Source organism: Paenibacillus sp. F4 (genome assembly GCF_002894905.1).
In the GTDB taxonomy this organism is placed as follows: Bacteria; Bacillota; Bacilli; order Paenibacillales; family Paenibacillaceae; genus Paenibacillus; species Paenibacillus polymyxa_B.
Genome location: NZ_POVS01000008.1, coordinates 1 through 115,343, shown reverse-complemented (window position 1 = coordinate 115,343; position 115,343 = coordinate 1). Strand labels below are relative to the sequence as shown.

The following is a 115,343-nucleotide window of genomic DNA, read 5'->3' as shown; positions in this document are numbered from 1 at the left end:
CCATCCTTAGCGCGTAAGCGTTCGATGATCTCCGTGACAACTTGCATAACTTCCCCTTGTACACCCTCTGCCAGTTGCAAGCCTCCGCTCTCTCCATCTAGATAAAGATGCGTATGATATGATTGCTCCACCTTCTTCACATGGCGCAGACACAGTATGCCATTTTCGAGGTAAAAGAAATATTGATGGTCATACAGAATCCCCTCGCATATCTCATACATATGAGGTAAATCATATGGCCCCTGAACCATGGATACCCGTTCCAATCCCATTACCCATTCTGTCATACATCCTCGCTCCATTCCTTTGTTCATTTATCACAGCTTAGTTCGATGAAATATTAACCTGTATTACAATTTATCCATTTTAAAACCGCTTAAAATAATTATATAACGTTGTTATATGAATTTCATAAGGAAACTTCTATACGATTTTTAAGCCTCCTCACGCATTAATTGTTTTAGGATTATCAAAATAGTGACTGTTGCTAAATTTAAAGCATTTTGATACTATGAAGGCATCAATTTAGTTTACTTATAATCTTGTTAACTAGATTACTTAATTACAAATATACACTTATGTTTCATACATGTCAACTAGTTTACTTGATTACTTTTGGAGGAATTGTTGTGATTAGATTTTCTCTTGATAAAATTATGAAAGACCGTGGGCTCGAACAGAAAGATATTGTTTCTATTACGGGAATTAATAGGAATACGGTTAAAGCTTTGGCCTCCAACGCAAATGCCCGAATTGACTTTCCAACCTTGAACACACTTTGTAGAACCCTTGGCGTACTCCCTGGTGAACTGATCGAATACTTGCCAGAAGACGACGAAGAGAGCCGTTAACATGCTTAACGGCTCTCTGTTCTTTATATAATATTCAAATTTTTCACCGATCTTCCCACTAAATTAGGTTAGAAGATCATAATCCCTTCCTATCGGCGATTTCAAATAAACTCTTTCCATGTATGATAAATGTCAAATAAAGCATTAGGGTTACGTTGTCCCTTTAATACTGCAAACATTTTATTCGATGCAATCCTCATCACATCCATATCTGTTTCTTTAGTCAAGCCAGTGATAACAGGACGATTTACGCTAATATATGACTTTGGTTTAAAAATAACTCCCCAGTCCAACCCACTGTGATTACTTTTTACAACCTCTCCTAGATAAATGGCAATATCCAGTGTAAAAGCTTGAGACTTTGTGTCGAGTTTTTTTTCATATATATAGTTCTTCAACCATTCTTCGGTTTCTGAATGCTCCTCATCTAATTCTGAAGCACTTTTACTTTGAATCTGTACATTCCCTAGATACCATTCCCAAATATCTATGAGCGAACGATCACTGTAATCCAGATGTATCTGTGAAAATGCGCCAAGTTGCTCTAAACGCGAAGGTATTTGCTGTTTAAACCAATTAAAATGTTTTTTAGCTTCGTTTTTACTCATTTCAGAGTATTCTTTCATGTCAAAAGGTGGTTGCATTAATTTATAATCCATTTCAAAAATTCCTTTCTTGCTTTGCTATCTTAATTCGAAGAAAAATTCACGGTAACACCACCTGATACTAAGATCGTTAGAAGATCCGTAAAATATTGCTGTGGTGAAAATCTATAACATCTCTCTTCTTGATCCCATTCTTCCTCGAATCTTTCCAAGAAATAATGTGCGTTTTCCCAATGGATCGTGAACGGTCCTACTGTCCCAAAACCTCCACAGAGACAGTCCGATATACTGTCCAAGCTAAATCCATAGTACCCTCCGGGCCCATTAATCGCTTCACCAAGTGCTATAAAAAATGTTGTAAAATCAGATATGTATACGCCGTCTAAGGTGTAGACTTCTCCTCGTTTATCCAGTCTGGCAAAATGATTAGATGCAGAATGTATTCTAGTCACGTTTAGCCACCCAGACCGTTCTTCTTTAGAAAAGCCTTGCCATATATTATTTTCAAGCGACTGAGCACCCTTTAAAAACTCCCATAATCTTAATTCCACAGGGGAGGGCTTCGTTTCAAGTATCCTGTTAACTCCAGATTGAAGTTTCCTTTATTGTGGTTTAGTTTATGGATTATGTAGGATTCAGGTAGGTGATAATGATAGCTTCCAATCACTGTTTCTTCATCATTTAAAATAGCAATGTACAAGTTGTATACAGATTGTTTTGTCTTTGTTATGTTTTCTATGAATTCTTCGTTAAATACAAATTGCTCAAAAATGACCTTTTCATATGTTTCGACAATGATATCACCCGTTAAACCAACCACATCTCTACAATAGCCAACTGTGAGCCCACTTTCATCATCAATGACAGCAAATCTATATTTCATATCATATCTCCTCACAATAATTTTAAGGAATGTAGCATTTTAAGACACCACTTTTAGCTTCTTGGGTAGAATAATCAATTATTTTGAAACCGATAAGGATTGAGATCCTCTGGCTTTTTAATTTTTTTCAGATCTTCAGTAGGTAAATAGAAGTAAACGTCCTTATCTTTGGGCTCAAAAGTTAACGAAGCATCATACTTCTTTTCAACAATCCACTGCTTTATTTCCAACATCTCTTGAAGATAACGAGTGGCTGAAAAGTTACCTTTAATATAAATTGAAGCTTCTGAGGAGAGTTTTTGACTAACCTTAGAATAGCTTGGAACCTCGTCATGGTAGGTTAAAGCATCCCGCCCCATATGAGAAACATTTATAATGACTTCTGCATCTGATCCTGTAACTTGCTTTACTTTTTGGGCCACTGCCGTCTTTAGCTCATCCCTCCACACAGAAGAGGCATAGTTATCCATCATTTTCCTATAATAGTCTTCTTCCACCAAAAAAGAAATCCCTGAGCCAGAGATCACATTAGCTATAAATTTATCATTCTTAAAATCATAATCTACTGATTCAATTTTCCAGTTCATAGTGTACGTTTTATGTAGGTAGTCAGTAACATTGCTCCGAAATTGGACTCTTTTTATCGGACTTCCTGTTGTAATGGATACAACTGTATATGCAATTACAATGATGATCACGAATAAAACAGTTTTTTTTACCACTCCAACCAAACCTCTCTAATAAAAGAATCATGTAAAAAGCTCTAGAGATTCCAGCAAAAAGTCACGCTTATATTTGTTTTTATAATCGGCTAGCTTTCTTCTTATCATTTGTCTACACATGTCCTTTTGCGCCTTAGTAATTTTATCTTGTACGGTACTTATCAGTTGATAAGATTGTCTACTCGCTTCAAAGGTATCATCCAGTAAATCTACCAGCGCCACAACATGAGTAGATACGTCAAAAAATTCCAAAGCATATAACAGTGTTCCTCTATTCCCCTTGGTCTTTGGATTTCTTAACAAGTCGATAAGAGGCAACACCGCTTCACGGTCTCCTAGATCAGCTAACGTAATGGCGATTACATTTCTTAGCAATACACTATCCGTCGTTGCTAAATATCTCAATAATATTGGAGTGAATGTATGGTCCAGCTTTTCACCTATCTCCTCTATAATCTTTACCGCTTTCTTTAAATCTCCACTTTCTATGACTTCTTCTAATCGCATTTTGTTCATAGTTTACCAACCCACCTTATTACAATATATAGCAACTATCCAGTCTTAATGCAATTCAATAATTTACATATGATAACAATCCGATGTCTCTTTTGTATATAGCGAACATTGTCGAGACCCTAAATAAATATCCACTCATTGATTTAAAATAAACAAAATGTTATATTGTCTATAAAATAATCATCATTTAATTGAGGTGTTTGCTAAAATGGATCATTCCGAACTGTTCTGGAATGCTGGAATCGAAGAACTGAAGCGAGGATATATTCGCCAAGAAGAACAGGTAATTTGCCTGCTGGACGGACAGCGATTTGAGCAAGGCATCATATATCAGGATCAAGGGGTATTTTATGACGCGGAGAGGTACATGCGACTTCATATTGAGCGGACGTACGGTTCGGTCTTTGACTATTTGATCGGTCTGGACAAAAAGCTGACTGGACTGACGGATCATCAGAATCGGTTGCTTCAGTTATTTTATCTAGGCATGGGCGATGCGGATATTCAAAAGGAAACCGGAATCGGTAGCGCATCCACCATACGTAATCATCGCTTTGGTCTCAAAGAAAAAGAACGGCAAGCCAAGGTTTTTCTCACATTAATGGAGCTGCTAAAGGAGAAAGATCGGCACGCTCCTGCCATTGTAGAAGTACCAGTACAAGCACGGATGGTGGACGAACGCTACAACATTACGGAAAACGAGCGGCAAAAGGTACTCACGAAGTATTTTCCGAATGGGACAGACGGACGCCTAAAGACCTTTAAAATGCAAGAAAAGCACAAGCTGATTGTGCTGCGTGAAATTGCGGCCCGTTTTGTAAAGGGACAGATATATCATGAGAAGGATATCAATGCGATTTTACAGGAAGTATATGACGATTATGTCACGGTGCGAAGATATATGATTGAATACAATCTATTGGATCGTAAGCCGGATGGCAGTGAATATTGGTTGAAGGAATCTTGAATCTCAACGTTTATACAATAGGAGGATTCGACAAATGAATCGAAGAAAAGAATTGGTGCAGCAGTACATGGAGATGAAGACAGAGGCAGGAATCTATTGCATTCGAAATACACGTAATGGGAAAATTTTCGTCTCTTCCACGCCGAATTTAAAGTCGCTGAATGGACGGCGTTTTGAGCTGAACATGGGTGGATTTAAGAATAAACAACTGCAACAGGAATGGAATGAGTATGGCGAAGATTCGTTTGAATTTGAAGTGCTGGACGTTTTGAAGAAAAAGGACTCAGCGTTCTTTGATGTCAAAGATGCACTGACAAAGCTGGAGCAGACCTGGCTTGATCGACTCCAGCCATACGGAGACAAGGGATATTTGTAAACTTACCGATCCACGGAAAACTCCTTCCGAAGGTAGCCAAAAATAACAGCGTCGACAAACTGACCTTTTTCATAAAAATAGTCTCTTAGGTGACCTTCTTTAGTAAAGCCACTTTTGAGCAGTAGCCGTCTGGAGCCTTCGTTATCTGGATCAATGAAGGCTTCTATACGGTGAACATGCGGCAAACGAAAGCCATAATCCACGACCACCTTCATCGCCTCCGTCATCAGACCTTGCCGCCAATATTCCGGTGCCAGCTCATACCCAATTTCAATACGGGAGTGCTCCTTGTGCCAGTTATGGAATCCAATTGTACCCACGATCCGCTCAGGAGCTTCTTTTAACGTAATCCCCCAACGAAAGCCCTCTTGCTTCTCATATCTGGTTAGCATCGAACGAATAAATTTTTCGGCTTGCTCTACCTCTGTAAAGCTTTCCAAGTCATAATATTGTGTGACCTCATCCTTGGAGAAATAGCCGAACACATCCTCCGCATCCCCTACTGTAAGCTGTCTTAAACGAAGCCTATCGGTTTCTAAAATCGGAAACGTTTCCATTGACATTATCCATCTCCTCCTTCACATCGAAGAACCTATCTTATCAGCCACCAGCCAATCCCAACCATCACTCCATTTATGAAGAATAATACAATACATGCTCTCCACTTGTGGATTTCACTTGTTTGAAAAAAACCTGTCACTTTACTACGACACATGAACAATGTAAACAACAAATTCCAAATAATACGCACCCCATATTTTACGTAGTATAGAGCAGGGTTTAGCTGTACACCGCCCAACGTTGGAGGGACATCCGGAATAAACAGAATTGCACACGTATAACGCATGGTCTCATATGTAAAGTAAAATACTGCCAGCCACCAAGCCCACTTCTTACCAAATAACATGCCGACACCGGCAGTTGTCCCTGCCAAACCGAGTAACGCGATAAATCCTTGAAACATGCCCCTACAAATGCCTACTAACGTAGAAGCCTCATTTAATGCATTAAGCGTCAATAGCTGGGTCACCAACAGAAGTGCTCCATTAAAGATCAATAAAATGGCTGAAATGCTTACACCTAAAGGTCGTTCGAAAACCACGTTCGTTACATAATCTTCTACTTCTTTTTTCGTATACAGATCTGACACTTCTTCTACTCTCCTAACCCAAATTATATACTTCCATTTTCGGGCGGGTATAATAACAGTATGTTCTCGCCTCATTCCCATATATCGGCTTTTAGGAAAATATGATTTAATCTTTCCTGAAAATTCCGCTATCCGTAAGCTAATCATTATTATTCAGTGCAGCCATGCTGCTAATGATTCTCCTCTAATGGTGTCAAATTAGCGTCATGAGAATCTTTATCATTAACAGAATCCCAAATAGAGTAATATCTATCCTTATACTACCATTCCAAGAATGAATCTGACAAATGAATGGACTACTACTCGCGCTTATAAATGTATACGCGTTATTTTCGTGGCCCTGTAACCTTCAGATGACTGGATATACTCTACTTGATAACCCATTCGGGCATCCAAAAGCTCTTCCATAAACGGAAGGCACGGACTGTAAATAAAACTCCCTCCTGGCCGAATGGCTCTAAGCAATTCCATATATTTGCGAGCGTACTCATGAATATTACCATCTGCCTTCAGATGATGATGTATAAAATGATTGGAGAATGCCATATGTGAAATGATCGTCCCCCATGCACTTTCTCCAAAGGTGGTCTCTAACCAATCTCCTTGAGTGACACAACCTTCTGTTTCAGCCAACCGATCTGTTCCGTAAGCCTCAATTCCACAGGCACGTAAATAAGTAACCAACCGTGCCTCAGTTCCGCAACCAACATCTAGAACAGGCTCTTGCAAACGAGCAATGTCCAATCCTAGTAGATTGGCTTGCAACTCCGGCGTATATTCCTCACAAGGTATCCAAAAGGTATACTCACACTCTGCATACTTAGCAAACATTTCACGTCCGTTGGTACGAGTTAAAAAATCTCTCAAATGCCTGTAATGCTGCTGGAGCAGCAAGTCCAGGGTTGCTCTATCTATAAATTTCTTCTGGAACAGTTTTTCAATCCGGGTGAAGAGTCGATCATACAGCTCCGTAAGCTCCCTCGCATGATCTGTGTGAAAATGTAGATACTGATTGGTATTTACAAACTGGGACAGTATTTTAGCCGCTACATCCTTCACAAAAGCGTTATACGTATGCTGGCGCTTCAAGCTTTGAAGCATGAGGATCAGTTCCGAGCTTCTCTGCGTCAGCCAGTACGTCATTTCCGTTGAAGGTCCTAACAGAACAGAACCCTCGCGCATATAAAATAAACTCCGATGCTGATTGTACAGGAGTTGACCGTTAATAAGATTATGAAGTTGAGCGACTGTCATTCTCGCTTCCTCCTTAAGATCCAGAACATTAGAGCCCTACCCAAGCCTAAGCAATGCTATCTTTGGGTAGGGCCCGCTTATTTTCTAAGTATACCATGACTATGGAAATAATGTTTTATTGCGAATCTTCCGCCTGTACATAAGAGGATAAAGGAATATTCAGCTCACGTATTCCCTGAGCTACCAGCCGAGCTATTTGCTCCGCACCATATTCCTGAAAATGTGTATCATCCTTCACTCCATCAGGAAATGCAGGATACACCCCTGGCTCCACATGTAAAAATAACGGAAGTGTTCCTTCGAGGCCAAGTGTATCATAGTACGCTACACTCAAGCGGCTAAGATCGACCAGTCCAACATTTGTCTCCGATGCTGTTTCCTTCATGGCCTGCACATATTCCGGGAAACTAATCCGAAACGAGGCACTTGCCGCATCATAATCTCGGCGGCCAACAGGAGTAATTAGCACAGGTGTTGCACCGCGTTGGACGGCTCCTTGGATGTAGGTTTTTAAGTAAACTTTGTAATCCGCGGGTGAAACATAACGCTCTTGGTTGTTGATCGCGGCATCATTATGTCCAAACTGAATGAGCAGATAATCTCCTGGACGGATATTGCGTAAAATATCATCTAACCGCCCTTGTACCAGAAAGGTTTTCGTGCTTCGTCCACCAATAGAACGGTTCACAAAAATAGGCTCATCTGTGAAGAACGGAGCAATCATTTGCCCCCAGCCCGCTTGAGGCTTCATCGTGGATTTATAGGTTTGAACCGTAGAATCTCCCGCAAGATATACCGAAGGGCGTTCTCCAGCCGTTCGAGCATCCTTTGGAGTAATAACCAAAGCGTTAATCTTCGCTTCATTACCTGAGAAATACAATTCGAGCTGACCGTCGATGAGTGCAAGTTCAAATCCAGCCTCGACAAATTGTCCTGCTGTTTTGGTAGTAGGTTCTACCTTGACAATGGACTCGGCTTTAACCGTAATGTCTGTGTTTCCGGCAGTATCTCCGGCAATAAGGGAAAGCGTGTAATCCGCAGGTGGTAAATTGACAACAAATGATGATCCTTGAACACGAACAAAATCTGAGCGTATAGCATCACTTCCACCACGATCCTCTTCATCCACCTTGGAAAGATCGGTAAATCCATAGCCTCGCTCAGGCGTGTAAACATCCTTGGCAGTGACTTGGGTGTAGCCGTCAGCTACGTTCCCTGGGCCAAAGTCGAATCGAAGAGGCGCCGCAAGCTGTCTTTCGGCCAGTGCCTGCCCTGGGATAAGTATGGTCGCACACAACAAGCTGAATCCTGCGCATAATCCAATCATCTTACCGAACAACCTGTGACGCTTTCCCTTTTGTTTCAAGCGCAACCCTCGCTTTTCAGGTTATTTGAGTGGTTTATCATTGTCTATACGTGTATTGATCCCCGCCAGCTTTTGACAGCCTTGGTCCAGCGCCCAGGATACCACAATGCCAACTGTGTACCTGATCAGGTCCGCGGTCAGGAACCCTTTTCCAAGTACCAAGCCACCTAGCGTCGTTGCCCGAATGTGGTTAATCCAGGGAGCCTGGTACATCTGGCTGAACTCAATGGCGAAGCAAAACAGCAAGCTGCCCCACAGGGCTACAGACAATTGACGATTCACCCACAACATTCTCAGCCCAAAATAAATCATGCACGCCCACAAGGCATCCCCAAAGTGATTAGCAACGAATTCAGGCAACCGGGAGGAGTAAACCCGGCTTCCCAAACCCAACAAAATCGTGACCAGCACAGCAATTAGGTACGCAGCGCGAGCCTTCCAGCGGAATTTCGCCTTTATTTCCCGATTGGCCTTCCTGATGACGCTCTTACGAACGCTCCTCATGCTAAATCACCTGTCCTAATGCTGGGACATCTCCGCCAAGCTGCTGGAAATTCGTAAAGCATCCTCTCTTGGATAGCGCTTGCAAGATTGCTGAACCTTTTGCTGATGTCATATTGTATGCACACCAGCTTGTCTGTATTTTTCATAATATAATTAATCATAATAAGCCTCCGTAATATCGTACAAACGTATAGCAACTTCCAAAATGTTCGTGTGAGGTGCTAAAATTCAATACCACGCACCTTGGCAAAAACCATTTGGTGTACCATGCTTCCCTCTTCATCATACTCGACGTTTCTTAAAATCCCCTCCAGTGTAAAACCTGCACGTTCCGCTACCTTGGCGCTGCGCGTGTTTCTGGAATCACAACGAATCTCCACCCGATTGGCATGCAAATGCTGTATGGCAAAATCCGTAATACCGTGCACCGCCTCTGTTATAATGCCTTTTCCGGTCCATGATGTTCTGAGCCAATACCCAATTTCAAATCTTCGTGCATCCCAATCAATACGATGCAGACCGCTGCTGGCTACAAATTCTCCCGAAACCGTATCAAATATATACAACATCATATCAGACCGATCCAAAAATTTAAGTCTGGCTTGGCGCGAACGGATTTCAGATTCCTCTGCCGTAGGAAGATTTCTTGCAAACGGAAGCCAAGGCCGAAGTTCATTTGCACTCTCTCGCATCGCCTCGTTGACTGCCGCCCCATCCCCCCACTGCGGAGCGCGTATGGTCAATCGTTCCGTCTGGAATTGGTCAGGGAACGATAAGAGAATGGGATTCGGTTGCTGCTCCATACTCATGATGCACCCTCCTCCTTATTCGTTGAATAACTGCGACGATCCAGCCAACCTGTGATTTCACGCAAACTCCCAATCTGATAGTCCGGTACAATGCCCGTTTCCTGCCACGTCATAAAGCCTTCCAGCCAGATGGTATGCAATCCCGCACTTTGTGCACCACGAATATCATTTGTCGGGTGATCGCCTACATAACAGGCATGGCCGGGATCGACAATGTCCAACTCATTCAAAGCCAACTCGAAAATTCGAGGATTAGGCTTCTGGATGTTGACGCCACCCGATACGATAATAGAATCCACATAATCCCTCAGCATAACTCGGTCGATTTTCGCTTGCTGCGTGCGGAGTGAGCCGTTGGTAATAATACCAAGCTTCAAGCCACGCGACCGCAGTTCGGATAATACTTCCTTGGCCCCGTCCATCAACACCGTAAACTTATGAAATTCACCATACCAAAAGCCCAGCATCTCTTGTACTGACGTATCAGGATTTTTCAGTTCCAAGTCTGCATGAAGCTCGGTATACAGTTCCCTCTTATCCCGGTACCCGTCCTGATCCGCCAAACGTATCTGTTCAACAACAGCCGCGTGGCTCGCCGGTTCTTCTGCCACAATAAATCGTTCTATAAAGCGCTCTGTATATGCCGCAAACGCCTGTTTTCGATGAATAAGAGTATTATCCAGATCAAAAATAATCGCTTCTATGGACATAAATAGCTCCCTTCCTTCATCCTCTTGCACCGATTAGGTTGAAACAAATTGAATAATTCCTATTAGAAATAAAAGAAAAAAAATAGACAAGAAAATGATGATCATGTACTTCAAGATTCTCTTGGAGGTCGACTTTTGTTCCAGTTTGGTCTCGATCTGGGTCAACCTTTCTTTGATTTCTTCCAAATCCTGCTCTACCTTCACATCATGCTCCCCTTCCTTCGTTTCGACTTATTCATCTTCCGGACACTCACTCACAAAAGTTGCTCCAAAAACGCACCTTTTTTACGGCATTAAAATCAATTTGTTCATAAGACTTCTCCCCAAATTCCAGCTTGAAATACTCCTGCAAACATTCCCCATACACGATAATATCCGTTTGATACACGGAAAATACCGGATTTCCTTCTTCAGATGGCTGCTCTGGGATATATCGATGTCCGTTGATCGGGATTAGCTTGGGCACACGTAAAAACTCACGTTTACATATAGCAACGGCTTCCGCCGAATCTGTCGGTTTTTCGCCCCATTCGGGAGGCCAGAATATATGCTGCTCTACATCAAAAATCATACCTTCCAGCGGCCAATTCAACCTTTGCCGAATTACACCCATCCGCTGTGGTGACGTATCTCTCCAAGGGATAAAGCCTTTACCGATGGGAAGAACACTCATCAGAAGCTCCCTCAAATCGGGCGGGAAGTGAATATCATACCTGCCTTCGACGTCGGTAACCTCTTGCATGGATAATCCTGGAGCTAAGGTCACATCGTGTTTACGTAATAAATCCATGATATAAGCGATATCCATCTCTTATCGACTCCTCAGCAGCTAGCTAGTTGACCGGATTGGTCAAGAGGCCTACCAGGCTTGTAACTTCAACTTCACCAACACGGCGCGGGCCTTCCATAAAATATCCCCTCGTTCCTACCTGTATCCGGTGTCGGTGTACCTTTTCCCTCATTTCTCCAAACAAAACCCACATTTTCGCCTGTCCTTCCTGGTGAACCGGACGCTCGGTATCCATGATCAATTGACCATCTTTATCTTCAAACTCAGGATGTATGGCGTAAATTCCCGTCGTCGTGATATCATCGCTCTCATAGGCAAAGTCGCAGCGGTACCCCTGAATAGGCAGCTGTTTCCTGCCTCCTTCTTCCGGCGTGTAAAATCGATATTTTATTGTAAAATCGTGCGTATGCTGTCTGCTGTTTTCATAGGGGTTCCACATTTCATATCATCCCCTTAGGTCTTTTCCAAAAATATGTACTTCTTTCTAGTGTAATTCAATAGGAAAAGAAATCCAAGACCTATCCGCAATACATTGCTGAATAAGCTTGGATTATATGAGAGTCCTTTATTAAAATATATGATTTCCTATGCTTGCTGTCCGTTCACCTGAATATCTACGGATACTTGCTGCCCCAACCAAGCCTGCATGCGATTCCACGAAAAAACCTGCTCCATGTGAAATACACCATATGGAAGTTCTGAACGGTACAGGGCGAGCGCTGCAAAGTCGGCTGCCTTAGCGGTTAAATCAGACTGATGGTGGCCCCTTAGCCGGCATTCAACCTTCGTCTCCTTGCCATTGAGAGTTCCTCGAGCATCTACCTTGACCGCTACAGCATTCCCTCCTATATGTACCTTGCCAAAGCTGCGAACCACCGCATCACGCACGGTTTGCTGTCGGAGTAGACCTGATACTCCTATCGTTCGAAGCCCTGCCAGAAGCCGGGTGGTCAAGCGCGAATCGAAGCAAAGGCGTGTGCTAACCGTAGGAACTTTGAGCGTACGAGGAAGTGTCTGCTGATCCGAAAAAGGAAATCGATACGCCCGATGACGACCCACTCCTGCACCAAAGTCTGCCACTATGCCGTCGGTAAAGCTTTTTCGAGTCACAGGGCGTCCCTGTTCTATAACCTCCAAATCGGCATGAATCTGATCTACTGTCCACTCAATGGCAGCCTGACCGTGTCGATCTCCCAAGCCCAGCATCAAAGATATATTCAACTCATCCGTCTGATCCATGAGCTGTGTCGCTTGCAGTGCCAACAGATTGGTCAGTCCCGGAGCTAATCCTACACTTAATAGGGCTGTGGCCTGATAAGCTCGGGCCTCCTGATGACACTGCTCCACCTGACTCAAAAAGTCCGCATTCGCGGTAATATCCATGTAATGCACCCCATGTTGAAGGCAGGCACGTACCAAGACCGTATTGTCCTGATCCAGACACATGATCACCAATTTGGCTTGCTCTAATATCGACGGGTCCATCGGCTCATGAATATTAAGCTGCAAGGGCCGTATCTTACCATTCGATTGTCTACTAAATTCAGTGGCACGCTCCAGACTGCGACCTGCGGCAAATACCTTGCCGGGAAACATTTCACTTAACTCCGTGCATATAATTTTTCCAACATGGCCATACCCGCCAATGATGATGATGTTATCCTTTGTCATAAGTCGTCTCTCCCTCTTTAACCGCAAACCATGCATTTACTAAAAAAGCACCATAATACCGGGTGATGTGGGTAAAGCCTGCATCTATCAACAGTTCCTGTATTGCCGCATTGGACACCGGGTTTGACTCACGACCGATGGAAGCAGCGAATCGTTCCCAATCCTCCAGTGAAATGCCCTGACTCAGCATATGACCTTTCCACGCCTGCATTTGGATGGAAAAAGAGGGCTCCTGCGGATTACCATTAATAGAAGCTAGACAAAGAGGTGCACCCGGCTTGAGTCGAGCGGATATCTGGCGTAGCAATGCCTGTTTACTTTCCAAGCTCTGAAGAAAATGAAGCACCAGCAGGCAGGTTGCAGCGTCATAGATTGGTTCTCTGCATGACTCTTCGCCGTGCTTTTCATGCTGTTCTCCAGGCTGTTCTCCAGACAACTCTTCCAACGTACCTGCAACAAACGATATTTTTGAACTGATGCCCGCATGTGTCACACGCTTACGTGCCAAATCCAGCATGTGCTCAGAGGGATCAACTGCCGTAAAGGACCATGCTTCATGGCGCCCTCCGAGTGTTATCAATTCCTGACCGCCTCCAGCACCGACAATTAGCACATTTGGATCTATATTTCTAGTATGAGCTTGTGCCTCAAGCTGTGCGGTTATCAAACAGTCTGTCATCTCATACAAATGAGCATATCCAGGTATTTTTAAAGCAATCGTATCCGCGTACTTATGCACATTCGGATGATTCCAGCTCATAGGTTGGTTTGAGTCCGTATTTCCAATAGGGGTATGTCTCATATGTGCTTTCCTCCAAACATTTAGCCTTGATCTTCTCAGACCATTCGTTTATTGTAGATTTTATTAAGAATCATTCTCAATTATAAATACAATACGAATATCCACCATCCCATAAATGTGGGATTTAAATAAGCGCGCTTGAGAATCTCCAGCTTTCACGATAGGAGTAAATGATGAACGCACACTACACGCAATTTGCACAGCTTAAGGACGCCCGACAGCAAATCATTGATCTGGGGAAAAAAGCACCTTCATCCCTAACGTACAAGCACACCCTAATCGACCGCTTGCGTACTCAGATTGCTTTCGATGCGGCGTGCTGCACCTCAGTAGATCCGCGTACGCTGCTTTCCACGGGGGCATTTACAGAGTCGGGTGTGGAGGACATTCATAACAAACTGCTGGAATACGAATATCTGCATGACGATATGATGAAATATGATCAGTTGGTGCGAGAAGGACAGTCTGTAGCGACGCTACATGGGTCTACACAAGGCCAACCGGATCGGAGCACACGATATAGAGATGTTTTGCAACCCGCCGGATTCGGGGACGAGCTACGTGTTCCATTTATGTACAAAGGGAGCTGTTGGGGATTTCTTACGTTGTTCCGTCATCATGGAAAGCCTGTATTCAGCGAGGAAGAGCAACAACTGCTTGAAGCATTAGCGCCGTCCATAGCCTACCATCTGCGTCAGGCCAGTGTCGGTTTATCTCCAGCCCCTGCCATGACCACGGAAAATGAACTTGAGCCAGGGATTCTAATGCTTTCCGATAAGCTAGAACCGATCTCGTCCAATACAGTAGCAGAGCAGTGGCTACAGCTGCTTCGGCAGCAGGAGGGAATCCATGAAGACAGCCTTCCGGCTCCTGTCCGGGCGGTATGCTTGCGAGCGCTATCCACTGCCACTGCACCAGCCCGACTATGTATCCCTTCCGCAGACGCAGGAACCCCATGGGTAACCATCAGAGCCACCCTTCTGCAAGGCGGACAGGAGCATACGGGCCAGAAGCAGCTAGCCGTATGGTTTGAGGCTGCTAAAGCAACTGACATGCTACCGCTTATGGCCGAGGTGTACTCATGGTCCGAACGAGAGAGACAAATTGTCCAACTCATTGTTCAGGGCTTTTCGACCAAGGAGCTGGCCAGCGCACTCCATATTACTGCCTACACGGTGCAGGATCATCTGAAAGCAATTTTCTTGAAAACAGATGTAAGCAGCCGCCGTGAGCTAGTATGGAAAGTATATTCTAGATTCAATTAACCTATGTAAAGAAGACAGATGACCCGATTAGAGATCATCTGTCTTTGCATCACTGCTCTATTTGGACGCAAGAGCCTTATTTCTTCGAAGAGGAGTTCGTATCATCGTATGACACTGGTGAGGGCTTCGCAATCCATTCATCAGCCTCAGGCTCGATATCCACGCCATTTTCCAGCTTCGTTTTCTCCATCAAGGAATCTCCGTCCTCGTCCTTCTTGTTGCGGATTTTCGCTTCGTCTTGAGTGTGGTCGCTCATGTTGATTCCTCCTTTTTTAATTTCATCTGATGGTTGTACCTTACTCATAATTACCCATTGCCGTCTTGTACAAACCTCTACACGACCAGATGCCCTTTTTTCTCCGCTGGTCCAATGGTCGCCTCAATGCCAGCATTAAACTCCAGAAAGTCGCTTTCCACTCCATCGCTGAAAATAACTCCATTTTCCGGCATCTGCGATGCAATCCGTAACGGTTTTTGGGCTGCTACCTGACCAAACACAAGATCCGCAGCAGTCGTTCGACTGGGGAAGGGTTCTCTCACCGTAAAATAAAGCGATGGCAAACTCCAGGTTGCACGATGATCATGACTCGTTCCGTCTGCTGCCCCTTCCTGACTGAAGGCTGCATCTGGCATCAGCTGGCCTGGAGTCAGCGAGATTGGATGCCGTGTAGCACTGCCAACAATCCCGGCCGCTCCAGCAAGCACGCTGGTCAGCCAGCCTGTCGCTCCCAATCCGGTTGAAACGATAATGCCGCTGGAGGATTGCTGCTCTACCTGATCCTCCAGTCTTAGCTCATATCTCGCGGAGACATGAGTTTTGCGCCCAATGAATAAATCATTTACAGCATACAAGGATTGGCCATCATTTAATTGGGCCTTAGCCAGTGTAACTTCCTTAATTGGGCGTCTGTGAACGAATACATCCGGCACCACCCAGCGCAGGTCGGATACAGTAAACGGCAGTAATACCCCGTCCCAGCGCAATGGATCTGGATTCACACCGATAAGCGGCTGCTCAGTCAAATATTTTAACGTGTTGGCTACCAGCCCATCCTGACCCAGTACCACCACTGTATCCTGCTCACCAAAAATAAAGTTCGGCACATGCTCCCGCTCCACAATCTGAACTCGACCCAAAGCCGTTAACTCCGACGTAGCCGTTGCCACCGCCCTGCGGTAATTTTCGTCCTCCAGCACATAATCACTGAAATCCGCACCCAACCGTTCCATAAAGAAGCGAGCCTGCTGCACCGTATTGTATCGGACAATCAGTTCCTCCAGTCGCGTTTTACGCTTCACCAAAATGATCTTCTGCTCTGTCATTCGGCTGCTCATCGTGTTCTTCCTCCAGACCCTCTCGATCCTGCTGATCCGTTTGCTCCCGTATCTGACATGAGACCTTGCAGCAGATCCGGTGTAATATTCAGCTGACCGATTTTCCCTGCATTTTCTGCAAGCTCCTGGAATGCTATCGCAATTAGCTTATCCGGGCTCATATCCATATTGGCCATAGCTTGAAGTACGTTCGGCTCAACATCCTGCAACGATTTCATAACTGCTGTCAGCTCATAGGCCTTGGCATCGGCTTCTGCCTTTTTATTCGTTACGGTCAGCTCAATCAGCTCGCGTTTTTTCTCCTCCAAGGCTGTGTCAAATCTTAGCTGTTCCTCTTTCATCTCGCTTTGCTTTTGCTTCACAGAACGCTCGGCATCGAGTTGAGTTTCGCGGATTTGTTTCTTTTTCGTCTCTACTGCAATCTCAGTGTTCAGCTCGTTTTCCTTCACACGCCGCTCTTGCTCAATAGATGCATTACGACGCTCATACAAAGCATGATCCGCGTTGCGAAGAATCTCTTCCCTCGCTTGAGCCTCCAGCGCTCTCATCGTCTCCTTATTGGGTAGAATCGCCAAAATCGACAGCCCCATAACCTCAATGCCGAGCTTTTCCATTTCCGTATGCTGTGCAATATCCTTCGTCATGTTTTGGGCCAGACGTTCACTGGACTGAACAGCTTCTTTGAGCGGGACACGCTCCAAATATTTTTTGGTAAGCACCTTGGCGATGTTAATCACCCGTTGGGCCAGCTTGCCCGGATCATCCGAAATATAGCGTCGTTCCTTCAAGTCATACGTATAGTTTAAAATCTGTGTCGTTCTCCGGTAATCCACAATTCGATAAGTCAATTGCCCCTGCACCGTCACCGCCTGAAAATCATTCGTCATATCCTCAAACATGAACGGTACATCAATGGAAGAGACAGGCACGACGACGACCGAGGTGGTCGGGGCGTAATAATAAAAAGATAATCCAACACCCTCCCGAACCACCTTCCCGTTTTTCACCTTCATCACATATTCACTGGGCTGAAATTTAACAAAATTAAAGCCAAACATAGCCGCTTCCCTGCTTTCTTTATAGTTTATAATATTTTGTTATTATCATTTTGTTATTAACAATAAAATAACACACATTTTCGATAATATCAATATGACATTTATAAAAAAATAAAGGCCGTTTCCCCTCCGATATACTCGGTTAGAGGAAACAGCCTTATTGAAACACTTTATTTATCATCCACATTCCATTCTCTATAAAATTGCTCCAAGTACATCTCCATCCATTGATGCCGAACTTCCGCCAGCTCTTGAGCATAAGCGGTATTCATTAAATCCTTGAGCTTGAGCAGTTTTTCGTAAAAATGGTATATGGCACTTTTACCTGCGGCACGATACTCATGCTGTGAAAAGTCTTTATCCGGGTGATGCATCATACTGCCTTTTGAGCCCGCATACATAAAGGTTCTTGCAATCCCAATCGCTCCAAGAGCATCCAACCGATCCGCATCCTGCACAACTTGACCTTCCAGCGTCTCCATAGGCGGGTTTTGTCCACCATTGTAGGACATCGTAGCTATAATAGTCATCACGTGCGTGATTACATTCGGATCGCTGATATGCAGAAGCAGCCACTGCTCTACTTTATCCAGCCCGGCTTGTTTGGAATCATTTAATTTTTCATCCGCTACATCATGCAGCAGTGCTGCCAGTTCACAAATAAACGAATCTGCGCCCTCTTTGGCAGCAATTTTAAGGGACAGCTTTCTCACCCGGTCAATATGCCACCAATCGTGACCACTGTGGTCATGCTCCAGCTGTTGCTGTACATACGGCTCCGCCTTTTGAATAATATCTGCCATCATCGCTTCCTGTTGCTCTGTTCGTCTCTTCATATGTCACCTTTCAATCCCGTCCATACTTTCTATGGCAGGTTCATTTAATTTTTCAATGCTTGTCCATTTGCTTACTACGAATCATTCTTCATTTTATTCTATAGGGTGTATGCTATCCAACCTTTAGAACGAAAAGTCAGTAACCTGACAAAAAAAGAACCTCCAAAACCACATCAATCGTAGTCGCGGAAGTTCTTTTACATTTCCCCTACCCTATCTCTAATCCTATATAACTTAATTCCGTATCTTACTCTACTCCACGACACCAAGCTCGCGGTTCTTCTCCTTAAAGCGGCTGTTATGAGAAGAAACATATGCCGCTTTGTCAGCTGCCGGATCAATGTACAGCTTCGCGCTGTTCAGCGCAAGGGCGGCATCTGTGAACGCACCGGCAATCAGATACAGCTTACTTCCGTACTCGACAAAATCGCCTGCCGCGAAAATCCCCGGCAGATTCGTTTCCAGCTTTTCGCTCACTCGGGCATGCCACTCACCCATATCCAGCCCCCAATCCCGAAGCGGACCGAAATCGGATTTTAGTCCATGATTTACGATGACTGCATCGACATTCAACACCTGTATTTCGTCCGTATCTACATGACTGATCGTCACCTGTTCAATCGTCTCTCCATTGTTGCTATGTAGCTGGCTCACCGCGTATGGTGTGAGAACACGGACCGAAGATGATTTCATACGAGCTACATTTTTCTCATGTCCGCCAAAGTGATCCCGACGATGTACGACGGTCACACTCGCCGCAATAGACTCCAGCTCATTCGCCCAATCCACCGCCGAGTCGCCCCCACCGGAAATCAGGACGTGCTTGCCCCGGAATGGCTCCAGCTCTTGTACAGTATAATGCAGGTTCGTAACCTCATAGCGGTCCGCCCCCTCAATCTCCAGCTTAGCCATTTTGAGAATACCATAGCCTACTGCCAGAACGATCGTGCGTGTCCAATGCTGTTCCCCTGTGGCAGAAGTTAGCAGGAACGTGCCATCCTCTTGCCGATCCAAACCAGTGATCTGCTGTCCCAGCACAATGGTAGGCTCGAACGTCCGCGCCTGCTGCTCCAGCTGATCAATCAGCTTTTCACATAAAACCGGGGTAACCCCCCCGACATCCCAAATCATCTTCTCTGGGTATATGCGCATCCGTCCGCCCAGCTCATGCTTGGCTTCGATCAGCTTGGTCTTCATATCTCTCATTCCACTGTAAAATGCGGTATACATACCGGCAGGACCACCGCCGATGATCGTTACATCATATAATTCCAAGGATACTGTCACTCTGCAACTCTCCCTATCATAGCGTAATATGTCTGCTCCTATTATAAGTGATAATAATTATCAATATCAATTAAGAAATAAAAACATGACCATTACAGAGTTTTTCGTGACCTTGGAACTATATTTTATAGATTTATATGGCCGATACTTTCGTTATTCTCGTATGTTATGCAAGGATTGCTGCACTATCGCATGCAATGCTTTTTCATTAAGTCCTGTCTGTACAAATTGAAAACGATGATCTGCCAATCTCTGAACTCGGTCTATGATCTGCCCCAGATGATAAGCCGTATGCTCCACCACATGGTATACGTTATACATATCTATCGCGCCCGTATTGTCCATTGCTGCACAGAAAGATGAAAAAGCTTCTTCAACTTCATCCATAAGTTGTTCCTTGTTTTGCATGGAAGGTATAAAGCTATCCTCCATTCCTTGCTTGTATGTAATCGTCGGATCTATGAGCTTGGCTGCGTTTCTACGCACATGCACCATGATATGGTTGATGGTCCCACCAATACTGTTCGTTTCCGCCTCACCAATACGCCATAGCACCTGTTCATCCAAAAGCCCAATGCATGCCCGCAGCTTTACCAAATATTGATCGTACATTCTGTGCTTGGATATGATTTTAAACTCATGCATAGAAGACTCCATATTTTCATTTCCTCCTTCGTCCTATCAAGTGAATTTCTCAAAAAAATTACTTCCATCGATCATCCAATACTGTTCAGGTGAAGGTACCTCGTTCAAAAAGTTTTGATATTCCCCTTTCCACCCCGCTGGGACATAGTGTTCAAACGAAGCTGGCTCAGGAAATAGCGAATAGAGAACTTTCTCATCAAAGTTAACATACAGAGCAGGACAGAACTCCAACAATTCATCCTGATGCTGAATAGCCTCATCCAGCAACTGGAGCATTGAAGTTAGTTCCCCAGTAGCCACCTTATATTCACAGATGTGATCCAAAAATGCGCCCGCTGTGGTTTCATCCAAAACAGGGATACCAAACCGTTCCTCCATCTCGGTATTCAAAAACCAATACTCTCTTTCCGTCACATACCAATTCCATTTCCCTTCAAAAATAACACCAACAATGATGTTTTGCGCATATTCAGGCCATAATTTCATGAGCTTCTCGCATTCCCCCTCTTTCTCACTCACAGTTCGATCCAAAACCGGTTTACACGGTTTCCGTCTTCCTCTATGTAATCCTTGTCCGGCGTTCCGCCGTTTTGTATGATTGTTTTTTTGGAGGCAATATTATCGGAGTCGCATACGACCAGGGCTCGAGAAATCCCCAGCTCCTTTGCTTTTTCTAACGCCAAGGCCAGCATTGTAACAGCGTACCTGTTCCCTCGTGCAGAAGGACGGATACCGTAACCGATATGACCTCCGGCATTCATTAGGTGTTCGTTAAGGTCATGTCTGATATTCACTGCTCCCACAACCTGTTCATTCGCATTCACAAGCCAGTATGTTGAGCTTTTGACCCAGCCTTCAGACAGGTTCATTCCATTTTCCTGATTACTTAAAACCGTCAGCATACCTTCAAAATCGTACGGCTCTACAGAGATCACCCAAGGTACCATATGCTCCTGACTCTTTTTCCACTCCTCATAAAATGAAAGATAAGCCTCCTTCCAGTCCTGATCCGGCTGTACCAATCTGACGGTCTGCATCCACTCACGGCCTCCTCTTTAAACGTTCAATTCATCTGCTATTGCTTATATTCAATATCCATGAATTTTTGCGCCCAATCTGCAAAAGAGAGCTTATCATCCCAAGTGACTAGCTTCATCGCTTTGGCACATCCCCAGTTTAGAACCTGCTGATGCAGCATATGCACCCGGAAACGCTCAGTAAATCCTTCTTTGGCTTCCATCCCTTGTGCGTAAGCAGTAAGAAACCCTTTTGCCAACTCTTCTTCGCCGTTCTCCAGATACATGGTGGTTATTTTCGGAAGGTCGGCAACCCCGTCCCCAAAATAGGCTGTCGTAAAATCAAAAAGACCACTGACTCTCCAGCCCTTATACCCATTCTGGACAAGGAAATTTTGCGGTTTAAAATCCCCCATCACAAAGGTGGCAGCTTCCAGCTGATCGAATGCTTGACGGGAACCTTCCAATATTTCCTCTACCCATTCCATATCCTGTACAGAAATGTTCGAGTATTTTTTGGCATCCTCTAGCCAATATCGAATTCGCCCATACAACCATACTCGATAAGAAACTTCAAAAGGACGAATGGCTAGAGTTGTTGTATCCAGCTCTCCACTGTTCTTAACCTTCCAGCTATGAAGCTCCAACAGAACAGTAGCAAGCATTTCAGCCATTTGCTGTTTATCCAGCGAGGTCAGCTTTGCTTGCAACTCAGGTGTATGTATATGCTGACCGTATAGACGGGGCATAACTGCATAGCTCCAGCCAAAAATGTCCTCCATATGATCCACAAGATACGGTGTTGGCACGGGAATTGAAGTCCGTGTCTGTATTTGCTCCACCATAAACTTTTCTTCTATCCATTGCCCTAGAAAAAGCGGGTTCCCCTTCAGCACAAACTGCCCAGCCGTTGAGGAAACATAGAGGGTTTGCCCTAGGACACCTTCTGCCGTTTTTTCGTAAGACAGCAAACGTCCCAAATCAAAACGATTCAGCATCCTTTGCATTTGGTCATTTGTTACCTCGCCTAGCCGATTAGACGAAAAATAAATGGTCGTCGTCATCTCTACACACCATAGCTCTTAATCGTTGCTTCCAGGGTTTCATCCGTATCTGCCAGCCAAACGAAACTAACCTCAAACGTTCCCGGCTCGAAAAACAATGGAAATCTCCGCTTAAACCAATCCTGCATCGGCAGATTTAACGCCTCCTTCATATCGACCCACAGCAGTTCCCCCTCGGGGGGATTTTTTAATAGTTCACCTTCAGTGGCTGTAGCCAAATAGTTAAAGACCATATATCTCAGCCCTTGCCTTGGATCACAATATTCGTCGATTCCTTTAAATACAATTTCCGTAACGGTTAAGCCTGTTTCTTCCTTTACTTCACGAATGGCCCCATTCACAATGCTTTCTGGAAACTCTACTTTTCCTCCTGGAGCAATATAACCCGGAAACCCCTTTCGATTGGGTCTATTCATAAGCAATACCTTGCTTCCGTCTTGAATCATACACATGGTATATATTTTGTGTGTCACTTCTGTTGTCAATCCGATCATACCTTTCTTTATTCACGATTCACTATAATCTAGCTTAATTTCACACCGACAAACTGTGGTTAAATATGGCATTTCTCATACTTTAACTCGTTATTTTGTAGAGCGCAATAACTCTAACCATAGACTAGATTAGAAGACTCATGCCTAAGTCGGTCAAAATCAGCAAAAAAAGACCGCCTTTCTGCAAAGCCGTTGGTACTACCAAGCGACTCCAGAAAGGAACGGTCTTATCCTAAACTTAATCTTCATGCCAATACTCAGTTTTCTAGGCATGCCCCGGATAACGAGAACCTGCTGCGAAACCTTTGGGCGAAATACGCTCGATCTCTTGAAGCTCTGCTTCCGACAAGGAGACCTGTAGAGCACCAAGATTTTCACGCACTCTTTCCAGTCTCTTCGTTCCCGGAATCGGAACGATATGGTCGCCTTGCGCCAGCAGCCATGCCAGCCCCAGCTGAGCAGAAGTACAGCCTTTCTGGGCAGCCAGCTTTTCGATCAGGAGGACAACCTCTAGATTTTTGTTGAAATTCTCGCCTTGGAAGCGTGGGAAATGACGGCGATAATCATCTTCTGGCAGATCGTCAAATTTCTTGATCTGTCCCGTGAGGAAACCTCGACCCAGTGGACTGTAGGGTACGAAGCCGATTCCCAATTCGTCCGGTTGGTCCGTAATGCTTGCTAAAGAATTAATATCATAGGAAACGGCCTCCACAGCGCCAGGGATTTGAAAGGAAACCCGATTCACTTTTTTGAGCTGGATATGATGTAGCTTCCACATGGTGTCAAACTCCATACTTTCCACACGCAGCCGTTCTACCGTCTCCTCAAACCAAGTATCTCCTAAATACTTGTCATAATAGGTTCTAAAAACAGCCACCGAATAGGACGCAAATTCTTCCCAGTTAACCATTCGACGACGTAATTCGGAATCCATGAACAATAAACGAATCATGACACGTTCAGAAACGGACAGGGAAGAAAAATCGGTAATGACCTCATTCGCCGCGCTATTCCAAGCAAGCACTTCCGCTTTCTCATTGCTGATGAAGGAAGGATAGGACAACTGATCAATAATATGTTGCCACTGTGGATTCAGCCTTGTATGGATAGGAGAAATCGCAACCGTCTCATTGGGGTTCCACAATTGAATTAGATGCGCTCTCTCATCATGGGTTAATTGTAGAGTTCCTCCTATACTTTCGATAATCTCCTTAGATGCTGTTACTTCTCTACCTTGTTCCAGCCATGTGTAATACGTCGCACTGACACCTGCCAGCATAGCAACTTCTTCTCGGCGAAGTCCCGATGTTCTTCGCTGGCCCTGTGAAAGTCTAAGACCTGCCTGCTCTGGTTGAAGGCGATTTCTACGTGATTTCAGAAAAGCACCCAACGTTTTGGATTTACTATAATCATTAGACATGTGTCACCTCTTTTCCAATCAATCTCCATAGAACGATCACAGTCCCTCGTCAAACAACTGCAGACCTATGATTTCAAAGGCGACACCATCACCCGCCTTAACGTTGACATCACCATTCATTTCTTCAGAATCCAAAATAAACGTAGTGTCTCCTACTACAATCTCCAGACATTCTATCTCGCCTGCTTCGCCTTGCATCACTTGATGTATCGTACCTTGAATCCAATAGTCGCCTAGCTTTGATTGAGGTCGAAAAATCCCTGTCTCTTCAGTAGACTTCAGCCTTCTGAACCCCTCTATACTGGATTGAGAAGTCTCGACCGAAATTACACAACCGGGAATCATCTTATTCAAGCTTTGTTCATACGGGACAACATACGCATATCCCGAGGTCAGTTCATGCCAAAAATATGTCCAGTAGCCGTATACTTTTTCCTCGCCAATACTACGAATGATGATATGCTGATCTTTATTTATTTCCTTGATCTGTACGCGCATATATAGAGTCCTCAGTAGATACTTTTCTTATAATAATAGTGTTTAAAGCCTCTCGGAGCATCGTCAATAACACCAACGACTTCATACCCATGCTTTTCATAGAATTCGGGCGCTTGAAAAGTAAAGGTATTAAGTTGTATAAAATTACACCCTTTTTCTTTAGCAATTTGTTCAATTTCACCAAGCAGTTGTGAACCGTAGCCCTTTCCTCTGTAACCCTGATCTACCCACAAAATATCAACCTCCACCCAGTTCCAACATAGTACACTTAGGAGACCGCCCATGACCTGACCGTCTTCATCTTTGAGCGTAAGATTAATCTCTTCGTATCGGGTTCGAATATCTGCTGGGACGTATTTCGCATTAAACTCAATCAACTTGTTTCTGACTAAACGCGCTTCATCCCTACTACTTCGACTCATCTGAGGTTCCAGCGTCATGGCATAAATCCTCCAATTTGAAATGATTACTAGCACTTACTGATTTCAATATATAAAATAATATGGTTAAAATACTTTCATCTTCCTACTGTTATATATTGTATATACTTTTCTATGTTTAGTCACATGAATCATTTAAACAGATAAAATTATTCCGATCTATATAGCGCAGATTGAAAGTCGCTCCCTGGATTCATGTAAAATATTTAGTAAACGTAAAAAGCAGTTGCTGGTTTAATAGACCAGCAACTGCTTTTTATTCCTATGGATTTAATTGAAATGATTTTATCGTCTTGCTGCTTATGAAGCACTGGCTGGAGTCAGCTTGCCGCCGCAAGAGAAAGTAATTGTCTCCCCGTTCAACCAGTTATTTGCACTCTCACCCGCGTCATAATAAATAGTGTGTCCATTATCCACGATGTTCGAGAGTTTAGCATCACTGTCTGTGAGAGTAGGTTTAGAGTAACCCTTAGACCAAGCGGATCAATCTGCCAGCCCCATTCCGATGAAGACAGATTTGCTTAGACAACAAGCGTCAGCAACTTATCTTGTGCCAAAACCGATGAGTTTGTTGTTTCAATAACATCCAAATAATCGCTAGTATTCGAGATTATAATAGGTGTGATCGGATTGTATCCGGCCTCCTTAATCTTCTCAAGATCAAAATCAATTAATAGATCTCCTTTGCGGATCTGATCTCCTACCTTCACTCGAGGCGTGAAGTATTGCCCTTTTAATTGAACGGTATTGATTCCAATGTGAATCAATATTTCTGCGCCATTCTCGGACAGTATAATTACAGCATGACCTGACTTAAGTACAGTACTAATCGTACCGTTCACTGGCGAGAAAGCTTGGCCAACACTCGGGATTATTGCAATACCTTTCCCCATAGCACCTTCTGCAAAGGTAGGATCGGGAACTTCAATCAAGGATTTCACATCACCTGTTAATGGGCTGATCAGTACCTCTTTCTTTAAGCTCCGCGAACCAGCAATAACATTGACACTTGCTTCTGGCTGAATAGCCTTTGTTTCTACAGTAGGAGCTACATCAATTGGTTCAGTTACTGTTACAGCTTTTTTATCCATGTATCCGAAAAGAATCGTCAGAATCAAACCAATACCCATGGCAGCTGCAATTCCTATTAAATAATGCCCAATAGGTTCAAATGCACCGATCGAAAAAATATTTTGGAAGACAAATGCTGTAGCATACGTATGGAAACCGCCATTAATTGCCCCTCCGATAGCTCCAGCAATAATAACATAGGGAATCGTGCGCTTGTAACGCAGCAATATCCCGTAGACAGTCGGCTCAGAGACACCTGCTAACAACAGACTTAATGTAGAGGAACCAGCAATTGATTTCAAAGACTTTTCTTTGGATTTAATGAAAACAGCCAGTGCCACCCCGGCCATCGCGAAGTTAGAGGCTGCCCACATCGCAAGGATTGGATCGGTTCCATTCGTAAGATTTGCCAGAACGATCGGAATAATACCCCAATGAAGGCCAAAAACAACAAGGAAAAAGATTAACCCGCCAATGACAGCTCCTGTCAACAGCCCGCTTACTCCCATGAGATAATTAATGGCATCTGCTATCGCGTTTCCGATATATACTCCAAATGGGCCAAAAATCATAACAGTGAGCGGTACAATGATGACTAAGGACAATAACGGAACCAAAAACGTCTGCAGCTCTTTATAGATGATTTTCTTTAGATATTTCTCCACGTAAGAGAATATCCAAATAGCTACGAACACCGGAAAGACGGTTGACGAATAATCCATTAGGACTACAGGAATGCCTAGAAATGAAGAAGTATCTCCATTGGCCAATAACCCCGTAAAATTCGGCTCCATTAATGCTGCACCGATAACTCCACCTACATAAGGATTGGCGCCGAATTTGATCGCTGCAGAGACGCCCAGGAATATAGGTAGGAAATAGAAAACGGCATTTGCTGCTGCAGCCAGGATTAGGTAAGTTCCACTTTCCGCAGAGATCCATTCAAAAGTTGTGAATAAGGTTAAGAAAGCTTTAAGTATCCCCGCCCCCGCCATAGCAGGCAACAGGGGAGATAAACTTCCAGAAATCACCGCAAAAATTCTGGACATGATCTTCTCCTTAGGTTTATCTCCATCCTCGGATGCATTATTGCCCGCCCCTAGTTTGCTGGTTTTCATAATCTCTTGATACACGTGCGCAACGTCATTTCCGATAACCACTTGGAATTGACCACCACTTTCTACGACCGTTAGCACTCCTTCTAAGCTTTTTAGCTTCTCTTTGTCGGGTACATGATTGTCTTTTAAATTAAATCTCAACCGGGTTGCACAATGGACAAGATTCGTAACATTCTCCTCTCCCCCAATGTTCTGCACGATATCTTTGGCTAATCTTTCGTACTTCATTTGTTCTCGCTCCTTTAGACCTCATTCTTTTAATATGAAACAAAAAAACCTGAACAGGTGATAAAGCACACTGAAAACCAGTACACTCATCACTTATCCAGGCTTTGCCCAACTAATGGTAACAACCCTGCTATTTATTGTAATAGGCTAATCTCTGCTGGTCACACGCCTAATATGGAGCATGAAATAAACCATTTCACCTTCGGTTGTCTCAACTTGATACTCTTCCCGTAAATATGCTCTTACCTTCTCACTGCAGGCAAAAGCTTCAGGATACTTAACAATGACTTGTTCGTAGAGCTCATCATCCTCAAAAGGAATCGATTCATGACGCATGGTGCGATAAGAAAAATATTTTAAGTGAGTCACAAAGCGGCTATAATTTAACGAATTCTCATCTAGCTCAATCCCATAATGAAGTGTTACTATATTAAGAATTTCTTGAACCATCTGGGTTACCATTAAAGTCTGTTCCATTTCCTGACCATCCTGCTGGCCATTCACAAAATGCATTGCAATAAAGCCAGCTTCATCTACAGGTAATCTAATTCCTGTTTCCTTTTCAATTAAGTGTAATGCGTGCATTGCCGTGTGATATTCTTTCGGATAAAACTTCTGTATCTCCCAGAGCAGCGCATTCTTGAGACTCAATCCCTGTGCAGCACGCGTAATTGCATAACTAATGTGATCTGTAAGAGCCAGGTAGATATTATTGCTAAAGGAAGTGTTGAGATCCTTTACTGCATAACGGATAATTTGATCTGTCAATTCTAGATGCTTTGTAGGAATTTCACTCAGTAATGTAGATAGCCGCTCAGATAATTCTTTAGTCTCCATCACGAAAGTCTTCTCAATTCTGGATGGATCTATATTTTCACCTGGATTTTTCTGATAGGCTAGTCCCTTTCCAATAACAATTATCTCGGATCGATTTGGTCCTTCAACCAATGCAACATTATTGTTGAATACTTTTTTAATCCTCATGAGTTCGCCCACTTTGTATTTTTTACTAACAAAAAAAACCTAAACTAATCCAAAACTAAACATAATTTAGTACGGATTGGTTTAGGCTTTGCCTGCATTGCAGTAACAACCCTAATATTAATTATGTAGTTATTATATAGGATGGAGATAGCGTTTTCAACAAAAAAATAATCTCAAATCTGGATTTCAACACCTGTCGCTTAAATTAGTAATTGCATACCTAAATTATCACTTGAGCCAGGTTTAGCTGTAAAGTATGAATAGACACAGTCGCCTCCTAAATTTGATAAAAAGCCCGATGATACTTGCTTATCGGGCTCTTTTTAATACTTGCTAATTACTAATATGAGATATTTTTGTTATTTGTCGTTAATGTTTGGTACACAACTTTCTTGTCTGGAGACTCCTGTTGCTAAAACCGCATTGGCTCCATTAGCATCCGTTTTAACGGTAGAAACGGGCCTCGATGAAACGGAGAGCCTGCTATCGTTTGTATCCATCGTCTGTCCTACAGGAAAAAAGATGGGATGATTAAATTGAAATATCCAGTGATTTTCCAACTCCCGTAATATCACTGCTGTTAGCGCTGTTAATACGAGTTGTTTCCGTGTTACTTGGAGCGGGCTTTTCCATTTTTGGAGTTGACGTGCTGCTGGATTGCGAACTTTGCTGTGCAATTTGAGCTTCAATCTGTTTAATTTGCTGCTGAAGCTGCTTCATTTTTGTTTCTTTTGTATCTTTATTATCCTTACTTTGCTGTACTTTGTTGTACTCCGCTTCAAGTTGAGCTTTTTGCTTTTCCAGACTAGCTGTATCGTTGGTACTGGATGAAGATGAAGTGCTTGCAATAGATATTGAACTGCTGGATGTGGATGAAATGTTCATACGAGATTTCCCCTTTATAAAAGTATGAGTTTTACACGTGTGGGCTAACCGGTTCTAAGCTATGGTATTGCACTCTAATGACTAATACGACGATGATATAGATTGTTCAAAAATCTTAGCGATTTTATCGAATAAAGCCGATATTTCTTCATCTGTGGCATTCGATTCATCTGTATTTCCCCACGCGTCTTTTAATGCAGAAAGCAGTTCTGTTTCCTGATCTTTGTCCGAAGCTGTTGACCCGGATATAAGACTGGAACTCAGAACACTCTGCAAATCACTCAGTAAGGACCTTTTTTCATCTATTGTAAGCACTTTCTCAGATGTAGCGCTGTTATCCTCTTGATTGGAAGTCTCTTGGATATTCCATGCGAATGGAGGCATAATTCCACCCATCGCCTGCATTATAAGAGGCAGACCACTGCTATCCATTTCAGGATGGGACAGGCCACTTTCAGGCGGCGGTGCAGGACGATTATTTTGGATCGTTTCTGCTATCTTATCGAATAGATCCGATACTTCCTCATCGTAGGAAGCGGAGCCTGCATTCCTCCCGTGTACTCCATGAATTCCTTGCTCAATTCGAGTGAATCGTTAGACTTCTTGTGTGTGGTATGACCCGCGGTATTTAGTCCATTTTCATATGACTTCACCGTATTCGATTGATCATAGGAAGTCGTGATGAGATGCCTGTTAATGGATAGTGACAAAGTAGATCCCCTCTCAGTGTACATAATGTTTTTAGCTGCCCACCTACCTTTCATCGGTAGCAAATCTGAATGTAACCTGAGGGTATGCTGAATGATAACTGAATAAATACAGACTCACTAATACCGTAATCCTTTTTTTATTTCCTAGACCATAGTCAAGGAAAATCCCCTCCGCAGGACGGGGGGATCAACCCTACTTGAGACAGGAGTAAGTAAAGGGATAATTTGTTACTCTTAGCAAAGAATAAATGAACGTATTTTAAAAATTGAAAGTAGGGAAATGATGTATGATCCGTATTAGCCATTTGGTTCACGAGAGACTTATGTTCCTAGTCAAATTTTTGTACTCGCCTGCATACGTGGGTAGTGTAACACCAAGTTCCAGATTTTTAGCTAAAAATATGATAGAATCCATTCCATGGAGTGAAGTTCATGCTGTTGCCGAGCTTGGTGCTGGAACAGGGGCAATTACCCAATACATCCCGTATGCTGCTGAATTTCAACCCAAGGTTTTACTCTTTGAAAAGGATCAGAGCATGCAGCAGAGTTTAAAAAGGAGATTCCCGAATTATCTGTGCTATTCCGACTCGCGTGAGCTTCAGCTTGCTATGAAAAATGCCCAAATAGAACAGCTTGACTGCATAATCAGCGGGCTGCCGTTTTTCAATTTTCCACAAGCGATGCGAAATCAAATTGTAGAACAAATTCATCTATCGCTCAGGGATGGAGGAATGTTTGTGGCCTTTCAATACTCTAAACAGATGAAACAACAGTTAGGTGAATGGTTTGATATTGAAGAAATTAAGTTTGTGCCTATGAATGTTCCACCCGCATTCGTGTATGTATGCCGAAAGAAAGCATAAGAAAGGAGTATAGGTATGGACGTGGAATATTTAATTTCCATCATCGAACAATACGGCTATGCAGCATTATTCTTTTCTCTATGGCTTGGGATTGTGGGTCTGCCTATCCCAGACGAAGTCATTGTGATGACTGGCGGGGCTGTAACAGGCATGGGCATACTTCACCCGTTACCCGCTTTTTTAATTGTATATCTTGGGGTTATATCAGGCTTGTCCTTAGGTTATGTATTGGGGAGAACCGTGGGTACACCGATTCTAGAACGTTTGCGCCGGAAGAAAAAAATGGACAAGTACATTACGTTTTCGGAAAAATTGATACATAAGTATGGAAACTTCACTATTTGCATCAGTTATTTGCTGCCGATCGTTCGTCACATTATCCCTTATATTGTCGGAATCAATAAAATGAGTTTCAAGCGCTATGCCCTCTTCTCTTATTCAACAGGTTTGATCTGGACGCTGATCTTCTTTCTACTCGGACGTATTTTTGGCGATCATGTACAAGCAGTAGGAGAACTAATCCATCGTTATGGCTTGCAGATGGCATTGCTTCTCATCATGCTGACAATTATATTTTTTATAATGAAATTTGTGTGGGGGAAGAAAACAACGGAGGAGTAAAGGTATAGCCTAAGAAATAGACCGCCCTAACCAAAGGCCAACGGTCTATTCTCGATCTATCTTACGCGGCCGACTGCTCTTTATGCAGTTGCTGTATGCTGGAGCCGCGTTAGAGCACGGCTCCTTAATTATTCTTACCTCATTATAACCGATATTACGTAATTACGTTTTTTTATTGCTTAGATAATTATATAAGCGAATTTAAAAGTTACCTTAGTGCCACTACGCAGACGGATGGTGCTTCCCATCGCCACCGCCCCCGGATTCTTCAAGTAAAATCTTTTATCGGTAGAAATCCGGGGAGGTGATGCTTCCGAAGCGAGCTTTCCTACGGAAAGCTTTTAAAGCGACCGTTTCGCTTGTACAACACCATTCCGTCTACTCCGTTTTCCATGTACATTTTTTTAGTTCAGCTTATATAGACTTTATTTCCTCACATGACAGGACAGAGCTTTAGGATCATCTCATAACGGTAAAATCCCCCATCATTGATATTTTGATTTCCTTCATACTCTCTTTGTGCTGAAACATTATTCTTTCCTATCGATACCCAATTCCCTTGAATCCTGTCAGTGTGCCATGTTGCTGAACTGCGGTCAATAATAGTTGGGAGATCCCTCGTTTTCGGTATTCTTCATCCACGAATAAATCATCAACATCCAAGATCATTTTATAGAAATAGAAAGAAACAATTGTGTAAACTCATCATTTTACCTTTTGCTATATCCTTAATGACCGACTGCAAAAGATATAATTCCCCTTTTTCACTTATAATTTTAAGTCCAATCAAGGATATTCACAAAATATTCGATTTTTCTTGGAATTTCCTATTGATTTGATGTCACTATGATGTCACCTTTCGGTATACCAAATCGCTATGTAATGATACAATATTTACATGATATTTTGTCATTCCACATTAAAACATTTTCACTCTGGAGGTTTGCAAATCATGTCTAATTCTTTAGAAATATTAATTGAACCCATAATCAGAAACCGATTAGAAACATTGTATAGTGATCTTTCTAAAACCATACCAGAATACAACCAATTTTCCACGGAATGCAACCAGTATTTTCAAAAAATCCGTGAATCCGTTCCCAAGCATCTCGAACATACCCTGTTTTTATATGAAGATGCCCAAATCTCTCTGCAATCTATTCTGGAGAACCAAATATATTTACAGGTAAAGATGCTATGCAATTTTTAGATGAGTTACGTAACACCTATACTGGTTAAGAACTACATAATAATTTTCAACTTTAAAAATATATCTTTTAAAAAACAAAAAACACCTAGAAACAGGCGTTTTCATTTTCGTCCTTTTTAGCAATACTATCCATATGATATACTATAAACTAACAACAGAATGGCTTAGATGGGCGGTCGGCTAATCTCCTGCAAAGGAGGTGATGCCTGTGGAGGTTAAAGATACATTAATGTTGATGATTCAATTTGCAACGTTGGTGATCTTGATTATTTCCTTCAACAAAAAGAAATAGACCGCCCTCTGGAAAAGGTTAGCGGTCTATTTTACTAATCCAACCCTACAGCCACCGCCCTTATAAGCGGCTGTTGTAAAAGAGTGAGGATGTTGGCAGCATCCTTACTCTTTTTTAGTATATACTTATTAGCTTTAGTTTATCACAGGAAAAACCATATTGCCAATATGGCAAATCCTTTTAAGGGGCGGCTTTCACACTACGTTATTTCTTTAATTGAAGCAGCTTAACCAGCTTGTCATGAATGGCAGTATTCGGGTAATTCCCGCTAAACTGAGAAGAGCCGGGGCCCATTGCGGTTAACGCCACATCAACAGATGTATGTCCTCCCGTGGTCCAGTCGATATAAAACTTCTCATCGGAGCCTTTTACAGTAAAAGGACCATCCTCTTTAGAAATGCCTTCACCGGATTCATCCTCCGCATCTTCGCCTTCAATCGCCAAACCGCCCGTTTCATGATCTGCCGTCACCAACACTAATGTATCTGGATGCGCTTTCGCATACTCTTTAGCTACTTTAACGGCCTTATCAAGTTGTTGCCCAGCCTTAATCGTTAACTCCCCTTCATTGTCATGCGCCATCTCATCCGTTCCTTCTTCTTCTACCATCAGGAAAAAACCTTTTTGGTTTTTGGAAAGAACATCAATCGCTTTAGCCGTCATATCCGGTAGAGAAACCGTTGGGTTGTAAGAGTTACCCAGCTTGTTGTGAGCTTGAAACATCTCTTCATTGGCGAACAGCCCTAGCAACTTAGAACCTTTGGCTGCTTTCATTCCTGCCTGATCCGTCACATAGCTATAACCCAGCTTCTTCGCTTGTTCTACCAAATTTCCTTGAGTTCCCTTACTAGCTTCCTCTGGATCTTCTGCCGGAGCATCTGGATGTTTGCCTACTGTTCCGGCAGGGTACCAGAAATCCTCACCACCGCCCAGAATAACATCCAGCTTGCTTTTCTCCAGATACTGCTTGGCAATCTCGCTTTGAGCGGAGCGTTTTTCGACATGCGCACCAAAGGCGGCCCCCGTTGCGTCTGTCACTTGGCTTGTCGTCACGACACCTGTAGACATGCCTGCTTTTTTGGCCAGCTCCATAATCGTTGTCACTGGTTTTTTATTCAAATCCATTCCGATTGCGCCGTTATACGTTTTCACACCTGTTGCAATGGCAGTTGCAGCGGCGGCAGAATCCGTAACCAGGTTATCCCCTGAACTTGTGCTAACCAGGCCAGTTACAGGCATGTTGTCCATTTCAAGTAATCCCGATTTCCCTACCGTCGCCAAGCGAATCGCGTTGCGACTTGCTTCTCCCATACCATCGCCGATAAAAAGAATGACATTCTTAGGAGCATCGACTTTCGCTGACGAAGTTTTCAGTCCTTTGGATACCTGTGCAGTAGTAGACTTGGTATTAGATGAGGCTGCAAAAGCGTTAGGGATATTAGCAGATAACAATGGCACACTCAAAACGGTAATGGCACCTAAAGCAAGGATACTCTTTTTCATCGAACGCTTTTTCACAAGGTCACACTCCAATAAATTTGATATTCATATATGATAAAGTAATCATATATTTGTTTTGTAAAGTATCGTAAAGCAATAGATTACACGAATGTAAAATTTGGAGTGATCACCTATTTATAAAACAAAAGAAGACACCGACTCTTGGTATATCAAAGTCGATGCCCTCTGGCGTTTATATTTAAATGGCGGCGATATTTTTGCCGATCGGCATGGTGTAGTAGAACGGTTTTTGCTGTCCATTTTGCTGATAGACTACAAGCAGCAGCGTGCGGCCTTCGGCTGTCAATGGGCTTCCCCCGCTCAGGATATGATCCAGACTGAACGGCAGTACATCCAGCACAGCATGCTTTTGCAGTTCCTTTTCACTCAGCTTCAAGGAAGCAAAGGCTGGAATAATCTCGCGGTATGGCTGCGGCTGTTGACTGCCTACATCCGTCCCACCTGTACTCTCCTTGCTCGTATCTGCCACAAAATCTGCAACCGCAGGTGACAACAGCGCATCCGGATGCTGGAGAACCATTTTCATATAGCTAGACCAATCATTCTTCTCCAAGGTATGCTCCCACCAAATTTTACGCGGCTTATATTTATGGTTAAGGAAATAATCAAGCTTCATCAGTCCAAGCACCATATCCATTCGCTTTGTTCCACGCGATTCTAGAAAGGACTGGAGACGCGTGAACAAGTCTTCGAGCTGATGCCCGATTTTTTGCCAGCCCTGTCCTTCCCAGTAGTCTCCGAATTCCTGAAAGAAATCAAAGGCGGACGAGAATTCACGCTCAATCAGATAGTTGACTGTATGATCCATACGATGAGAATTCCAGTACTTTTCCAATACATCTTCCAAGCGCTTGAGCCGGACGATATCGGCAAAGGAAAGGACGTCATTGCTCAGCATTTCATACGGCGCAACATCCATATACGTATAGTTATACTTGTCTGCGTCGATACGCAGTCCGGTGCCACGCAGCATTTTGAGGAAGCCAAGTTGAAGCTCTTCCGGGCCGAGCGCAAAAACGTCATTAAACGTTTTACGGAATGTGTTGTAGTCCTCCAAGGGCAATCCGGCGATCAAATCCAAATGCTGGTCGATTTTACCACTTTGTTTGACCTTGGTAACAGTACGGGAAAGTTTGGTAAAGTTCTGGCGACGCTTAACCAACTCATTGGTAGGATCATTCGTTGATTGGACGCCGATTTCAAAACGAAATACGCCCGGCGGCGCGTTTTCCGCTAAATAATCCAATACTTCAGGACGCATAATATCTGCCGTAATCTCAAACTGGAAGACACAGCCACGGTGATTTTCAATCAAAAATTTGAACATTTCCAGCGCATAATCGCGTTTAATGTTAAACGTCCGATCCACGAACTTAATTAGGTTGGCTCCATTGTCGATCAGATACAGAATATCCGACTTTGTACGCTCGATATCGTAATAGCGCACCCCAACTTCGATGCTCGACAGACAAAACTGGCAACTGAACGGACAGCCTCGGCTCGTTTCAAAATAAACAACCCGTTTCCCAAGTTCCGGTATATCCTCTGCAAAACGATAGGGCGACGGTAGCTCGTTCAAGTCCGCTTTCGGGCGACCGGGCATCTGAATAACCTCTTCTCCCTTACGGTAAGCCAGTCCATACACAAAATGGAACTTGCCATCCCCTTCCAGCTCCTGCAGCAGTTGATGGAAGGTTTCCTCTCCTTCACCAACCACGATAAAATCCACATTCGCCAAGCGCTTCATCCAGTGATCCGTATCGTAGGATACCTCTGGACCACCCAGAACAATTTTGACCTCGGGCATAATCTTTTTCAACACATCAATAACTTTGATCGTCTCTTCAATGTTCCAAATATAACAAGAAAAGCCGATGACATCTGCCCCGCGTTGAAACAAGTCGGATACGATGTTCATCACCGGGTCCTTAATCGTGTACTCCGCCAGCTCGATATCAAAGTCCTTTTCACTGTAGGCTTTGAGGCATCGAATGGCCAGCGAGGTATGAATATATTTTGCATTTAACGTTGATAAAATGACTTTCATAGGTCACAACCTTCTATAGTTTGCATGAACTTTTATATCCTTATCTTAGTATGGCTATTCAAAATCCTCGTACACATCGTCTGTATAAATCTCGTCCTCGCTTATCGTTCCCCCGATATTCCCTTGATTTTGAAAAAAATCAAGAAACGGCTTGCCGTACTTGCGGAACTTCACTTCGCCGACACCCTTGATCCGCAGCATGTCTGCCTCGGATTGCGGGCTCGCTACGCTCATCTCACGCAGCGTCGCATCATTGAAAATGATATAAGACGGTACATGCTCCTGAGCGGCCAGATCGCGGCGGATCAGGCGCAATTGCTCGAACACGGTTTCGTTGACTGCAGCTGGGTATGCATCGCGCCCCTGTCGTCCGTGTGAACCTGCTCCACCTGCAAAAGCCGTGGCATGTCGCACCACCCGCTGCATGACTTCTCGCTGGCCTTTCAGCACTTCAGCCGCAAGCTGCTGCAAGCGTACGACCGGATATTGCCCCTCGGACAACATCAGATAGCCTTCCGAAACAAGAACATTGATAATTTCGGCAATTTCTTTTTCCGTCCGGTTGCCCATCACGCCATAGGTTGGAAGGCTGTCAAAACCATACTGCAGCACTTTTTTGTTACGCGAGCCTTTCAACACCGAGGCGACCATCGAGACCCCATAACGTTCCCGCATGCGATGAATGCACGAAAAAATCTTCTGCGCATCTATGGTCATATCAACCAATTCCCGCTCATCTGTACATGAACTGCATATGCCGCAAGCTTCATGCTCCTCCGCTTCTCCGAAATACTCAAGCTGTGCCGTACGTAGGCAACGAGTCGTGTAGCAATAATCAACCATCTGCTGGAGCTTGCGGTAGTCGTTGCGCTTACGGTCTTCATCCTGTGGATTTTGCTCAATCAGGAACTTCTGCGTCACAATATCTTGCGGTCCGAACAGCAAAATACATTGACTCGGGTCGCCATCACGTCCTGCGCGTCCCGCCTCTTGTACGTAGGCCTCCATATTTTTAGGCATGTTGTAGTGAATGACATAGCGTACGTTCGATTTATCTATCCCCATGCCGAAGGCATTGGTTGCTACAATGACACGGATATCGTCGTACAGAAACCCTTCCTGGCTATCTGCACGTTCCTGATCTGTCATCCCGGCATGATAGCGTCCAGCCGCCATGCCTGCGTCACGTAGCCGTTGGTACAAATCGTCCACGTCCTTACGTGTCGCCGCATAAATAATGCCCGATTCACCCTCATGCTCACGGGTATAATTCAGTAAAAAGCTGCGTTTGTCTTCCCCGCGCAGCACACTGAACGCCAAATTTGGCCGTCCAAGGCCTGTAACAAACGTCTCCGGTGAGCGCAGACGAAGCAGGCGCACGATGTCATCCATGACCTGCGGTGTCGCCGTTGCCGTAAACGCAGCCACGATTGGGCGTTCATACAGCCCGTCCACGAATGGAGCCACAGCCAGGTAGCTGGTACGGAAATCATGGCCCCACTGGGATACGCAGTGAGCCTCATCTACCGCAACGCAGGAAATCGGCAACTGAGCCATTTCATCGCGAAACCAGTCCAGTTCCAGTCGTTCCGGTGCGACATATAGTAACTTCAAGTCACCATTTCGTGCGGCTCGTATACGATCATTCACTTCTCGACCACTCAATGTACTATTGATGTAGGCAGCAGCAATCCCCATTGTGGTCAGCGCATCCACCTGGTCCTTCATCAGCGAGATGAGCGGTGACACGACAATGGTCAGCCCCTCATGCAACAACGCGGGGATCTGGTAGCATATCGATTTTCCGCCCCCTGTCGGCATGATGCCCAACGTATCGTTGCCCTCCAGCATACTGGCCACAATTTTCTTTTGTCCCTCCCGGAAATCGGGATAGCCATAAAATTTTTGCAGCAAGTCCTGCGCCCGTTCCAATGTTGGTGCTTGTACACTCATAGTTTCAAAACTCCTCATATTTCTAGCGTCCTTGACGCATATCGGCTTTTCTTTCGTTACCTTTAGTTTACCGGGGTTCAGGGTAATGTTCAACCGCTAGAAGACTGCCAATCTGGTTTAGTCCCTTATGGCGTTCGCTGTTTTCTCATGATATAGTGAACACGGTGCCGCAAATTTGTCCATATTATGAAGAGACACGGTTCCAAGAAGGAGAAAGAACCCATGAACAATCGGAAACCCCAACGGAAAAATCATACAAAATCTACGTCAAACGCAAGCCATTCCAAACGCAGTCATAAACCTGCCGGAAGATCTGGCTCCCATAGACCGGAAGCTCAACGGAGAACGAATGCTTTTGATAAAGCCCCTGCCAAAACATACATCGTCCAGGAGCCTGCCGAGCTGTTAAGCTTTTTAGTAGAGCATGTGACTGGCATGGGTCGTAACTCCATTAAATCGGCACTGGCTCGTGGGCAGGTGTCCGTCAACGGCATTCCGCGTACCGTGCATAATTTTCCACTGGAGCAAGGTCAGACTGTCGCTCTTTCCAAGGAAAAAGTAACTCCCGTCGTACCACTGACTGGGCTACGTATCTTGCATGAGGATGAAGCCATTATCGTTATCCATAAGGATGCCGGGTTGCTGTCCGTGGCTTCAGCGCAGGAGCAGGAAGTAACAGCCTATCGCCAGCTTACGGCCCATGTGAGGCGCGAACATCCGTACAATCGTATTTTTGTACTGCATCGTTTGGATCGTGATACATCAGGAGTGATGATGTTTGCAAAAAGCGAAGCCATACAGCAGGAAATGCAAAAAGCGTGGAAGGAAGTTGTGTATGAACGAACATACATTGCTCTTGTAGAAGGACAGGTTAAAAAAGCTGAGGGTACAATCACCTCATGGCTGAAAGAAAGCAAGACGCTAAAAATGTATTCCAGTCCTTATCCGAATGACGGACAGCACGCAGTCACTCACTACAAGCTGCTCCAAGCCAATCGGCATTTTTCTTTGCTGGAAGTACGTTTGGAAACCGGACGCAAAAATCAAATCCGCGTACATATGGAGGATATCGGTCATCCAATTGTTGGAGATAAAAAATACGGTTCCAAATCCAAGTCGATTGGGCGCCTTGGCCTACATGCGAGGCTATTGTCATTTATTCATCCCGTCACCGGAGTATTGCTGCGTTTTGAATCCGACATTCCTAAAACTTTTTTGAATCCGTTTCGGGAGTAGAATTGAGAAAAGCATACGGAGATTAGATGGAAAAATAGAAGAGGAAAAAAGGGGGCTGTAGAAAACAGCACCCTTTTTTGATTGATTAAGCGGTATACCTCCGAACACCATCAGCCATTTTCATCAACTCATCCCATATATATATGGGCGTATTACACACTGGACAATCTAGCCAACCAATTAAATAGGGTAATTGAGCAAGAAGCTTGTTCTCTTCAATTTTTTGGGCATATTCGTGTAACCACTGTATATTAGCACCTTTATGGTCCAATGAACGGGGGCGGATCGGATAGGGAACCAGATTATCTGAATTTACTGGATCCTTATCATAGATAACCAGGGTGTCATTCTGTTCATCAGGCCAAATATAGAGCGGGGTACCGCAATGCGGACAATCCAGCGTATATTCGTCACCTGTATCGAAGCTTTGTAGCATATAAGCTATGCTGCGATAACCCTGAAAAGCGGCACCCGCAGCCAGAACATAGCGTTTACCGACATCTCCTTCGTGTTCTTTCGCATAGAGCATCATTTCTTCAGTCAATTCTGCAAGTCGGACAATGGCACACCGATATTGCGCATAAATATATTCAGCCACACTAGAATCCACTTTCACCTGATCCCTTGTAAATTCCAATGGAACTTTGGTATGTAAGGGATTGTTATTCTTCGCTTCGAATATTCCGCAAATGTTATATATATCTGCACGAATCCCTATATCAGAACTTTTTAACGCAATGTCTACAAGGTAAGGAACAGCCGCAAATGTACAAGTATACAATGTATTTTGGTGATACAGTTCCTCCCAATACAAGGTGTCAGCCATTTCGCCGTCATATCCGGCTTGGAGCTGCTTCAACATTTCTGGGACGTATTGAGAGGAACCGTAGGGGCCTTGGAGCAGAGTCCAGGCCGGATCGGACAAAGCCAGCATCTTGATACTCCTTCCACCGTTTTTCTTCAGTAGAGGATTTTGCAAAAAATCCAATAAGCGAATTCCAATGAACAAGATATGGTTTAGTTCGTCTATAACTTGCACTTCGGAGCGACTGGAATCGAATTTTGTAAAATCCTTATAGTAACATGCGATCGGTTTATAAAATGAATTTTGCTATCAAAATTCATTTTAACTTCATAATTCTCAGCTTCTTACGTTTATTTCATTATACGCACATTATTAGCTGAAGTTGCTTTTTTCGATTTACGCAATATACAAAATCACTATTTTTTCGGGTCTATAATCATATTCGGTTAAGCTTTCGGCATTGTGAAGGTGATACACATTAAATTAATGAATAACTAACCCAGTTCTTATGTCTTATTACGACTCTTCTGTCCATTCAGTTCCTTCTTCGTATACATAGTTCATATTATAAGTCCTGTTACTTAAAAATTACTGAGTAAGAAATAAAGTATATATACATTAAAATTTCCATACATGTAAAAACAAAGCCACTCTTCTATCTGTTTTTAATTATGCCAAACGGGTAAGACATACTTGTTCAAGCCTTTAATCTAACAGCTACAGAACTGATTTTATGAATCGGTATATGAAAAGGCGTGTTGGGAATATTATGTACGAATACTGCGACTATAAGGGGAAATAGCCTATGACCATAACACCGGAACAGCGGATTACCCTGCACGGATTTAACAACCTGACCAAATCATTGAGCTTCAACATGTACGATATTTGTTACACCAAAACCAAAGAAGAACGCGAGGCGTATATTGAATATATTGATGAACAATACAACTCAGATCGACTGACAGCTATTTTAAAAAATGTATCTGACATTATCGGCGCCCACGTGCTCAACGTAGCCCAGCAGGATTATGTTCCTCAAGGAGCCAGCGTGACAGTACTTATATCAGAAGGACCCATTGTGGAGGTACCGACTGAATCTTATGCCGAGTCACCCGGCCCCCTGCCTGAATCTGTCGTGATGCAGCTGGATAAAAGCCATATTACAGTTCACACCTACCCGGAATATCATCCAGACGAGGGGATCAGTACGTTTCGAGCAGATATTGATGTCTCTACCTGTGGAGAAATCTCCCCGCTCAAGGCACTCCACTATTTGACTCATTCTTTCGACACTGACATTATGACGATTGATTACCGGGTGCGCGGCTTCACACGTGATACGAATGGACATAAGCTTTTCATCGACCATGATATCGCCTCCATTCAAAACTATATTCCGGACGAAGTGCGCAGTCAGTATGACATGATCGACGTGAATGTGTATCAGGAAAATATTTTCCATACCAAATGTAAGCTAAAACAATTCGATTTGGACAATTATCTTTTCGGCTACACCAAGGAAAGCCTGAGTGAAAAAGAGCAACAAAATATATCAACACGTCTCAAAATCGAAATGGACGAAATTTACTATGGTAAAAATATGACGTAACAGATCGAATGCGTAAAAATAAAATATATCATTTCATTGAAAAAAGGATGATCGCTTGGACTGGAATATAGCCGGGCTTTCGTCCTTTTTTAAATACATAATAATAGATATTACTCAACTTGATCTGTACAAGCGAGAGATTGTTCACTATGATAGGGGAAGAAACCACTAATTTAAAGTAACAGCATAGATTTTACATTCGCTTTTTATTGTAAGCGCAATCAATTGATACTACGTATGATTTTGTTATGGAAGACAAAGGAGGAATTTGTATGCAAGGCGGTATTGGCGGTAAAAACATCATTTTACGATTGGAAATTTCCACCGGGCACATCCAATTTGGTCAATTGATTACGCTGGTAAACGAACATGGCGGAGATGTGATTGCCATTGACGTCATTAGCACCTCTGAGAAGGTCACTGTGAGGGATATTACGGTGACCATTGCCGATCCAGCAGAAATCGACCGTATGATTGCCCGAATTAAAAAAGCACAAGGTGTTAAGGTATTATCCATCTCTGATCGCACCTTCCTATTACACCTCGGGGGCAAAATTGAAATGCAGCCCAAAGTCCCAATTCAAAACCGCGATGATTTATCCCGGGTATATACCCCCGATGTGGCACGCGTATGCATGGCGATTCACGAGGAACCGGACAAAGCTTTCCGTTTGACGATCAAGCGCAACACGGTCGCTGTCGTCTCTGACGGAAGCGCTGTCCTCGGGCTAGGTAACATCGGTCCCTATGCAGCCATGCCGGTTATGGAAGGCAAAGCCATGCTGTTCAAGCAACTCGGCTCCGTAGATGCCTTTCCAATCTGTCTGGATACGCAGGACACCGAAGAGATCATTAAGGCCATTAAGCAAATGGCCCCAGCTTTTGGCGGTATTAATCTGGAGGATATTTCATCGCCACGATGCTTTGAGATTGAACAGCGGTTACGTAAAGAGCTGGACATACCTGTTTTTCATGACGATCAGCACGGCACAGCTGTCGTTTTATACGCAGGGCTGATCAATGCGCTCAAAGTTGTCGGCAAAGCCCTGTCTGACGTCAAAATTGTCGTCTGTGGTATCGGGGCTGCGGGTGTGGCTTGCACCAAAATTTTGCTATCTGCAGGGGCTGTCAACATCATTGGCGTAGACCGCCATGGGGCTCTTACAGCTGATGAAACATACGAGCATCCGATGTGGAACTGGTATGCGCAGCATACCAACCCTGAACGGCTGTCGGGCACGCTGTCAGAGGTTCTGAAGGACGCTGACGTGTTTATCGGTCTGTCGGCAGGTAGAATACTGCAACGAGAAGACGTGAAACGTATGAAAGAAGCCCCGGTGCTGTTCACTATGGCTAACCCGGTTCCTGAAATTGCGCCAGAGGACGTCGAGGACATTGCGGGTGTCATCGCCACCGGACGTTCGGACTATCCTAACCAAATTAACAATGTGCTTTGTTTCCCTGGCATCTTTCGAGCGGCGCTCGACTGCCGTGCCCGTGAAATCAACGAAGAGATGAAGCTGGCGGCCGCAGAGGCCATCGCAGGCACGATTCGTCCTGAAGAACTAAACAAGCTGTATATTATCCCAGGTGTATTTAACGAGAGTGCGGTTCAACGGGTGCGTGAAAAGGTGATTCAAGCCGCGATTGCGAGCGGTACAGCCAGAAGAGTGCCTCGGGATTTCAGATAAAAGAAAAGGATTGCTCCCCTAAATGCGGGTGCAATCCTTTTTGCTATCGAAAGATCAGTCTTCATATCCGTTATCTTTACAGCGGTTATGACCTCCATTTAGAGAACAATTGACTGGCACGCTGAGCAAACTCCTCCAGATTAAAGTTGGAGTTATCCAGCTTGTAGTACCATTTTTTAATCGTATCCAAAATCCATGAGGGCACTTTAACCTCCGAGATACCGGAATAAAACGTATGATATGCCCACACCAAATGCTCCCAGCGCTTGTCATCGCCTTCCTTCACGTATTCCGATACGTCCAATACCTTGGCACGCCCGTCTTGCATAAGTACATTCTTAAGGTGAATATCACGGGGATTCAGCCCCTTGGACCGGACAAATTCCCTCGCCTTTTCCACATCCAGAATGACCTGCTCTGGCACAGGAATTCCTTGCAGCAAACAATCCAGCAGCGTAATACCGGATTCATAACTTATGACAATATACTTGTCGCCTTTTCCGTAATAATGAGGAAAAAAGTCAGACCCTCGCAAACGCTCATATACGTCGGCCTCCGCATCTTTTTTCTCGATCGCCATGTCTGAGTACACCTTGAACGCGTAGCCTGGCAACGTATCGAGCGTAAATACAGCCGCATCTGTCCCGATGCCAATACAGCGGACGTCTTGAGTGGCTGTTTTAATGGTAACCGGATCATTATCCTCCGTACTGTATACGGTCACTTGACTTATGATGTCTTCTGCCTGCCTCCATTGTTCTACCATGCGCGATCCCCTCCTTCTCTGTTCTAAACCATTACCAATGAAGTTAGTTCTATAACAGATAAATAGTATTACGGGTTATCTTTTGGAATGGCTTCAAAATAGGTTGATTCTTTTAAAAAATACGGTATGTCCCGTGTCTAACGAGCGTCCGGCAGCAGCAACCTTCTTAACTCTGCATAGCTTGCTGCTGTTTTATAGATCCCCAGCACGTCAGTCTCCGGGGGAGCGTTCCTGTGATTGAACCAGATCACCTGCCAATTCGCAGCTATAGCTCCCGTCACGTCATTACGCCAGGAATCCCCAATATAGCAGCAGTGCTCTGCTAACGTTCCTGTCCGTTCGTTCACTACTTCAAAAATGCGCGGATCAGGCTTGGCATAGCCAACGGTCCCAGATACAAAGATATGCTCTGCTGCAACATGATTTTCTAGTGCCATGGCCTTGATCTTGCTCATCTGGTGTTCTTCAAGACCGTTTGTAATTAATCCAACTAAAAAGCCAGCCGAGCTCAAATCATTTATTAACGAGGTAGCCCCCTCAAAAGGCTCAATTCGGTACTGACGATCCAAGTATTCTTGTTGAACATGTACTGCCTGCTCACGGGTAACTTCTATCCCGAATTCTTGTAAAGCCAGAATGAAACGGCCTTCCCTCATCTCATCCAGTTCATCTGGCCCTGCCTTCCCCTCCAATAGTCCTCCTTTAGCCGACAGTACATCGCTGTAATAGCGAATACGATGGTAGGCTTTCTCATAAGGAAAACGCTCACTCAATCCTAATACTGTACGCAATGCATCGCGTGTAGGGTGCAAATGATCGTACATCGTATCATCTACATCAAAAAAAACAGCCTTCTTTTGCAAGTTCATATGCCCACTTCTTTCTGTTAAATCTTCGGATGACGCTCCTTTTCACCTTGTCCTGATATTATACCCGTTGGCCTGTTACGTTGCACCCTGTCCTTCACACCGCGCATCCTGCAATCACACTTCACGGTTGCTAACATACACTGAAAAGACCGCATTTTCGCAAACCCACTTTACTTCTCTACCGAGCTAACATAGGTATCTTGTCCTGCTTTGCCCGAAAGCGTTTTATTTGACAACACACGGGTAAAAGGTCACATTTTTGAAAAGATTCGTCATACAGGTTTACATTTCGTGTAAAATCACGTACCTTTTAGGGATGAACGCTTTATGGATGTATTGGATAAGGGAGGCATACACGATGGATTCCGGTTCTAACCTAACCTATGGATCAGCTACACCTTTGATTGAGGCACTTATAGAATTTGAAAAGGAGCTCGAAGCGAACCGGCATTCTCTGAGTTTTGATTTGGGATTGATTATGGAGCAGGGCCGCGCACCACGATATATGGCTACACCACCAGATGTTATTCCTTTTGCCCACGCAGGAGTGGACGGAATACATTATGGCTTTTTAACGGATTTTGGTCTTGAAAAGGACCTTTCACAGGCCCCTATCGTATGCGTATCTCCCGTCGATTGGACGGGTGTATGGGTGGTTGCCCGTCATTTGCAGGATTTTTTAAGCGTTGTTTATACAGAGAACAGTTCATTAAAACGATACTACGCCAGCGGAGACGACTATTCTGGACATGCAGGTCAGCGACTGCCTCAGCTTGTAGATGAACGCACCGCGTTTGTACGCGAATGCTTTCGGGAACGATTTGGTATCGAACCGATTCAGGATATGGCTGCCTATATCGACTGCTTGCGGGCAGAACGGAAGCACAACGAAGCAGCTCCTACGCTGAACGGCTTGGGCATTCAGGTATCTTCTTCCGCGAAGCATAGCTCTTCTATGGAAAGTACCCTCTTGACCGTAACGGAGCCTTTCCTTTGGGAACAACAAGGCGAAGCTGTGCGTGAATTGTTCTATAACGGTTCGCGTGAAGCCAGACTGGCCTTTATTCGGGATGCCCAGACACGGCATCTGTTCACCCATTCTGCCCTTCGTGCTTTTGTAGCTGGACAGCTTAAGTTGATGGGTCTATCTGAGGCCGCAACATATCTGGAAGAGTCCTACTATACCGTTATTCCCGATATGATAGAATCTTGACGATAACCTTCGATCCCCCTAACATAACCGCCTCTGAAAAGGCGGCTTTTTGTGCTACAATAAATGAAAATAATAGGGTCGAACGGCCCGGTACGAATGAAAGAGAGCGAGTATGAATAATCATTCCTATCCTACTCCTGAAATCATTGAAGTTTGTCTGTTGGCGGGCAAACTGATGATGCAAAATGGAGCCGAAACCTATCGTGTTGAAGACACGATGTCCCGCATTGCTTCGGCCTATGGCATATCCCAGTCCCATAGCTATGTAACACCAACAGGGATTTTTTTTGCCATTAATGACTCGGAGCCTGCCAAGCTCATCCGCATCGTAGAGCGAACCACCGATTTGCACAAGGTGACAGAGGTCAATTCCATTTCACGTAAAATCAGCACAGGTGATTTGTCTCCCCGCGCTGCCGTAAAGGAGCTTGCGGAGATTGAGCGTGGCCCCCTCCGCTATTCCAACCGTGTACAGCTGATGGCTGCTTCGTTGGCCAGCGGTTGCTTTATGATCATGTTTGGTGGTGTCTGGCGAGACTTCCCCGCAGCTGTGTTATGCGGCGGTATCGGATTTGCAGCCGTACAGTATTTTCACAGGCTCGTTAAGGTCAAGTTTTTCTCAGAGTTTTCTGCATCTTTTCTAATCGGCTTGCTGGCGGCTCTGTTAACGATAGTAGGCTGGGGACAGATGATGGATAAAATTATAATTGGCTCCGTCATGCCACTGGTTCCAGGCTTGTTAATTACAAATGCCATTCGTGATTTAATGTCCGGACACCTTGTTTCGGGTCTTTCCAAGGGAGCCGATGCTTGCCTGACATCTTTCGGCATTGGAGCTGGCGTTGCGGTTATCATTTCTTATATGTGATTCGGAGGAGATTCAAGTCTATGCTTGCACAATTATTCACAAGCTTTATTGCCACCGCTGGTTTCGGCATACTTTTCCACGCCCCCCGGCGCTCGCTGCTGCAATGTGGTTTTGTTGGTATGCTAGGTTGGCTGGTCTATTATTCAACCACGGACAGCATGGGACCTGTGAGCGCCAGCCTTTTGGCAACGATCCTCATCGGCATCGTCAGTCAAGGCTTTGCGCGGCTGTACAAAATGCCTGTGATTATTTTCAGTGTGGCAGGCATGATTCCGCTCGTTCCAGGGGGAATGGCCTATAATGCCATGCGCCAGTTCGTACAACAACATTATCCTCAGGCACTAGAGCTGGCCATGAGCACGCTGATGATCGCAGGAGCTATTGCTGTCGGTTTGGTGCTGTCTGAGGTGCTTAATCAAATTTTTCACAACATACGTTTTAGACCTCAGCGTTAAAAGCGATGAAAATAGCAAAATAAAAGAGGCTGCTCCCAAAATCATCCGCAGTGTATGAGACGATTTTGGAAACAGCCTTTTTCTGTACACATTACAAAAAATATTTAACTGTTATAAGCTATTATTCATCCACTCGCTTGCCCAATATCGCCAAATCTCGCTCTATGCTGTCCAGCACAGCTACACGCGGATAGTACCCCCATTGCTCAAAACCAAACTTCCGCAGCAGCCCAATACTTGGCTCATTATGACCAAAAACAAATCCCAACAACGTTGTAATCCCCAGTCTCGGACATTCATTTAGCAAATGCTGTACCAGTCGACTTCCTGTTCCGGTTCCACGAGAATCCTCATGGACGTAAATGCTAATTTCTGCTGTACCGTTATAAGCTGGACGCCCATAAAAGGACTGAAGGCTGGCCCAACCGGCAATTGTCCCCTTTTGTTTTAAAACCCACAAAGGCCGATGGTTCTCCTGATGAGCCTCAAACCATGGAATGCGGCTCTCCACTGTCACCGGTTCCAGATCTGCGGTGACCATTCGTCCTGCAATCGTAGAATTATAAATATCCACAATATCGGGAAGATCCTCTCTGCACGCAAATTCAATGGAAAAAGATTGGTCCTGATTCATTATTCGTATCCGCCTCCTATTGTGTGATTTATTTATTGTACAAGACAAGCGCCCGATCAGCCATATCGAGTTGTTTTGCGGATTAGTCCCAAAGGGTTTTATAATAGAGTTTGAAGACAAAGAGAAATAAAAACGGGATAAGCGATTTAACACCATGAGACGGGAGGTATGTTTCGGAGTCAAGGATTCTGAAGCAGCTTAATATGAATATTGGAACTCAACTCTTGATTTTGGAAATACCTATGGAATCTTTTTTTGGAAAAACGACTATTTATCCTGTACTGCTCAAGGACGAGGATGGACTTACACTGATTGACACGGGAATGCTCGGCCAATTTGAGCCATTACGCAAGGCTATCTCAGTTGTGGGTGAGGATATCAGCCGCGTGAAAAGAATTATTTTAACACATCAGGATATTGACCATATCGGAAATGTTCATGCACTGCTGGATCTGCTGCCGAATACTGCCTGCCCTGTTAGCCCATAAGGATGACGTTCCTTACATGACAGGAGAGCGACCGTTTGTGAAGCTGACGTCGGAACGGATTAAACAAATGGACACTGTGCTCAAGCAGCAAGCAGAGGATATGATTCGCCGCCTGCCAGATTTGCGCTTTGCTCATATTCTTGAGGACGGTGAGCATCTGCCTTATGGTGGGGGCATACAGATTATCCATACACCCGGCCACACGCCCGGTCATATTAGCTTATATGTGCCCGCACAAAAGCTGCTGTTGGCAGCAGATGAACTGCTGGTAGTCGAAGGTGAACTGGTCGGTCCCGCTGAGTCGGCTACGCCGGATATGCCATTGGCTCTGAAGAGCCTCGAAAAGCTGACGGTATTGGATGTTGAAAAGGTAATCTGCTACCATGGCGGCTACTATGATCAGAACGTACAAGCACGTCTGCAAATATTAAGTCAGGCAAGAGAATAAGCCATTCAAAGCTATAAATTATGATGTAATAAGAGCTATAATGAATACATGGACAGAAAGGAATGAGACTCTATGAATGATAAAATTACAAGATTATATGATGAACTGAAATCACAATCTTGGGACGGCCTGCTTGTGACCGATCCCAAACATATTTACTACCTGACGGGCTTTGCCAGTGATCCGCATGAGCGTTTTCTTGGTCTGGTGTTGCTTCGGGACCAAGAACCAGAACTGATCGTACCCGCCCTGGATGCAGAAGCCGCCCAAGCTGCTTCTTCTGTGACTCGTATATCCACCCACAGCGATACGGACAATCCATATGATCTGTTGCGTCAACGTACAGGCACCGGAGTGAAAACATTTGCGCTGGAAAAGGAGCACGTCTCCGTCCTCCGTTATGAACAGTTACATACTGCTATTGGCGCGGCTCAATATGTGGATCTGGGTCCTGTGCTTCAAGAAATGCGTGTGAGAAAAACTCCTGAAGAAGTACAACGTCTGAAACATGCAGCTCGTTTGGTGGAAGATGCTCTTCGCCACGGCCTCACCCATGTGCGCGAAGGAGTGACGGAAGTCGAGCTGGTGGCCGAAATCGAATATCAGATGAAAAAAATCGGCGCAGATGGCCCGTCCTTTGACACAACAGTGCTGTCTGGACCCAAAACAGCCTTGCCTCATGGTGTTCCAGGCACCCGCAAGCTACAGCCTGGCGATCTGCTCATGTTTGATATGGGCGTATATTCCGATGGCTATGCTTCGGATATTACGCGTACTTTTGCTTTTGGAAAGCTATCTGCTGAGCTGGAAACGATTTATAATACGGTTCTTCGCTCGAACGAAGCGGGAATTGCCGCCATTCGCCCGGGAGTTTCCTGCGCATCCGTAGATCAGGCAGCACGGGCTGTTGTTGAAGCCGCTGGATATGGCCCTGCCTTTAACCATCGAGTTGGACACGGCCTTGGTATGAGTGTTCACGAATATCCATCTGTACACGGAGGCAATAGCGATCTGCTTCATGAAGGCTTCGTGTTCACAATCGAACCCGGCATCTATGTGCCAGGCCTCGGCGGTGTGCGGATTGAAGATGACGTTTTGGTCACCTCTGATGGTGTTGAAGTGCTTACCTCTTTTCCAAAAGAACTGACAGTGCTCGGATAAACCCATCGCTATTCATTATATTAGTATGTTAAAAAGCAAGAAAAAAAGGAGGGGCAACCCCAAGCCATCATGGCTTGAGGGTTTGCCCCTCCTCTTCTATAAAGCGGAAATTGCGTGCGATGTACAAAATGGGTGTACCCGCCGCGGTCAGTACAAATTTTAAGATGTAGGTGGTGAATAATATCTCAAGCCATATCCCCCACGCATAACCGTAAAAAGCAATAGTACAGAAAATGAGCGTATCTATAAACGAGCTGATCATCGTGCTACCATTGCCGCGAATCCAGAGCTGATGACGTTCCGGAAAAAATTTGCGAATCCAGGCGTACAGACGCACGTCCAGCAATTGACTGACCGCATAGGCTGTCAAGCTGGCAAGCGCAAGCCTTGGCAACAATCCAAACAGCTGTTGCATCGGTGTCTGGGCAAAATCCGTTGCAGTAGGCTCGAATTGCAGCACCATTTGCATCGTGATCGTCGTCATAATCAGAGTGAAAAAGCCGAACCACACAGCTTTACGCGCCTCTTTAGGCCCATATTTTTCATTCAGTAAGTCGCTGGCCATATACATAGAAACATACATCGTATTTCCCAATGTCGTGGTAATGCCCACCAGATCAATCGTTTTGGTTACCTGAATGTTGGCTAGTACAGTAGCAACACCAATCCAGGCGTACAGCCCTTTTTTACCGAACAACCGATAACATAACAAAAAGAACAAAAAATTGACGAGGACAAAAGCTGCCCCCCATAACAGATTAAACATGAAATCCTCCTAGTTTTGATAGCGCGGGATGGTTGCGAACCGCGGTTCATCCGAAGCAAGCCGGAAAAACATTATTTTAATGTATCATAGATTAGGATTCGTGAACAGCAATAATTTACGCTGTCCTAAACTCGATACAAAGAGCCGACCTTATGGCCGGCTCTTTGCTGAGTACACACTGTACGTGTGTTATATAGGCTACAGATGCGATATGAGACTGATCGTACACCCTTCGTTTATCATTTACTTAAGAGTGTGCGGTTGCATCCAAATCCATACCATGATTATTGAATACATCTTGATCGTTCTCTTTGAGCACCTTGCCTGAAATGAGACCTGCGGTAATAGAATCATTGACATTTAACGCTGTGCGTCCCATATCAATCAACGGTTCGACTGAGATGAGCAATCCTGCCAATGCCACTGGAAGATTCATGGTGGAAAGCACGATCAGGGAAGCGAAAGTGGCACCACCGCCTACACCCGCCACGCCGAACGAGCTGACCGTAACGACCAGAATTAGCGTGAGGATAAAATCCCAGCTCGTTGGATCAATACCCACGGTTGGAGCAATCATAACCGCCAGCATCGCTGGATAAATACCAGCACAGCCGTTTTGCCCAATAGTCGCTCCCAAGGTCGCAGACAGATTCGCGATGCCGTCGGACACACCAAGCTTTTTCGTTTGTGTTTCAACATTTAACGGAATGGTCGCCGCACTGGAACGAGAAGTAAAAGCAAAAACCAGTGTAGGCAATACCTTTTTCACATACGTCACCGGATTATAGCCGAACAAGGCCAGCAAAATAAGATGAATGATAAACATGACCAACAGAGCCACATAAGAAGCGAGCACAAACTTGATTAGCTTCAAAATTTCATCTGGATTGGTCGTAGCTACTACTTTAGTGATCAGTGCTAAAATGCCGTAAGGAGTCAATCTCAGCACCAGCGTTACAATCCGCATCACTACAGCGTACACTGCATCAATCACTTTACGGAAGGTTTGCGCCTGTTCCGGTTTTTTACGATCCAATCCGAGCACAGCCACCCCGATAAAGGCCGAGAAAATTACCACCGCCAGCGTCGACGTACGACGTGCTCCCGTCATATCCTCAAAAGGATTTGAAGGAATAAATTCCAGCACCTGCTGTGGAATGGTCATGTCCTGAACTGTTCCAAGGCGCTCTTCCATCTTCAAGCCCTGTGCTTGTTCCTTTTCCCCACCTTGAATCTCAATTGCCTTTAGGTCAAACGACAGGCTAGTTACAATGCTAACTGAAGCAGCAATTGCCGTTGTAATCAGTAGTACTGCAATAATGGACACGCTGATTTTGCCAAGGTTCTGTCTTCCCTTCAAATTCATAATAGCCGAAATAATCGACACCATGATAAGCGGAATAACGACCATTTGCAGCAAACGGACATAACCATTACCTGCGAGGTTAAACCAATCAACCGATTTTGTAATGACCTCTGAGCCTGCCCCATAGGCATATTGTAGAACAGCCCCGTAGATCAGTCCGAAGCCAAGTCCGGCAAATACCCTTTTTGTAAAGGAGATATGCTTTTTCTGCATCCAGACCAATACGCCTAGCAGCAAAAGCAGCACGATTACATTTAAAATAATAAAGAAGGTATCCATGTATTATTTCCTCCAAACTTATACTTAATATGTTTTATAAGGTGATCCTTCAATCCGAAGATTACTATATCACAAAACCAACTATTTTTGTAGGTTTTATAACAATAAAATAGTTAAGCAGCTTCAACTTTGGATTTTATCGAAAACGCCAAACAGCAAGCCTTCATCTTTCGAAGGCTTGCTGTTTTTTGTCCTGAACACAACGACATGTATTCAACTTAGGCGTAAAATTTTTATCAGCCGTTAGACGATCACTGTGTATAACAGTTCCTGTTCCTTAACCACTTTATGCTGATTACCAGCGGACTCCAACTCGCTAAACTGAGCTACATTCGTAACAATAACAGGCGTTATCGTTTCGTAACCAGCCTTGCGGATTTCCACCAGATCAAACTCCAGCACGAGGTCTCCTACCTTCACGCGATCTCCTGCTTTAAGATGAGGCGTAAAATGAAGTCCTTTTAGTTTAACCGTATCCATCCCAACATGAATGAGCATTTCAAGTCCTGAATCACTCACCAATCCAACAGCATGCCCACTTTTGGAAATGGAGAACACTGTGCCATCAACGGGGGAAACAACCCGGCCTTCGGATGGTTCAATAGCCCAACCTCTACCCATGATTTCTTGAGAAAATGCAGGGTCATTGACTTCACTGAGCGGCTTAACTTCACCCATAATCGGGCTGTATACCGGGATTTTCTCACCTTTGGGCAGTGAGGATACAGCAGATTGTGCTATTTCATCAGTAGAGATGTCTCCGGTAGCGTCTGTTGTTGCTTGTGGTGCTTCTTCGTTCTTTTCATCTGTAAAGCCGATCAAATAGGTAACAATCGCAGCAACTACAAATGCAATAATGAGACCAAAGATTGCGTACAAGAAAGTCGGTCCAATAAACATCGCCAGACCAGGCACACCAACGAGTCCACCCATGACATACGCTTTTGTGCCAAACAAGCTCATAAAGCCCCCGCCGACAGCTCCGCCGATCAACGCAGCAGTAAATGGTTTTTTAAACCGCATATTCACACCATACATTGCAGGCTCAGTTACACCCATAATAGCTGTCAAGCTCGTCGAGAAAGCCACTGTTTTGACTTTGGCATTTTTGGATTTTAAGAATACACCCAGTGCAGCACCAGCCTGTGCCAAGTTGGCTGCTCCCATAATCGGAATCATGTAGTCAAAGCCCAACGTTGCAATAGAACCAATCATAATAGGAACCAACGCGTAGTGCATACCTGTCATAATGATCAGGGAGAAAGTACCGCCTAGCAGCAGACCTGCAAGTGCACCTGTATTTTCAAACAACCAAGAGATACCACCTGACAGGCCATTACCAATAATGGAGCCGAGCGGCCCTACAGCAACCAAAGTCAAAGGTACAATAATCAATAGAGTCAAAGTCGGAACAACGAGCAACTTCAGTGATGCATGAGTATACTTATCAATGAATTTTTCAACATAGGACGCCAGCCAGATTGCGATAACGATTGGAATAACGGTCGACGAATACGTGGCCGCTGTCACCGGAAGGCCAATAAAGCTAACCTTCACATTAGATGCCAGTAATGCTGTAATGTCCGGATGTAAAATAGAAGCTCCTACCGCCGCCGCGATAAACATATTACTGCCGAGTTTTCTAGCCGCACTGACAGCTAGAATAATAGGCAGGAAGTAGAACGCACCGTCACCTATTGCCGCTAAAATCGTATAGGTTTGACTCTTGTCAGACATCCAGTGCATAGCTACCAATAGGGCAATGATCCCTTTGATCATACCTGCACCGGTGATCGCCGGCAAAATCGGTGTAAACATACCCGCAATAAAGTCGAACAGTTTGCTGATCGGGTTTTGTTTTTTCTTAGATGCAGTGCTTGCTCCTGAGTCACTTTGCGGAGCCTTGGACATGTTGCTCACCAACGATTTGTACACGTTAGCTACATCATTGCCGATAATAACCTGAAACTGGCCGCCACTCTCCATGACTCCCATGACGCCATCCGTTTTTTGCAACTGCTCTTTCTGAGCTTTCTTATCATCATGAAGGTTGAAGCGCAAGCGGGTCATGCAGTGAATGACCTGCTCTACGTTTTCTTCACCACCAACCAGTGTAAGTATCTCTTTGGATAATTGATTTCGATCCATGAGGTGTTCCTCTTTTCTTTTAAGGTATAAAATAAAATGCGAAAATGGGCAATAAAAAAACCTGAATACAGAAAGCAGACAGCTTATAAAAAGCCAATCTTCTTTCAGCATTCAGGTTTTGCCTTCTGGTTTAGAAGTAGCAATCCTAAATCCCTGATCATACATGAAATCATTGATTTTTAATGATACGCTCGATATGAATGGTGAGATACAACATCTCATCCTGGGACAAGCTTCGACCATAGATTTTAGTCGTATAATCTCTTATTTTTTCCGCGCAGGCGTAAGCATTCTTATACTGAACCTTAACCATATCATGAAGGGAATTATCTGTATTTTGTACAGGGGTTCCGTTCATTACCCGTTGAGCAAAAAATTTGAGATGTGTAATAAAGCGGTAGTAGCTTAACGACTCTTCATCCAGCTCCATTACGAAAAAGCGACTCACAATGTTCATGATATCCTTGACGATGTTAGTCAGGGTTATCGTTTCGCGCATTTCGCTGTTGAGCTGAGCATTCACCAGATGCAGGGCGATGAAGGCTCCTTCATCATCCGGAAGCGTAACTCCCAGCTTGTCCTGAATCATATGCAGTGCTTTGGTCCCAATCGTGAATTCCTTGCGGTACATCCGCTTAATTTCCCAGTAAAGTGCATTTTTGATATCCATACCCAAACGATAGCGCTCTATGGCAAAATGGATATGATCCGTCAGCGAAATATAGATGCTGTCATGCAACTCTACACCAAGTATCGTTTTAGCATATTGGATGATTTCATCAGAAATTTCAACATACTCAATAGGGATATCAGACATCAGGGTCATGAGTTTGCGGGAAACCTCGGTACTTTCAAGTTTGAAAATTTTCTCGATTTTCTCTTCTTCAATCTCATCGCCTGTGTTTTTTTTAAAAGCAATTCCTCTACCCATAATGACTAATTCTTTCTGCTGTTCATCAATGACCGTTACGACGTTATTATTCAGCACCTTTGCTATCTTCATTCCATCACCTTAAGCCGCTTGGAGTAGTAAAAAAAGCAAAACCAAAACTGACACATAGTGCCTGCTTATGGTTTTGCCCGATATGCTCAGTAACAATCCACGATTGTGCAGTTTTGAATAACTGCTCCCATAGTATCATATAAACACTGAGCTGACAATATTTTTTTGTAAACACTTTCATGGAGCTTTGGGTCGTTGGCGTTGCATCTTAACTATTAGAACTCTTTTCCACAACCGAGTTCGGAGAAGCATTCATGCCAGATGTAGATACTCCTTGCGAATGCTCATCTTTTTCATCCACAAAGCCCATAAAATACGTAATTACGCCAGCTGTAACAAACGAAATCAGCATACCCACAATACCGTACACAAGCGTGGGTTCAGAAAATAAAGGTAAGCTGAGTAGCCCAGCAGAGGCACCAATAGCAGTAAGCTCTGTTTCAAACAGACACATACAAGCCCCACCAACGGCTCCACCGATCATAACCGCTATTAACGGTTTTTTGAAACGGATATTGACACCATACATGGCCGGTTCAATGATTCCCAGCATGGCCAACAAACCTGTGGACGCAGCCAACGTTTTGACTTTGGCATTTTTGGATTTAACACATACGCCAAATGTTGCACCAGCCTGAGCGAAAGCCGCTGCAACGACCACGGGAAAAAGATGATCATACCCCAATGTTGTAAGCGAGGTGAGCATAATCGGTAGCATTATATATTGCATACCTGCAATAATAAGCAAAGACATCGTGCCTCCGAGCAACAACCCTGTAAACACTTCTGCATTGTCAAACAACCAGCCTAGTCCATCGGATACATGTTGACCGAGATAACTCCACAGTGGCCCGAAAGCGAACACCATTAAAGGTATAGTGATCATCAGTGTCAACGTCGGGACAACCACTAATTTAAGTGAATAAGGGATATACCTGTCTAACCATTTTTCGACATACGATGCTATCCAGACGACAACAAGTGTGAGTACTATAGATGATGCAGCTTGCGGGTCTATAACTGGTAGACCGGCAAAACGCACCTCCTCACCAGACTGGATTAAACTTGTTAATTGGGGATGGAATACGGATGCTGCGATGGCTGCCGCAACAAACACATTGCTGCGCAGCCTTCTTGCCGCACTTGCCGCAACAAAAATAGGTAAAAAATAAAATATACCATCGCTGATAGCCATTAAAATAGTATATACCTGCGGATCAGACAACAATAAACCGAAAGACATTAAAACTAATATAATTACTTTGATCATTCCCGCACCAATCATTGCCGGCAAGATCGGAGTAAATACGCCTGATACATAATCTAATAGTCGACTTATCGGATTTCTCCCTTTGGCAGCTCTATAACTGCCGGAAATCAGCTCCTGTGTATCTTGTCCTCTGACCTGCGAAATCATTTCTTTGGAAAGTAAATCCCGATTCATAACAACCTTTTCCCCTTTTATATGTATATTGAAGACCACTTTCGAACTTACCAAACCAAGCTTAGAAGAATATTGTAAAAAAGCGGTATTCCTTATGCTACTTATATTACTTCTTTTTTACAATAGTTTTAAAGAAGGAGTAATCTATTCGTTTTTATGCACCTGATAATTTACACCTAATTTACATCTAAACACCTAAGACCATAGTTATATATTTTTTGTTTGTTTTTGGGCAAATATGACTATTCAACCGTCTGTTAATTATGTAAAATAGGTCTAACCTACTTTTTAGTAAATCATGGATTACTTCCCTTTCACATTCTTGTCCCTTGAATTCAGCTGAAATATACATAGAATCCGAACATTTTCAGTCTTTTCTTCAAGCAAGGAAAGGAACACAAGTAGATCATGGCGTGTCAAGTATCTATTGGACAAGCGGCCTACTTCAAGCAGGGAATTCGTCTGATTTTATTACCATCATGTGAGAGGAGAATTTTCATGAAGAGTTTTAATCGTTCCATTGGCGCGAAATTACGAATTATGTTTTTGCTGATTCAGCTCTTTGCGTCCCTTTTGTTCAGCATCAGTTTCTATGCAATATCCATGAGTATCATTAATAACAGTGTCATGCCTCAGGTAGACCAATTGCTAGAAACTGGAGCTAAAAATGTATATCAGGATCTCAATATTTCCTTAGCTGTTCAGGCTGGGCAAGGAAGCGGTTCTGATTCCGGCTCCGCTATACAGATGGAATCCTATCTTCAGGACAAGGTCGATACCCTCAAATTAGAATCGGCATATATCGCGGTAGTGAAGGATGGTAAAGCCGAAGTCGTCGCACGGAATGTAAAATCAGTATACAAGGTCAAGGATGCACTCATTCCTGTTGAGGATATTAAAAAAGCAAAACAAGGCGAGATGAATATCAGTGAAATTTACAGCGATTCGTACGGAGTACACAAAACCGCCTTCTTTGCTATATCGGGTAGTAATCTAGTTCTGGGTGTGAACGAAGATGTCGGATTCGTACAGGAAAAATCCCAACAAATTTTATGGATTTGCATAGGTATTACAGTGGCAACGCTCCTGCTGGGCGGAATGATTTCTACCCTCGTGATACGTAAAGTTGTAGAACCCATTGCTGAATTGGTTCGTCATAGCGAAAAAATTGCTCAAGGTGATCTTTCACAAGAAGCGAAGGTTCATGGAGTCAATGAAATTGCGCAACTTGCCCGTAGCTTCCAATCCATGTCTCATAACTTGAAAGAAATGATCGGCCATGTGCTTTCTACATCCGGTGCGGTTGTTGAAGGATCGGACGAGCTGCTTCGTCGGACTGAGGCTATGAGTGTAAAAGTGCAGGACTCTACAGTTGCCGCAGAGGAAGTAGCAAAGGGCAGTACCAGCATAGCTACAGCTGCTGCTGAAAATGCACAGGCTATGGAGGAAATCGCTCAAGGTGTTCAGCACATCGCCTCCTCTGCCAATGATGTATCCGATCAAATCAGTGAAGCGACAAAAGAAACGGTTAACGGTAATACGCTCGCTCAAAAGGCTGTAGCTCAAATGTCACAGGTAGGACATGTTGCCGATGAATCGCTTCGATACATCCATAGTATGAATGAGCGCTCAGAAGCCATTGGCAGTATCGTTTCGGCTATTTTCGATATTACGAAGCAAATTCAAATGTTGTCCCTGAATGCCTCCATTGAAGCCGCCCGTGCGGGCGAACATGGACGGGGCTTTGCCGTAGTAGCTGGAGAAGTACGCAAGCTTGCCGAGCAATCTAAAGAAGCCACACAAGAAATTTCCGACTATTTGGTTACCATTCAAGAAGTATCGCAACAATCTGTGGACTCTGTGACCCAGGTGAGCCGTGAAATTCATTCGGGAACGGAAATGGTTCAACAAGCGAGCTCAGCCTTTAACCAGCTAAGTGAGCTTATGCAAAAGATCAATGCTACGATTCAAACGGTATCTGCAGCAACGGAGCAGGTATCCGCCAGCTCAGAGGAAGTATCTGCTTCCGTGGAAGAGACAGCTCTCATCGCAGCCAATGCACAGCATATGATTCAAGAAATCGGTTTAAATGCCGATGAGCAACTGAATGAAATGGAAAGCCACAGCGAGGTTGTTCGCCAATTAAGCAAACAAGCAACCGAACTGCAAAAGGCTGTCCAAAAATTTAAAATTACGTAAGCCGATACAATAGAGGATTTTGCAAAAATCCCATAAGCGACTTCCAATGGACAAGATGTAGATCGAAATGGTTTAGTTCGTCTATATCTTGCACTTCAGAGCGACTGGAATCGAATTTTGCAAAATCCTGAATACAAAGAGGTATCTCACAGTCCTTGAAAATGGCTGTAGAGATACCTCTTTATTTTTTAAAAGCGATTTTAATAATCATCCATGAAGTTTATGAGTTCATTCCCATAATACGATAAATTTGCTCCATATCTAAATGAGCCCGTACCACCTCTGCGACACGGTCAAACTCTCGCTCCTTGGCTTCACGTACAGTAAAAGTGCTTTCTAAAGGTGCCAAGCCCTTGGCTTGTCGCAATCCATCCAGCCAGCACCGGCGAAAACGGTCATTATCAAACACACCATGTAAATAGGTTCCCCATACTTTACCATCTGTCGTACCCCAGCCTTCCTCAAAAGCTGTTCCTTCGCCACGCCGGATATGGAATAACCTTTTCATTTCGCTTAGGTTTAAAGTTCTATCTGTAGGTGCGTATGGTTCCGTAACATACTCCGTAACGCCCATATGTATTTCATAGCCTTCAATGCTAGGCTTGGAGGCAGAACCCGAATCAGGCGCAGTGCTAAGCAAAAGCGGGCAATAATTAGACAGGGTTCCCTGTACGCGTACGGTTTGCTTTTCCTTTAAAAAGGTCGTGGATAGAGCAAGCCAACCTAACCCTTCTGCCTGCTGCGGCAACCCAGATTCGACGGCTTCGGGATCAAATAGTGCGGTACCCAGCATCTGATAACCTCCACAAATGCCAACGAGCTGTGTGCATCCGGTATTCATAGCCTGCCGAATGTCTTTCTCCAGACCTCTCTCACGCAATTCCAGCAGGTCTCCAATGGTGTCTTTGGTCCCCGGTAAGATAATGGCGTCCGGTACGCCCAACTGTCCGGCTTCTGTGACATAACGAACACTCACATCCGGCTCTGCGGCCAGAGCATCCGTGTCTGTAAAATTGGAAATCCGCGGATATCGTATCACCGCAATATCCAGTTCTTTATCCTTTGCAGATTGCTTGGGCTTCTTATCCAATACTACCGAATCCTCTGCTTCAATGCGAATGTCTGGCAGATAGGGCAATACACCGAGTACAGGAATGCCTGTCCGTTCTTCCAGCCAGTCTAATCCTGGTTGAAGCAGAGACAGATCACCTCTGAATTTATTGATGATAAATCCGCGGATACGCTGTACTTCATGGGGTTCCAGTAATTCGATAGTTCCTACGAGAGAGGCAAAAACACCGCCCCGGTCGATATCTGAAATAAGCAACACTGGAGCATCCGCCCAACCTGCCAGATTCATATTTACGATATCGCGGTCCTTCAAATTAATCTCTGCCGGGCTGCCTGCCCCTTCCATAAGGACAATATCATAGGTATCACGCAACCGATTCAGAGCATCCATGACGGTCTGTTTGGCTTTTGGCAAAAAATCCTTCCGGTAATCGGAGGCGCTCATATAGGCATAAGGTACACCGTGTACAACAATTTGTGAGTGCATATCTTTGACCGGCTTAATCAGAATCGGATTCATATCAGTTGTGGCCTCAATACCGCAGGCCTCAGCCTGCACCCCCTGAGCTCGTCCAATTTCCTTGCCGTCCTCGGTAACATAAGAGTTTAATGCCATATTTTGCGACTTAAACGGTGCGGGACGATATCCGTCCTGCGTAAAAATACGGCAAAGCGCAGTCGTCACCACGCTTTTGCCCACATCCGACGCTGTTCCTTGAAGCATCAATATGGCTGCCGGGTTCGTGCAGGACGGTTCGAAAGTTGACAATTGCCTCTTCCCCTTTAACGAATTCATTTCAAATCTGGTCACAACCCGTACAAAATGACAATAAACAACAACAAAACAGTCTCCAGCAATTCGTTTAAAGTTCCGTATATATCTCCCGTAAGTCCACCCAAGCGGCGGTTAATACGGTTTGCCGTGAAGGTTCCAACACTGTATGCCAAGACCGGAATCAACACAAAGCCTATCGAAATTGGAAGGCTCTCAGAATATGAAAGGAACGTCTGTATGGTTGATCCTGCCAACGACAGATTCCCAGTCCCCCTTGTTGCTGTAGCCAAACCTGCCAGAAGATATTGTCCTACGGCAGCACTCAGGGTCACTAATACTGCCCAGAATACGGCCAACCCTAGGCGGCCACCACTCATATCAGCAAAACGCGCAGCCAGCCCATCATCATTACGGGCTTTAGGCCAGCGCTTCATTGCATGTACCATAAACCAGCGGCTCCAAACCATCGGAAGCAGCAGCAAGCCAGACACATTCCGTTCAACCAGCACCGTATACAGCAAAGAAGCCTTGAGCATGAGTAGCAACACACAAGCAATAACGCCCATTGCCCCTACACGGCTATCTTTCATAATCTCCAGCATCCGCTCACGAGATCGGTAGCTGAACAAGGCATCGGCCGCATCCATCCACCCGTCCAAATGCAATCCGCCCGTCAACCAAACCCAGACAACAAGCGTAAGAATCGCACACGGCAACGGCGGCAATATCATAGAAGTAAGCGCCGCAAAGCCCCAGACAATGATGCCAATAACCACTCCCACCAGCGGATAATAACTTGCACTGCGTTTAAGCAAATCCGGGGAAAAATCTATTTCCGCCTTCACCGGAAGACGCGTTAAAAATTGAAAAGCCGCAGCAACAGCCTGACGTTCGCGGCTCATAGCTTATATTCCAACTGTTTGAGTTCTACAGGAATGCCCGCCGTCACCAAAAATACTTCATCACAAAGACGGGCAATCCGCTGATTCATAACCCCACTCAAATCCCGATACAGCCGACCAAGCGGATATTCAGGCACAATACCGTCACCAACCTCGTTAGTCACGATGACGAGCTGCCCCGGATACTGCTCCACAGCTGCCGCCAGTTCATTAATGGCAGCTCTGGACGCAGCTTCGCCGTCCTCGCCTGCGGCCAGTAGCACGTTCGACAGCCACAGGGTCAGGCAGTCGACTAGCACCATAGGCGAGGATGATGGCTGCGACGCTTGATCGCCGCCAAGCCGTCGCAGCAGCTCAGGCAGCGCCTGCGCTTCCTCCAGCGTCTGCCAGTCGTACCCGGCAGACTCGCGCTGGACCCGATGAAGGGCGATGCGCTCCTTCATCTCCATGTCATAGGCTTGCGCCGTTGCAATGTAGCAGGCGCCAGGCGCGCGCGACATGCATAATCGCTCGGCAAAGTCGCTTTTCCCGCTGCGTGCCCCGCCGGTCACGAGCGCTTTCATCGCTGCGCGGCTCCCTGACCGTCCGATACGCCTGCATCGGCAAAGGTCGCCATTTCGCGCATAATGCGGCACGCCGCATCAATCAGGTGCAAGCTAAGCGCACCTCCTGTGCCCTCCCCGAGCCGCATGTCCAAATGAAGCATGGGCTCCAGCTTGAGCTGGCGGAGCACCGCCGCGTGCCCGCGCTCGTCCGAAGCGTGCGAAGCAAGCATGTACGCAGCGCTTGCAGGCGCAAGTGCACGCGCTGCGAGGGCAGCTGCGCCTGAAATAAAGCCGTCCAGCACAACTGGACAGCGATGTGCGGCTGCGCCGAGGATGACTCCTGCCAAGGCGGCAATCTCCAGACCGCCGACCTTAGTGAGCACGTCGAACGCATCATTTGCATCGGGCTGATTCACGTCCAATGCGCGGCAGACAACCGATATTTTACGGGTAAGCCCAGCCATATCTACACCCGTTCCCCGGCCTACGATAACTTCCGGCTCCAGTCCGGTGAGAGCACATACGACCGCAGCGCTGGCTGTCGTATTCCCGATGCCCAGCTCTCCGGTAACGAATAGCCGTGTTCCACCTTTAACCGCTTCTGCTACGGCTTCTGCTCCGGCCAAAACCGCCTGTTCCGCTTCCGTACGCAACATCGCTGGCCCTTTAGCTATATTCGAAGTACCCATGCGTACCTTACGGTCCACCAGATTCGCGTGAGCGACATCCGCATTCACGCCAACATCTACCACCTTGACATCTGCGCCCGCATGACGTGCCAGCACATTAATTGCCGCGCCACCTGACAGCATGTTATACAGCATTTGCTGTGTAACCTCAGCCGGAAAGGCACTGACTCCCTCTTCACACACCCCGTGATCCGCAGCCATAACCATAACCGTTTTACGCTCAAATTCAGGCTTGTCCACTCCTGTAATTCCTGCTAGCTGAATGGCCACACTTTCCAACTTTCCAAGACTTCCCGGTGGCTTCGTTAATTGGTCCAAATGGGCTGAAGCTGCCGAGGCCGCCACCCCATTCGGCTGGGCAATGCTATCGATCAGCTGACGCAGCTTGTTGTTCATACCTTCCACTCCCTGCTCTTTTTAAGTGTGTTTCATCGTTTATTTAATCTGCTGTGTCCGAAGCACTTCTGCGCAGCAAGAGCTGCGGCACACCGCTATCGGGATGCGGAAGCATCACAGGCTCAACACCATATACACGGCGAATCCGATCCTCGGTTAATAACTTCGATGAAGCTCCCAATCCTTCAACCATTCCATCTTTGAGTACAAGCAAATCTTCGCAAAATTGGGCTGTCAAGTTAAGATCATGCAAGACCGCAATGATCGTCACACCCGTTTCTTGGCGCCAATCTGCCAGCAGTTCCATAAATTCAAGCTGATAGCGCAAGTCCAGATAGGTCGTAGGCTCGTCCAGCAGCAATATTCGTGGCTCCTGCACCATTACTTTTGCCAAAGCTACACGCTGTCGCTGTCCCCCACTCAAGCGGTCCAATGCTCTGTCCGCCAACGTGGTAAGACCCAATCGCTCCAGCACGCGATCCGTGATCGCCTCCACATCAACACCCTTTTCCCTGCCTAACCAGTCCTGATGAGGAAAACGTCCCATTTCTACGACTTCTCTGACGGTGTATCCCACTGGAGGAAGCCCTTCCTGTTGGAGTACGGCTATGAGTCGGGAAAGCTCTTTTCTGCTGTAGCTACCGACCTTTTTGCCATAGATATGAACGTTTCCCGATGTTGGCTGATCTACACCCGAAAGCAGATGCAGCAAGGTCGATTTTCCACTGCCGTTCGGACCAATAATCCCCCACCAAGTTCCTTCGTCGACGCTCCAGCTTATATTCTTTAACGCATGGAACTCTCCATAGGCACGTGTCAGACCCGCTACCTCTAATGCCCGATCACGCACTTTCTGTGATTCACTTTGTTCTGTCACAGCAGTTCCCCCCTGCGCAGCTTCTTGTTCCGATACAGGAGATATGCGAAGAACGGTGCCCCAACAAAGGCCGTCATCACGCCCAGAGGAATTTCCGTGGGGGCTAACAACGTGCGAGCCGCCGTATCTGCCCAAGCCATAAAAATGGCTCCACCGAGCGCAGATAATGGAACAATCATCCGGTAATCAGGACCTGTCACCAGACGAATGATATGCGGTACAACAAGTCCCACAAAGCCAATCACTCCACATACCGAGACAGCGGCAGCTGTCAGCAGCGTGGAAATGATCAGAACAGATAGCTTCGTCGCATCTACATGAACTCCCATGTGAGCCGCCTGACGTTCACCCAAAGCCAAAATATTCAGCACCCGTGCCCGGTTCCATAGAAATACCAGTCCTATGACCACATAAGGTAAAAGGATTCCTGTATATGACCAACCGCGCAGACTAAGACTTCCCATCGTCCAGTACAATATTTCATTGACCGTCTCCTTCGACATGGCTGTCAGAAAGGAAACAACCGCTCCCAGAAAGGATTGCATCACCACACCCGACAAAATGAGACTTTGTGTCGGAATTTTTCCACCTTCCCGTGCCAACGTCAGCACCATCCACAGCGTCAGCATTCCGGTCGTAAATGCCACTAGCGGCAGCGTCCATATGCCAACAAATGAAAATTGAAGGCCCCAATAAATCAGTACTGCCGCTCCTACCGAAGCCCCCGAGGATACCCCCAGTGTATACGGATCAGCCAAAGGATTACGCAGCACACCCTGAAATCCGGCTCCCGCCAGCGCCAGCGCTGCTCCTACCAACATTCCCAGTAACACTCGTGGCAATCTGACCTTCAAAATAATCTGCTCTGAGGATGTATTCCAATCCGGTGTAAACGTATCGCCTAACCACGGAAGGTGGTTAACCAGAATGCCTGTGATCTGGCTGACCGGAAGCTTGGCCGAGCCGATGCCAAGACAGAGCAGCAGCGTCAGCAACAGCAGGACAAGACCTGTCCCTCCAAAGCCGATCAGTTTACGGTTCATTTGAAAATTTCAGGATACACGCCCTTGGCCACTTCCTTGAGACCTTCCGTTACGCGTGGACCCGGACGACTGATCAAATTATCATCCACGGCAAACACCCGGTTGTGGCGAACAGCCGATATTTGATCCCATCCACTGCGAGCTTTAATGATTTCGCCGAGCGTTTGACCAGTTTTGTCGTCCTTGACACTTTTGCTGTACAAAATCACGTCAGGGTTCGCAGCAATAATATTTTCCTCACTAATTTGGTACCACCCCTTCTGCGTGGCACCTACATTTTCGCCGCCCGCCAACGTAATCAGCTCGTCCATAAACTCGCCTTTACCAACTGTCCAGCCTGGTGAAAACTCGACGTAAACCCGCAGCTTCTGCCCTTTACCGATATTTTTAATTCCTTCTTTCACTTCCGCTACATCTGCTCTCATCTTGTCAGTCACCGCTCTCGCTTCTTTCTGATGATCGGTGATTTTCCCATACAATTCGATGTTAGCTATGACATCTTCAACTGTCTTCGGTTCCGTTTTAAAAATCATAATTCCCATGTCGCGCAGCTTGGTCGTAGCCTGTTCACTAAGTGATATCCCTGCAAAAACGACTTCTGGGTTAGCAGCAATGATTGCCTCTTCGTTCGGTTTCATAATACCGCCCACTTTAGGCTTTTTCGTAGCTGCTTCCGGGTAATCAGAGTAGTCGGAGACGCCGACTATTTCCTTATCCAGCCCGATGGCGAACAGCGCCTCGGTTTCTGCCGGGGAGACGGAAACGATTTTATCCGGCGCTTTTTTGAATGTAAATTCCTGTCCTGTTGCATCCTTAACTGTGAGTGGGTAAACTGTTTTGCCCGGAGGCTCTTGTGCGGTTACGGTCTTTCCTGGCTGCTGTGCAGAAGTCTGATTCTCTTTATTTTCAGCATTTTTTCCATTAGCGCCACATGCACTCAGCACAACTGCCAAAATCAGAACCAATAGACCTGTTGTCCAAACCTTTATTTTTTTTCCTGCCATGATTTGCACCCCTTCATAAAAAAATCGTTAAGAGCGTTACTTGAGCATCATCAGATATCTTCTAAATCCAGCCTTCTTTTCCTATCAAAAAAACCCCGCATCCTCATATCAGGACACAGGGGTCACGTTAGCGCAGATCATGCGCAGGCGGCAGCTTCTTTCCGCACGGACAGTCACTGCGAACACGTCATCCTTTCCTCGAAGGATTATGGTGACAGGCGGACGGGCAGGTATCCTGACTTATGGTAAGATGCATGTCCTGAAATTCCTTCATATGCTTAGTAGCACATAAAGCAGGACTAACGGGCATGTTTCCATTTACAGTGGCGGGACCGCGCCGGACTTACACCGACTTCCCTTTTAACAGCGCAGGCAAGGGAAACCATAGTTTCATCACACTGCGCCGACCTCGTCTGCTGGATATTTGATGTAGTGGTAGTCAAGCCGTTCTTTTACTTGATGATTATAGGTTAAAATGAGGCGGCTTACAACCCAAACAGCCTCTTTATCCGCTGGTGTCTAACCTAATGAGGGAGCATTTCGGCTATGTAATTGTGCGGTCCTGCCAGCCTCAATTGAATCCTAAATGCTTCTCCCGGCTTCGGATTCAGACTCCAAAAATCATGGCCCGGTATCAGCATACAAGCTAACTGACGAATTACGCCACCATGCGTAACGACCAAAACAGAGGGTGGCCCAGCAGTCAAATCCATGGGTTGAACTTCCATAGCAACACGCCATTCATACAGAGAGTCAAGAAATTTCCGTAGACGATTCACAAAATCTGCCCAAGACTCTCCTCCAGGAGGGGTTATCCGTTGCGGCTCATCAATCCAAGCGCGATACAACGACACATCCTTGAGCATGTCATACGTTTTTCCATCCCACTCGCCAAAATGAAGCTCTCGCAGACGTGGTTCCATCATAGGAGACATAGTGGATAGGAAACCTCCAGACGTCAATTCTGATTCCGGCACAATGATCTGCAAGGTCTGGCGACATCGCATTAAATCGCTGCAATAGATCCGAGCAAAGGACTGCCCTTGCAATTTTTCTTGCAAAGGCTTTAATTCCTGCTCTGCTCCCGGTAGCAAACCTAAGTCGGAGTGTCCCAGATATCGACGTTCCTTGTTCCATAAGGTTGTGCCGTGACGAACTAACACGAGTTCCATGTCCCAATGCAGATCTTCTTTAGCATCATACGGCACCTTATCCTCCTGTGAGTTCGGACTTTGTGCGTATTCTACTGTCCTTTTTGCTGCTATATCTTGTTTCAAGATCATGTCACTTCCTGCTCGATCATTATTCAGTGTGTCACTCCTCACCGCACCCATCCCAAGGCAAAACAACCTGCGGCTCCTAACAAACACAATCCTACAAACATACTGGACACGGCGAACATCAGCTGGATCGTATGCCGTATATCTTTCGACTCTAGCGGTCGTATCCAATCGCCCATGTATGCACGAAAGGAGCGCACGCCATGATACACATTATAGCCTCCAAGACGAATCCCCAGTGCACCAGCAACAGCCGATTCCGGGAAGCCACTGTTCGGGCTTGGGTGCAGACGAGCGTCTCGCTTGACTGTGCGCCAGCTTCTTGCAGCATCTCGCTTGTACATCCACGCCGCTACCACAAGCATTGCCGCTGTCAGGCGTGCCGGTATGTAGTTAGCGACATCATCCAGACGTGCTGAAGCCCAGCCTAAATGCAGATACTTTTCATTTTTATAGCCAACCATGGAATCGAGCGTATTCACAGCACGATAAGCCAGCGCCAAGGGTGCTCCCCCGATCAAGGCATAAAAAAGCGGGGAAATAATCGCGTCCACGATATTTTCAGCGACCGTTTCGACGGTACCGCGTACAATCTCAGGCTCATCAAGCTGTTGCGTATCCCGCCCAACTATCATGCCCAGCTCCCGCCGTGCCGCAGCCAGGTCATCCGCCTGCAACGCTCGGTATACTGCCATTCCTGCGTCCTTTAGTCCTTTGGAAGCAATCGTGGTCGCAATCAGCACCATTTCTACGCCGACAGACAACCACGGATGAATCAAGGCAAGCAAGTGCAATAGCGCCCAGGCGAGCGTAAAGGAGCCTCCCGCCACAATGAGTGGAAGCAGTATACCCGCACGTTTCAACCCCCGGTCACTTCGGGCCTGGCGGCGAATCACTTTTTCCAATGCTGAAATGGCATGTCCCATACCGATGACTGGATGCGGCAACCACCTCGGGTCACCGATCAGCCTGTCCAAAAGATAGGCTGCCAGGATAATCAAGCTAACTGTCACGCCGCTGCTCCTCCTCCAGCACTTCACCCAATACAGACAGCAGCCTGTCGTTGGCTTCTGCATCCTTGACCGCAATCCGAAAATGGCTCGTCGTCAGTCCCGGATACATAGCACAGCTACGTATAAGAATTCCGCGTTGTCCAAGCGCCTGCTGAATCGCCGATGCGCTCCACGTACCCGGCGCCCTTGCCAGCACGTAATTGGCTTCGCCGGGAACGACACCGCAGCCCCATTCCGCCAAGGCGGTCAACAGGCGGTTGCGCTCCGTAGCAATCAGCTCCTGTGTTTGGCGCTCATATGCTTGCCCACTTCTCAAACACGCCTCCCCAGCCAGCAACGCCAATCCATTCACACTCCAGGTCACCTGTTTGGCCGTCATTCGCCGGATATAGTCCGGATGAGCAATCGCATAGCCCAATCGTAAGCCAGGAATGGCATAAAATTTGGTCATTGACCGGATCAAAATCACATGAGGATAACGATCCAGCACAGGCAGCAGTGAGATTCGCCGTTCCAGCGGGATAAAATCAATGAATGCTTCATCCACCACCAGCACGGTACCCGTTGTGCCAGCCGCCTCTGCCAGCTCGCACAACTCCTGCTCACCATATTGCACACCGTTTGGATTATTCGGCTGCCCAAGGAACAAAACATCTACCTGCTCCATGAGCTGAAGGATGTCCTCCACGTCCGCCTTCCATTGAAGCGAGGCCTTTCCGTACACCCGGTTGACCTCAGCTCCAAATTTGCCAGCCAGCTCCGCATATTCTGAAAAACACGGCTCTACTGTACCCACACGCTTAGGAGCCAGTCCCAATAGCAGGAGCGCCATACTTTCAGCCGCTCCGTTTCCGATACTTAACGACTCCGGTGGAACATGCAGTCGCCGTGCGAGCATATTTTTAAAATTCCGATGCCCAGGGTCTGGATAGCGAATCACAGTGTCAAATGAGTGTTGCAGCGCCTCAAGCACCTCCGGCGGTGGACCGAGTGGATTAATATTTGCACTAAAATCCACAAAATCAGCAGCAGCCCCGCCAAATGTCGCCGCAGCTGTTTCCCTGTCCCCGCCATGACCGTAAACCTCTATCATTACCTCTCATCCTTTCCGGCCGTTCCCAATCATTTAGCTCCATTATGAGGCTGCTTTTTGCGTCCCGTCAATGCAAATGAGCTTTTGTGTACATGGCTCACTTGGGTTACAATAGATGGAGGCACACATAAAATTACACAGTTTGTATATACGGAGGAATGGACATGCTGTTCATCGACAACCAGGGCATACACGATCCAGCCATTAATCTTGCCATTGAGGAGTACGCGCTCAAGCATCTTCCGCTGGACGACAGCTATCTGCTGTTTTATATTAATCAGCCTTCTATTATTATAGGCAAGCACCAAAATACCATTGAAGAAATCAACGCCGAGTTTGTCAGAGATAACAATATTCAAGTGGTTCGTCGCCTGTCCGGCGGCGGTGCTGTATATCATGACCTCGGTAATTTAAATTTCAGCTTTATTACTAAGGATAACGGGGAGTCCTTTCATAATTTCCTCAAATTTACGCAACCCGTTATTGATGCTCTGCGCCAAATGGGAGTAGAAGCTGAAATGACAGGCCGCAACGATCTGCAGGTCGGAGAACGTAAAATTTCAGGAAACGCCCAATTTGCCACACGCGGACGGATGTTCAGCCACGGTACATTGATGTTTAACCTGAATCTGGACAATGTGGCTGCATCGTTGCATGCCAATCCCGAAAAATTCAAATCCAAAAGCACTAAATCCGTCCGCAGTCGCGTGGCTAACATTAGCGAACTGATGGACCGTGAGATGACCATAGAGCAATTTCGCGAGGAACTGCTGCGTTTCATATTCGGTGCAGAATTGGATCAGGTACCTCAATATAAGCTCACCGATACCGATTGGGCCAAAATCCATGAAATTTCCAAAGAACGCTACCAATCGTGGGATTGGAACTACGGTCTATCCCCCGAGAGCAATATCAAGCACACACGTAAATTTCCGGTCGGCATTATTGATATCCGCATGGATCTTAAGGAAGGCTATATCCGTGATATTAAAATCTATGGGGATTTCTTCGGCGTGGGTGACGTTGCTGATATTGAAAATATTCTGCGCGGCAAGCGCTATGATGAAGGTGAGGTCCGTCAAGCCTTATCCTCTCTCGATTTGAAACACTATTTTGGTAATATTGAGCTGGACGATTTTGTTGGACTTGTATTTTTGGAAGATTAACCGTTACTTTTTCCCATCGTTTCAAGCCAATACTTCAGTGGTTATAAGGGGACAGGCTCTTATAGGGGCCGTCCCCTTTTCATTGCGATATTGTCATTTTGAATATTATAAGCTACAATTTTAACATTGCCCCATGATAGAGATAAAGGAGAGAATACCGATATGTATAAATTAATTGCCATTGATATTGATGATACACTCATTAACGACCAGAAAGAAGTCACACCAGCGACACAACAGGCATTAGAAGCTGCTGTAGCAAAAGGTGTGGTGGTTACCCTCGCTACTGGACGAGCTTATGCCTCTGCACACAAAATTGCTCGCCAGACTGGTTTGAACGTGCCGATCATTACGTACCAAGGAGCTTTGGTTAAAAACCTGCTGGACGAAAACGTGCTGTATGAGCGTTATGTTCCACTCGTGGCTGCGCGTCGTCTGTATGAATTCTGCGTGGAACGCAATCTGCATCTGCAAACGTATATTGATGACAAATTGTACACACGTGAAGATAATCAGAAAATCAAAGATTACACGGAGCTGAACAACACGGAATATTTTGTAGAGCCTGTATTCAGTAAAGTTATAGAGCAGCCGGCTCCTAAATTGCTGATTATCGACGAGCCTGAAGTGTTGGATGAATTAATTCCTGAACTTCGCGAACTGCTTGGCAATGAAGTTCACATTACAAAATCCAAGCCTCATTTTCTGGAAATTATGCATCATGAAGGAACCAAGGGCCATGCGCTTACCTTCCTTGCAAACCATTTTGGCTGTGAACTGTCGGAAACAATTGCTATCGGTGACTCTTGGAACGACCATGAGATGCTTGAATGCGCTGGTCTCGGCATAGCGATGGAGAATGCCATTCCTGATTTGAAAAAGCTGGCTGATTACATCACTCGCAGCAATAACGAAGACGGTGTTAAGCACGCCATCGACAAATTCGTACTCAACGTTGAATAAAGAATGTTCCCATAATACTTAAATGAAGTAGTACAACAACAAAGCCTCCAAACGTCGCATGTTCAGTAACATACGACAGTTTGGAGGCCTTTTCTGTCAGATCATATAATAACCTGACCCCTTTAAAATAATCAAGCAGCAGAACGTACCTTACGCCTGTTCACCAGACGGATAATTCCATTGTTCATAAGGATTAATCCGGTCACAATGAGCAGCACCCCAGCCAGCATCCACCAGCTTACATGCTCTCCATACAACAACGCTCCCAAGCCTACCGCAATCGGCGGTGATATATACAGCCACGTCGTCGGAAACAGGGGATTTGTACGCTCCATGAGCCAGTAGAACAGTGTATGTGCAATCATCGAACCAAACAGGATCAGATAAAGTAAAGACCCCATGGCAGGAAGATACTTCCATCCCTCAGAACTCCACGGCTCCGTGATCGCAGACAGTAACAGCAGCATCCATCCCCCATGGATCATTTGGGCCGCATTCAGGGCAATCGGGTTCGTTTCACGAAATACATCCATCACTCGCTTGGAATAAAGAGCTCCCCCGGAATAACACAGCTCCCCCAGCAAAATGACAAGGCATCCCGCCAGCCACAGACCACTGATCTGAACCGCCAATCCGGGCAGCACAACCAGCACCACACCAAGAAAGCTGATCATGCAGCCAACGACCGTAATCCGTGACGTTTTTTGCCGTAGCAGTACAGATTGCAAAATGACGATCATCATCGGCCCGGTAGCTGACAAAATAGCTCCGATCCCCGAGCTGACATATTGCTCTGCCCAATACAAGGCTGAAAATGTACCGAAGGTCGTTCCTGCTCCAATCAGCAACATTTCCTTACGCCATAATAACGACCATCGTACTTTTCCGGTCAGCTTCATAGCAATGAACAATATCGCCCCTGCCGCGAAAAAACGTACACCTGCCGATAGGAATGGCGGAAGTCCGGCTTCCACTCCCACTTTTATGGCCAAAAACGTTGTGCCAAAAATAAGACACATTACTGTAAACGCGATACCTATCATGATACGTCCCTCTCCCTTCAGTTGCTTTTAAGCATACAGGGAGACGAACAGAACAGATGTATAACTACAGAACAGTTGTATACGTTTTTGAAGTGCTATATAGTACAATACACAGAAAGGAGCGTGGATAGCATGAGTAAGAACAACAGCGAACTACTCTTTGCAGCCGATCATGCCTTAAAGCTGTATGAGCAGGTTATCCATTATGTAACTGTGCGGATTGATCGCGGGGATTGGCAAACAGACATGAAGCTGCCGTCCGTACGAAGCTTGGCTCAGGAGCTGGGTGTACATCGGCTAACTGTTTTCCGGGCATATCAGGAGTTGAAGCAACGGGGACTGGTCTATGTAAAGGACAAATCAGGATATTACGTTCATGCTTCCCAAGCGACTCGGCATGCAAAATATGCTGGCTACTCGGGACATTCGTCCATTGACCTCACGATTCACTCCGAATCTGCCCATGCGGCAGATGATCCGTCAGTTTCAGCATGGAGAGGAATGGATGGACTTAGCCGCGTTCAATCAGTGAATGCGAATTTCCAGTTTTCCAAAGCGCTGATTGACCCCTCTCTCCTGCCCAACCGATTTTGGGGAGAGCTAATGATTCAGGTATTTGAAAAGCATCCGAAAGTAGCGGCCACCTATTCCGCTGTGCAAGGTGATGCCGAGCTTCGGGAGGCCATGGCGCAGCATTTTAGCGTGGATAAGCATTTTGCTTTATCACCGGATGAAGTGCTGATTACCTCCGGAGCACAGCAAGCCATTGATTTAATTGGCCGATCTCTGCTCCGTACAGGAGACCGTGTATTGATCGAACGCCCCGCCTATGGCCCCGCTATGGAAATATTCCGTAGACTAGGCGCACGTCTGACTATGACTGATATTCGACCAGAAGGTTATGATATGGACCAGATTGAGTGGTGCATGAAAACGGAAAAACCACGCCTCTTTTATATGAATCCAACATTCCACAACCCGACGGGCTTTACGGTCCCCGATGAGCAGCGCAAACGACTGCCTGAACTAGCCGAGCGCTATGGCTGCCTCATTGTTGAGGATGACAGCACCTATGACATTAGCTTTGGGCAAAAGCCCCCTTCTCCGATTTTCGCCTATGATGTTTCGGGAAGCGTCGTCTACATTCGAAGTTACAGTAAATATGTCGCACCCGGTCTACGAATCGCAGCCGTGACCTGCCGACCACAGCTCATGAACAGCCTGTTGAACGTCAAAGCGTTAGTGGACAATGGATCGCCACTGCTGAATCAAAAGCTGTTTTTAGAATACTTTCAATCTCCACGTATGCAGCAGCATATTAAAAAGCTATGTATCGCGCTCCAGATTCGTAAGGAAACGATGGAAGACAGTCTCCGCGACTCCGGTTGGACATGGACCAGCCCGGCAGGGGGACTCAACCTGTGGCTCCAGCTGCCTTCTACGTTGAAACCTAATGAATTACTTGCCAAAAGTTTACAAGAGTCTGTATCCTTTGTCCCCGGCAATGTATTTGATCCCATCGGCGCAGAGGGTAAAACGCATGTACGGCTGTCCTATTCATACGCCAACGAGCTACAAATCAAAGAAGGAATCTCCACACTTCTACGTATCAGTCAAACGATGTAAAGGTAAAGGTCACCTTTATTCTAACGGCAAACTCATGCCGGTGTGTGCCAAGCTAATCCCTTCCAGAAGCCCATAGTTGCGTGTGACATCTACATCATGGGACATATGTGTAAACACTGTGCTTTCGGGTTTAAGCCTTCCTATAAGCTCCTGAGCCTCCAGCATGTCATATACGGAACGGGTGGCATACTCGGCCTCCTCATGATAAAAACTCGTTCCCAGGACGAGCAAATTCAGATTGTGCAAGGGCAAAATTTCCGCCTCATTCAATCCAATCGAATCCGAACAGTAAGCCCACGAGAAACCGTCCTTTTCCAGACGATAAGCGTAGGCATATCCGTTCTTCCCGTGATTCACACGCCATCCCCGGATATTCCATCCGCCAAGTTGTGCTCCCTGGTCTACTGGAATAAGATCCAAGTTTCCAGAGAGCCAGGAAAATTGACGCAAGATCGTGTCGATCACTTCCTGTGGCGCGTACAAGCGACCTCTGTTCCCAGTCCAGCGACAGGCATCTGCCCATTCTGGTAATCCTCCAATATGGTCAAAATGTGCATGTGTCACAAGGATCGTAGGGATAAAACGCAGACCGCGCAATTCTAGCTGTCTGCGCCAGTCCGGGCCACAATCAATCATAAAATCCTCCGTCTCGCTTTCGATCAGCACAGACGATCTCAATCTTACATTCGCCCCTGTCGTGCGAGCTTCTGTGCATACGAGACAATCACAATATACACGCGGAACCCCCATTGCATCCCCCGTGCCAAGAAAAATAAGCCGATTCATGGTTTAACTCCTATCTATCTGGGTCTTTTTACTACTATTATAACGAACAGACCGATTCTACGTAAATCATCTGCGTAAATCCTTCCAGCGTCAACGCCAAAAGGAGCATGCCCAAAGCCGTGAAATCCGGCCAGACATCCCCTCATGCGTGATCGTATTTATTTTCAAATGATGATAGGCATTGGATCTTCCTTCAGGCGGTTTTCCACCATCCAGCTGGACTGGTCATTATAGAGATAGGCTCGATGCACCAACACTCGCACCTGCTGACCAGGTTCCAGCGTAGACTTCTCCAGCGAGCGGTATGTCATGAGACGATGATCCCCGACCTGTACTTCAACCATCCACTCACTTCCACGAAAATGCAAATGCTTCACTGTGCCTTCCTCGGTCGCCGACAGAAGCGTAAATTCCTCGCTTGGCCCGACATCAATATACTCTGGACGGATCAAGGCACGTGTTCCCAGTCCAGCAGCTTCTTCGAAGCCTCTGAGACTGCCTGCCTGTTCAATCACCGTAGATTCCCCAATAAAGGAAGCCACGAACGGAGTACCCGGTTTTTTATAAATATCCCAAGGTGTTCCCTTCTGCTCCAGTCGTCCCTGATTAATCACCATAATTTCATCCGCTACTTCAATCGCCTCATCCTGATCATGGGTGACAAAAATTGAAGTAATACCCACCCGCTCAATCAACTCTCGCAGCCAGGTGCGCAGCTCCTGACGAATCTTGGCATCAATAGCTGCAAAAGGCTCATCCAACAGCAGCAATTGAGGCTCTGGTGCCAAAGCACGCGCAAAGGCAACCCGCTGTCGCTGTCCACCTGACAACTGATGCGGATAACGATGCTCAAATCCTTTGAGCCCCGTTAGTTCGACCAACTCTGTGACCCGTTCCTTGATGCGGGTTTTGGAGCTTTTTTTCACTTTCAGGCCAAAGGCAATATTGTCGTAGACGCTCATGTGCTTGAACAAAGCATAGTTTTGAAATACAAATCCGATTCCACGTTCCTGCGGGGACAGCTCGTTTACCCTTTTTCCATGAAAATGAATTTCTCCCGCATCCGGTTGCTCCAGACCCGCCAAAATGCGAAGAATGGAGGTTTTCCCCCCACCACTTGGACCGAGTAAGCCAATAAGATGGCCCGCCTGAATATCAAAAGATACGTCCTTTACTGCATGAAAATTACCGAAATGCTTGTTTAATCCTCTTACTTCCACATGCATATCCGTACACTTCCTTTCCGCTTCTGGACCTGTTCAGGAACAGCAGCAGCCTTGCTTCCCGCAAAGCACGTACCTCATTTGAAATCATTTAATTATTCCAATGTATATACTATGTTTTTTCTTATGTGATACTTTATCAAAGGAAAGTAATTTTCGTCAACTATATATTATCTTAGGAATTAAAAGGGTAAAGTATTAAGAAGAAAGGAGATGGAGTTATTGTTGCATACTTTAGAATTATCCACTACACGGCGAGATGAAATGCGCGATATTACACGAGAGGTTGCTTCATTGATCGAAAAAAGCGGGGTACAACAAGGAACCGCACTTGTTTATTGTCCACACACGACAGCCGGCATCGCCATTAATGAAAATGCAGACCCAGATGTCAAACATGATGTGATATTCAGACTAGATGAAGTCTATCCGTGGGAACATCCCCAATATCGCCATATGGAGGGAAATACAGCTTCCCACCTAAAATCCATTACGACAGGCCCCTCACAAACGATCATCATCCATGATGGAAAGCTGTTGCTCGGACGATGGCAGGGACTTTATTTTTGTGAATTCGACGGACCACGTAGACGCCAATACCATGTAAAGATCATGAAGGGCTGACAGACCGGGTAAAAAAACAGACCATGATGTTTTCCTACTGGATGCATCATCGTCTGTTAAATCCTTAGTCGCTTTCGCAAAGTACCGTAATGATAAGTCACCGTCATGAAGTGCATACACCCAGAAAAGCACCCTACATGTTCATGGCTGAAGTGTGTGAATGCAGGTACGCTCATAGGTGTCTGCACAGCAGCTTTACATGTGCTAAGGCAGCGGGCCTAATTTCTTCAAATGTTAAACCGTCCTGAATATAAAATGATACAAAGCCATGCATGGATAAAAACAGGCTTTTCGGTACCCTTGAGCAATCTTCCTCCGAATGCCCCTGACCACTCAATTCTTGACGGATCATGGACGCAAATAGTTCCACACAACGGTTTTGCTCTGTGCGACAGTATGCAAATAGTTCTTCATCGTGCATCATGAACATAATTTCGTACTGATATGGATTTTCCAAACCAAAACGGATAAATTCCAGCATCAAGTACTCCAGCCTGCTCAAGCCATCATCAGGCGTACCTGTTGCTGCTTGCAGTAGAATCCCACGCAATGTATTAAAATCTTCAATTACAATGGCATAGAACAGTTCAGCCTTCTCTTTAAAATGATAATATAACGAACCATGACTGTAACCCAGATGCTGGCCAATGCTGCGCATTGAAATCGCACGGTAGCCCTTGGTAATAAACAAGTGCCTGGCCGCTTCCAGAATCCGCCCTCTTGACAACTCCTGTTCTACTGCTCTTCTAGCCATATTATTTATTCCCCTTCAATAAAGTAAAGCTGCTCTCCCTCCGACACAAGCGATTGCCCCTGCGTCAAGTCTGTTATCCAGTTGCTGAAGGATTCCGCATCACCAGCCAGCGGCAGACAGGTTAAGGTAACTTTATCCGTAAACATTGTTTCTCCAGTGCGGATGCTGCGATTGCGTAATTCATTTTCCACTTTGCCCAACCAGGTATAATCCAATTCTACAAAAACTTCACGATGCAGCACACGTGTAATTGCATCCCCTGCCTCGATTGCTGCAACAGCACCATCTGAATACGCGCGAATCAGACCGCCTGCTCCCAACAAAATCCCACCAAAGTAACGGGTAACAACAATAGCGACATTTTTCAGCTTCTGGTTGCGGATCACCTCCAAAATAGGCTTTCCAGCCGTACCACTCGGTTCTCCGTCATCCGATTGCTTTTGGATTTCGTCTCTTTCGCCAATCATGTAAGCAGAACAATTATGGGTAGCGTTCCAATGCTCTTTTTTGATGCGTTCTATGAAAGCAGTTGCTTCTTCCTCAGTTTGAACAGGCTGAATATGGCCGATAAAACGGGATTTTCGAATCACAATTTCCTTGTTGCCGGCACCGCGTACGGTTCGGTATTGTTCCAACATACACGTATAACCTTCCTTACTTCATTTTACAAGAAAGCAGTCCCCCGCTTCTGGCAGCTGGTGAACTGCTTTCCTGTACTTTAATTGATGCTATACACTATAACACTTCTGACCGAAATCCTGTTTCGCATCAGAGATTACAGCACTCTTATTCAGACAATCTCGCTTCAAGCTCAGCTTTTTCTTTTTCGAAGCCTGGTTTGCCGAGCAGCGCAAACATGTTCTTCTTGTAAGCTTCTACGCCCGGTTGATCGAACGGATTTACACCCAACAGGTAGCCGCTGATGCCGCAAGCTTTTTCGAAGAAATAAGCAAGATAGCCGAAAGAATAAGGGCTTAAGTCAGGAATATTTACAATCAAGTTCGGTACTTGTCCGTCTGTGTGAGCCAGCAATGTACCTTGGAATGCTTTTTTGTTTACAAAATCCACAGTTTTGCCTGCCAGGAAATTCAGTCCGTCCAGATCATCCTCATCTGCTTCGATGGTGATGTGACTAGGTACATTTTCTACTTGGATTACCGTTTCGAAAATGTTGCGGCTGCCTTCCTGAATGAATTGTCCCATGGAGTGCAGGTCTGTCGAGAAATCAACAGAAGCAGGATAAATGCCTTTGTAATCCTTGCCTTCGCTTTCTCCGTACAACTGTTTCCACCACTCGGATACAAAATGAAGAGACGGCTCATAGTTTACGAGAATTTCAATTGCTTTACCTTTGCGGTACAAAGCGTTACGAACGGCTGCATATTGATAAGCCTCGTTCTCAGCTACATTCGGGTTGCTGTACTCTTTGGAAGCGTCTGCCGCCCCCTGCATCATTTCCTCGATGTTAATGCCTGCAGTAGCAATCGGCAACAAGCCTACTGCTGTCAGCACGGAGTAACGACCACCCACATCATCAGGAATAATGAAGGATTCGTAGCCTTCCTCGTTAGCCAGTTTTTTCAAAGCGCCACGTTCTTTATCCGTCGTTGCATAAATACGCTTGCGTGCTTCTTCTTTACCGTATTTTTTCTCCAGAGCTGCACGGAATACGCGGAATGCGATCGCTGGCTCTGTTGTCGTACCTGATTTGGAAATGACGTTCACAGAGAAGTCTTTACCCTCAATCAGTTCCAACAGATGATTCACATATGTAGAGCTGATGTTGTTGCCTGCAAAATAAATAGCTGGACCCTTGCGTTGATCTTTAGGCAGCGCATTGTAGAAAGAATGCGACAGCATTTCGATCGCAGCACGTGCTCCAAGGTAAGAACCGCCGATACCGATTACGATCAGTACTTCGGAATCGCTTTGAATTTTAGCAGCAGCCTTTTGGATGCGCGCAAACTCTTCTTTATCATAATTAGTAGGCAGGTCAATCCAACCCAAGAAATCGGAACCTACACCGGTTTGGTTGTGCAGTTGCTCATGAGCCAACTTGATAGGCTCTGCAAAATAATCAATTTCGTGCTGACCTACAAAGGAGAGTGCTTTAGTGTAATCAAAAATAACTTTTTTAGACATGTTTGGAACCTCCTGTTTGGTATTACTAAGACCATGAATACGAACATAAGGACTTAGGAATAGGATACTTTAATTTGCTGGGCCTGACAAGCTTGCGTTACCTGTGTATCCTGTGCTTGACAGCCCCTCCTGTAGATAGGGTAGCATGCCCATGCTACAATTAACTGAGATCAACCTGTTTTATATTCATTTCAAGCCGAACTCGCAATCTGCATCGGACGGCAACTTCCAACAAGAAAGGTGATTAGCAATGAAAAACATCGGATTTATCGGACTGGGCACCATGGGCGCCCCGATGGCATCCAATCTGCTAAAGCAGGGATTCGGAGTCACAGTTTATAATCGTACCGCTTCGCGCTGCGAACCACTGGCAGAGCAAGGCGCACGTACAGCTTCAACTCCTCGTGAAGCAGCTGAAGGTCAGCACTTGGTCATTACCATGGTCAGCGATGATCACTCCATTCGTGACATCTATTACGGCGATGACGGCGTGTTTGCCGGGCTTACGGCTGGCATGACCGTGATGGACAACAGTACGATTTCACCTGAACTGGTCAAACAACTGGCCGCCGAAGCGGACAAGCTGGGCTGCTCCTTCATTGATGCACCCGTAACAGGCAGTAAGCCTGCTGCTGTAGACGGTACACTTGTGTTCATGGTTGGCGGTAATGCAGAAGCCATTGCGGCACAATCAGATGTTTTTGATACCCTGGGCAAAAAGGTACTTCATATGGGACCTAATGGCAGCGGGGCCGTAGCCAAGCTCGCTCATAATACGATGGTGGGTATTCATAACCTCGCTCTGGCTGAAGGCTTTGCTATCGCGGCTAAATCCGGCATCCCGGCAGACAGCTTCCTTGAATTGGTACAACTTGGATCGGCAGGCAGCAAGGCCGCTGACCTGAAAGGGCGTAAAATCATTGAACATGATTTTAGCAACCAGTTCTCACTTGCCTTGATGCTTAAGGACTTGAAGCTTGCTTCCTCACTAACAGACAGCCTGTCCATCCCTGCACCTATGTTATCCATTGCCAAAAGCCTGTTTCAAGCCGGGCAAACACAAGGCTACGGCGATGAAGACCTATCCGCTGTCGTGAAGACATACGAAGCATGGATTGGCCACACCATTGGTGGTCAACCTCTCGAATAAGCTGCACCTTTCTTTGTAACCATACTGTTGTGCCTGTGTACATATGGCAGAGCTTTAGGGTAAGCACACTTGGCTTGAAGGCTGAGTGTGCTTACCCGTTTTAGCTTATTATTCGGGATAAGAACAGCAATAATCAGTTACACTTCGTACTTCCAGCTTGAATGAAGACTTTGCAGGTACGTGAAAGGTTGCCGTCCCTTGTATTTCTAGCCATTCCTCAGTACCTGGAAGCAACACTCTCAAATCCCCTGCCAAAATCTCCATGATCTCACGGGAATCCGTGCCGAACTCATACGTTCCTGGCAGCATAATACCCAGTGTAACCTTACTGCCGTCACCTAGGATGACTGTACGGCTTGTAACCTGACCATCGTAATAAACGTTTGCTTTTTTAACTACGCTTACTCCATCGAACTGTGTCATTCGTTATCCCCTCATCTGCTCTCAATGGTTGAATGAATATTGGTGCATCATAACATAGATTTGATTCCAGCTTCAGTATGAAAATACACACTGTATCACCGCATCCTATAGATTGGAATTTAATAGTGATTTCATTGCAGAGCATCAACTGTATGAAACAAACAGCCGTAAGCCTTTCTCAGGTTACGACTGTCTGTTTTAGATGCTCAGTGTTTTATTTCAACAAAGCTTTCACACGGCTAACAACATTCTCTACTGTAAAGCCGTATTCCTTAATCACACGGTCGCCAGGTGCGGATGCGCCGAATGTGCTGATACCGAGAATGTCGCCTTGGTCGCCAACATATTTTTCCCAGCCCAGTGGATACGCCATTTCTACAGCCAAACGAGCTTTCACTTCTGGCAGCAGAACGGAATCTTTGTATGCTTTGTCTTGTTTTTCGAACAGATCCCAGCTTGGGAAGCTGATAACACGTACTTGAATACCTTGTTCTGCCAGTGCTTCCTGAGCTTTAACAGCCAATTGTACTTCGGAGCCTGTAGCCAGAATTTGAGCAACCGGTTTGCCGTCTGTTGCATCTGCAACCACATAAGCACCACGTTTGATACCTTCGCGTGCATGCTCAGCACTAGCAGCCAGGATTGGCAGGTTTTGACGAGTCAATACCAGAGCAACCGGGTTTTTCTTGTTTTCCAGCGTATAAGCCCAAGCAGCAGAAGTTTCATTACCGTCCGCTGGACGAATTACTGTCAAGTTCGGGATAATACGCAGGGAAGCCAATTGTTCGATCGGCTCATGAGTCGGACCATCTTCACCTACAGCAATACTGTCGTGAGTCAGAACGTAGGTTACAGGCAATCCCATCAGAGCTGCCAGACGAACGGCTGGACGCAGATAGTCTGTAAATACGAAGAATGTACCGCCGAATACTTTTACACCTTGGTGCAACGCCATACCGTTCATCGCAGCAGCCATACCAAATTCACGGATACCGAAATAGATGTTACGGCCGGCGTAGTCTTCTGGCGTAAAGTTCGTCAGGTTGTTCAAATGTGTCATCGTGGAGCTCTCCAGATCGGCAGATCCGCCTGTCAGGAAAGGTACGTTTGGAGCCAATCCGTTCAGAGCATTACCAGAAGCTACACGAGTCGAAACGGCTTTGTCTCCAGTCGTGTATTTCGGAAGATCACGATCCCATCCTTCTGGAAGATCACCGTTTACAGCTGTTTCGAACTGAGCTGCCAAATCAGGGTGAGCTGCTTTGTATTTCGCGAACTGTTCATCCCATGCTTTGTTCGCCGCGATACCGCGCTCTTTTACTTTAGCAAAATGCTCGCGAACCTCTTGTGGTACGTGGAAGTCCTCTTCGTATACCCATTTGTAGAATTCTTTAGTCAGCTTGGCTTCTTCTGATCCCAGCGGGGAACCATGAGTACCACCGTGTCCGCCTTTACCTTGTTTGTTCGGGCTTCCGTAGCCGATAACTGTCTTCACTTCAATCAGCGTAGGGCGTGTCGAGTCGCCTTGCGCTTCTTCAATGGCTTTTTGGATGGCTGGAAGATCGTTACCATCTTCTACACGCAGTACTTGCCAGTTGTAAGCTTCAAAACGTTTGGCAACACTCTCGGAAGAGGACAGATTAAGCTTGCCGTCCAGTGTAATATCATTGGAATCAAACAATACAATCAGCTTGCCCAGTTGTAAGCGACCAGCCAACGAAGCAGCCTCGTGGGAAATACCCTCCATCAGATCGCCATCGCCGCAGATTGCATACGTGAAGTGATCTACAACTTTAAATTCGTCTTTATTATATGTTGCACCCAGTTGAGCTTCAGCCATTGCCATACCTACGGACATTGCGAGACCTTGTCCCAGAGGTCCAGTTGTAGCATCTACACCAGCAGTGTGCCCAAACTCAGGGTGGCCCGGTGTAAGGCTGCCCCATTGACGGAATTGCTTCAGTTCTTCCATAGGAAGATCATAGCCGCTCAGGTGCAGAAGGCTGTATAGCAACATGGAACCGTGTCCTGCGGACAATACAAAACGGTCACGGTTAACCCACGTAGGTTGATCGGGATTATGATTCATCGTTTTAGCAAAAAGTTGGTATCCCATTGGCGCGGAGCCCATCGGCATACCAGGATGTCCCGAGTTTGCTTTCTCGATGGCGTCAATTGCCAACGTACGAATAGTTGTGATGGACAAATTGTCGATCGTGGAGTTTTCATCCTTTTGAATCGCTTGATTCTGGTCAGTCATGGTTTGCCTCCTCATATTGTATAAAGTATGTCAATTGCATTCGGTCATACTCTCCAACACCACCGTCCGATATAGAAACGATGTCTATTGAAGTGAGTGAATCTGCTTGAATGTTTCAATATGACTTATACATTCTTAAGTATTGTACCATTTGCCGTGAAAGTTTGCCAGATCGTTTATAAAGATGATTGTGGAAATGTTGTACCGAGTCCTCATATAAATATACCCGTAATGTATTAACCTCATTTAAAAAATTATAAAATCACAAAAAATATTATGTACTGACCGTTTATAAGGCAAATAGCTCACATGAGGATTTTTCAAAAATCCCATAAGCGACTTCCAATGAACAAGATATAGATCGAAATGGTTTAGTTCGTCTATATCTTGCACTTCGGAGCGACTGGAATCGAATTTTGCAAAATCCTTATATAAAAAAACAAAGCCCGTTTTGCGACGGGCTTTGTTCAACAAAAAATATATACTCACAAAATTTTTTCTAAAATTTTAGGATTAGTTAAAAACGACCGTTTTGTTCTCATGAACCAGAATACGATCCTCTGCATGCCACTTCACGGCTCTTGCCAAAACGACCCGCTCTATGGTGCGACCGATCCGTTTTAGCTCATTTACATCATCTCCGTGGCTTACCCGCTGCACGTCCTGCTCAATGATCGGGCCGCCGTCCAATTCTTCAGTTACATAATGCGCAGTAGCACCAATAATTTTCACACCGCGATTATAGGCTTGGGCATATGGCTTCCCACCCACGAATGCAGGCAGAAAGGAATGATGGATATTGATAATTCGGTTGCGATAATGCTCAATAAACTTGGGAGAAATAATCTGCATGTAACGGGCCAAAATGATAACGTCAATGTCTTCGCCAATGACCTCTAGTTGACGGCGCTCCGCCTCCGGTTTAGTATCGGCGGTTACCGGAATATGGTGATATGGGATGCCAAACGATTCCACATACTCCTTCATATCCGGATGATTACTAACCACCAATGAAATATCCGCGTCCAGATCTCCTGCCTGCCATTGCCACAGCAGTTCTACCAAACAGTGATCTTCTTTGGAAACGAAAATAGCCAGTTTTTTCTTGCGGCTAACCGCAGAAATCGTCCACTCCATACGGAATTGCTCAGCAACAGCGGCAAAATCCTGCTCCAACTGTGGTTGGGTTGCACTCAAATTCGGTAGATCAAATTCAATACGCATAAAAAACATACCGCCGGACGGGTCCATTGTATATTGATCAGATTGAACAATATTGGCCCCATGCTCGTACAAAAAACGGGACACGGCCGCTACAATACCTGGTCCGTCTGGACAAGATACAAGCATACGCGCGCGGTTTTCATGGGCTGATAGAGTGCTATTTTGCTGATGTTTTACGTGAATTTCCATGTGGCTATTAATCCCCCTTAGCTTATACCGTCACTGGCAAATGACTGCCGGCAAACCAGGCAATCAACCGTTGATTAATGTGTTCTTCGCTCAAATCTGGAAATAGTGCTGCTTCCGTTATCATGTCATACAGACGCTCCAACGGCTCACGTGGATCGGCTTTTCTTGCTTTGGCATCATTTTTCAGCAGAGCCCAGGTGTCCAGCACAAATTTACGGACGTCCACATCCTGTTTTTTGAAAAACGAATGCAGCTGCTCTACCTGACCCAAAAACTCATCCCCAAAGCGCTCCTTTACATTTCCGCGAAGCAGGGCAATTTCAACCTCATACATCGGACGCTGAGTTTTGGCTTCCTTACCAATCCATGGCGTCTCCAAAATAAACGGACGTCCTTGAAGTGCTTCATGATGCACCACATTATGAATAGTCTGATAGCCAATCCAGCCTGATCCGATCGGAGTATGTCGGTCTTTATGAGCGCCAACTGGATTTTTACTATCATTGATGTGAACAACTGCGATGCGATTCAAGCCGACAATACGGTCGAATTGCTCCAATACACCGTCCAAATCATTTACGATATCATAACCCGCATCGTGAATGTGACAGGTGTCCATACAAACCGTAAGACGCTCGTTATGCTCTACTTTATCAATAATGGAGGCAATCTCCTCAAAGCTACGACCCATTTCCGTTCCTTTGCCTGCCATCGTTTCAAGCGCAATGTTAACATCTGTCTCCTTCACGCCGTTTAGTACCTCGTTCAAACCATCAGCAATACGCCCAATTCCGTATTCTGCATCCTTATCGGTAAAAGCGCCTGGATGCAGCACGATATTTTTCACACCAATCGCGTGTGTGCGTCGAATTTCCTCCTGAAGAAAGCTGACCGCAAGCTCATAGGTATTTTCTTTGTAAGAGCCAAGGTTGATGATATACGGGGCATGCACCACGATATCTTCCATTCCCTTTTCAACCATTAACTGCTTGCCTTCCTCCAAATACATGGACTCCATCGGCTTACGGCGCGTGTTTTGCGGTGCCCCCGTGTATATCATAAAGGAGCTGGACCCGTAAGAAGACGCTTCTTTTGTAGCGCTGAGCAGACCCTTGTCCGAGAAGGACACATGAGAACCAATTTTCAGCATGATCCTGATTCATCCCCTTATCCTGTTATACTTGTCTTATTTTAATTTAATCATTTTAACGTGATTATTGAAATCAAACAACATAGCTTTTATGGCAGCTTTCTTAAATGACTCTATTAAGGGAACACGTAGATAAAGTACACATCAGAATATATGTTAGTCAAACGAGGGTAAATAAAATCATGGATTGACATCCTTAACCGTATAAAGGTACATTCATATGAAGTTTTTTTCTCGAAAAGGGTTATATTCTATAACAGATGTATTTTTTTGTGAATCGGAAGGAGAACTGGCTCCATGAACATCATCGTATGTGGAGGAACTGGATTGGTGGGGAGTGCACTGGTCAAAAGCTTGCTAGACGACGGATACACCGTGAAAGTCGTTACCCGCAAGCCACTGGTAGGACACGAAGCGAGCCCCCGTTTGCAATATATGAGTTGGAACGAATTAAAACAAAAGCCTGAAGTACTGGAAGGCACAGATGCGGTCGTTAATTTAGCAGGCGAAACGCTGAATCAGCGCTGGACAGATAAGTCCAAACAAAGAATTCTTCAATCACGACTGCTATCTGTTGCCCGTTTGGCTCAAGCATTGAATGCTCTACAAAAAAAACCGAAAGTTATCATTCAGGCTTCGGCTGTTGCCGCCTATGGTACTTCCCTGACCGAAACATTCGATGAAACGAGCCCTCGTCGTTCGGGAGATTTTCTGTCTCAGGTGGTTGAGCAATGGGAGGAAGCCGCCAATGCCTACCCTTCTGATGCCCGTTTAATTAAGTTACGCATTAGCCTTGTGCTGGACAGAAAAAAAGGGGCATTCCCCCTCATGAAAATGCCTTACAGCTTCGGATTCGGCGGCAAAATAGGCAGTGGTCATCAATGGATGAGCTGGATTCATATTGAAGATATCGTTCGTCTGATCACGTACTGCATCCATACGACGGAAATCGTCGGGGCAGTGAATGCTTCATCACCACATCCCTTGACGAACGACCAGTTTGGGAGGACAGTAGCTACGGTATATCACCGTCCGCACTGGTTTCCCGTCCCCAGCATTCTCGTTTCAAAGCTAGTTGGTGAGATGAGCACGCTTGTATTGGATGGTCAAAAGGTAATACCGCGCAAAGCGCTGGAGCACGGATTTAAGTTTAACTATCCTGCACTTAAGGACGCTCTTGAGGAACTCCATTCTTCCCAAAAACAGCATTGAAATTAAAAAGAGGAACTCCAGGCTGGTAGGTAGTGTCACTGCCAGCTTAGGGTTCTTTTTTTAGTCAGACACAATCTCTCAAGCAGACTGCAAGTTTTTAAGATGCTCCATTTCATTCCTATGAATAGCCCCCTATTACAAAGAAAGAAGCCCTGAATATAACAGGCCTCTTCTTGACAAATATCCATATAACCTTCATTTATGATGCATTAGAGGATTTAAAAGAATCCAGTCTATAAGTATAAGAGACTCCAGCAATTTTAAAAGTGTCTCCATCCTTCATTGTGTACTCCTTATAAGGCACCATAGGCTCTCCATTCAGAACAGTTCCGTTCGTCGAGGATAGATCCTTAACAATGTGGCTATCTCCTCCTGTAACTATGCAAAGCTCAATATGAGAACGGGAAGCTCCATCCGTATGCTCCACAAACTGGACCAATTGCGGATCCCTCCCGATGATAAAGCTGCCTGCAACGAATTGGTCTGGCTGCAACTGGATGCGCTCGGTCCCTCCACTACCTGGTGGCTTGCGATCCAGGCAAGCAATGGGTGATTGCTGAACAGGTGAAATCTGTATCTCTTGATCTGGACGAAGTAGCATCGTTTCCTGCTTAGATGCAGCATTTAGCAGCTCCGTTACCCCAGAGAGAGACTTATAATAAGCTTCACTGGTATCACTAGCTTCCAATTCATTTCCCCGTTCCGCACCTTTCCACGATGGCTCGTGTAAGTCAAAATTCACTGAAGTTTTCTTTCTATCTTCCGTAACTCGATTTCCCACGCTTTTAGATTCTGAGTTTGGAAAAGTCCATTTCCAGCTCTCCTGCCCTTGATCACTCGAATCGGAAGATTGCTTGTCTTGATGATGACGTCCCGCTACAAATCCGGTCAGCTTATCTACCTGATAACGACCATTTTTGCGATGTGCTGGGGAAGAAGTAGTTCCTAACCATTCCGAATCCAATACAGGTACTGAATCGCTGTACATATGAGATGAAGCTTGATTGCGCTCCCATTTCCCCGTCCAGCTTATATAAGCAACAGCGGCAATCACCAAGGTCAGCACCACGGAAATGATCAACGGTACCGTCTCTGGATGATCCAGATAAATATAACGCCACACAATAGCCGAAGCGAGCAGACATCCGAGAGCAATGTACGTTTTATATTTTTGCAATCCAGACTCCACATCTTCTACTTCGTTTTCTGTTACAAGCTCAGAATTCTCCTCTGGTTTCACGGACGGTTTGAGCCGATTGATCCGTTTAAGCTCCTGAATCTCCTGCAGAGTTTCCCGATGCTCTTGCCCGTACGTTCCGTCACGATCTGTATAGTTCCCCTGTGAGGTATGAGCAGATATGATAGGGTCGGCTGATGAAAAAGCTCGCCCTTCCATACTTTCTCCCTGCACGCTAGCACTCTCTGTACCAGCCTTCATTCCTTGCAATAGCAGTTCCTTTAGCAATCCCAATTCAAATTCATTTCTATCACACAGATCGAGAATGCGTTGTATATATTCTCCCTGAAAGTGGGCCACACGAGTCATTAAACGAATAACCATCTGCTTAAATTGACTGCCTGTTTGCCCTGCATACTGTACACTGCGTAAAGGAACATAGGTTAAACTGACGGTTTCCCTTGTACCTGAACCACTTAGAAAAATATAATCCTCGTGCAAAATAAACTGGCGGATATCTAACATATATTGCGGGCTACGATGGAGGGCATCTGCCACTTCAAAAAGAATCCGGTAGAAATCAGAAGTCGACACGCTCCCACCTTTCCATAACTGGGAAAGCATGCGTTGCCCCGAAATGTCGTAATGGAACTCAATCTGAAAATCGACTTCCTTTATTCTAAGTTCCAGCAGACCGGGAATCCGATTACCAGTCATCATTCCGGTCTGTACGGAATTTAAATCATCGGTCTTGAGCCCGTCTTCCTTGTTTAGAATCATAAATGTCCCGCCGTTCCGGGCAAAATCCCTGCTTAAACCAAACAATTCATGACCTCCTTAACAATTTCCTATCTCCATGAGGTAGCATGATCTCCCCCAGCGGACATGTCATGGCAAGAAGTAAAGATAAGCACTGATCGCTCCCGGAATGACTGCCGTCATAAAAGGAAACCTGAGGTGCGCTTCATTTCCACTGGTCAGCGCTTTGCCGCTGCGAAATAGAAAAAATCCTCCTAAATTAAAAGCCACGCGCCGCAGTCTCATGATGGTTTCCCTCTTCCACAGCAAAATTCCTATGCCAATAATACCTGCAAAAAAAATCGAATATAAAGCTGACTGCCATGCAAAAGCGGCACCAGTCCATGCTCCAATCAAGCCGAATAGCTTTACATCTCCTGCACCAACAGCTCCCATCCAGTACAAAATCAGCATGAAACCAAATCCGGTACCCAGTCCAGCAACTGCAAATAAAAAACCGTGCCACCCTCCAAGCAGAGTATTGAACACCAAGCCTACCACTATGCCGGGCAATGTAAGCTTATTAGGGATTTTCATGCTACGTAAATCCGTAACTAACGCAATCGCGAGCAGAACTCCGCATACAATATACATCCACGTCATCCCCCTTTATAAAATAGAACTAGCAGACTGCCAAATCATTTTCCATCGTAGTTATTCCTGTCCGTCTATGTCGAGTCGATCCTATCTATCCATCAGCTGGCTTTTCCACGGTAAACGGAACTTCTATACGTTGACCGTCCTCCGTTTCAATCACAAAGCTCCATTGACCGGGTGTTGTGTTCGTTCCCACAAACCAGTTCCATTCAATAATTCCGTCCACATTGGCAGAGGTCCAGCCCAAGTGCTGAGCTGTGCTCTCACCCGACTTGTAAAGTACAGAAAGGTTAGCAGTCTTCCCAGGCTCAACCTTGGCCTTGATCAAATTGTACACACCCTTCACAGCAGGTTCAGGCTTGACGAGCAACTGTATGGAATGCTGCGCATCCTTATCCGCTGTTGCCTCTTCTGTACCTGTCCCCTCCCCTGTGTCGCCAATCCAAAGACGTTCCTCTGCCGCCGCCTGAAGCACAATGCTGCGATACAGAAAGGGGACCTTCATCGGCAGTTCATACGACAGCTCTACTCTAAAATAAGGGTCCTTAGTTCCTGTAAGAGCAGGTACATGTATGCTCGTTACATGAATACGGTCATACTCCAGAATGCTTTCCTCCATAAAAGGCTTTAGCATCGGCTTCAGAACAGGGTCAAGTGCAGCTTCCGTAAATCGCCCCCGCAGCTCCTCCATCGGCTTTTGACCGCCCTGAACAGCGCTTTCTACCCAATCACCAATTGGAGGTGGCAACTGGGCAGCGAATTGGCTTGCATATTCACTCACAGATAACCTAGGCAATTCATCCATCGGTTCACGGACTGTATCTATTTTCGCGGACGCCGCCTCCACGGCTAGAGAAACTGGGTAGATTTTAGTCGAAACCTGCTTAACCGCTTCTGAAGCGGTGTTCTGCAAGGCTGTGGATACCAGCGTCATCTGAACCATATAAATGAGAAAAATAATAAAAAACAGAAACATTGGCAACACCAGTGACGCTTCTAAAACAATACTTCCTTGTTCACATTGCTTCTGCCCACAAACTTTCCGTAAACACCGATTAATAGGAAAAATGCGCTGTTTTCGTGACATAGTACACACTTCCCTTAATACTCTCGCCTTCTTTTGAGGCGGTCCCGAGCATTTTCATTACCCCAGGTAGAAACCACAGCCTCATCCCATTCCTGACTTCACCCGTTGCATACGTTTGCCGCTCAGCAGGATTGACATCTGTATTCAGGCGGATCAGAGCAAGCATACGGGACATTTTTCGTTCATTATTGCTATGGAGCATCAGGAACAATCGCAAATGATCCTTGTATGTCATTCGAAATTTCAGAAAATCAGACAATGGCACGTCCCCCTTTTGTGCCAGCATAATCATATCTTCTATCGCTTTTTCTACTCCATATAACAAAGCTGCCGCCAAAACGACCAGCGGATTACCTTTTGAGCTGTTTTTAACCAATCCCTCCATTGTTCGAATGGCAAGTCTCATAGCGAAAATTTCTCCATAGGCGGATGCCAGATTGCCTGTCGGATTATGGAACCCATACAGGATGTACTCAACTTCCTGATTATTCACCTCCAGCTGATCTCCCAAAATCTGTGCAGCATTTCCCACATTTCCACCCGATCCGGCCAAACTGCCAAAACGGCTAAAATCCACATGATGGAAGTAAGAAAGCGCATATTCATTCTGGTAAAACTCGTCTCCCAGTTGAGTCAGTAAATTGGATGCCGACCCGTATAGACCATCCATACTATCCATGGAAGCTCCCACTGCATCATAGGTGTCATAGGGCAAATCAGCGGATACAGATGGACTGGATGTAGACTGGTTAAACGAAATACTTTCATTGTAATACCGCTCCAGATTTTGGAATTGTTCTGCACTTTGTTTACCTTTGGAAAGAACCTCAATGATCCGATAGGCTTGTTTGAGCTTGTTTTTCGCCTCTTTTTCCATTTTCTTGCGTTCTTTGTCCGGTCCACGTCGCGTATCCATCATTTTGGCTTCACCATCGAGTACATTGGCAGGTCCCGCCCAAGCATACGCATTCAAGTATTTATCTATCTCTTTGAGCGTTGATGCGACTTCTTGCTTGAGCATATCTGCATTCAAAAATGGATCTGTATAAAAAGATAAGGTACGCATCATGCTCGTTATTATATTGTTAGCAGTATTTATAGAAGTCCGTTGCTTTTCGATTTCTGCTTCCCATTGCTCAAATTCCTTGTCTGGAATCAACAAATCCTCTGCTTTTTGCCGTGCGCTTCCTACCGACGGATCTGCGTTGGAGCCTGCTCCGCTTGAAGTAGGGGCTGCTGAAACCTCATCGTAGCCTGCATTGGCCGCCCTCTGCTTATATTGGGCAATGACTTTGCGCATCTCTTCATTAATCTGTTGGGCCTCATTTAACGGTTCCTTGGCTTCCAGAAGCAGCTTATCATGTTCTTCTCCAGCCTGAACCATGATCTGACGCAGGCGATCAAGCGCTGCCCTCGCTCTACGTGCATATTTTTCCATCTGCATGATTTTAACGTCGTCCACACTCTTCTTGTTATCTTCATATACATGTACGTAATGCTTATATTGAGCGGCAATATCGGCTACAACCTCAAGCGGGTCCCATATATACTGATTGGGCATATAAGTGCCCCTCTGTTTAATAATCCGCTTGCGAACCTCTTCCATATAAGCTCCTGCCTTACGCTGCTTCTCCAGCATGTCATCCAGTTTGGCCTCTCGTCTGTCGTACAGCTTTTGCAGCCTTTTCAGCAAATCTACCGTATGAGAAGCCTCTTTCATATTTTGAGAGAGCGGCTTTAGCTTTTCGAGCACTTCAAATGTAAAATCTACAGGTGCTTTATACTTCATCTCTTCACGGATCTGCTCGTTAAATATGGCATATTTACCAAGCTCCCTTTCCATTTGCAGGGAACTAGAATCCAGCTTCATATTCATAAGCGGTAGCGTATCTGCACGTGCCGTACGCCGCGCGCTGTCATTGAGCACTTTGACCATAATTTGTTCTCCGCCGCCTTCGCCATAAGCAAACAAACCGTACTCCTGTTGTAATGTCGGATCATAAGCAGACATCACTGAACGAACCGCCGCATGGGTCAGCCGTTCGGTCTGCACATGCAGTGCAGCAATTCTCGCGTAATCAATAAATACAGCAATAAAACCGAACATGACCGCCAAAATCAGAATTAAAAAGACCGTGACAGCACCTGATTCCCCGTCCTTTGTATTGTGTCCCTTACCAAACACCCGCTTCCTCCTTTCCAGTTACATTCCCGTTACTTACTTCTCACTGACCATTTTGACCATATTGCATCAATACTTTCCCTACAACTGCCGAATCTACCTTTTCACCTGATCCTCTGCCCATAACTTCGCACCATAATAACGGACCAACTCCACCGTACGAATCCATTCTACAGGTTCGACCACGCCAGAACTCATTTCCCCTTGCAAATCTGTCTGATCTAAAAACTGATTCAACAAAGGTACCTTCACTATCTTATTTAACTTTGTGATCACCTTACGGTGAATCATACTGTTCTCATATGTCATCTGCCCCTGCATGCCCGCAGGCATATTATTTTCTGCATTGGACAGCTTTTGAGCAGGTAACGAGCCTCCCCCATTGCCGCCCGGCACCTGTACACTTTCCTGATTGTTGGCTCCGGTCCAGCCAAACAGGGCTCCCAGCATAACATCATCCTTCAAGCGCCAATAGAGAGAATCCCGTTGCCCTTGCATAAATGCTCCCGTACGCGGGTCCTTGAAGCTGTTATCCCAACTGTAAGCAGCCCTTTCCGAAGCAGTAGCAGCGACCTGCACCAATATAGATTTTTGATATATGTACAGGCAAAAAAATAACATCACAAAAATGACCAGCAGTAGAATGGGAAAGACGAGGGAAGCTTCCAAGGAGAAGCTCCCGTCCTCTTTTTGTGCCAATTTGCGTAGCATTATGAATCCATAAAATCGTTACTTTTTTTATCCGCCTTTTTCAAAAGCCCTTCTACAATTTTCTTGATCTGATCCTTGAAAATAATTGCCACCGCAATCAGAATGGCAATGATCAGGATCATTTCTAACGTACCCAGACCATCCTCACCCTTGTACAATTTACGAATACTGCCTGTTACTAATGTCATCATCGTTTTATTCCTCCTACATATTCATCATCATTAAAGCCGGAGCGCCCACCAGCACAATTACCGTTAGCAAAATCAGCGCCATCGGGAATACTAGCTTAGATGAAGCCTGCTCCCCCCTTGTGCGGCTAATTGAAGTCCGCTTGCCCCATAACGTCTGGGATAACTCACGTAAAGCCATCACGAAATCGCTCCCGCCGCGCCTCATATTCAACAAAACTGTCGTCGTAAATACTGTCATTTCCTGAATGCCACAACGTTTGCTCAGGTGCTCAAATGCCTGTTGAAAGGAATAGCCGCTTTCCCATTCCCCCACCGTCTGCCTCAGTTCTCGATACAACGGATGTTCCGTATCCGCCCCTTTACGTTCCACGCAATGTAGCAATGCCCGTTGTACCGTCTCACCTGCACCTACTAAAAGCATCATTTTACTCAACAGTTCAGGCAGTTCCATTAAAATTTGCTGATCCCGCTTCTGTACTTTCCCATGCAAATCCTTGATCAGCGCGATGGGTACCAGAATACCAAGTCCCAATCCGAGCACCAGCCCGGTCGCATCCCCGCCCAGCATAAGCGATATTATAGCTCCACCAGCAGCCATCATATATCCGTAACCCAACATTTCTGCCAGAAAAAGCATCGTTTTTTCTCCGCTGTTGCGCATACCATACAGCTTCTGCACCGAACGCTGGAGCTTGAACATCAGCAAAGGCAGCCTGTGAGTAGCACGTGAAGCATGAATCATGTGTACAAATGGGACTGAAAGTCTTTGCAGCCGCAGTCCCTCCAGCTTCATATGGCGAAAATGCGCATACTTAGCACCATGCATCTGGTTCAGCACCACCCAGCCTCCCACTTGCAGAACCAGCATGACCAGACAAACCAACATCACCACACCCATCTCTCCTTACACTTCAATCTTCATAATGTGGTTGATCCACACAAGACACCCACCAAGCACCAATAAACAAAAGGTTGATAAAATCATACCTGTACCGCTGTATAAGGGCATCATGTAATCACCCGCTGTCATTGTCATAAATAATACAAACAAAAAAGGCGCCGCAAACATAACCCTTGATTCAAAACGTTTCTGCGCAATCATTACACCAATCTCCTGCTGAATTTCCAGCTTCTCACCAATGACACTTGAAGCTCGTCGTACGACTTCCACCAGATCACCTCCGGTTCGTTTGCAAGCCGCAAATACGTCCGCAAAATTCGTAATATCCTCCATCTGCGCCCGACGGGCCAAATCCTGCAAAGCAGCCTCTACAGGCTGTCCGATTTCGAGACAGGCGGTAATGATGTTAAATTCAAAAATCAGGTCGTGATCTCCATCTGGACTAAGCAATCTTAAATCCTCTACAGCCTCACGAAAACCATTCTCCACCGACCTCCCCGCTGAAAGAGAAGACGAGAGCGAATATAAAGCCTGCTTGAATTGGATGCTTAGAGCAGACCTGCGTCGATGCAGCAAAAATTGCCTAAAATAACGAGGCGTCACCCCAGCCCCGGCAGCGCACAGCAACGATAATATCCATTGGTGATAAAATAGATAACCGATCATTGCGAACAGCACGCCACTAAAGAATATGCACAGACTTTTTTGTACTGTCGATAATGTATATACCGTATAATCTGGCAGAGAAGGGACCTCACGTGATACTTGCTTGGCAGTCGTTTTTCCTGGCTTCACGCTGATACTCCTCCCCTGTGCCAGTTTTCCGGATTGATCCCGGCCATTTGCAGCTTCAAAGTATGTTGCAGACCCTCGCCACAACGTTCCAGACCTCCTACGATTCGCCCCTTACTTTCTCCTCGTTCCTGAAAACGATAAAGAGGGTTAAGCGTCACCTCACCATTTTCAAAGCCAATCACTTCGCTAATTTCCAGCACTCGTCTAGATTTGTCGCGCATCCGTGACAGATGAACGAATATATCAATAGCTGAGCTGATCTGCTGCCGTACTACTCCAAGCGGAAGCTCTGCTCCTCCGAGCACCATCGTTTCCAGCCGGCTGACCATATCGCGGATATTATTCGCATGCCCAGTTGACAACGATCCATCGTGTCCTGTATTCATCGCTTGCAGCATATCCAATGCCTCACTTCCCCGGACCTCACCCACCACAATGCGGTTGGGCCGCATACGCAGGGAGGAACGAATCAGATCACGAATTGTGATTTCTCCCTTCCCCTCGGTGTTCGCATTCCGTGTTTCCATGGAAACTAGATTAGGGACCGTCACAATTTGCAGCTCTGCTGAGTCTTCAATGGTAATAATCCGTTCAGACGACGGGATAAACTGGGATAATGCATTCAGAAAAGTTGTTTTACCAGAACCCGTTCCTCCGCTTATAAAAATGTTGTACTTGCTACGTACCAAGTCCTTGAGCATAGCAGCGGTTTCTGCATCAAGCGCACCCATTTGTATCAAGTCATCCATCGTCATAGGACGCTCGGGAAACTTCCGTATTGTCATCGTCGGACCCTTGAGAGCAACTGGAGGCAGCACAATATTTACGCGTGACCCATCCTTTAACCGGGCATCCACAATGGGAGAAGCCTCATTCACAATTCGGTTCACCCCGGCTACAATCGTCTGGATTAAATCCTCCAGCCGCTCGCGGGACTCAAATTGATCAGGTACCTGCATCACTTCACCAGCCCGCTCCACAAAAATTTCCCGGTGACTGTTAATCATAATTTCCGTAACGGTCGGATCGTCAATCAATGGCTGGAGTACATCCAGCCCACGGAAAGAGTTAAAAATCTTGCGCACAAGTGCGTGCTTCTCTCGGGAAGTTAAGCCCACCAGCTCTACATCGTGTAAAATTCGATTTTCAATATGCCGTACCAGATCTGCATCCTTTACCGAAGACGTTACGTCCAGCCCGTTTCGGATATCTGCTCGCAATGCCTTAAACCGTTCCTCATTCATGTTCATCAGCCCCTTTTAAGACCAAACGGCGGGCGGATGTGTTACACTGTCCACATTCAGCAGCTCGTGGCACAGATGACGAATTTCCCGCTGATAAATCGGTGAACTAAGCAGTAGCTCACGGTGTTGCATCTGCTTCCATGAAGGTATATAGGGTAACGCTCCGTTTAGCTCCATGAAGTCACGAGGTAATGAGTTGATCATAGTTCCCATATAGCGGTTCACCACAAAGCTGGTTTTGCATATCATGTCTTCAAGCCCTTCAGGCTGCGTGGTTTCTAAAACATCCAGCCATAATCCGCACTTGTGCATGCTCATTAAATCGTCTGCCAGCAGCCAAATCAGCTTATGACTAGCTTCAAGCACGGCTTGAGCCCGATCACCTTTTTCAGAATCGCCATCTACGATCACTACATCATACTGCCCACTTTCGGCAACCGTTCGAATCAGCTCTTTCGCTTCATCACAAGTCATGTCCGTCAGCTCCTTGCGATTATAGACAGGCTGAAAAGTATCCGCCTGAATTTCAGGGCGACGAATACAATAGGAAGCCATGGATAATGGAGTGTCCTCACTCCCCCCCGCCTTGAGATCATAGAGCAGCCTGGACAGCCCTTCTCCTTCTGCTCCGCTAGCACTGCCTGAACCAGTGAACAACGAGCTTGAATCCACCGTCTCCAGATTCAGATAGAATACCGAATATCCCTCATTCCCCAGCTGTTTGGACATATTGAGTGCGGCCGTTGTCTTACCTAGTCCACCGGAAGCTGCTACCATGCCGATAATCATTCCACCTTCCCGACTGTTTACACTTTTCCGACCGTTCGACCTCTGTCTAGCCGTTTCCAAAATAAAACCGACCAGCTCAGATAAAGGCTGATATTTTAATAAAAGCTGTCCATATTCGTCCACTTGTTCTCCCTCATGCAATACCAAACAAGGAATATCAGCAGCTTCCCTGTCTGTCCATAGATTCAAAAAAGCCGCTTCACCCACCACCACATCCGGTCTTTTCATTCCGCTGGTTTCCATCATGTATTGATGAAATGCCTCCGGTTGCGAAAAAGCCGTTATTCTCAGCCTTCTGGCGTACTCGCTTCCGTGAACATAATTCAGCAGCGGCTCAATATAATCCCGGCCTTCTACGGCCAATACCACTTTCACTGGAACCATAACGCTCATCCCTTTCCCTAACACAACAACGCAAAAAAGCACCGTTCATCCATCCGTAAATACATACGGTTGGTGAACGGTGCTTCCGTCACGTGCAATCTATTTACTGGTAGAATAGCATAGCGCTTATATTAGAGCAAGTATTTTTTGTGCAAGTATCTTCCAAAATCCTCGTACTAGGAGAAGGCGGGCAGTCTAGCCCCGCCTCCTACTATCTTCATCTTAGTAGAATTTGTGGTGACGACGATGACAGTCATGATGGCGATGATGGCGACGTTTCTTGCAATGACATTTCTTATCAAAATCTTCATGTTTCCAGTGATCACGTTTAAATTTAGGTTTAAACTTAATGACAGTCACCTTAATGATCTTCTTAAAGACACGTTTTTTTGGCTTTGGAAAATGACAATCATGCTTACGATGTTTATACATTCAAATTCGCCTCCATTTCTTTGAGATAGAATATACTATGGAAGCAGCGAACCATCGGTAACCAGCATATGACTATTTATGAATTTACTGGGCGAATTAATGATCTACCTCAAGCTTAATATCCGGATCATAATCCGCCACAATTAGAACATCCATATGACGTGCTTGACGGAGAATCCTCGGCACAACCGCAGCCTTCCCCCAACGGCTACTTCGGGAAGACTGCCCCACGATGAGCTGCGTACCTGAATATCCTTCCACTGGAGCAATCAAAATGTCGGCAATCTCGCGTCGGCTGGAAACAAGCCGTATCTCAAAGGTCCCCCCCAGTCGGTGGGTCAGCAACTTTAGTTGTTCCAGACGAGGGTTCAGTCTCTCAGGTATACGCTCACCGACATGAGCATAAGTCACAATCCACACAGCCTTCAGACGAAAGGCGATACGAAAACCACGGCGAATCAACCTTTCAGCATTTTCACTTAGCGTCACGCCTACGAAGATTACTTCCTCCCTGCGCCACGGTCCCCGAAGTGATTCATGTCGATCCCAGGATTCCAGCCGCTCATCTACGTCATCTGCCAATTCCCGCAAAGCAAGTTCACGTAACGCAATCAGATTGCCCAGTTTAAAAAAGTGGCTAAGTGCCTGTTCCACCTTCGCATGATCGTATATTTTGCCTTCACGCATACGCTGCTGCAACGATTTAGGAGCCACATCAACAAGCTGTACCTCATCGGCCAGACGCATCATATGGTCGGGAACAGTCTCCCTCACTCGTATACCAGTAATCTGTTCCACCGCATCATTCAAGCTCTCTAGATGCTGTACATTCATTGTGGATATCACAGAAATACCTTGTTCCAAAATGGTCAGTACATCCTCATAACGTTTAGTTCTCAGACTTCCGGGAACATTGGTATGTGCTAGCTCATCAATAAGCACTACCTCAGGATTACGCCTGAGAATGGCTTCGGTGTCCATTTCTTCCAAGTGTGCGCCATGACGCTCAATGGACTGACGGGAAATCATCTCCAGAGAGCCTACTTGTGCCAGTGTTTCTGCTCTTCCATGCGTTTCCAGCAGTCCAATAACTACATCGATCCCGCTCTCCAGCAGATCATTCCCCTCTCTCAGCATCGTGTATGTTTTGCCGACTCCCGGAGCAGCGCCAATATATACCTTGAGCTTGCCCCGCAGGATTTTGGCTGCCTCAGCCTGTGCTTCTTCAACGCTCAAACGATGATACGGATCATTATCTCCTTCCTCCTGTCTCATCGTTGGCAAAATCCGCTCACCCTCCTGCTCGGCCCGGTCCGCAATCAGCAGCAGATCCATATTTTTCATTCGTTTTAAAATCCCGTTCACCAGCGATCCTTTCATCAGCTCCTGCCACGGAGTCTGCCGAGAATGCCCCATAACAATTCGGGTAACATTGTGCGTCACCGCATAATGAATCAGTTGACGAGGCAACCTTCTGCGAGAAAAAAGCGGAATTTCTTCAAATGTCGATCCTATCTTGTCAGCCAACTGCTCAATCGAACGCTTGAAGGCTGCTGATTCCTTGGACAGCTTTCGCTTCGAGCTAACAAAGGAGACTACAAGCATATCTCCACCCAACCGCTTGGCGACCTGTTCCCCCCTGCGTACATAAATGGACCCGTTCCAATGATATTGGACAGGTACCAAAATACGCTCTGCTGCTCCTGAGGCCCCGTGCAAGCCTAACTCCTCCCGGTGCCGTTCCAGCGAATCATTCACATCCTCTGCTACCAATCGCAGGGCTAGCTCACGCAATTTACCCAGATTTCCCCGATGAAACATCTCAGGATTGGACGTATGCATGTAGCCTTTCGCCAGCCGTTCCAAAATCATCTCCGGGGTGGCATCAATCAGACGAATTTCATCCGCCAGCTCCAGCGTATCAACCGGAACCGTATATTCCGCTTCAAAGCCTGTCAGCTGATATACCCACTCCGTAATTCCTTCGAGTTCATAAACATTGACCGTCGTAATGACGCTAATTCCCTGCTCCAGCAAATACCGAATATCCTCCAGCCGTGTTGGGAATGGAGCGTCTTTCCGGTTATGATGTGCCAAATGATCCACCAGTACCACCTCGGGATTTCGCGCCACCAAAGCTTCCACATTCAGATCCTTCTGCTCCTCACCATCTTTTATCCAATGAATACTAGGCACTCGCTCCAGCGTGCCGACCTGTTCCACGGTCACAGGCCGCTGCATGGTTGAGACCGCACAAATCACAACATCAATACCTTCATGCTGCAGCGATTGTCCCTCCTGCAGCATATGATACGTCTTGCCCGAGCCACTGACCGCACCCATGTATATTTTGAGTCTGCCTCGATGCAGTTTGTTAATCGAATCCAGTATTTCCTCTGGTGATTTACGTTTGAAGCTCTCCACTTTCGTTCCTCCCCACAGCGTGCTTGTTTGTTCCGTCCATTCTTATATAGTTGTAATGAATGTACTCCCGTGTCCCAATCAATTCAAGATGATCAATCAAGCTTGCCCCAAAAAAAGCCGCACAGGGCAGTATAAGCGCAAAAAACGTGCATTCAGGTCTCTTATGCCTGAATGCACGCTATTTTGGGTAACTCATATGGGATCACTTCCTACAATCACTTGCTATCTTCGCCAACGATCCCCCGTTGTTGAAATAACTTTTGCCATACCACACCGTGAGACGGGGAAAAGAGAAAAGCCAAAAGCAGCAACACACCCGATACACATAGCATACATGCCGCAATAGAAGCATCCAATACACTTGCTGTGTAAAAGCCTACGACCGAACTGATGGCTCCAAATCCGACGCTGTATACAATCATACGGGACAACTTCTCCGTCAGCAAATAAGCGGTAAGAGGCGGTACAACGAGCATGCCAACCACCAGAATTGCACCCACGCTCTCAAATGACGCCACCGTCGTTAACGAGACGAGACTCATCAGCAGATAATGAAAAAAAACAACTGGAATGCCTAATGAAGCTGCCAGGGCGGGGTCGAAGGAAGTGATTTTAAATTGCTTGAAAAAGCCCCCTATCACGAGCAAATTGATCAAAAACATCGCGCCCGTAATCCACACAGCCCTCGGACCGACATCGAAGCCGGCAATCTCGAACGTATTCCATGGCACATAAGCAATTTCCCCATACAAAACGTGATCCATGTCCAGATGGGCATTGGAAGCAAACACACTGATCAGCAAAACACCGATAGCAAACAATGTCGTAAACACCACGCCAATGGCAGCATCACTTTGCAGACCGCTTTGTTGGAATAGCTGAATTAGGTACACCGTTAGAAGACCCAGCACAGCCGCACCAAACATCATCCACACCGAATCCCTCGATCCGCTGATGAGAAAGGCAATGACAATCCCCGGCAATACCGCATGACTGATTGCATCACCGATCATAGCCATTTTTCGAAGCACGAGAAAGCACCCAACGATACTACATCCCCCTGCCACTAACATTCCCGTCAAAATTACATAAAATGAACTCATAGGGCACGCTCCTCCCTTGGCTGTGTTCCGACTGTCTGCTCCAGATTTTTTCTGGCGTTCAACCGAACGATAGCCTTGGAGATCATCCCGCGCTGCGGCGCAAAAATCAAGCTCATTCCAAACACCACAGTCGCACACAACACACATAACGGTCCTGTAGGCAGATTTTGCCCCAGAGAGCTAATGAGCGTCCCACCAAGGCCTGCTATAGCACCAAACAAGCCTGATAGGCATACCATGACACCCAGCTTCTCTGTCCAGTATCTTGCCGACACGGCCGGGGTAATCAGCAGGGCAGCCATCATAATGACTCCCACGGCCTGAATGCCAGCAACCACCGCAATGACAATCAAAAGCATCAACAACTTATCCAGCAACCCTGCCGGATAACCAAGTCCGCGGGCAAAGCCGGGATCAAAGCTGAGCAACTTAAATTCCTTGAAAAATAATATACATATTCCGATGAGTACCACCGAAATTACCGCCATCGTGTAGACATCAGACAATACCATTGCCGCAGCTTGACCAAATAGAAATTTATCCAACCCGCTTTGGTTTCCTGCGCCACTATGCTGAATTTCGGTCAACAACATAATGCCGAAGCCAAAAAATACCGACAGCACCGCTGCAATCGCCGAATCGCTTTTAATTCGCGAATACCGGGTTAACGCACTGATAGCAAAGGTCGCAACAATCCCTGCAATGGCGGCCCCAATCATAAATCCAAACACGGATTTTGTACCTGTGATCATAAAAGCCACACATACCCCCGGCAAAGCCGCATGTGCCAAAGCATCTCCCATGAGCGACTGCTTGCGCAAATACATAAAACTGCCAATTACCCCGCTGCTTAAACCGAGCAAAATGCAGCCCAGCAAAATCCACTGCATGTTTGGGTCGGTCAAAAGCGTTGCCAAGCTTGTCATACTGCTCACCTCACTCCGAGTATCGTGCCGGAATCCGGGCCTGTTTTGAGTATACTCAGACGCCCGCCATACGTACGCTGCAGATTTTCCTCGGTAAAAATATCTGTCGTCTCTCCAAACGCCATAAGATGCCCGTTCAACAGCATAACCTGATCAAAATAATCCGTGACTGTAGATAAATCATGATGAACGACAAGCACGGTTTTACCCTGCTGTTTCAGATCATTGAGCAATGAAATAATGGCTTTTTCTGTTGCAGCGTCCACACCGACAAACGGTTCATCCATAAAATAAAGCTGAGCGTCTTGCGCCAGTGCTCTGGCTAAAAAAACACGTTGTTGCTGACCGCCAGACAATTGACTAATCTGCCTGTCTGCATATTTGCTCATTCCAACCTTGTCCAAACTCTCCATCGCAGCCTGACGATCTGCTGCACCTGGACGCTTAAACCAGCCCAATCTGCCATACCGTCCCATCATAACCACATCCAGCGCATTCGTCGGAAAATCCCAATCCACCGACTCCCGCTGCGGTACATAGCCAACCTTGAGCAGCTGTTGCTTATAGGGCTTGCCGTAGACCAGCACCTCGCCCCTAAGCTTTGGAATCAGTCCAAGCGCTGCCTTGATCAACGTAGATTTCCCAGCCCCATTCGGGCCGATAATACCAATCAGCTTGCCTTCCGGCACCTCAAAGGAAACATCGAACAAAACGGGCTTTTTTTGATAAGCTACCGATAAATCACGAACGACAAGTGGTGAATGCCCCATGTATCTTTGCCTCCTTATTTAAGAGCTTTAACAATCGTATTGACGTTATGCTTGACCATCCCAATATATGTTCCATCTTCTGTGCCCTCTTCACCCATGGCATCCGAATACAGCTCGCCACCAACCCTAATTGTATGGCCTTGCTGAGCGGCCCCCTGAATAACCGCATCTATGGCCTTTCTCGGAACACTAGATTCTACGAATATAGCCTTGATTTTATGCTCCACCAAATAATCTCGCAGCTTGGTCACATCTTGAGAACCCGCTTCTGACTCTGTGCTCATACCTTGAAGTCCTCTCACTTGAATGTGGTAGGCATCTCCGAAATAGCCGAAAGCATCATGTGCTGTGACAAGCACGCGCTGGGCTTCCGGTATACTGGCAATCTGCTCTCTCGTGTAATCATCCAGCTCTCGCAGCTCAGTAAGATAGGCTTCTGCGTTGGCCTTATATTCCTCCGCATGAACAGCGTCTAGCGCCGATAATTCATCTCTGACGGTTTCTACCGCAGACATCCAATTCTGTACGTTAAACCAGATATGTGGATCATGCTCAGATCCCATTTCCGGGCTACCTGCACGCAACTGATCCTGTGCGATGTTTTTGGACACGGGTATGACGGGTTTTTGCTTGCTGATTTTCTCCAGAATGTCCTGCATTTTACCTTCCAGATGCAACCCGTTATAAAAAATAACGTCGGCCTGATCCAGCTTGCGCATATCTCCCTGAGAAGCCTTGTACAAATGCGGGTCAACGCCTGACTTCATAATTCCTGTGACCTCCACATGATTACCGCCGACCTTGCCGACAATGTCAGAGATCATACCGATGGTAGCCGTAGCCTTTATTTTTTGTCCCGCCTCTCTCGCAGTTCCCTGCTCCTTCTTCTTAGCATCGGTACATGCAGTCGCTAGAACCAGAGCCAGAGACAACACTCCAACCGTCGTTACCCATCGCGGCAAAGCCTTCTTAAACTGCTTGTTCATGTTTTAAAATCCTCCTTTGAATTTCGTTTTGGGACAAACTATTTCCTTGATTCAATTATTTTTTATCAACACTATATTTTAGAGTATACACTAAAGTTTTTACCTAGGGAAACATTTTATAAAATATAATTCTTATGTATTTCGTTATACCGTTCGATTTTCGTTCTCCCAATGTGTAATATATAGAAGATATCCAGTCGTTAAACCAAAGAATACATATAAAGAGGTGCAGGTCATGGAGCCAACAGGATACAGCCCTTATCGGAACAAATGTCGGCAAGTTCGGATACGAAAAATACTGCTCATTTTCATGCTGGTGTGCTGTCTGCTTGTCCTAACTTCCTGTGCTCGAGGTGACATCCATGTAGATGTTCATCTCGATCAAAGTGTAGATATGGATGCAACGTTCAGTGTAAACAACCAGACACTGATGATGTTGGACAATCCCGGGCTGCTAGATCGATTAGTCAAGCGTATTCAAAGCAACAATGTAGATGTACAGCCGCTAGCTGAACAGGGAAGAAAGGGATATCAAATCAAGGGACATTATCAAGGAGATTGGAGCACAAACAAAAAAAATCCCAGTCAGGAATTAAATCTACCTGAGGGATTAGAAATAAAGCGCGCTGTGAGTCAACATTTTTTCACAACGAATATTGATCTTACCATGAAGCTCGATCTACCACGGATGCTTCCTGAAGAAGCTCAAGGACTGAGTGACAAATTTGAGCAAATGAATGTGTTTGCGCGCAAATTACTGGAGCGGCAGCTGGATCTTAACTTCAGCCTATCCTTACCCATCCAACCTGCTACCAATAATGCAGACCGTGTGTCGGAAGACGGAAAAACACTGTATTGGGACATTGCTCCTTTGGAATCTAACGAGCTAAAATTGTCTGTTAACGTACCCAATGTACGACATATCGTGTATGTAGCTGTTACGAGCCTGATACTAATCGTGATCGCTGTGATCTTACTAATTCGTAGACATCGCTCCAAAAAAGAGACTTAAAAAAGCAACTAAAAAAATCGTTGTCTGATTTCTGGTGGGGGGATCTGACATTGATCCTCTTCATCCTTGCCAAACCAACGATATCGGTTACGCGCCACCCAGTTATAGACAGCGTTGCGCACAAAGCGGGGAACCAGGATGAACACATAGGCCAGCGGGTATGGAAAACGAAGACGTTTGACAATTCGCAAAGCCGCGGTGGACCTTGTATAATACGTACCGTCTTCAATCAGCACGAACGTATCCAGCTGATCTGTAGATAGTCCTCCTGCACGTAATAGTTCTTGTCCTGCCTCGGATTGCAGGGAACCAAAATGAAATGTTCCCTTAGGGTCACGCTTGATAATAAAGCGGACCGCTCCCTGACAAAAGTGGCATACCCCATCCACCAACACAATGGAATGATCTGAACGAGCATGATCAGACTGGTTCATAAATGCATTTCACCTCCAGAGAAATCAACGGCATGAATACCAGCAACGCAACCATATGAATATAAACAAAAAAACGCCGAAAGTATCCGACGCTTGTTTAGAAATGTATAGTCTTTACCTGTTCGAAAACTAGCTCAATGCTTTTTCAAACAGCTGTTTCGTATTAATTTGCTCTAAAAACTCCTCATGAAACTTATCCATACACTTGCAGATAAAATCCTTATGGCATACCGGGCAAGGCGTCGTTAGCAGTCGACTAATATTCGTCAAGGTCCACTCCGGATTACGTTGAGAAAAAACGCGGCACTCCGTTCCATCGGCCAAACTCATTTTAAACTCATAAAGCCCTTCTTTTTCGTTGCTGCCAGCCAGCGTGAAATTAACAATATTCGGTCTGTAAGACATCATATCACCCGTATTTTTCAAATTTGTTTCGTACCTGATGACCAGAATCACCTAAGCCATCTTAATGAATTTTGGCGATGATGTCAAATGGTCGCAAATCTCAGCGAATCAAGATCTATGTGCAAAAGCCACCGATAAATCGGCGGCCAGAGTGTAAAAGTTATAGAAATGCAGTTAAATGACATTAAGCTCGACATCAATGTTACCGCGTGTTGCTTTGGAATACGGACAAAAATCATGCGCTTGGCGTGCCAGATCTTCGGCCTGGGCGCGTTCAATACCGGGTATTTTCACGTCCAGACGTACCGCCAGCTGGAAGCCGCCATCGCTTGGGTCCTTGCCGATAGATACGTGGCTGGTGACCTCAACATTGTCTACCTTCACCTTAGCCTTCCGGGCCACATTAGCCAATGCGCTCTCATAGCAGGCACCATAGCCTGCCGCAAACAATTGCTCCGGATTCGTAGCTTCTCCACCTGCGCCACCCAGTTCCTTCGGCGTGCTGAGCTTATGCTTCAAAACTCCATCGGATGAAGCGACTGAACCGTCTCTTCCACCATGTACCGTTGCTGATGCTGTGTATAATGCTTCCATGATTTCATCTCTCCTTCTCTATATCATATGTTTTCCGCAGGAATCTATCGTCATGTTAATACATGATTTCCTTCTCGTATGTACTTTAAACGAACTACACAAAATGAATCATTTGAAATAGGGTTGTTAACCAGTACATCACCGTTTAATTCCACCTCACCTTGTTTACACTATATGTTATAAGCCCCTACTTGATGGGCCGTCAACATGTGTCTTGAAGGCTTACTCGCATCATTTTATTGTATCTGCTCAGACTTCCATGACTGACAACCCTGTCGCACGCGAGATCGTAGGTTACTTGCTGGTGCGGGGTGAAGTCCATGTGATGGCCTATGTCAAAGCGTTGGAAAAGCTTACAGGCATAGAAATGACTAAAATGCTTCCGATTCCGAACTTGGAGAATAAGGCCTTTTCTGAAACGCGTAAATTCGAAGAAAAAGATTGACCAGGCTATTTATCGTTTCAGTCCAAATAACTACAATGAAATTGATAAAATATGGAGCGGCGTTCACCTGGAAGATGGACAACAATTTAAAAAAATCCAAAACGACCAAGCCGCTCCCCTCAGAGCGATATAGCTTGGTTTTTTCTATTGTTCAGCTTTATGGCCATATTGCTTCAAAAATACGATTAAATTGCTTGACCACACAAAAGTTGCACTAGACAAAAACTATTGTGAGTGTACAATAGAGATAACACAATCGTTATGTCACTAATAATATATTTCAACAACAATAAAGAAGGTGAAGCGTATGAAAAATACAAAGGGTAACTTCGCGGAAATCGCTTCACTGTCGGAAGTGAATCGTTCCTTGATCGTCCCGAAAGACGGGACCTGGTTTCGGAAGTTTCTTGCCTTTGCTGGACCCGGCTATATGGTCGCAGTCGGCTATATGGACCCCGGCAACTGGGCCACAGACATCGCTGGCGGATCAAAATTCGGCTACACGCTGCTTAGTGTCATTCTAATCTCCAACCTGATGGCCATCCTGCTGCAAGCCTTATCCGGCAAGCTTGGCATTGCCACAGGTAAAGATTTGGCTCAAATGTGCCGTGATGCCTACAGTCGTCCTGTCGCCATCGGCTTATGGCTCTTGTGCGAAATTGCCATTGCAGCCATGGATTTGGCCGAGGTCATCGGTTCAGCCATTGCGCTGAAGTTGCTGTTTGGTCTACCGTTACTATACGGAGTCATCATTACCGCATTTGACGTCATGCTTATTTTACTGCTGCAAAACAAAGGTTTTCGGGCATTGGAAACACTCGTCATTGTGCTAATGGCGACGATTGCCGGCTGTTTTGGGATTAATCTCATTTTGGCACAACCGGAATGGGGCGGCGTATTGGGCGGCTTTGTACCAGACTCGCAAATTTTGACGAATCCAAGCATGCTGTATATTGCCATCGGTATTATGGGCGCTACTGTAATGCCGCATAACCTGTATCTGCATTCTTCTATTGTACAAACTCGCAAATTTGAGCAGACTTCAGCAGGTAAACGGGAAGCTATTACATTTGCAACTTGGGATTCCAGTATAGCGCTGATGTTCGCATTATTTATTAATGCCGCCATCTTGATCGTGGCAGCTGCTGTATTCCATACGGCAGGAAGAACAGATGTAGCCGAAATTAGTGATGCCTATTATCTGCTTTCGCCACTACTGGGAACCACACTGGCGAGCATACTATTTGGGGTGGCGTTACTCGCCTCAGGTCAAAATTCAACCGTTACAGGCACTTTAGCTGGACAAATCGTGATGGAGGGCTTTTTGAATCTTCGTCTTTCACCTTGGTTGCGTCGTCTAGTGACCCGCCTCATCGCGATTATTCCAGCGGTCATCGTCACTGCCATCGCAGGTGAAAAAGGTGCGGAGGAACTACTTGTGCTGAGCCAGGTCATCCTGTCCATCCAGCTTCCCTTTGCCATCATTCCATTACTGCTTTTTACCAGCGACAAAAAGATTATGGGTGAATTTGCGAATAAAATGTGGCAAAAAGTACTAACCTGGATCGTGACCGCTATCATCATTATCTTGAATGTAGTGCTCATTGTACAAACGATATCAGGTTGACAGACCGTTTGGATACAACCATTAAAAAGAGGTATTCCACAGGCCGAAATAGCCATGGAATACCTCTTTTTATTATTATTTATTTCTCCAATATGCTTAGAATCAACTCTGCATTCTGTTCAACAAATGTAGCATCAAGCATGCTTTCATGATCCCCATACCCATCACAAATGGAATACTCCCCAATTGTAGAATGCTCCCACATTCGGATATCTCCACGGATATGTTTACTTTGACTCTGAAGAGATTTAATAACATGAATATGGGCCGCAACTTGTCCGGAATTCATTAAATTATCCAGATAAGCATAGTATCTCTGTATCTTCTCTCCAACATGGAGATGAAAAAATTCTCCTTCACTTTGTAATTGTGGGTATTTTTTCAACATAAGGTCTACTGTTTCTTTCGCATATTTACGACTCTCTTCCGTTGTAAGCCGCTCTGAATTTATTTCTGTAATGTAAAATGAGTCCAATAAAATGAGCTGGCCGACCTTATCTCCCTGTTTTTCAAGGGCCTTTGTAATCTCAAAAGCCAAATTTCCTCCTGCTGAAATCCCCAGAAATACGTAAGGCCCCTCAGGCTGAACTTCTTTTATAAGGCGGATATATTCTGCTATGAGACGGTCCTGTTCAATCTCAAGAAAATTAAAACTATACAATCGATAGGAACCAAGGAATTCCGCAAGCCTTTGATATACAACCCCTAATGCAACTACAGGAGGGAAGCAAAATATGTTTCGGTCTCTTTCTCCCTGTGAATTAAACAACATTCTTTCGTTAGAAAGGTCACTAATCTGTGTCTCAGATGAAGAAACTAGGGATGCCAATTCTCGAATAGTCGGTGTCACAAAAATTTGTCGAATTGGAAGTTCTATTCCGTTCCCTGTAGCTAGTCTCGCCACAAATTTAATTACACTTGTCGAATCCACCCCTAATTCAAATAAAGAATCGTCCACGCTAATGGAACTATACTCCAAAATCTCTTCCCAGATTCGTACCATAAGGCACTCCATCTCCGTCACTGGAGCTTCATATTTCTTTTGAAATATGGTTTTAGCTGATGGCTCTGGCAGTGCTTTTCGGTCTAATTTTCCATTAGGTGTTAAAGGAATTTGTTCAAGACAAATAAAATGGGTGGGCACCATGTAATTTGGCAATGCACGACTAATACCTTCTTTAATATCCTGAATGCTCAAACTTGGTTGGGCCACAATATACGCACACAGTACTTTATTTCCTTTTGAATCAGGAGTATACAAGACCACTGCTTCTTTTACTCCAATAATTTGAAGAATTTGATTTTCAATTTCGCCAAGCTCTACACGATAACCACGGATTTTTACTTGCTGATCGTTACGTCCCAAAAATTCAATATATCCTTTTGAATTCAGGATTCCCTGGTCTCCAGTGCGATACAATCTGCCAAAATTCGGATGATTAAAGAATGAAAATGCCGTTTTTTCTTCTTCATGCAGATAACCTTTCGCTAGGCCAACACCTCCAATGAATAGCTCACCTTTTACACCTACTGGACAAAGTTCCTGATCATAATTCAATACATAATAAGTTTGGTTGGCTAGTGGCATTCCGTAAGGTATGGAGGCCCAATCTTCATGGACTTCATATACAGGATAATAAATGGACCAAATAGAAGCCTCTGTTGCCCCACCCATACTTACTACATTCGCGTGAAAATATTGTCTGCGAATTTTATCCGGTAGACTGAGAGGTATCCAATCTCCACTAAGAATGACCAAACGCAAAGAAGTGTTTTTCTTACGTGCTCCAGACGAGCGATACTTACCATCCCAGTAATAGCCGCTTTCCTCTTCTTCTCCCAGCACATGATTCAACATCAAGTCCATTATAGCTGGCACGGAGTTCCAAATTGTAATTTTATGTTCCTCCAGTGTCTTGGCGACTTCTGTAATATTACGTTGATCATCAATAAGCACTAAAGCCGCTCCAACCGCTAACGCTCCAAATAGATCATAAACCGATAAATCGAAACACATGGATGATAATCCAATAATACGGTCCTGCTCATTCACATTGAATTTACGATTTATATCCTGCACCGTGTTCGCTACCGCCCCATGTGTAACAATGACTCCTTTAGGCTGGCCTGTACTGCCTGAAGTATAAATCACATAGGCTACATCATCAGGATCATGTTCGACCTGAAGAGCTTCACCAGAATAAACGGCTAATTCTTTCTTAACGTATAGATCCGGTTCCAACATTAATTTACAACCACTGTGATCCCTAATATATTCACGACGTTCCTCCGGATAATCAGGATCAATCGGTACATAAGCCGCTCCGGCCTTCAATATACCTATAATATTCACAATGGTTTCAATACTCCGATTGGCTAATACACTAATAAAATCACCACGGCATACGCCATATTCCTGTAAATAGCGAGCCACCCTATTCGAGCGTTCATTTAATTCCTGATAAGTGATATGGCTATTTTTATAAATCACTGCAATTGCCTCTGGCCAGCGAACGACCTGCTGTTCAAACAAGGAATGGAGTGTAGTCCTTGGAATTTCTTCACAAGTATGATTAAAGGCTGAGATCAGAAGATGATTTTCATGTCCCCAAGGAAAACGATTTCCGGCATCTGAGCTTAAGGAAAATTCCAGCAGCATAAAGTACTGGTCAAACATCGTTTTAATGAATTCTGAATCAAACAGTTGTTCAACATAATCCCATGTGATCGTGAGTCCACCATCTACTTCCAGGACCTGATAATCTAAAAAAACTTGAGAGGTTTGAGAAACCGCTGTTTTTACATCACCCATATAATAAACAGAATCATCAGTACCTTTCCCTGTATCCAGTAACATGCTTGTGAATACAATGGGCATCGCTGCCTTATGAGTTTCAGCACCACGTTGACGTATTATTTCCCTGATGAATTGAATTCCGTCGTAGTGCCTATGTTCGAGCGCCTCCATCAACACGTTTTGCACGGATTCAGTCTGTTCCCAGAAAGATTTCCCTCCTTCAAGCGTGATGTCAAGTAACATAACGGATGTAAAGTCCCCTATCATCTTATATACATCTTTATGAAATGGATAACGATTAAAAATAGTACAATTGAGCGCCAATTGGGATTGATTACTCCAGTATGACAACACTTTGGCAAATACAGTACACAGCACTGCAGTTGGTGTCACGTGATTTTTTTGTGAAACTTGCTTTAGCTTTTCGTAAAGCTCCCTATTGCAATGTTTGGTTACCCTTTTGAATCGCGGTTGTACAATCAGGCTCGGTGAGGAAACATACGGTAAAGCAGGAGGATCAGGAAAACATTCCAGTTTATCCGTCCAATATTGCCGATCCCTTTTATATATTTCCGAGGATTTGAAACCCGTATAAGCCATCATGTAGTCTCTGAAAGTAATGTCCACACCTTCCAAATCTAAATCTGGATCATGATAAAATTTCATAATTTCCTGATGAATGAATTGAAAGCTTGCCCCATCCGTTATTAACATGTCATAACCGATAAAAAGGTAAAACCTTTCCGCAGAACATTGATAAGCCTTATACTCAAATAGAGGCCACTGATCGGTCTTGAAAATGTAGTGAGACATGCGCTCTCTTTCCATCAGTATTTTCTTTTCCTGGGCTTCCTTGGAGAGATCCTGTATCGGGATAACCTCAATATGATATTCCGGAACATAATCTAATATTTGTTGCTGTCCGCTCGGCAGGATAATCGTTCGCAACATAGCATGACGTTCAATAACTTTTTGCAGTGCTCGATTAAACCGATCCATATCCAATGAAGTTTCCAACTCAATATATACATGTGTCGACACTCCGCCCATTTCAAAATGGTCCTCGCGTCCCATCAGATAAGCCATCTGCACATCCGTTAACGGAAACGGTTCATACATATGTTCCGGATCAGGTATTAACTCCGGATACACGATGGCCTCTTGTGTATCTACACCTTCCTTGATCCGTTCCGACAGCTTCGCTATAGTATAATGCTGCAGGAAGTCTCGTAGATTCAAATCGATTCCCATTTCCCTGCTTATTCTGGTTCGGATTTGCACCATCAGAATCGAATTTCCACCTAGTTCAAAGAAATGATCATGGATTCCTATTCGTTCGACGCCCAATACCTCTTTCCATATTTCCGTCAGTTTCTGCTCTGTTTCATTACGTGCTTCTTCGTATTTCGAATCCATTTGCTGCTCCACATCCGGGATCGGCAGCTCTCTTCGATTCACCTTGCCATTAGGAGACAACGGTAGTTTCTCAAGTTCCATATAATGCGACGGCACCATATAATTTGGCAGTTCCCGTTGTAAATATATTCGTAGCTCCTCTGGGGTCACTTCCTCCTCATCTGGAACATAGTACGCACATAGAAATACGTGATTGCGATGATCC

Annotated in this window: 110 protein-coding genes, 3 pseudogenes and 1 riboswitch (1 of these 114 running past the window's edge); of the genes and pseudogenes, 26 read left to right on the top strand and 87 right to left on the bottom strand. The window is 45.5% G+C overall.

The window, feature by feature from the left end; all coding sequences use genetic code 11:
- Positions 1 to 287, bottom strand: the 5' portion of a protein-coding gene (locus tag C1T21_RS06365) for a hypothetical protein (RefSeq protein ID WP_076158064.1). Its footprint begins 118 nt before the window's first position; the window shows 287 of its 405 coding nt (coding positions 1–287); its start codon is at positions 285 to 287; its stop codon lies off the left edge, out of view.
- 342 nt (positions 288 to 629) lie between these two features.
- Here C1T21_RS06365 and C1T21_RS06360 point away from each other — a divergent pair, with 342 nt between their 5' ends.
- Positions 630 to 851: a helix-turn-helix domain-containing protein gene (locus C1T21_RS06360; RefSeq protein ID WP_010349271.1), complete on the top strand. Its 222-nt coding sequence runs from the start codon at positions 630 to 632 to the stop codon at positions 849 to 851.
- A gap of 101 nt (positions 852 to 952) precedes the next feature.
- Here C1T21_RS06360 and C1T21_RS06355 read toward each other — a convergent pair whose 3' ends face one another.
- The 5 genes from C1T21_RS06355 to C1T21_RS06340 all read right to left on the bottom strand — a co-directional run bounded on the left by C1T21_RS06355 (position 953) and on the right by C1T21_RS06340 (position 3,577).
- Positions 953 to 1,510 carry a hypothetical protein gene (locus C1T21_RS06355; RefSeq protein WP_103047653.1) on the bottom strand — a complete coding sequence of 186 codons (558 nt, stop codon included), beginning with the start codon at positions 1,508 to 1,510 and terminating at the stop codon, positions 953 to 955.
- A gap of 29 nt (positions 1,511 to 1,539) precedes the next feature.
- Positions 1,540 to 1,908: a barstar family protein gene (locus C1T21_RS27795; RefSeq protein ID WP_258012378.1), complete on the bottom strand. Its 369-nt coding sequence runs from the start codon at positions 1,906 to 1,908 to the stop codon at positions 1,540 to 1,542.
- Positions 1,909 to 1,997: 89 nt separating this feature from the next.
- Entirely contained in the window at positions 1,998 to 2,339 is a 342-nt protein-coding gene (locus tag C1T21_RS27790; protein ID WP_258012377.1) for a hypothetical protein, read from the bottom strand.
- 74 nt (positions 2,340 to 2,413) lie between these two features.
- Complete coding sequence (locus C1T21_RS06345; protein ID WP_103047652.1) at positions 2,414 to 3,061, bottom strand: YfjL-like protein; 648 nt, start codon at positions 3,059 to 3,061, stop codon at positions 2,414 to 2,416.
- 27 nt (positions 3,062 to 3,088) lie between these two features.
- On the bottom strand, positions 3,089 to 3,577 hold the full coding sequence (locus C1T21_RS06340; protein WP_103047651.1) for a HEAT repeat domain-containing protein: 489 nt from the start codon (positions 3,575 to 3,577) through the stop codon (positions 3,089 to 3,091).
- A gap of 208 nt (positions 3,578 to 3,785) precedes the next feature.
- On the opposite strand from C1T21_RS06340, the gene C1T21_RS06335 reads away from it, so the two are divergent.
- Positions 3,786 to 4,544 carry a DUF2087 domain-containing protein gene (locus C1T21_RS06335; RefSeq protein ID WP_103047650.1) on the top strand — a complete coding sequence of 253 codons (759 nt, stop codon included), beginning with the start codon at positions 3,786 to 3,788 and terminating at the stop codon, positions 4,542 to 4,544.
- Between the two features lie 34 nt (positions 4,545 to 4,578).
- Positions 4,579 to 4,920: a GIY-YIG nuclease family protein gene (locus tag C1T21_RS06330; RefSeq protein ID WP_069291460.1), complete on the top strand. Its 342-nt coding sequence runs from the start codon at positions 4,579 to 4,581 to the stop codon at positions 4,918 to 4,920.
- 2 nt (positions 4,921 to 4,922) lie between these two features.
- On the opposite strand, the gene C1T21_RS06325 is transcribed toward C1T21_RS06330, so the two are convergent.
- From C1T21_RS06325 to C1T21_RS06275, 11 genes are all read right to left on the bottom strand, one after another.
- Entirely contained in the window at positions 4,923 to 5,483 is a 561-nt protein-coding gene (locus C1T21_RS06325) for a GNAT family N-acetyltransferase (protein WP_103047649.1), read from the bottom strand.
- 29 nt (positions 5,484 to 5,512) lie between these two features.
- Entirely contained in the window at positions 5,513 to 6,070 is a 558-nt protein-coding gene (locus C1T21_RS06320) for a hypothetical protein (protein ID WP_103047648.1), read from the bottom strand.
- A gap of 309 nt (positions 6,071 to 6,379) precedes the next feature.
- On the bottom strand, positions 6,380 to 7,324 hold the full coding sequence (locus C1T21_RS06315; RefSeq protein WP_103047647.1) for a class I SAM-dependent methyltransferase: 945 nt from the start codon (positions 7,322 to 7,324) through the stop codon (positions 6,380 to 6,382).
- 115 nt (positions 7,325 to 7,439) lie between these two features.
- Positions 7,440 to 8,651: a rhamnogalacturonan acetylesterase gene (locus tag C1T21_RS06310; RefSeq protein ID WP_103047646.1), complete on the bottom strand. Its 1,212-nt coding sequence runs from the start codon at positions 8,649 to 8,651 to the stop codon at positions 7,440 to 7,442.
- A gap of 60 nt (positions 8,652 to 8,711) precedes the next feature.
- Positions 8,712 to 9,194: a ribosomal maturation YjgA family protein gene (locus C1T21_RS06305; RefSeq protein WP_103047645.1), complete on the bottom strand. Its 483-nt coding sequence runs from the start codon at positions 9,192 to 9,194 to the stop codon at positions 8,712 to 8,714.
- 221 nt (positions 9,195 to 9,415) lie between these two features.
- Entirely contained in the window at positions 9,416 to 10,003 is a 588-nt protein-coding gene (locus C1T21_RS06300; RefSeq protein ID WP_053324941.1) for a GNAT family N-acetyltransferase, read from the bottom strand.
- On the bottom strand, positions 10,000 to 10,713 hold the full coding sequence (locus C1T21_RS06295) for an HAD family hydrolase (RefSeq protein ID WP_103047644.1): 714 nt from the start codon (positions 10,711 to 10,713) through the stop codon (positions 10,000 to 10,002). Before C1T21_RS06295 ends, C1T21_RS06300 begins: the two co-directional genes overlap by 4 nt.
- Positions 10,714 to 10,963: 250 nt before the next feature.
- Entirely contained in the window at positions 10,964 to 11,521 is a 558-nt protein-coding gene (locus tag C1T21_RS06290) for an SMI1/KNR4 family protein (RefSeq protein WP_103047643.1), read from the bottom strand.
- A 25-nt stretch (positions 11,522 to 11,546) separates the two neighbouring features.
- Complete coding sequence (locus tag C1T21_RS06285; protein WP_103047642.1) at positions 11,547 to 11,942, bottom strand: hypothetical protein; 396 nt, start codon at positions 11,940 to 11,942, stop codon at positions 11,547 to 11,549.
- Positions 11,943 to 12,088: 146 nt separating this feature from the next.
- Entirely contained in the window at positions 12,089 to 13,174 is a 1,086-nt protein-coding gene (locus tag C1T21_RS06280; protein WP_103047641.1) for a saccharopine dehydrogenase family protein, read from the bottom strand.
- A complete protein-coding gene (locus C1T21_RS06275; protein ID WP_103047640.1) occupies positions 13,161 to 13,976 on the bottom strand; it encodes a class I SAM-dependent methyltransferase in 816 nt (271 codons plus the stop codon). The genes C1T21_RS06280 and C1T21_RS06275 overlap by 14 nt, the downstream gene beginning before the upstream one ends.
- A 173-nt stretch (positions 13,977 to 14,149) precedes the next feature.
- On the opposite strand from C1T21_RS06275, the gene C1T21_RS06270 reads away from it, so the two are divergent.
- Positions 14,150 to 15,241, top strand: a complete 1,092-nt coding sequence (locus C1T21_RS06270; protein WP_103047639.1) for a LuxR C-terminal-related transcriptional regulator — start codon at positions 14,150 to 14,152, stop codon at positions 15,239 to 15,241.
- Between the two features lie 76 nt (positions 15,242 to 15,317).
- On the opposite strand, the gene C1T21_RS06265 is transcribed toward C1T21_RS06270, so the two are convergent.
- The 18 genes and pseudogenes from C1T21_RS06265 to C1T21_RS27775 form a co-directional block, all read right to left on the bottom strand.
- A complete protein-coding gene (locus C1T21_RS06265; protein ID WP_013309345.1) occupies positions 15,318 to 15,497 on the bottom strand; it encodes a hypothetical protein in 180 nt (59 codons plus the stop codon).
- A 77-nt stretch (positions 15,498 to 15,574) separates the two neighbouring features.
- Positions 15,575 to 16,576, bottom strand: coding sequence for an NAD(+)/NADH kinase (locus C1T21_RS06260; protein WP_103047638.1), 1,002 nt, complete (start codon positions 16,574 to 16,576; stop codon positions 15,575 to 15,577).
- Positions 16,573 to 17,634, bottom strand: coding sequence for an SPFH domain-containing protein (locus C1T21_RS06255; RefSeq protein ID WP_103047637.1), 1,062 nt, complete (start codon positions 17,632 to 17,634; stop codon positions 16,573 to 16,575). The genes C1T21_RS06260 and C1T21_RS06255 overlap by 4 nt, the downstream gene beginning before the upstream one ends.
- A 170-nt stretch (positions 17,635 to 17,804) precedes the next feature.
- A complete protein-coding gene (locus C1T21_RS06250; protein WP_103047636.1) occupies positions 17,805 to 18,470 on the bottom strand; it encodes an HD domain-containing protein in 666 nt (221 codons plus the stop codon).
- 252 nt (positions 18,471 to 18,722) lie between these two features.
- Positions 18,723 to 19,757: an NAD(P)/FAD-dependent oxidoreductase gene (locus C1T21_RS06245; RefSeq protein ID WP_103047635.1), complete on the bottom strand. Its 1,035-nt coding sequence runs from the start codon at positions 19,755 to 19,757 to the stop codon at positions 18,723 to 18,725.
- A gap of 153 nt (positions 19,758 to 19,910) precedes the next feature.
- Positions 19,911 to 20,414, bottom strand: coding sequence for a hypothetical protein (locus tag C1T21_RS06240; RefSeq protein ID WP_103047634.1), 504 nt, complete (start codon positions 20,412 to 20,414; stop codon positions 19,911 to 19,913).
- A 24-nt stretch (positions 20,415 to 20,438) separates the two neighbouring features.
- Positions 20,439 to 20,888 (bottom strand): hypothetical protein, encoded by a 450-nt coding sequence (locus C1T21_RS06235; protein WP_103047633.1) that lies wholly within the window; start codon positions 20,886 to 20,888, stop codon positions 20,439 to 20,441.
- A 29-nt stretch (positions 20,889 to 20,917) separates the two neighbouring features.
- Positions 20,918 to 21,439 (bottom strand): GNAT family N-acetyltransferase, encoded by a 522-nt coding sequence (locus C1T21_RS06230; protein WP_103047632.1) that lies wholly within the window; start codon positions 21,437 to 21,439, stop codon positions 20,918 to 20,920.
- Between the two features lie 38 nt (positions 21,440 to 21,477).
- On the bottom strand, positions 21,478 to 22,482 hold the full coding sequence (locus tag C1T21_RS06225) for a phosphotransferase family protein (RefSeq protein WP_103047631.1): 1,005 nt from the start codon (positions 22,480 to 22,482) through the stop codon (positions 21,478 to 21,480).
- Positions 22,483 to 22,484: 2 nt separating this feature from the next.
- The gene (locus C1T21_RS06220) at positions 22,485 to 22,976 is read right to left on the bottom strand and encodes an 8-oxo-dGTP diphosphatase (RefSeq protein ID WP_103047630.1); all 492 of its coding nucleotides are present in this window, start codon (positions 22,974 to 22,976) and stop codon (positions 22,485 to 22,487) included.
- Positions 22,977 to 23,241: 265 nt separating this feature from the next.
- Positions 23,242 to 24,396, bottom strand: a complete 1,155-nt coding sequence (locus C1T21_RS27785; RefSeq protein ID WP_223822031.1) for an aldo/keto reductase — start codon at positions 24,394 to 24,396, stop codon at positions 23,242 to 23,244.
- Between the two features lie 36 nt (positions 24,397 to 24,432).
- Complete coding sequence (locus tag C1T21_RS06210) at positions 24,433 to 24,894, bottom strand: hypothetical protein (protein WP_103047629.1); 462 nt, start codon at positions 24,892 to 24,894, stop codon at positions 24,433 to 24,435.
- Between the two features lie 11 nt (positions 24,895 to 24,905).
- Positions 24,906 to 25,334: a GNAT family N-acetyltransferase gene (locus C1T21_RS06205; RefSeq protein ID WP_103047628.1), complete on the bottom strand. Its 429-nt coding sequence runs from the start codon at positions 25,332 to 25,334 to the stop codon at positions 24,906 to 24,908.
- A gap of 300 nt (positions 25,335 to 25,634) precedes the next feature.
- Positions 25,635 to 25,849, bottom strand: a pseudogene (locus C1T21_RS27780) (hypothetical protein); the annotation flags it as partial.
- Positions 25,850 to 25,855: 6 nt separating this feature from the next.
- On the bottom strand, positions 25,856 to 27,751 hold the full coding sequence (locus C1T21_RS06200; protein WP_103047627.1) for a beta-glucoside-specific PTS transporter subunit IIABC: 1,896 nt from the start codon (positions 27,749 to 27,751) through the stop codon (positions 25,856 to 25,858).
- Between the two features lie 147 nt (positions 27,752 to 27,898).
- Positions 27,899 to 28,735 carry a BglG family transcription antiterminator LicT gene (licT, locus tag C1T21_RS06195; RefSeq protein ID WP_025724298.1) on the bottom strand — a complete coding sequence of 279 codons (837 nt, stop codon included), beginning with the start codon at positions 28,733 to 28,735 and terminating at the stop codon, positions 27,899 to 27,901.
- 531 nt (positions 28,736 to 29,266) lie between these two features.
- A complete protein-coding gene (locus C1T21_RS06190; RefSeq protein ID WP_053324926.1) occupies positions 29,267 to 29,620 on the bottom strand; it encodes a FlxA-like family protein in 354 nt (117 codons plus the stop codon).
- A gap of 81 nt (positions 29,621 to 29,701) precedes the next feature.
- On the bottom strand, positions 29,702 to 30,004 hold the full coding sequence (locus C1T21_RS27775) for a hypothetical protein (protein ID WP_258012376.1): 303 nt from the start codon (positions 30,002 to 30,004) through the stop codon (positions 29,702 to 29,704).
- Between the two features lie 613 nt (positions 30,005 to 30,617).
- Here C1T21_RS27775 and C1T21_RS06180 point away from each other — a divergent pair.
- Positions 30,618 to 31,193: a class I SAM-dependent methyltransferase gene (locus C1T21_RS06180; RefSeq protein ID WP_103047626.1), complete on the top strand. Its 576-nt coding sequence runs from the start codon at positions 30,618 to 30,620 to the stop codon at positions 31,191 to 31,193.
- Between the two features lie 15 nt (positions 31,194 to 31,208).
- Positions 31,209 to 31,814, top strand: coding sequence for a DedA family protein (locus tag C1T21_RS06175; RefSeq protein ID WP_103047625.1), 606 nt, complete (start codon positions 31,209 to 31,211; stop codon positions 31,812 to 31,814).
- Positions 31,815 to 32,354: 540 nt separating this feature from the next.
- Here the strand turns inward: C1T21_RS06175 and C1T21_RS28425 are convergent.
- Complete coding sequence (locus tag C1T21_RS28425; RefSeq protein ID WP_146032479.1) at positions 32,355 to 32,483, bottom strand: GNAT family N-acetyltransferase; 129 nt, start codon at positions 32,481 to 32,483, stop codon at positions 32,355 to 32,357.
- 743 nt (positions 32,484 to 33,226) lie between these two features.
- On the opposite strand from C1T21_RS28425, the gene C1T21_RS28420 reads away from it, so the two are divergent.
- Positions 33,227 to 33,316, top strand: coding sequence for a putative holin-like toxin (locus C1T21_RS28420; RefSeq protein ID WP_007429455.1), 90 nt, complete (start codon positions 33,227 to 33,229; stop codon positions 33,314 to 33,316).
- 204 nt (positions 33,317 to 33,520) lie between these two features.
- Here the strand turns inward: C1T21_RS28420 and C1T21_RS06165 are convergent, their stop codons facing one another.
- From C1T21_RS06165 to recQ, 3 genes are all read right to left on the bottom strand, one after another.
- Positions 33,521 to 34,834: an alkaline phosphatase gene (locus tag C1T21_RS06165; RefSeq protein ID WP_103047624.1), complete on the bottom strand. Its 1,314-nt coding sequence runs from the start codon at positions 34,832 to 34,834 to the stop codon at positions 33,521 to 33,523.
- A 181-nt stretch (positions 34,835 to 35,015) separates the two neighbouring features.
- The gene (locus C1T21_RS06160; protein ID WP_103047623.1) at positions 35,016 to 36,884 is read right to left on the bottom strand and encodes a B12-binding domain-containing radical SAM protein; all 1,869 of its coding nucleotides are present in this window, start codon (positions 36,882 to 36,884) and stop codon (positions 35,016 to 35,018) included.
- A 54-nt stretch (positions 36,885 to 36,938) separates the two neighbouring features.
- A complete protein-coding gene (gene recQ / locus C1T21_RS06155; RefSeq protein ID WP_103047622.1) occupies positions 36,939 to 38,837 on the bottom strand; it encodes a DNA helicase RecQ in 1,899 nt (632 codons plus the stop codon).
- A 222-nt stretch (positions 38,838 to 39,059) separates the two neighbouring features.
- On the opposite strand from recQ, the gene C1T21_RS06150 reads away from it, so the two are divergent.
- The gene (locus C1T21_RS06150) at positions 39,060 to 40,073 is read left to right on the top strand and encodes an RluA family pseudouridine synthase (RefSeq protein WP_013309326.1); all 1,014 of its coding nucleotides are present in this window, start codon (positions 39,060 to 39,062) and stop codon (positions 40,071 to 40,073) included.
- 85 nt (positions 40,074 to 40,158) lie between these two features.
- Here C1T21_RS06150 and C1T21_RS06145 read toward each other — a convergent pair whose 3' ends face one another.
- Positions 40,159 to 41,007 (bottom strand): hypothetical protein, encoded by an 849-nt coding sequence (locus C1T21_RS06145; RefSeq protein WP_103047621.1) that lies wholly within the window; start codon positions 41,005 to 41,007, stop codon positions 40,159 to 40,161.
- 676 nt (positions 41,008 to 41,683) lie between these two features.
- On the opposite strand from C1T21_RS06145, the gene speD reads away from it, so the two are divergent.
- A complete protein-coding gene (speD, locus tag C1T21_RS06140; RefSeq protein ID WP_103047620.1) occupies positions 41,684 to 42,490 on the top strand; it encodes an adenosylmethionine decarboxylase in 807 nt (268 codons plus the stop codon).
- A 272-nt stretch (positions 42,491 to 42,762) separates the two neighbouring features.
- Positions 42,763 to 44,181, top strand: coding sequence for an NAD-dependent malic enzyme (locus C1T21_RS06135; RefSeq protein ID WP_103047619.1), 1,419 nt, complete (start codon positions 42,763 to 42,765; stop codon positions 44,179 to 44,181).
- A gap of 85 nt (positions 44,182 to 44,266) precedes the next feature.
- Here C1T21_RS06135 and C1T21_RS06130 read toward each other — a convergent pair whose 3' ends face one another.
- Positions 44,267 to 44,947 (bottom strand): protein kinase family protein, encoded by a 681-nt coding sequence (locus C1T21_RS06130; RefSeq protein ID WP_069291431.1) that lies wholly within the window; start codon positions 44,945 to 44,947, stop codon positions 44,267 to 44,269.
- 137 nt (positions 44,948 to 45,084) lie between these two features.
- Positions 45,085 to 45,816 (bottom strand): HAD family hydrolase, encoded by a 732-nt coding sequence (locus C1T21_RS06125; protein WP_103047618.1) that lies wholly within the window; start codon positions 45,814 to 45,816, stop codon positions 45,085 to 45,087.
- Between the two features lie 358 nt (positions 45,817 to 46,174).
- Between C1T21_RS06125 and C1T21_RS06120 the strand changes: the two genes are divergently transcribed.
- The 3 genes from C1T21_RS06120 to C1T21_RS06110 all read left to right on the top strand — a co-directional run bounded on the left by C1T21_RS06120 (position 46,175) and on the right by C1T21_RS06110 (position 48,352).
- On the top strand, positions 46,175 to 47,029 hold the full coding sequence (locus C1T21_RS06120) for a hypothetical protein (RefSeq protein WP_103047617.1): 855 nt from the start codon (positions 46,175 to 46,177) through the stop codon (positions 47,027 to 47,029).
- 112 nt (positions 47,030 to 47,141) lie between these two features.
- Positions 47,142 to 47,897 carry a threonine/serine exporter family protein gene (locus C1T21_RS06115; protein WP_103047616.1) on the top strand — a complete coding sequence of 252 codons (756 nt, stop codon included), beginning with the start codon at positions 47,142 to 47,144 and terminating at the stop codon, positions 47,895 to 47,897.
- 20 nt (positions 47,898 to 47,917) lie between these two features.
- Entirely contained in the window at positions 47,918 to 48,352 is a 435-nt protein-coding gene (locus C1T21_RS06110; RefSeq protein WP_103047615.1) for a threonine/serine exporter family protein, read from the top strand.
- A 121-nt stretch (positions 48,353 to 48,473) separates the two neighbouring features.
- On the opposite strand, the gene C1T21_RS06105 is transcribed toward C1T21_RS06110, so the two are convergent.
- Positions 48,474 to 48,986 carry a GNAT family N-acetyltransferase gene (locus C1T21_RS06105; protein WP_061829070.1) on the bottom strand — a complete coding sequence of 171 codons (513 nt, stop codon included), beginning with the start codon at positions 48,984 to 48,986 and terminating at the stop codon, positions 48,474 to 48,476.
- 203 nt (positions 48,987 to 49,189) lie between these two features.
- On the opposite strand from C1T21_RS06105, the gene C1T21_RS28555 reads away from it, so the two are divergent.
- From C1T21_RS28555 to C1T21_RS06095, 3 genes are all read left to right on the top strand, one after another.
- Entirely contained in the window at positions 49,190 to 49,474 is a 285-nt protein-coding gene (locus C1T21_RS28555; RefSeq protein ID WP_483874462.1) for an MBL fold metallo-hydrolase, read from the top strand.
- Positions 49,475 to 49,490: 16 nt separating this feature from the next.
- Complete coding sequence (locus C1T21_RS28550; protein ID WP_483874461.1) at positions 49,491 to 49,922, top strand: MBL fold metallo-hydrolase; 432 nt, start codon at positions 49,491 to 49,493, stop codon at positions 49,920 to 49,922.
- Positions 49,923 to 49,994: 72 nt separating this feature from the next.
- The gene (locus tag C1T21_RS06095) at positions 49,995 to 51,083 is read left to right on the top strand and encodes a M24 family metallopeptidase (protein ID WP_103047614.1); all 1,089 of its coding nucleotides are present in this window, start codon (positions 49,995 to 49,997) and stop codon (positions 51,081 to 51,083) included.
- Positions 51,084 to 51,150: 67 nt separating this feature from the next.
- Here the strand turns inward: C1T21_RS06095 and C1T21_RS06090 are convergent, their stop codons facing one another.
- The 5 genes from C1T21_RS06090 to C1T21_RS06070 form a co-directional block, all read right to left on the bottom strand.
- A complete protein-coding gene (locus C1T21_RS06090; protein WP_103047613.1) occupies positions 51,151 to 51,849 on the bottom strand; it encodes a queuosine precursor transporter in 699 nt (232 codons plus the stop codon).
- 247 nt (positions 51,850 to 52,096) lie between these two features.
- A complete protein-coding gene (locus C1T21_RS06085) occupies positions 52,097 to 53,494 on the bottom strand; it encodes an L-cystine transporter (protein WP_025724316.1) in 1,398 nt (465 codons plus the stop codon).
- Positions 53,495 to 53,737: 243 nt separating this feature from the next.
- Complete coding sequence (locus C1T21_RS06080; RefSeq protein WP_103047612.1) at positions 53,738 to 55,642, bottom strand: beta-glucoside-specific PTS transporter subunit IIABC; 1,905 nt, start codon at positions 55,640 to 55,642, stop codon at positions 53,738 to 53,740.
- Positions 55,643 to 55,811: 169 nt separating this feature from the next.
- The gene (licT, locus tag C1T21_RS06075; protein ID WP_103047611.1) at positions 55,812 to 56,645 is read right to left on the bottom strand and encodes a BglG family transcription antiterminator LicT; all 834 of its coding nucleotides are present in this window, start codon (positions 56,643 to 56,645) and stop codon (positions 55,812 to 55,814) included.
- A gap of 208 nt (positions 56,646 to 56,853) precedes the next feature.
- A complete protein-coding gene (locus tag C1T21_RS06070) occupies positions 56,854 to 58,089 on the bottom strand; it encodes a PTS transporter subunit EIIC (RefSeq protein ID WP_103047610.1) in 1,236 nt (411 codons plus the stop codon).
- A 498-nt stretch (positions 58,090 to 58,587) separates the two neighbouring features.
- Here C1T21_RS06070 and C1T21_RS06065 point away from each other — a divergent pair, with 498 nt between their 5' ends.
- Complete coding sequence (locus C1T21_RS06065) at positions 58,588 to 60,288, top strand: methyl-accepting chemotaxis protein (RefSeq protein ID WP_103047609.1); 1,701 nt, start codon at positions 58,588 to 58,590, stop codon at positions 60,286 to 60,288.
- Positions 60,289 to 60,508: 220 nt separating this feature from the next.
- On the opposite strand, the gene C1T21_RS06060 is transcribed toward C1T21_RS06065, so the two are convergent.
- The 10 genes from C1T21_RS06060 to cobD all read right to left on the bottom strand — a co-directional run bounded on the left by C1T21_RS06060 (position 60,509) and on the right by cobD (position 70,976).
- Positions 60,509 to 62,128, bottom strand: a complete 1,620-nt coding sequence (locus C1T21_RS06060; RefSeq protein WP_103047608.1) for a cobyric acid synthase — start codon at positions 62,126 to 62,128, stop codon at positions 60,509 to 60,511.
- A gap of 38 nt (positions 62,129 to 62,166) precedes the next feature.
- Positions 62,167 to 63,036, bottom strand: a complete 870-nt coding sequence (gene cobS / locus C1T21_RS06055) for an adenosylcobinamide-GDP ribazoletransferase (protein WP_103047607.1) — start codon at positions 63,034 to 63,036, stop codon at positions 62,167 to 62,169.
- Positions 63,033 to 63,599 (bottom strand): bifunctional adenosylcobinamide kinase/adenosylcobinamide-phosphate guanylyltransferase, encoded by a 567-nt coding sequence (gene cobU / locus C1T21_RS06050; RefSeq protein ID WP_103047606.1) that lies wholly within the window; start codon positions 63,597 to 63,599, stop codon positions 63,033 to 63,035. Before cobU ends, cobS begins: the two co-directional genes overlap by 4 nt.
- Positions 63,596 to 64,666 carry a nicotinate-nucleotide--dimethylbenzimidazole phosphoribosyltransferase gene (cobT, locus tag C1T21_RS06045; RefSeq protein ID WP_103047605.1) on the bottom strand — a complete coding sequence of 357 codons (1,071 nt, stop codon included), beginning with the start codon at positions 64,664 to 64,666 and terminating at the stop codon, positions 63,596 to 63,598. Before cobT ends, cobU begins: the two co-directional genes overlap by 4 nt.
- 43 nt (positions 64,667 to 64,709) lie before the next feature.
- A complete protein-coding gene (locus tag C1T21_RS06040; RefSeq protein ID WP_053324912.1) occupies positions 64,710 to 65,543 on the bottom strand; it encodes an ABC transporter ATP-binding protein in 834 nt (277 codons plus the stop codon).
- Positions 65,540 to 66,586 (bottom strand): FecCD family ABC transporter permease, encoded by a 1,047-nt coding sequence (locus tag C1T21_RS06035; RefSeq protein WP_103047604.1) that lies wholly within the window; start codon positions 66,584 to 66,586, stop codon positions 65,540 to 65,542. The genes C1T21_RS06040 and C1T21_RS06035 overlap by 4 nt, the downstream gene beginning before the upstream one ends.
- The gene (locus tag C1T21_RS06030) at positions 66,583 to 67,590 is read right to left on the bottom strand and encodes an ABC transporter substrate-binding protein (protein WP_103047603.1); all 1,008 of its coding nucleotides are present in this window, start codon (positions 67,588 to 67,590) and stop codon (positions 66,583 to 66,585) included. Before C1T21_RS06030 ends, C1T21_RS06035 begins: the two co-directional genes overlap by 4 nt.
- A gap of 208 nt (positions 67,591 to 67,798) precedes the next feature.
- A riboswitch (cobalamin riboswitch) is annotated at positions 67,799 to 67,992 on the bottom strand.
- A gap of 122 nt (positions 67,993 to 68,114) precedes the next feature.
- Positions 68,115 to 68,873 (bottom strand): histidine phosphatase family protein, encoded by a 759-nt coding sequence (locus C1T21_RS06025; RefSeq protein WP_374703717.1) that lies wholly within the window; start codon positions 68,871 to 68,873, stop codon positions 68,115 to 68,117.
- 38 nt (positions 68,874 to 68,911) lie between these two features.
- Positions 68,912 to 69,883 carry an adenosylcobinamide-phosphate synthase CbiB gene (cbiB, locus tag C1T21_RS06020; RefSeq protein WP_103047602.1) on the bottom strand — a complete coding sequence of 324 codons (972 nt, stop codon included), beginning with the start codon at positions 69,881 to 69,883 and terminating at the stop codon, positions 68,912 to 68,914.
- Positions 69,873 to 70,976: a threonine-phosphate decarboxylase CobD gene (gene cobD / locus C1T21_RS06015; protein ID WP_103047601.1), complete on the bottom strand. Its 1,104-nt coding sequence runs from the start codon at positions 70,974 to 70,976 to the stop codon at positions 69,873 to 69,875. Before cobD ends, cbiB begins: the two co-directional genes overlap by 11 nt.
- A gap of 164 nt (positions 70,977 to 71,140) precedes the next feature.
- Between cobD and lplA the strand changes: the two genes are divergently transcribed.
- Together lplA and C1T21_RS06005 are read left to right on the top strand one after the other, a co-directional pair.
- Complete coding sequence (gene lplA, locus C1T21_RS06010) at positions 71,141 to 72,142, top strand: lipoate--protein ligase (protein WP_023987643.1); 1,002 nt, start codon at positions 71,141 to 71,143, stop codon at positions 72,140 to 72,142.
- A 162-nt stretch (positions 72,143 to 72,304) separates the two neighbouring features.
- Positions 72,305 to 73,105, top strand: a complete 801-nt coding sequence (locus tag C1T21_RS06005) for a Cof-type HAD-IIB family hydrolase (RefSeq protein WP_023987642.1) — start codon at positions 72,305 to 72,307, stop codon at positions 73,103 to 73,105.
- Positions 73,106 to 73,236: 131 nt separating this feature from the next.
- Here the strand turns inward: C1T21_RS06005 and C1T21_RS06000 are convergent, their stop codons facing one another.
- A complete protein-coding gene (locus tag C1T21_RS06000; protein WP_103047600.1) occupies positions 73,237 to 74,148 on the bottom strand; it encodes a DMT family transporter in 912 nt (303 codons plus the stop codon).
- A 132-nt stretch (positions 74,149 to 74,280) separates the two neighbouring features.
- Between C1T21_RS06000 and C1T21_RS05995 the strand changes: the two genes are divergently transcribed.
- Positions 74,281 to 75,774, top strand: a complete 1,494-nt coding sequence (locus tag C1T21_RS05995; RefSeq protein ID WP_103047599.1) for an aminotransferase-like domain-containing protein — start codon at positions 74,281 to 74,283, stop codon at positions 75,772 to 75,774.
- A gap of 15 nt (positions 75,775 to 75,789) precedes the next feature.
- On the opposite strand, the gene C1T21_RS05990 is transcribed toward C1T21_RS05995, so the two are convergent.
- The gene (locus C1T21_RS05990) at positions 75,790 to 76,560 is read right to left on the bottom strand and encodes an MBL fold metallo-hydrolase (protein WP_023987639.1); all 771 of its coding nucleotides are present in this window, start codon (positions 76,558 to 76,560) and stop codon (positions 75,790 to 75,792) included.
- 164 nt (positions 76,561 to 76,724) lie between these two features.
- Positions 76,725 to 77,786 (bottom strand): sulfate/molybdate ABC transporter ATP-binding protein, encoded by a 1,062-nt coding sequence (locus tag C1T21_RS05985; protein ID WP_103047598.1) that lies wholly within the window; start codon positions 77,784 to 77,786, stop codon positions 76,725 to 76,727.
- Between the two features lie 219 nt (positions 77,787 to 78,005).
- Here C1T21_RS05985 and C1T21_RS05980 point away from each other — a divergent pair, with 219 nt between their 5' ends.
- Positions 78,006 to 78,407 carry a secondary thiamine-phosphate synthase enzyme YjbQ gene (locus tag C1T21_RS05980; RefSeq protein WP_103047597.1) on the top strand — a complete coding sequence of 134 codons (402 nt, stop codon included), beginning with the start codon at positions 78,006 to 78,008 and terminating at the stop codon, positions 78,405 to 78,407.
- Between the two features lie 172 nt (positions 78,408 to 78,579).
- Here C1T21_RS05980 and C1T21_RS05975 read toward each other — a convergent pair whose 3' ends face one another.
- The 3 genes from C1T21_RS05975 to C1T21_RS05965 form a co-directional block, all read right to left on the bottom strand.
- Positions 78,580 to 79,161: a TetR/AcrR family transcriptional regulator gene (locus C1T21_RS05975; RefSeq protein WP_029516378.1), complete on the bottom strand. Its 582-nt coding sequence runs from the start codon at positions 79,159 to 79,161 to the stop codon at positions 78,580 to 78,582.
- Between the two features lie 5 nt (positions 79,162 to 79,166).
- Positions 79,167 to 79,799, bottom strand: coding sequence for a YigZ family protein (locus C1T21_RS05970; protein WP_023987635.1), 633 nt, complete (start codon positions 79,797 to 79,799; stop codon positions 79,167 to 79,169).
- Positions 79,800 to 79,947: 148 nt separating this feature from the next.
- Entirely contained in the window at positions 79,948 to 81,303 is a 1,356-nt protein-coding gene (locus tag C1T21_RS05965; protein WP_013369975.1) for a glucose-6-phosphate isomerase, read from the bottom strand.
- 250 nt (positions 81,304 to 81,553) lie between these two features.
- Between C1T21_RS05965 and C1T21_RS05960 the strand changes: the two genes are divergently transcribed.
- The gene (locus C1T21_RS05960) at positions 81,554 to 82,453 is read left to right on the top strand and encodes an NAD(P)-dependent oxidoreductase (RefSeq protein WP_061829552.1); all 900 of its coding nucleotides are present in this window, start codon (positions 81,554 to 81,556) and stop codon (positions 82,451 to 82,453) included.
- Between the two features lie 108 nt (positions 82,454 to 82,561).
- On the opposite strand, the gene ppnP is transcribed toward C1T21_RS05960, so the two are convergent.
- The 4 genes from ppnP to C1T21_RS05935 form a co-directional block, all read right to left on the bottom strand.
- Positions 82,562 to 82,876: a pyrimidine/purine nucleoside phosphorylase gene (gene ppnP, locus C1T21_RS05955; protein WP_013309288.1), complete on the bottom strand. Its 315-nt coding sequence runs from the start codon at positions 82,874 to 82,876 to the stop codon at positions 82,562 to 82,564.
- A 214-nt stretch (positions 82,877 to 83,090) separates the two neighbouring features.
- Positions 83,091 to 85,136 carry a transketolase gene (gene tkt / locus C1T21_RS05950; protein WP_061829554.1) on the bottom strand — a complete coding sequence of 682 codons (2,046 nt, stop codon included), beginning with the start codon at positions 85,134 to 85,136 and terminating at the stop codon, positions 83,091 to 83,093.
- A gap of 513 nt (positions 85,137 to 85,649) precedes the next feature.
- Complete coding sequence (gene purU, locus C1T21_RS05940; RefSeq protein WP_103047595.1) at positions 85,650 to 86,549, bottom strand: formyltetrahydrofolate deformylase; 900 nt, start codon at positions 86,547 to 86,549, stop codon at positions 85,650 to 85,652.
- 22 nt (positions 86,550 to 86,571) lie between these two features.
- Positions 86,572 to 87,699 carry a deoxyribonuclease IV gene (locus tag C1T21_RS05935; protein WP_103047594.1) on the bottom strand — a complete coding sequence of 376 codons (1,128 nt, stop codon included), beginning with the start codon at positions 87,697 to 87,699 and terminating at the stop codon, positions 86,572 to 86,574.
- A 297-nt stretch (positions 87,700 to 87,996) separates the two neighbouring features.
- Between C1T21_RS05935 and C1T21_RS05930 the strand changes: the two genes are divergently transcribed.
- Complete coding sequence (locus tag C1T21_RS05930) at positions 87,997 to 88,911, top strand: TIGR01777 family oxidoreductase (RefSeq protein ID WP_103047593.1); 915 nt, start codon at positions 87,997 to 87,999, stop codon at positions 88,909 to 88,911.
- Between the two features lie 199 nt (positions 88,912 to 89,110).
- Here C1T21_RS05930 and C1T21_RS05925 read toward each other — a convergent pair whose 3' ends face one another.
- The 15 genes and pseudogenes from C1T21_RS05925 to C1T21_RS05850 form a co-directional block, all read right to left on the bottom strand.
- Positions 89,111 to 90,913: a DUF6382 domain-containing protein gene (locus C1T21_RS05925; protein WP_103047592.1), complete on the bottom strand. Its 1,803-nt coding sequence runs from the start codon at positions 90,911 to 90,913 to the stop codon at positions 89,111 to 89,113.
- Between the two features lie 63 nt (positions 90,914 to 90,976).
- Positions 90,977 to 91,489 carry an A24 family peptidase gene (locus C1T21_RS05920; protein ID WP_103047591.1) on the bottom strand — a complete coding sequence of 171 codons (513 nt, stop codon included), beginning with the start codon at positions 91,487 to 91,489 and terminating at the stop codon, positions 90,977 to 90,979.
- A gap of 85 nt (positions 91,490 to 91,574) precedes the next feature.
- Positions 91,575 to 92,570, bottom strand: a complete 996-nt coding sequence (locus tag C1T21_RS05915; RefSeq protein ID WP_103047590.1) for a TadE/TadG family type IV pilus assembly protein — start codon at positions 92,568 to 92,570, stop codon at positions 91,575 to 91,577.
- A complete protein-coding gene (locus C1T21_RS05910; RefSeq protein WP_103047589.1) occupies positions 92,539 to 94,755 on the bottom strand; it encodes a DUF5702 domain-containing protein in 2,217 nt (738 codons plus the stop codon). Before C1T21_RS05910 ends, C1T21_RS05915 begins: the two co-directional genes overlap by 32 nt.
- Before the next feature lie 40 nt (positions 94,756 to 94,795).
- Positions 94,796 to 95,463: pseudogene (locus C1T21_RS05905) on the bottom strand (TadE family protein).
- Positions 95,463 to 95,654 carry a Flp1 family type IVb pilin gene (locus tag C1T21_RS05900; RefSeq protein WP_103047588.1) on the bottom strand — a complete coding sequence of 64 codons (192 nt, stop codon included), beginning with the start codon at positions 95,652 to 95,654 and terminating at the stop codon, positions 95,463 to 95,465. The pseudogene C1T21_RS05905 and the gene C1T21_RS05900 overlap by 1 nt, the downstream one beginning before the upstream one ends.
- 13 nt (positions 95,655 to 95,667) lie before the next feature.
- Entirely contained in the window at positions 95,668 to 96,552 is an 885-nt protein-coding gene (locus tag C1T21_RS05895; RefSeq protein WP_103047587.1) for a type II secretion system F family protein, read from the bottom strand.
- Positions 96,553 to 96,558: 6 nt separating this feature from the next.
- Entirely contained in the window at positions 96,559 to 97,350 is a 792-nt protein-coding gene (locus tag C1T21_RS05890) for a type II secretion system F family protein (RefSeq protein WP_103047586.1), read from the bottom strand.
- Complete coding sequence (locus C1T21_RS05885) at positions 97,347 to 98,594, bottom strand: TadA family conjugal transfer-associated ATPase (protein WP_103047585.1); 1,248 nt, start codon at positions 98,592 to 98,594, stop codon at positions 97,347 to 97,349. Before C1T21_RS05885 ends, C1T21_RS05890 begins: the two co-directional genes overlap by 4 nt.
- Positions 98,595 to 98,609: 15 nt before the next feature.
- Positions 98,610 to 99,767, bottom strand: coding sequence for a P-loop NTPase family protein (locus C1T21_RS05880; RefSeq protein WP_103047584.1), 1,158 nt, complete (start codon positions 99,765 to 99,767; stop codon positions 98,610 to 98,612).
- A 528-nt stretch (positions 99,768 to 100,295) separates the two neighbouring features.
- A complete protein-coding gene (locus tag C1T21_RS05870) occupies positions 100,296 to 102,623 on the bottom strand; it encodes a histidine kinase (RefSeq protein WP_103047582.1) in 2,328 nt (775 codons plus the stop codon).
- 215 nt (positions 102,624 to 102,838) lie between these two features.
- Complete coding sequence (locus tag C1T21_RS05865; RefSeq protein WP_103047581.1) at positions 102,839 to 103,726, bottom strand: metal ABC transporter permease; 888 nt, start codon at positions 103,724 to 103,726, stop codon at positions 102,839 to 102,841.
- Positions 103,723 to 104,652: a metal ABC transporter permease gene (locus C1T21_RS05860; protein WP_069291389.1), complete on the bottom strand. Its 930-nt coding sequence runs from the start codon at positions 104,650 to 104,652 to the stop codon at positions 103,723 to 103,725. The genes C1T21_RS05865 and C1T21_RS05860 overlap by 4 nt, the downstream gene beginning before the upstream one ends.
- 5 nt (positions 104,653 to 104,657) lie before the next feature.
- Entirely contained in the window at positions 104,658 to 105,422 is a 765-nt protein-coding gene (locus tag C1T21_RS05855; protein WP_023987614.1) for a metal ABC transporter ATP-binding protein, read from the bottom strand.
- Between the two features lie 14 nt (positions 105,423 to 105,436).
- Positions 105,437 to 106,408 carry a metal ABC transporter solute-binding protein, Zn/Mn family gene (locus C1T21_RS05850; RefSeq protein WP_103047580.1) on the bottom strand — a complete coding sequence of 324 codons (972 nt, stop codon included), beginning with the start codon at positions 106,406 to 106,408 and terminating at the stop codon, positions 105,437 to 105,439.
- A 235-nt stretch (positions 106,409 to 106,643) separates the two neighbouring features.
- On the opposite strand from C1T21_RS05850, the gene C1T21_RS05845 reads away from it, so the two are divergent.
- Entirely contained in the window at positions 106,644 to 107,420 is a 777-nt protein-coding gene (locus tag C1T21_RS05845; RefSeq protein ID WP_103047579.1) for a DUF3153 domain-containing protein, read from the top strand.
- A gap of 8 nt (positions 107,421 to 107,428) precedes the next feature.
- On the opposite strand, the gene C1T21_RS05840 is transcribed toward C1T21_RS05845, so the two are convergent.
- From C1T21_RS05840 to C1T21_RS05830, 3 genes are all read right to left on the bottom strand, one after another.
- Positions 107,429 to 107,854, bottom strand: coding sequence for a thiol-disulfide oxidoreductase DCC family protein (locus C1T21_RS05840; protein ID WP_103047578.1), 426 nt, complete (start codon positions 107,852 to 107,854; stop codon positions 107,429 to 107,431).
- Between the two features lie 129 nt (positions 107,855 to 107,983).
- Positions 107,984 to 108,310 carry a hypothetical protein gene (locus tag C1T21_RS05835; protein WP_025722703.1) on the bottom strand — a complete coding sequence of 109 codons (327 nt, stop codon included), beginning with the start codon at positions 108,308 to 108,310 and terminating at the stop codon, positions 107,984 to 107,986.
- 123 nt (positions 108,311 to 108,433) lie between these two features.
- Entirely contained in the window at positions 108,434 to 108,853 is a 420-nt protein-coding gene (locus tag C1T21_RS05830) for an organic hydroperoxide resistance protein (RefSeq protein WP_013309264.1), read from the bottom strand.
- A gap of 214 nt (positions 108,854 to 109,067) precedes the next feature.
- Between C1T21_RS05830 and C1T21_RS27765 the strand changes: the two genes are divergently transcribed.
- The gene (locus C1T21_RS27765) at positions 109,068 to 109,298 is read left to right on the top strand and encodes a manganese catalase family protein (RefSeq protein ID WP_258012374.1); all 231 of its coding nucleotides are present in this window, start codon (positions 109,068 to 109,070) and stop codon (positions 109,296 to 109,298) included.
- A gap of 307 nt (positions 109,299 to 109,605) precedes the next feature.
- Positions 109,606 to 110,925, top strand: coding sequence for an Nramp family divalent metal transporter (locus tag C1T21_RS05820; RefSeq protein ID WP_103047577.1), 1,320 nt, complete (start codon positions 109,606 to 109,608; stop codon positions 110,923 to 110,925).
- Between the two features lie 400 nt (positions 110,926 to 111,325).
- Here the strand turns inward: C1T21_RS05820 and C1T21_RS05815 are convergent.
- Positions 111,326 to 115,343, bottom strand: a pseudogene (locus C1T21_RS05815) (non-ribosomal peptide synthetase); the annotation flags it as partial.

Bases quoted from the DNA above. Each gene is read 5' to 3' on its own strand.
- C1T21_RS06315 (WP_103047647.1), bottom strand. From the start codon at position 7,324: ATGACAGTCGCTCAACTTCATAATCTTATTAACGGTCAACTCCTGTAC.
- C1T21_RS06335 (WP_103047650.1), top strand. From the start codon at position 3,786: ATGGATCATTCCGAACTGTTCTGGAATGCTGGAATCGAAGAACTGAAG.
- C1T21_RS06290 (WP_103047643.1), bottom strand. From the start codon at position 11,521: ATGGATATCGCTTATATCATGGATTTATTACGTAAACACGATGTGACC.
- C1T21_RS05820 (WP_103047577.1), top strand. From the start codon at position 109,606: ATGAAAAATACAAAGGGTAACTTCGCGGAAATCGCTTCACTGTCGGAA.
- C1T21_RS05885 (WP_103047585.1), bottom strand. From the start codon at position 98,594: ATGAATGAGGAACGGTTTAAGGCATTGCGAGCAGATATCCGAAACGGG.
- C1T21_RS28550 (WP_483874461.1), top strand. From the start codon at position 49,491: ATGACAGGAGAGCGACCGTTTGTGAAGCTGACGTCGGAACGGATTAAA.
- C1T21_RS05895 (WP_103047587.1), bottom strand. From the start codon at position 96,552: ATGGGTGTGGTGATGTTGGTTTGTCTGGTCATGCTGGTTCTGCAAGTG.
- purU (WP_103047595.1), bottom strand. From the start codon at position 86,549: ATGGAAATTCACGTAAAACATCAGCAAAATAGCACTCTATCAGCCCAT.
- C1T21_RS27785 (WP_223822031.1), bottom strand. From the start codon at position 24,396: ATGTCTAATGATTATAGTAAATCCAAAACGTTGGGTGCTTTTCTGAAA.
- C1T21_RS05975 (WP_029516378.1), bottom strand. From the start codon at position 79,161: ATGGCTAGAAGAGCAGTAGAACAGGAGTTGTCAAGAGGGCGGATTCTG.
- C1T21_RS06265 (WP_013309345.1), bottom strand. From the start codon at position 15,497: ATGAGCGACCACACTCAAGACGAAGCGAAAATCCGCAACAAGAAGGAC.
- C1T21_RS06240 (WP_103047634.1), bottom strand. From the start codon at position 20,414: ATGGAGTCTTCTATGCATGAGTTTAAAATCATATCCAAGCACAGAATG.
- C1T21_RS06260 (WP_103047638.1), bottom strand. From the start codon at position 16,576: ATGAGCAGCCGAATGACAGAGCAGAAGATCATTTTGGTGAAGCGTAAA.
- C1T21_RS05860 (WP_069291389.1), bottom strand. From the start codon at position 104,652: ATGACAAGCTTGGCAACGCTTTTGACCGACCCAAACATGCAGTGGATT.
- licT (WP_025724298.1), bottom strand. From the start codon at position 28,735: ATGAGGATTAAAAAAGTATTCAACAATAATGTTGCATTGGTTGAAGGA.
- C1T21_RS06110 (WP_103047615.1), top strand. From the start codon at position 47,918: ATGCTTGCACAATTATTCACAAGCTTTATTGCCACCGCTGGTTTCGGC.
- C1T21_RS06200 (WP_103047627.1), bottom strand. From the start codon at position 27,751: ATGAAGTACGAAAGATTAGCCAAAGATATCGTGCAGAACATTGGGGGA.
- C1T21_RS05840 (WP_103047578.1), bottom strand. From the start codon at position 107,854: ATGAACCAGTCTGATCATGCTCGTTCAGATCATTCCATTGTGTTGGTG.
- C1T21_RS06005 (WP_023987642.1), top strand. From the start codon at position 72,305: ATGTATAAATTAATTGCCATTGATATTGATGATACACTCATTAACGAC.
- C1T21_RS06105 (WP_061829070.1), bottom strand. From the start codon at position 48,986: ATGAATCAGGACCAATCTTTTTCCATTGAATTTGCGTGCAGAGAGGAT.
- C1T21_RS28420 (WP_007429455.1), top strand. From the start codon at position 33,227: ATGCCTGTGGAGGTTAAAGATACATTAATGTTGATGATTCAATTTGCA.
- C1T21_RS05930 (WP_103047593.1), top strand. From the start codon at position 87,997: ATGAACATCATCGTATGTGGAGGAACTGGATTGGTGGGGAGTGCACTG.
- C1T21_RS06280 (WP_103047641.1), bottom strand. From the start codon at position 13,174: ATGACAAAGGATAACATCATCATCATTGGCGGGTATGGCCATGTTGGA.
- C1T21_RS06230 (WP_103047632.1), bottom strand. From the start codon at position 21,439: ATGCAGACCGTCAGATTGGTACAGCCGGATCAGGACTGGAAGGAGGCT.
- C1T21_RS06300 (WP_053324941.1), bottom strand. From the start codon at position 10,003: ATGAGTATGGAGCAGCAACCGAATCCCATTCTCTTATCGTTCCCTGAC.
- C1T21_RS27775 (WP_258012376.1), bottom strand. From the start codon at position 30,004: ATGCCTCCATTCGCATGGAATATCCAAGAGACTTCCAATCAAGAGGAT.
- C1T21_RS06250 (WP_103047636.1), bottom strand. From the start codon at position 18,470: ATGAAGAGACGAACAGAGCAACAGGAAGCGATGATGGCAGATATTATT.
- C1T21_RS06080 (WP_103047612.1), bottom strand. From the start codon at position 55,642: ATGGATCGAAATCAATTATCCAAAGAGATACTTACACTGGTTGGTGGT.
- recQ (WP_103047622.1), bottom strand. From the start codon at position 38,837: ATGAGTGTACAAGCACCAACATTGGAACGGGCGCAGGACTTGCTGCAA.
- C1T21_RS06180 (WP_103047626.1), top strand. From the start codon at position 30,618: ATGATCCGTATTAGCCATTTGGTTCACGAGAGACTTATGTTCCTAGTC.
- C1T21_RS05985 (WP_103047598.1), bottom strand. From the start codon at position 77,786: ATGCATGTGGAAGTAAGAGGATTAAACAAGCATTTCGGTAATTTTCAT.
- C1T21_RS06130 (WP_069291431.1), bottom strand. From the start codon at position 44,947: ATGGTAGAACAATGGAGGCAGGCAGAAGACATCATAAGTCAAGTGACC.
- C1T21_RS28555 (WP_483874462.1), top strand. From the start codon at position 49,190: ATGAATATTGGAACTCAACTCTTGATTTTGGAAATACCTATGGAATCT.
- C1T21_RS05995 (WP_103047599.1), top strand. From the start codon at position 74,281: ATGAGTAAGAACAACAGCGAACTACTCTTTGCAGCCGATCATGCCTTA.
- C1T21_RS05965 (WP_013369975.1), bottom strand. From the start codon at position 81,303: ATGTCTAAAAAAGTTATTTTTGATTACACTAAAGCACTCTCCTTTGTA.
- C1T21_RS06275 (WP_103047640.1), bottom strand. From the start codon at position 13,976: ATGAGACATACCCCTATTGGAAATACGGACTCAAACCAACCTATGAGC.
- C1T21_RS06305 (WP_103047645.1), bottom strand. From the start codon at position 9,194: ATGAGGAGCGTTCGTAAGAGCGTCATCAGGAAGGCCAATCGGGAAATA.
- C1T21_RS06340 (WP_103047651.1), bottom strand. From the start codon at position 3,577: ATGAACAAAATGCGATTAGAAGAAGTCATAGAAAGTGGAGATTTAAAG.
- C1T21_RS05970 (WP_023987635.1), bottom strand. From the start codon at position 79,799: ATGTTGGAACAATACCGAACCGTACGCGGTGCCGGCAACAAGGAAATT.
- C1T21_RS06205 (WP_103047628.1), bottom strand. From the start codon at position 25,334: ATGACGCTGGAACCTCAGATGAGTCGAAGTAGTAGGGATGAAGCGCGT.
- C1T21_RS06065 (WP_103047609.1), top strand. From the start codon at position 58,588: ATGAAGAGTTTTAATCGTTCCATTGGCGCGAAATTACGAATTATGTTT.
- C1T21_RS06145 (WP_103047621.1), bottom strand. From the start codon at position 41,007: ATGCTGGCTTTGTCCGATCCGGCCTGGACTCTGCTCCAAGGCCCCTAC.
- C1T21_RS05915 (WP_103047590.1), bottom strand. From the start codon at position 92,570: ATGTCACGAAAACAGCGCATTTTTCCTATTAATCGGTGTTTACGGAAA.
- C1T21_RS06115 (WP_103047616.1), top strand. From the start codon at position 47,142: ATGAATAATCATTCCTATCCTACTCCTGAAATCATTGAAGTTTGTCTG.
- tkt (WP_061829554.1), bottom strand. From the start codon at position 85,136: ATGACTGACCAGAATCAAGCGATTCAAAAGGATGAAAACTCCACGATC.
- C1T21_RS05845 (WP_103047579.1), top strand. From the start codon at position 106,644: ATGGAGCCAACAGGATACAGCCCTTATCGGAACAAATGTCGGCAAGTT.
- C1T21_RS05920 (WP_103047591.1), bottom strand. From the start codon at position 91,489: ATGACGTGGATGTATATTGTATGCGGAGTTCTGCTCGCGATTGCGTTA.
- C1T21_RS06150 (WP_013309326.1), top strand. From the start codon at position 39,060: ATGAACAATCGGAAACCCCAACGGAAAAATCATACAAAATCTACGTCA.
- C1T21_RS06135 (WP_103047619.1), top strand. From the start codon at position 42,763: ATGCAAGGCGGTATTGGCGGTAAAAACATCATTTTACGATTGGAAATT.
- C1T21_RS06125 (WP_103047618.1), bottom strand. From the start codon at position 45,816: ATGAACTTGCAAAAGAAGGCTGTTTTTTTTGATGTAGATGATACGATG.
- C1T21_RS06035 (WP_103047604.1), bottom strand. From the start codon at position 66,586: ATGAACCGTAAACTGATCGGCTTTGGAGGGACAGGTCTTGTCCTGCTG.
- C1T21_RS06210 (WP_103047629.1), bottom strand. From the start codon at position 24,894: ATGCGCGTACAGATCAAGGAAATAAATAAAGATCAGCATATCATCATT.
- C1T21_RS05935 (WP_103047594.1), bottom strand. From the start codon at position 87,699: ATGCTGAAAATTGGTTCTCATGTGTCCTTCTCGGACAAGGGTCTGCTC.
- C1T21_RS06235 (WP_103047633.1), bottom strand. From the start codon at position 20,888: ATGAAATTATGGCCTGAATATGCGCAAAACATCATTGTTGGTGTTATT.
- lplA (WP_023987643.1), top strand. From the start codon at position 71,141: ATGCTGTTCATCGACAACCAGGGCATACACGATCCAGCCATTAATCTT.
- cobD (WP_103047601.1), bottom strand. From the start codon at position 70,976: ATGATAGAGGTTTACGGTCATGGCGGGGACAGGGAAACAGCTGCGGCG.
- licT (WP_103047611.1), bottom strand. From the start codon at position 56,645: ATGAAGATAGCAAAGGTGCTGAATAATAACGTCGTAACGGTCATTGAT.
- C1T21_RS05830 (WP_013309264.1), bottom strand. From the start codon at position 108,853: ATGGAAGCATTATACACAGCATCAGCAACGGTACATGGTGGAAGAGAC.
- C1T21_RS06025 (WP_374703717.1), bottom strand. From the start codon at position 68,873: ATGATCTTGAAACAAGATATAGCAGCAAAAAGGACAGTAGAATACGCA.
- C1T21_RS06000 (WP_103047600.1), bottom strand. From the start codon at position 74,148: ATGATAGGTATCGCGTTTACAGTAATGTGTCTTATTTTTGGCACAACG.
- C1T21_RS06120 (WP_103047617.1), top strand. From the start codon at position 46,175: ATGGATTCCGGTTCTAACCTAACCTATGGATCAGCTACACCTTTGATT.
- C1T21_RS06270 (WP_103047639.1), top strand. From the start codon at position 14,150: ATGAACGCACACTACACGCAATTTGCACAGCTTAAGGACGCCCGACAG.
- C1T21_RS06160 (WP_103047623.1), bottom strand. From the start codon at position 36,884: ATGAAAGTCATTTTATCAACGTTAAATGCAAAATATATTCATACCTCG.
- C1T21_RS05855 (WP_023987614.1), bottom strand. From the start codon at position 105,422: ATGGGGCATTCACCACTTGTCGTTCGTGATTTATCGGTAGCTTATCAA.
- C1T21_RS05900 (WP_103047588.1), bottom strand. From the start codon at position 95,654: ATGATGACATTAGTAACAGGCAGTATTCGTAAATTGTACAAGGGTGAG.
- C1T21_RS05865 (WP_103047581.1), bottom strand. From the start codon at position 103,726: ATGAGTTCATTTTATGTAATTTTGACGGGAATGTTAGTGGCAGGGGGA.
- C1T21_RS06325 (WP_103047649.1), bottom strand. From the start codon at position 5,483: ATGTCAATGGAAACGTTTCCGATTTTAGAAACCGATAGGCTTCGTTTA.
- C1T21_RS06255 (WP_103047637.1), bottom strand. From the start codon at position 17,634: ATGTTTGGCTTTAATTTTGTTAAATTTCAGCCCAGTGAATATGTGATG.
- cobU (WP_103047606.1), bottom strand. From the start codon at position 63,599: ATGAAAGCGCTCGTGACCGGCGGGGCACGCAGCGGGAAAAGCGACTTT.
- C1T21_RS27790 (WP_258012377.1), bottom strand. From the start codon at position 2,339: ATGAAATATAGATTTGCTGTCATTGATGATGAAAGTGGGCTCACAGTT.
- C1T21_RS05990 (WP_023987639.1), bottom strand. From the start codon at position 76,560: ATGAATCGGCTTATTTTTCTTGGCACGGGGGATGCAATGGGGGTTCCG.
- C1T21_RS06330 (WP_069291460.1), top strand. From the start codon at position 4,579: ATGAATCGAAGAAAAGAATTGGTGCAGCAGTACATGGAGATGAAGACA.
- ppnP (WP_013309288.1), bottom strand. From the start codon at position 82,876: ATGACACAGTTCGATGGAGTAAGCGTAGTTAAAAAAGCAAACGTTTAT.
- C1T21_RS05960 (WP_061829552.1), top strand. From the start codon at position 81,554: ATGAAAAACATCGGATTTATCGGACTGGGCACCATGGGCGCCCCGATG.
- C1T21_RS05850 (WP_103047580.1), bottom strand. From the start codon at position 106,408: ATGAACAAGCAGTTTAAGAAGGCTTTGCCGCGATGGGTAACGACGGTT.
- C1T21_RS05880 (WP_103047584.1), bottom strand. From the start codon at position 99,767: ATGGTTCCAGTGAAAGTGGTATTGGCCGTAGAAGGCCGGGATTATATT.
- C1T21_RS06095 (WP_103047614.1), top strand. From the start codon at position 49,995: ATGAATGATAAAATTACAAGATTATATGATGAACTGAAATCACAATCT.
- C1T21_RS06175 (WP_103047625.1), top strand. From the start codon at position 31,209: ATGGACGTGGAATATTTAATTTCCATCATCGAACAATACGGCTATGCA.
- C1T21_RS06220 (WP_103047630.1), bottom strand. From the start codon at position 22,976: ATGATCGGATTGACAACAGAAGTGACACACAAAATATATACCATGTGT.
- C1T21_RS06355 (WP_103047653.1), bottom strand. From the start codon at position 1,510: ATGGATTATAAATTAATGCAACCACCTTTTGACATGAAAGAATACTCT.
- speD (WP_103047620.1), top strand. From the start codon at position 41,684: ATGACCATAACACCGGAACAGCGGATTACCCTGCACGGATTTAACAAC.
- C1T21_RS06225 (WP_103047631.1), bottom strand. From the start codon at position 22,482: ATGACGACGACCATTTATTTTTCGTCTAATCGGCTAGGCGAGGTAACA.
- C1T21_RS28425 (WP_146032479.1), bottom strand. From the start codon at position 32,483: ATGATCTTGGATGTTGATGATTTATTCGTGGATGAAGAATACCGAAAA.
- C1T21_RS06310 (WP_103047646.1), bottom strand. From the start codon at position 8,651: ATGATTGGATTATGCGCAGGATTCAGCTTGTTGTGTGCGACCATACTT.
- C1T21_RS06030 (WP_103047603.1), bottom strand. From the start codon at position 67,590: ATGGCAGGAAAAAAAATAAAGGTTTGGACAACAGGTCTATTGGTTCTG.
- C1T21_RS06090 (WP_103047613.1), bottom strand. From the start codon at position 51,849: ATGTTTAATCTGTTATGGGGGGCAGCTTTTGTCCTCGTCAATTTTTTG.
- C1T21_RS06190 (WP_053324926.1), bottom strand. From the start codon at position 29,620: ATGAACATTTCATCCACATCCAGCAGTTCAATATCTATTGCAAGCACT.
- cobS (WP_103047607.1), bottom strand. From the start codon at position 63,036: ATGAGCCGCGAACGTCAGGCTGTTGCTGCGGCTTTTCAATTTTTAACG.
- C1T21_RS06070 (WP_103047610.1), bottom strand. From the start codon at position 58,089: ATGAATCGGGATTTACTTTCCAAAGAAATGATTTCGCAGGTCAGAGGA.
- cobT (WP_103047605.1), bottom strand. From the start codon at position 64,666: ATGAACAACAAGCTGCGTCAGCTGATCGATAGCATTGCCCAGCCGAAT.
- C1T21_RS06295 (WP_103047644.1), bottom strand. From the start codon at position 10,713: ATGTCCATAGAAGCGATTATTTTTGATCTGGATAATACTCTTATTCAT.
- C1T21_RS06085 (WP_025724316.1), bottom strand. From the start codon at position 53,494: ATGGATACCTTCTTTATTATTTTAAATGTAATCGTGCTGCTTTTGCTG.
- C1T21_RS06285 (WP_103047642.1), bottom strand. From the start codon at position 11,942: ATGTGGAACCCCTATGAAAACAGCAGACAGCATACGCACGATTTTACA.